This is a genomic window from Pseudomonas sp. TE36184 (assembly GCF_054060055.1).
The window spans coordinates 1,947,878-2,060,776 of the sequence record NZ_JBSSCU010000001.1 but is presented as its reverse complement, the minus strand read 5'-3'; the positions used below and the strand labels follow the sequence as shown (position 1 = coordinate 2,060,776).

The 112,899-nt window shown below is 62.1% G+C and carries 98 protein-coding genes and 5 pseudogenes (2 of these 103 only partly in view); 66 read left to right on the top strand and 37 right to left on the bottom strand.

Translation table 11 applies throughout. From position 1 onward, the window contains the following. The 5 genes and pseudogenes from ACVWZP_RS08940 to ACVWZP_RS08920 form a co-directional block, all read right to left on the bottom strand. Positions 1 to 538, bottom strand: partial view of an amino acid synthesis family protein gene (locus ACVWZP_RS08940; RefSeq protein WP_046383889.1) — the 5' portion only. 53 nt of this gene lie to the left of the window's left edge; 538 of the gene's 591 nt are visible here — the first part of the coding sequence; the start codon lies at positions 536 to 538; the stop codon falls past the left edge of the window. 265 nt (positions 539 to 803) lie between these two features. Continuing rightward, complete coding sequence (locus ACVWZP_RS08935; protein ID WP_370737513.1) at positions 804 to 1,658, bottom strand: methyl-accepting chemotaxis protein; 855 nt, start codon at positions 1,656 to 1,658, stop codon at positions 804 to 806. A gap of 6 nt (positions 1,659 to 1,664) precedes the next feature. Then, positions 1,665 to 2,747 (bottom strand): annotated as a pseudogene (locus tag ACVWZP_RS08930) (HAMP domain-containing protein); the annotation flags it as partial. A 132-nt stretch (positions 2,748 to 2,879) separates the two neighbouring features. Further along, positions 2,880 to 3,770, bottom strand: a complete 891-nt coding sequence (locus ACVWZP_RS08925) for a bestrophin family protein (protein WP_017847896.1) — start codon at positions 3,768 to 3,770, stop codon at positions 2,880 to 2,882. Between the two features lie 101 nt (positions 3,771 to 3,871). Next, positions 3,872 to 4,171, bottom strand: a complete 300-nt coding sequence (locus ACVWZP_RS08920; RefSeq protein WP_102618286.1) for an ArsR/SmtB family transcription factor — start codon at positions 4,169 to 4,171, stop codon at positions 3,872 to 3,874. Between the two features lie 89 nt (positions 4,172 to 4,260). Here ACVWZP_RS08920 and ACVWZP_RS08915 point away from each other — a divergent pair, with 89 nt between their 5' ends. Further along, complete coding sequence (locus ACVWZP_RS08915) at positions 4,261 to 5,352, top strand: NADH:flavin oxidoreductase/NADH oxidase (protein WP_457369683.1); 1,092 nt, start codon at positions 4,261 to 4,263, stop codon at positions 5,350 to 5,352. Between the two features lie 181 nt (positions 5,353 to 5,533). Here the strand turns inward: ACVWZP_RS08915 and ACVWZP_RS08910 are convergent, their stop codons facing one another. Together ACVWZP_RS08910 and ACVWZP_RS08905 are read right to left on the bottom strand one after the other, a co-directional pair. Continuing rightward, positions 5,534 to 6,256 carry a FadR/GntR family transcriptional regulator gene (locus tag ACVWZP_RS08910; RefSeq protein ID WP_017847891.1) on the bottom strand — a complete coding sequence of 241 codons (723 nt, stop codon included), beginning with the start codon at positions 6,254 to 6,256 and terminating at the stop codon, positions 5,534 to 5,536. Between the two features lie 47 nt (positions 6,257 to 6,303). Continuing rightward, positions 6,304 to 8,040 carry an IlvD/Edd family dehydratase gene (locus ACVWZP_RS08905; protein ID WP_017847890.1) on the bottom strand — a complete coding sequence of 579 codons (1,737 nt, stop codon included), beginning with the start codon at positions 8,038 to 8,040 and terminating at the stop codon, positions 6,304 to 6,306. A 193-nt stretch (positions 8,041 to 8,233) separates the two neighbouring features. Between ACVWZP_RS08905 and ACVWZP_RS08900 the strand changes: the two genes are divergently transcribed. From ACVWZP_RS08900 to araH, 7 genes are all read left to right on the top strand, one after another. After that, positions 8,234 to 9,556, top strand: coding sequence for an MFS transporter (locus ACVWZP_RS08900; protein ID WP_017847889.1), 1,323 nt, complete (start codon positions 8,234 to 8,236; stop codon positions 9,554 to 9,556). A gap of 15 nt (positions 9,557 to 9,571) precedes the next feature. Further along, on the top strand, positions 9,572 to 10,564 hold the full coding sequence (gene araD1, locus ACVWZP_RS08895; protein WP_046383885.1) for an AraD1 family protein: 993 nt from the start codon (positions 9,572 to 9,574) through the stop codon (positions 10,562 to 10,564). A gap of 11 nt (positions 10,565 to 10,575) precedes the next feature. Then, positions 10,576 to 12,156, top strand: a complete 1,581-nt coding sequence (locus ACVWZP_RS08890) for an aldehyde dehydrogenase (NADP(+)) (protein WP_046383884.1) — start codon at positions 10,576 to 10,578, stop codon at positions 12,154 to 12,156. A 36-nt stretch (positions 12,157 to 12,192) separates the two neighbouring features. After that, on the top strand, positions 12,193 to 13,056 hold the full coding sequence (locus ACVWZP_RS08885) for an SMP-30/gluconolactonase/LRE family protein (RefSeq protein WP_017847886.1): 864 nt from the start codon (positions 12,193 to 12,195) through the stop codon (positions 13,054 to 13,056). A 153-nt stretch (positions 13,057 to 13,209) separates the two neighbouring features. Beyond that, positions 13,210 to 14,214, top strand: a complete 1,005-nt coding sequence (locus ACVWZP_RS08880; protein ID WP_079443548.1) for a substrate-binding domain-containing protein — start codon at positions 13,210 to 13,212, stop codon at positions 14,212 to 14,214. Further along, on the top strand, positions 14,211 to 15,713 hold the full coding sequence (gene araG, locus ACVWZP_RS08875) for an L-arabinose ABC transporter ATP-binding protein AraG (RefSeq protein ID WP_250690892.1): 1,503 nt from the start codon (positions 14,211 to 14,213) through the stop codon (positions 15,711 to 15,713). The genes ACVWZP_RS08880 and araG overlap by 4 nt, the downstream gene beginning before the upstream one ends. 9 nt (positions 15,714 to 15,722) lie before the next feature. Beyond that, the gene (araH, locus tag ACVWZP_RS08870; protein ID WP_046383881.1) at positions 15,723 to 16,691 is read left to right on the top strand and encodes an L-arabinose ABC transporter permease AraH; all 969 of its coding nucleotides are present in this window, start codon (positions 15,723 to 15,725) and stop codon (positions 16,689 to 16,691) included. A 15-nt stretch (positions 16,692 to 16,706) separates the two neighbouring features. Here araH and ACVWZP_RS08865 read toward each other — a convergent pair whose 3' ends face one another. Beyond that, entirely contained in the window at positions 16,707 to 17,495 is a 789-nt protein-coding gene (locus ACVWZP_RS08865) for an AraC family transcriptional regulator (protein WP_046383880.1), read from the bottom strand. A gap of 85 nt (positions 17,496 to 17,580) precedes the next feature. Between ACVWZP_RS08865 and ACVWZP_RS08860 the strand changes: the two genes are divergently transcribed. The 7 genes from ACVWZP_RS08860 (at position 17,581) to ACVWZP_RS08830 (ending at position 24,374) form a co-directional block, all read left to right on the top strand. Next, positions 17,581 to 18,579: a bile acid:sodium symporter family protein gene (locus ACVWZP_RS08860; protein ID WP_046383879.1), complete on the top strand. Its 999-nt coding sequence runs from the start codon at positions 17,581 to 17,583 to the stop codon at positions 18,577 to 18,579. A 95-nt stretch (positions 18,580 to 18,674) separates the two neighbouring features. Further along, a complete protein-coding gene (locus tag ACVWZP_RS08855) occupies positions 18,675 to 19,037 on the top strand; it encodes a hypothetical protein (protein ID WP_046383878.1) in 363 nt (120 codons plus the stop codon). Between the two features lie 123 nt (positions 19,038 to 19,160). Beyond that, positions 19,161 to 20,345, top strand: a complete 1,185-nt coding sequence (locus ACVWZP_RS08850; RefSeq protein WP_046488537.1) for a sugar transporter — start codon at positions 19,161 to 19,163, stop codon at positions 20,343 to 20,345. Between the two features lie 121 nt (positions 20,346 to 20,466). Beyond that, complete coding sequence (gene aqpZ / locus ACVWZP_RS08845; protein WP_079443553.1) at positions 20,467 to 21,171, top strand: aquaporin Z; 705 nt, start codon at positions 20,467 to 20,469, stop codon at positions 21,169 to 21,171. A 377-nt stretch (positions 21,172 to 21,548) separates the two neighbouring features. Beyond that, complete coding sequence (locus tag ACVWZP_RS08840; RefSeq protein ID WP_457369682.1) at positions 21,549 to 22,616, top strand: ABC transporter substrate-binding protein; 1,068 nt, start codon at positions 21,549 to 21,551, stop codon at positions 22,614 to 22,616. Next, complete coding sequence (locus ACVWZP_RS08835) at positions 22,603 to 23,592, top strand: ABC transporter permease (RefSeq protein ID WP_457369681.1); 990 nt, start codon at positions 22,603 to 22,605, stop codon at positions 23,590 to 23,592. The genes ACVWZP_RS08840 and ACVWZP_RS08835 overlap by 14 nt, the downstream gene beginning before the upstream one ends. Beyond that, on the top strand, positions 23,586 to 24,374 hold the full coding sequence (locus ACVWZP_RS08830; RefSeq protein ID WP_102618582.1) for an ABC transporter ATP-binding protein: 789 nt from the start codon (positions 23,586 to 23,588) through the stop codon (positions 24,372 to 24,374). Before ACVWZP_RS08835 ends, ACVWZP_RS08830 begins: the two co-directional genes overlap by 7 nt. Before the next feature lie 417 nt (positions 24,375 to 24,791). Here the strand turns inward: ACVWZP_RS08830 and ACVWZP_RS08825 are convergent, their stop codons facing one another. Further along, the gene (locus tag ACVWZP_RS08825) at positions 24,792 to 25,334 is read right to left on the bottom strand and encodes an acyl-CoA thioesterase (RefSeq protein ID WP_079443558.1); all 543 of its coding nucleotides are present in this window, start codon (positions 25,332 to 25,334) and stop codon (positions 24,792 to 24,794) included. 107 nt (positions 25,335 to 25,441) lie between these two features. Between ACVWZP_RS08825 and ACVWZP_RS08820 the strand changes: the two genes are divergently transcribed. Continuing rightward, entirely contained in the window at positions 25,442 to 26,401 is a 960-nt protein-coding gene (locus ACVWZP_RS08820) for a GlxA family transcriptional regulator (protein WP_457369680.1), read from the top strand. A 60-nt stretch (positions 26,402 to 26,461) separates the two neighbouring features. Here ACVWZP_RS08820 and ACVWZP_RS08815 read toward each other — a convergent pair whose 3' ends face one another. Continuing rightward, positions 26,462 to 26,848 (bottom strand): hypothetical protein, encoded by a 387-nt coding sequence (locus tag ACVWZP_RS08815; protein ID WP_128192623.1) that lies wholly within the window; start codon positions 26,846 to 26,848, stop codon positions 26,462 to 26,464. Between the two features lie 144 nt (positions 26,849 to 26,992). Then, a complete protein-coding gene (locus tag ACVWZP_RS08810) occupies positions 26,993 to 27,715 on the bottom strand; it encodes a pirin family protein (protein ID WP_457369679.1) in 723 nt (240 codons plus the stop codon). Between the two features lie 180 nt (positions 27,716 to 27,895). Here ACVWZP_RS08810 and ACVWZP_RS08805 point away from each other — a divergent pair, with 180 nt between their 5' ends. After that, positions 27,896 to 28,846: a GlxA family transcriptional regulator gene (locus ACVWZP_RS08805; RefSeq protein ID WP_102618580.1), complete on the top strand. Its 951-nt coding sequence runs from the start codon at positions 27,896 to 27,898 to the stop codon at positions 28,844 to 28,846. A gap of 150 nt (positions 28,847 to 28,996) precedes the next feature. Beyond that, positions 28,997 to 30,448: a winged helix-turn-helix domain-containing protein gene (locus ACVWZP_RS08800; protein ID WP_057004842.1), complete on the top strand. Its 1,452-nt coding sequence runs from the start codon at positions 28,997 to 28,999 to the stop codon at positions 30,446 to 30,448. Here the strand turns inward: ACVWZP_RS08800 and ACVWZP_RS08795 are convergent. Then, positions 30,395 to 33,154, bottom strand: a complete 2,760-nt coding sequence (locus ACVWZP_RS08795) for an ATP-binding protein (protein WP_046383865.1) — start codon at positions 33,152 to 33,154, stop codon at positions 30,395 to 30,397. The genes ACVWZP_RS08800 and ACVWZP_RS08795 overlap by 54 nt on opposite strands. Positions 33,155 to 33,212: 58 nt before the next feature. Further along, on the bottom strand, positions 33,213 to 33,608 hold the full coding sequence (locus ACVWZP_RS08790) for a helix-turn-helix domain-containing protein (protein ID WP_046383864.1): 396 nt from the start codon (positions 33,606 to 33,608) through the stop codon (positions 33,213 to 33,215). A gap of 206 nt (positions 33,609 to 33,814) precedes the next feature. Here ACVWZP_RS08790 and ACVWZP_RS08785 point away from each other — a divergent pair, with 206 nt between their 5' ends. The 5 genes from ACVWZP_RS08785 (at position 33,815) to ACVWZP_RS08765 (ending at position 38,990) form a co-directional block, all read left to right on the top strand. After that, complete coding sequence (locus tag ACVWZP_RS08785) at positions 33,815 to 34,726, top strand: LysR substrate-binding domain-containing protein (RefSeq protein WP_046383863.1); 912 nt, start codon at positions 33,815 to 33,817, stop codon at positions 34,724 to 34,726. A gap of 107 nt (positions 34,727 to 34,833) precedes the next feature. Then, positions 34,834 to 35,424, top strand: a complete 591-nt coding sequence (locus ACVWZP_RS08780; protein ID WP_128192625.1) for an antibiotic biosynthesis monooxygenase — start codon at positions 34,834 to 34,836, stop codon at positions 35,422 to 35,424. Beyond that, the gene (locus ACVWZP_RS08775) at positions 35,421 to 37,259 is read left to right on the top strand and encodes an amidohydrolase (RefSeq protein ID WP_079443563.1); all 1,839 of its coding nucleotides are present in this window, start codon (positions 35,421 to 35,423) and stop codon (positions 37,257 to 37,259) included. Before ACVWZP_RS08780 ends, ACVWZP_RS08775 begins: the two co-directional genes overlap by 4 nt. Positions 37,260 to 37,286: 27 nt before the next feature. Continuing rightward, positions 37,287 to 37,904 (top strand): isochorismate family cysteine hydrolase YcaC, encoded by a 618-nt coding sequence (gene ycaC, locus ACVWZP_RS08770; protein WP_057004838.1) that lies wholly within the window; start codon positions 37,287 to 37,289, stop codon positions 37,902 to 37,904. Between the two features lie 198 nt (positions 37,905 to 38,102). After that, the gene (locus tag ACVWZP_RS08765) at positions 38,103 to 38,990 is read left to right on the top strand and encodes a LysR family transcriptional regulator (RefSeq protein ID WP_046488517.1); all 888 of its coding nucleotides are present in this window, start codon (positions 38,103 to 38,105) and stop codon (positions 38,988 to 38,990) included. Here the strand turns inward: ACVWZP_RS08765 and ACVWZP_RS08760 are convergent. Together ACVWZP_RS08760 and ACVWZP_RS08755 are read right to left on the bottom strand one after the other, a co-directional pair. Beyond that, positions 38,977 to 40,004, bottom strand: a pseudogene (locus ACVWZP_RS08760) (AraC family transcriptional regulator ligand-binding domain-containing protein). The gene ACVWZP_RS08765 and the pseudogene ACVWZP_RS08760 overlap by 14 nt on opposite strands. Position 40,005: 1 nt before the next feature. Continuing rightward, positions 40,006 to 40,921 (bottom strand): annotated as a pseudogene (locus ACVWZP_RS08755) (GGDEF domain-containing protein). Positions 40,922 to 41,300: 379 nt separating this feature from the next. Here ACVWZP_RS08755 and ACVWZP_RS08750 point away from each other — a divergent pair. From ACVWZP_RS08750 to ACVWZP_RS08730, 5 genes are all read left to right on the top strand, one after another. After that, positions 41,301 to 43,814 carry a TonB-dependent receptor gene (locus tag ACVWZP_RS08750; protein WP_457369678.1) on the top strand — a complete coding sequence of 838 codons (2,514 nt, stop codon included), beginning with the start codon at positions 41,301 to 41,303 and terminating at the stop codon, positions 43,812 to 43,814. Between the two features lie 144 nt (positions 43,815 to 43,958). Next, entirely contained in the window at positions 43,959 to 45,824 is a 1,866-nt protein-coding gene (locus tag ACVWZP_RS08745) for a phytase (protein WP_256823571.1), read from the top strand. A gap of 49 nt (positions 45,825 to 45,873) precedes the next feature. Further along, on the top strand, positions 45,874 to 46,566 hold the full coding sequence (gene tolQ, locus ACVWZP_RS08740) for a protein TolQ (protein WP_457369677.1): 693 nt from the start codon (positions 45,874 to 45,876) through the stop codon (positions 46,564 to 46,566). A gap of 14 nt (positions 46,567 to 46,580) precedes the next feature. Continuing rightward, the gene (gene tolR, locus ACVWZP_RS08735) at positions 46,581 to 47,027 is read left to right on the top strand and encodes a protein TolR (RefSeq protein WP_046383853.1); all 447 of its coding nucleotides are present in this window, start codon (positions 46,581 to 46,583) and stop codon (positions 47,025 to 47,027) included. Further along, complete coding sequence (locus ACVWZP_RS08730) at positions 47,024 to 47,797, top strand: energy transducer TonB (RefSeq protein ID WP_046383852.1); 774 nt, start codon at positions 47,024 to 47,026, stop codon at positions 47,795 to 47,797. The genes tolR and ACVWZP_RS08730 overlap by 4 nt, the downstream gene beginning before the upstream one ends. Before the next feature lie 98 nt (positions 47,798 to 47,895). Here ACVWZP_RS08730 and ACVWZP_RS08725 read toward each other — a convergent pair whose 3' ends face one another. The 3 genes from ACVWZP_RS08725 to ACVWZP_RS08715 form a co-directional block, all read right to left on the bottom strand. Beyond that, on the bottom strand, positions 47,896 to 49,074 hold the full coding sequence (locus ACVWZP_RS08725) for an acyl-CoA dehydrogenase family protein (protein WP_457369676.1): 1,179 nt from the start codon (positions 49,072 to 49,074) through the stop codon (positions 47,896 to 47,898). Positions 49,075 to 49,135: 61 nt separating this feature from the next. After that, positions 49,136 to 50,485: an LLM class flavin-dependent oxidoreductase gene (locus tag ACVWZP_RS08720; RefSeq protein ID WP_046383850.1), complete on the bottom strand. Its 1,350-nt coding sequence runs from the start codon at positions 50,483 to 50,485 to the stop codon at positions 49,136 to 49,138. A 12-nt stretch (positions 50,486 to 50,497) separates the two neighbouring features. Next, entirely contained in the window at positions 50,498 to 51,472 is a 975-nt protein-coding gene (locus ACVWZP_RS08715) for an ABC transporter substrate-binding protein (protein WP_046383849.1), read from the bottom strand. Between the two features lie 285 nt (positions 51,473 to 51,757). Between ACVWZP_RS08715 and ACVWZP_RS08710 the strand changes: the two genes are divergently transcribed. The 4 genes and pseudogenes from ACVWZP_RS08710 (at position 51,758) to ACVWZP_RS08695 (ending at position 58,008) form a co-directional block, all read left to right on the top strand. Continuing rightward, entirely contained in the window at positions 51,758 to 56,110 is a 4,353-nt protein-coding gene (locus ACVWZP_RS08710) for an RHS repeat-associated core domain-containing protein (RefSeq protein ID WP_457369675.1), read from the top strand. Continuing rightward, entirely contained in the window at positions 56,111 to 56,572 is a 462-nt protein-coding gene (locus ACVWZP_RS08705; protein WP_457369674.1) for a hypothetical protein, read from the top strand. A 37-nt stretch (positions 56,573 to 56,609) separates the two neighbouring features. Next, a pseudogene (locus tag ACVWZP_RS08700) lies at positions 56,610 to 56,721 on the top strand (RHS repeat-associated core domain-containing protein); the annotation flags it as partial. Between the two features lie 860 nt (positions 56,722 to 57,581). Further along, positions 57,582 to 58,008, top strand: a pseudogene (locus ACVWZP_RS08695) (DcrB-related protein). A gap of 135 nt (positions 58,009 to 58,143) precedes the next feature. Here ACVWZP_RS08695 and ACVWZP_RS08690 read toward each other — a convergent pair. Both ACVWZP_RS08690 and ACVWZP_RS08685 read right to left on the bottom strand, forming a co-directional pair. Further along, positions 58,144 to 59,727 carry a rhodanese-related sulfurtransferase gene (locus ACVWZP_RS08690; RefSeq protein WP_457369673.1) on the bottom strand — a complete coding sequence of 528 codons (1,584 nt, stop codon included), beginning with the start codon at positions 59,725 to 59,727 and terminating at the stop codon, positions 58,144 to 58,146. Then, positions 59,724 to 60,335: a cysteine dioxygenase family protein gene (locus ACVWZP_RS08685; RefSeq protein WP_046383845.1), complete on the bottom strand. Its 612-nt coding sequence runs from the start codon at positions 60,333 to 60,335 to the stop codon at positions 59,724 to 59,726. The genes ACVWZP_RS08690 and ACVWZP_RS08685 overlap by 4 nt, the downstream gene beginning before the upstream one ends. Before the next feature lie 213 nt (positions 60,336 to 60,548). On the opposite strand from ACVWZP_RS08685, the gene ACVWZP_RS08680 reads away from it, so the two are divergent. Then, positions 60,549 to 61,454 (top strand): LysR family transcriptional regulator, encoded by a 906-nt coding sequence (locus ACVWZP_RS08680; protein ID WP_046383844.1) that lies wholly within the window; start codon positions 60,549 to 60,551, stop codon positions 61,452 to 61,454. A 122-nt stretch (positions 61,455 to 61,576) separates the two neighbouring features. Next, positions 61,577 to 62,197 carry a hypothetical protein gene (locus tag ACVWZP_RS08675; protein WP_046383843.1) on the top strand — a complete coding sequence of 207 codons (621 nt, stop codon included), beginning with the start codon at positions 61,577 to 61,579 and terminating at the stop codon, positions 62,195 to 62,197. Here the strand turns inward: ACVWZP_RS08675 and ACVWZP_RS08670 are convergent. After that, positions 62,184 to 62,537: a phosphomannomutase gene (locus tag ACVWZP_RS08670; RefSeq protein WP_226926240.1), complete on the bottom strand. Its 354-nt coding sequence runs from the start codon at positions 62,535 to 62,537 to the stop codon at positions 62,184 to 62,186. The genes ACVWZP_RS08675 and ACVWZP_RS08670 overlap by 14 nt on opposite strands. 243 nt (positions 62,538 to 62,780) lie before the next feature. On the opposite strand from ACVWZP_RS08670, the gene ACVWZP_RS08665 reads away from it, so the two are divergent. The 20 genes from ACVWZP_RS08665 (at position 62,781) to ACVWZP_RS08570 (ending at position 84,703) form a co-directional block, all read left to right on the top strand. Then, complete coding sequence (locus tag ACVWZP_RS08665) at positions 62,781 to 63,221, top strand: low molecular weight protein-tyrosine-phosphatase (protein WP_169850583.1); 441 nt, start codon at positions 62,781 to 62,783, stop codon at positions 63,219 to 63,221. A 220-nt stretch (positions 63,222 to 63,441) separates the two neighbouring features. Then, positions 63,442 to 65,664, top strand: coding sequence for a polysaccharide biosynthesis tyrosine autokinase (locus ACVWZP_RS08660; protein ID WP_457369672.1), 2,223 nt, complete (start codon positions 63,442 to 63,444; stop codon positions 65,662 to 65,664). Positions 65,665 to 65,737: 73 nt separating this feature from the next. Further along, the gene (locus ACVWZP_RS08655; RefSeq protein ID WP_046383840.1) at positions 65,738 to 67,075 is read left to right on the top strand and encodes a UDP-glucose dehydrogenase family protein; all 1,338 of its coding nucleotides are present in this window, start codon (positions 65,738 to 65,740) and stop codon (positions 67,073 to 67,075) included. Between the two features lie 8 nt (positions 67,076 to 67,083). After that, on the top strand, positions 67,084 to 68,385 hold the full coding sequence (locus ACVWZP_RS08650) for a lipopolysaccharide biosynthesis protein (RefSeq protein WP_057004824.1): 1,302 nt from the start codon (positions 67,084 to 67,086) through the stop codon (positions 68,383 to 68,385). Beyond that, entirely contained in the window at positions 68,375 to 68,968 is a 594-nt protein-coding gene (locus ACVWZP_RS08645) for an acyltransferase (protein ID WP_288078433.1), read from the top strand. The genes ACVWZP_RS08650 and ACVWZP_RS08645 overlap by 11 nt, the downstream gene beginning before the upstream one ends. A 1-nt stretch (position 68,969) precedes the next feature. Continuing rightward, positions 68,970 to 70,202 (top strand): glycosyltransferase family 4 protein, encoded by a 1,233-nt coding sequence (locus ACVWZP_RS08640; RefSeq protein WP_046383838.1) that lies wholly within the window; start codon positions 68,970 to 68,972, stop codon positions 70,200 to 70,202. Next, the gene (locus tag ACVWZP_RS08635) at positions 70,180 to 71,502 is read left to right on the top strand and encodes an O-antigen ligase family protein (RefSeq protein ID WP_046383837.1); all 1,323 of its coding nucleotides are present in this window, start codon (positions 70,180 to 70,182) and stop codon (positions 71,500 to 71,502) included. Before ACVWZP_RS08640 ends, ACVWZP_RS08635 begins: the two co-directional genes overlap by 23 nt. 28 nt (positions 71,503 to 71,530) lie before the next feature. Next, a complete protein-coding gene (locus ACVWZP_RS08630) occupies positions 71,531 to 72,676 on the top strand; it encodes a glycosyltransferase (RefSeq protein ID WP_102617947.1) in 1,146 nt (381 codons plus the stop codon). Then, positions 72,673 to 73,260 carry an LbetaH domain-containing protein gene (locus ACVWZP_RS08625; protein ID WP_046383836.1) on the top strand — a complete coding sequence of 196 codons (588 nt, stop codon included), beginning with the start codon at positions 72,673 to 72,675 and terminating at the stop codon, positions 73,258 to 73,260. Before ACVWZP_RS08630 ends, ACVWZP_RS08625 begins: the two co-directional genes overlap by 4 nt. A 42-nt stretch (positions 73,261 to 73,302) precedes the next feature. Continuing rightward, positions 73,303 to 74,238, top strand: a complete 936-nt coding sequence (locus ACVWZP_RS08620) for a glycosyltransferase family 2 protein (protein WP_046383835.1) — start codon at positions 73,303 to 73,305, stop codon at positions 74,236 to 74,238. A gap of 69 nt (positions 74,239 to 74,307) precedes the next feature. Beyond that, on the top strand, positions 74,308 to 75,429 hold the full coding sequence (gmd, locus tag ACVWZP_RS08615; RefSeq protein WP_046383834.1) for a GDP-mannose 4,6-dehydratase: 1,122 nt from the start codon (positions 74,308 to 74,310) through the stop codon (positions 75,427 to 75,429). Positions 75,430 to 75,431: 2 nt separating this feature from the next. Continuing rightward, positions 75,432 to 76,409 carry a GDP-L-fucose synthase gene (gene fcl, locus ACVWZP_RS08610; RefSeq protein ID WP_046383833.1) on the top strand — a complete coding sequence of 326 codons (978 nt, stop codon included), beginning with the start codon at positions 75,432 to 75,434 and terminating at the stop codon, positions 76,407 to 76,409. Beyond that, the gene (locus tag ACVWZP_RS08605; RefSeq protein WP_108526500.1) at positions 76,409 to 77,617 is read left to right on the top strand and encodes a glycosyltransferase WbuB; all 1,209 of its coding nucleotides are present in this window, start codon (positions 76,409 to 76,411) and stop codon (positions 77,615 to 77,617) included. Before fcl ends, ACVWZP_RS08605 begins: the two co-directional genes overlap by 1 nt. A 5-nt stretch (positions 77,618 to 77,622) precedes the next feature. Continuing rightward, positions 77,623 to 78,081 (top strand): GDP-mannose mannosyl hydrolase, encoded by a 459-nt coding sequence (locus tag ACVWZP_RS08600; protein WP_046383831.1) that lies wholly within the window; start codon positions 77,623 to 77,625, stop codon positions 78,079 to 78,081. Positions 78,082 to 78,103: 22 nt separating this feature from the next. Then, on the top strand, positions 78,104 to 79,513 hold the full coding sequence (locus tag ACVWZP_RS08595; protein ID WP_046383830.1) for a mannose-1-phosphate guanylyltransferase/mannose-6-phosphate isomerase: 1,410 nt from the start codon (positions 78,104 to 78,106) through the stop codon (positions 79,511 to 79,513). A gap of 240 nt (positions 79,514 to 79,753) precedes the next feature. Beyond that, positions 79,754 to 79,993: a hypothetical protein gene (locus ACVWZP_RS08590; protein WP_046383829.1), complete on the top strand. Its 240-nt coding sequence runs from the start codon at positions 79,754 to 79,756 to the stop codon at positions 79,991 to 79,993. 88 nt (positions 79,994 to 80,081) lie between these two features. Then, positions 80,082 to 81,194, top strand: coding sequence for a polysaccharide biosynthesis/export family protein (locus ACVWZP_RS08585; RefSeq protein WP_079443579.1), 1,113 nt, complete (start codon positions 80,082 to 80,084; stop codon positions 81,192 to 81,194). 13 nt (positions 81,195 to 81,207) lie between these two features. After that, positions 81,208 to 81,867 (top strand): YjbF family lipoprotein, encoded by a 660-nt coding sequence (locus tag ACVWZP_RS08580; RefSeq protein WP_046383827.1) that lies wholly within the window; start codon positions 81,208 to 81,210, stop codon positions 81,865 to 81,867. Then, positions 81,864 to 82,631: a capsule biosynthesis GfcC family protein gene (locus ACVWZP_RS08575; protein ID WP_046383826.1), complete on the top strand. Its 768-nt coding sequence runs from the start codon at positions 81,864 to 81,866 to the stop codon at positions 82,629 to 82,631. The genes ACVWZP_RS08580 and ACVWZP_RS08575 overlap by 4 nt, the downstream gene beginning before the upstream one ends. Next, on the top strand, positions 82,628 to 84,703 hold the full coding sequence (locus ACVWZP_RS08570; protein ID WP_424801932.1) for a YjbH domain-containing protein: 2,076 nt from the start codon (positions 82,628 to 82,630) through the stop codon (positions 84,701 to 84,703). The genes ACVWZP_RS08575 and ACVWZP_RS08570 overlap by 4 nt, the downstream gene beginning before the upstream one ends. Positions 84,704 to 84,741: 38 nt before the next feature. Here the strand turns inward: ACVWZP_RS08570 and ACVWZP_RS08565 are convergent, their stop codons facing one another. The 4 genes from ACVWZP_RS08565 to ACVWZP_RS08550 all read right to left on the bottom strand — a co-directional run bounded on the left by ACVWZP_RS08565 (position 84,742) and on the right by ACVWZP_RS08550 (position 88,568). Beyond that, positions 84,742 to 86,133 carry an undecaprenyl-phosphate glucose phosphotransferase gene (locus tag ACVWZP_RS08565; protein ID WP_046383824.1) on the bottom strand — a complete coding sequence of 464 codons (1,392 nt, stop codon included), beginning with the start codon at positions 86,131 to 86,133 and terminating at the stop codon, positions 84,742 to 84,744. Between the two features lie 256 nt (positions 86,134 to 86,389). Beyond that, positions 86,390 to 87,061, bottom strand: coding sequence for a winged helix-turn-helix domain-containing protein (locus ACVWZP_RS08560; protein WP_046383823.1), 672 nt, complete (start codon positions 87,059 to 87,061; stop codon positions 86,390 to 86,392). A gap of 30 nt (positions 87,062 to 87,091) precedes the next feature. Continuing rightward, positions 87,092 to 87,847 carry a YuxH family protein gene (locus ACVWZP_RS08555; RefSeq protein WP_128192483.1) on the bottom strand — a complete coding sequence of 252 codons (756 nt, stop codon included), beginning with the start codon at positions 87,845 to 87,847 and terminating at the stop codon, positions 87,092 to 87,094. Between the two features lie 4 nt (positions 87,848 to 87,851). Next, a complete protein-coding gene (locus tag ACVWZP_RS08550; RefSeq protein ID WP_046383821.1) occupies positions 87,852 to 88,568 on the bottom strand; it encodes a winged helix-turn-helix domain-containing protein in 717 nt (238 codons plus the stop codon). A 471-nt stretch (positions 88,569 to 89,039) separates the two neighbouring features. Between ACVWZP_RS08550 and ACVWZP_RS08545 the strand changes: the two genes are divergently transcribed. Genes ACVWZP_RS08545 through ACVWZP_RS08530 form a run of 4 tightly spaced genes read left to right on the top strand, consistent with a single transcriptional unit; the run spans position 89,040 to position 92,284 of the window. Then, positions 89,040 to 90,071 (top strand): isopenicillin N synthase family dioxygenase, encoded by a 1,032-nt coding sequence (locus ACVWZP_RS08545; RefSeq protein WP_457369671.1) that lies wholly within the window; start codon positions 89,040 to 89,042, stop codon positions 90,069 to 90,071. A 13-nt stretch (positions 90,072 to 90,084) separates the two neighbouring features. Beyond that, positions 90,085 to 90,879: a MetQ/NlpA family ABC transporter substrate-binding protein gene (locus tag ACVWZP_RS08540; protein WP_057004850.1), complete on the top strand. Its 795-nt coding sequence runs from the start codon at positions 90,085 to 90,087 to the stop codon at positions 90,877 to 90,879. Then, positions 90,876 to 91,622 carry a methionine ABC transporter ATP-binding protein gene (locus ACVWZP_RS08535; protein WP_301556051.1) on the top strand — a complete coding sequence of 249 codons (747 nt, stop codon included), beginning with the start codon at positions 90,876 to 90,878 and terminating at the stop codon, positions 91,620 to 91,622. The genes ACVWZP_RS08540 and ACVWZP_RS08535 overlap by 4 nt, the downstream gene beginning before the upstream one ends. Continuing rightward, a complete protein-coding gene (locus ACVWZP_RS08530; protein WP_046383819.1) occupies positions 91,619 to 92,284 on the top strand; it encodes a methionine ABC transporter permease in 666 nt (221 codons plus the stop codon). Before ACVWZP_RS08535 ends, ACVWZP_RS08530 begins: the two co-directional genes overlap by 4 nt. A gap of 4 nt (positions 92,285 to 92,288) precedes the next feature. On the opposite strand, the gene ACVWZP_RS08525 is transcribed toward ACVWZP_RS08530, so the two are convergent. Further along, a complete protein-coding gene (locus ACVWZP_RS08525; RefSeq protein WP_046383818.1) occupies positions 92,289 to 93,716 on the bottom strand; it encodes an aminotransferase-like domain-containing protein in 1,428 nt (475 codons plus the stop codon). A 142-nt stretch (positions 93,717 to 93,858) separates the two neighbouring features. Here ACVWZP_RS08525 and ACVWZP_RS08520 point away from each other — a divergent pair, with 142 nt between their 5' ends. The 3 genes from ACVWZP_RS08520 (at position 93,859) to ACVWZP_RS08510 (ending at position 96,636) form a co-directional block, all read left to right on the top strand. Further along, positions 93,859 to 94,491 carry a LysE family translocator gene (locus ACVWZP_RS08520; protein WP_046383817.1) on the top strand — a complete coding sequence of 211 codons (633 nt, stop codon included), beginning with the start codon at positions 93,859 to 93,861 and terminating at the stop codon, positions 94,489 to 94,491. Positions 94,492 to 94,573: 82 nt separating this feature from the next. After that, positions 94,574 to 95,632: a diguanylate cyclase gene (locus tag ACVWZP_RS08515; protein ID WP_046383816.1), complete on the top strand. Its 1,059-nt coding sequence runs from the start codon at positions 94,574 to 94,576 to the stop codon at positions 95,630 to 95,632. Between the two features lie 137 nt (positions 95,633 to 95,769). After that, on the top strand, positions 95,770 to 96,636 hold the full coding sequence (locus ACVWZP_RS08510; RefSeq protein ID WP_457369670.1) for a pirin family protein: 867 nt from the start codon (positions 95,770 to 95,772) through the stop codon (positions 96,634 to 96,636). Positions 96,637 to 96,812: 176 nt separating this feature from the next. On the opposite strand, the gene ACVWZP_RS08505 is transcribed toward ACVWZP_RS08510, so the two are convergent. Continuing rightward, a complete protein-coding gene (locus ACVWZP_RS08505; RefSeq protein ID WP_457369669.1) occupies positions 96,813 to 98,063 on the bottom strand; it encodes an MFS transporter in 1,251 nt (416 codons plus the stop codon). A 224-nt stretch (positions 98,064 to 98,287) separates the two neighbouring features. Between ACVWZP_RS08505 and ACVWZP_RS08500 the strand changes: the two genes are divergently transcribed. Further along, on the top strand, positions 98,288 to 99,733 hold the full coding sequence (locus ACVWZP_RS08500) for a mechanosensitive ion channel family protein (protein WP_046383813.1): 1,446 nt from the start codon (positions 98,288 to 98,290) through the stop codon (positions 99,731 to 99,733). 5 nt (positions 99,734 to 99,738) lie between these two features. On the opposite strand, the gene ACVWZP_RS08495 is transcribed toward ACVWZP_RS08500, so the two are convergent. Next, a complete protein-coding gene (locus tag ACVWZP_RS08495; RefSeq protein ID WP_046383812.1) occupies positions 99,739 to 100,176 on the bottom strand; it encodes an Rrf2 family transcriptional regulator in 438 nt (145 codons plus the stop codon). Between the two features lie 143 nt (positions 100,177 to 100,319). Here ACVWZP_RS08495 and ACVWZP_RS08490 point away from each other — a divergent pair, with 143 nt between their 5' ends. Next, positions 100,320 to 101,204: an NAD(P)/FAD-dependent oxidoreductase gene (locus tag ACVWZP_RS08490; RefSeq protein WP_457369668.1), complete on the top strand. Its 885-nt coding sequence runs from the start codon at positions 100,320 to 100,322 to the stop codon at positions 101,202 to 101,204. 19 nt (positions 101,205 to 101,223) lie between these two features. Here ACVWZP_RS08490 and gudD read toward each other — a convergent pair whose 3' ends face one another. Both gudD and ACVWZP_RS08480 read right to left on the bottom strand, forming a co-directional pair. Continuing rightward, positions 101,224 to 102,573 carry a glucarate dehydratase gene (gudD, locus tag ACVWZP_RS08485; protein ID WP_457369667.1) on the bottom strand — a complete coding sequence of 450 codons (1,350 nt, stop codon included), beginning with the start codon at positions 102,571 to 102,573 and terminating at the stop codon, positions 101,224 to 101,226. Positions 102,574 to 102,585: 12 nt separating this feature from the next. After that, on the bottom strand, positions 102,586 to 103,935 hold the full coding sequence (locus tag ACVWZP_RS08480; protein ID WP_046383809.1) for an MFS transporter: 1,350 nt from the start codon (positions 103,933 to 103,935) through the stop codon (positions 102,586 to 102,588). 318 nt (positions 103,936 to 104,253) lie between these two features. Between ACVWZP_RS08480 and ACVWZP_RS08475 the strand changes: the two genes are divergently transcribed. Further along, entirely contained in the window at positions 104,254 to 104,955 is a 702-nt protein-coding gene (locus ACVWZP_RS08475) for a FadR/GntR family transcriptional regulator (RefSeq protein ID WP_198864902.1), read from the top strand. Positions 104,956 to 105,033: 78 nt separating this feature from the next. Continuing rightward, the gene (locus ACVWZP_RS08470; protein ID WP_046383807.1) at positions 105,034 to 105,621 is read left to right on the top strand and encodes a LysE family translocator; all 588 of its coding nucleotides are present in this window, start codon (positions 105,034 to 105,036) and stop codon (positions 105,619 to 105,621) included. On the opposite strand, the gene ACVWZP_RS08465 is transcribed toward ACVWZP_RS08470, so the two are convergent. The 7 genes from ACVWZP_RS08465 to ACVWZP_RS08435 all read right to left on the bottom strand — a co-directional run bounded on the left by ACVWZP_RS08465 (position 105,563) and on the right by ACVWZP_RS08435 (position 112,061). Beyond that, positions 105,563 to 106,456 (bottom strand): AraC family transcriptional regulator, encoded by an 894-nt coding sequence (locus ACVWZP_RS08465; RefSeq protein WP_046488436.1) that lies wholly within the window; start codon positions 106,454 to 106,456, stop codon positions 105,563 to 105,565. The two genes, ACVWZP_RS08470 and ACVWZP_RS08465, sit on opposite strands and share 59 nt — an antisense overlap. A 65-nt stretch (positions 106,457 to 106,521) precedes the next feature. Then, positions 106,522 to 108,984 (bottom strand): TonB-dependent siderophore receptor, encoded by a 2,463-nt coding sequence (locus ACVWZP_RS08460; protein WP_457369666.1) that lies wholly within the window; start codon positions 108,982 to 108,984, stop codon positions 106,522 to 106,524. Between the two features lie 97 nt (positions 108,985 to 109,081). Then, complete coding sequence (locus ACVWZP_RS08455) at positions 109,082 to 110,032, bottom strand: FecR domain-containing protein (protein WP_457369665.1); 951 nt, start codon at positions 110,030 to 110,032, stop codon at positions 109,082 to 109,084. After that, positions 110,029 to 110,550 (bottom strand): sigma-70 family RNA polymerase sigma factor, encoded by a 522-nt coding sequence (locus ACVWZP_RS08450; protein ID WP_046383803.1) that lies wholly within the window; start codon positions 110,548 to 110,550, stop codon positions 110,029 to 110,031. The genes ACVWZP_RS08455 and ACVWZP_RS08450 overlap by 4 nt, the downstream gene beginning before the upstream one ends. 209 nt (positions 110,551 to 110,759) lie before the next feature. Next, on the bottom strand, positions 110,760 to 111,185 hold the full coding sequence (locus ACVWZP_RS08445) for a GNAT family N-acetyltransferase (protein WP_457369664.1): 426 nt from the start codon (positions 111,183 to 111,185) through the stop codon (positions 110,760 to 110,762). A gap of 74 nt (positions 111,186 to 111,259) precedes the next feature. Next, entirely contained in the window at positions 111,260 to 111,499 is a 240-nt protein-coding gene (locus ACVWZP_RS08440; protein ID WP_046383801.1) for a hypothetical protein, read from the bottom strand. Positions 111,500 to 111,569: 70 nt separating this feature from the next. Next, on the bottom strand, positions 111,570 to 112,061 hold the full coding sequence (locus ACVWZP_RS08435; RefSeq protein ID WP_102617916.1) for a GNAT family N-acetyltransferase: 492 nt from the start codon (positions 112,059 to 112,061) through the stop codon (positions 111,570 to 111,572). A 478-nt stretch (positions 112,062 to 112,539) separates the two neighbouring features. Here ACVWZP_RS08435 and ACVWZP_RS08430 point away from each other — a divergent pair, with 478 nt between their 5' ends. After that, positions 112,540 to 112,899 carry the 5' portion of an isochorismatase family protein gene (locus ACVWZP_RS08430; RefSeq protein ID WP_457369663.1) on the top strand. Its footprint extends 207 nt past the window's final position, so only the first 360 of its 567 coding nucleotides appear in the window; its start codon is at positions 112,540 to 112,542; the stop codon falls past the right edge of the window.

The following is a 112,899-nucleotide window of genomic DNA, read 5'->3' as shown; positions in this document are numbered from 1 at the left end:
TGCGCGGATGCAGGCGGCCGCCATCGGCGCAACCCAGGACCACGACGATTTCGTCGGCACGCGGCGCATCTTCGATCTGCATCTCCAGGGTGATGTAGTGCGAACGCAGGCCTTCGTCGTCCTTGTGCATCATCGGGATCTGGATCGACGTGCCCGGGCCGCCGCGCTTGTTGGTAAAACTCAGGTAGCTCTTGGCCTTGACCGCCTCACGGTAGTGGTTGCCGAAGCGCAGGGTGTGGATGATCGCGCTGGCATGTTCGATCTCGCCGTCGGCACCGACCACTGCCGCCTTGCCGTAGGCCTCGATTTTTTCCGCGCCGCCGATGATGCCCACCAGGCGTTCGACCATCAGCGCGCCGAGGTCGGAGCAATTGGCACGGATCTCAGGTTTGAGGTCTTCGACGAAACCGCGACCCAGCCAAGGGTTTTTCAGCACCACGGCCAGGCCGACCATGGTCACGGGAGTGTCCGCGGCTTTACCGCCTTCGATAAAGGTTTCTTCTACGTAGCTGACGATCTTGCGGATTTCGAAACTCATGGGCTGCTCCGTCTGATGTGAGAGGTCTGCGTATGATGGTATACCATAATACGAGAATCGCAATAGACGTCAGCACGTTCGAATGATCGGCGGTTGCACGCCAGCCTTATCCGCGGATGCGGACAGTGACGCCGAGGTCGGCGGGAGGTATTGGCGTGTTGATGCACCTCAAGGCGATCGGCTGCGCGGTCGGGCTCAAGGTAGAGGCTGGCGTGGGGTAAGCAGCAGAGGCGGTGAGTGGCTCACCGCCTTGCATTGGCGGGGGTTAGAACTTGAAGCGGCCTACCAGGCCTTTGAGCTGCCCGGAGATATCCGTCAAACGGCCAGAGCCGGTCTGCGCCGAGTGGGCAAAGTCTTCCACCAGTTGGGCATCGGCGTGGATTTGCGCGATGTGCTGGTTGATCTGTTCGGCGACCTGGTGCTGTTCCTCGGCGGCGGTGGCGATCTGGGTGTTCTGGTCGCGGATCGAGTCCACCGAGCCTTGGATCTTGTCGAAGCTGTCACGGGCCTGCTGGATGCGTTCCACACTGGTTTGCGACACCTGCAGGCTGCCCTGCATCTGCAGGGTGACTTCCTGGGTGCGGCGCGCGAGGTTGCCGAGCAGGCTGTCGATCTCGCCGGTGGAGTCGGCGGTGCGGCGGGCCAGGGCGCGCACTTCGTCGGCGACCACCGCGAAGCCGCGGCCCTGGTCACCGGCGCGCGCGGCTTCAATCGCCGCGTTGAGCGCCAGCAGGTTGGTCTGCTCGGCAATCGAGCGGATCGTGTCGAGGATGGTGTTGATGTTTTTGCTGTCCTGCTCCAACTGCTGCATGGTCTGGGTCGACTTCTGCAGGTCTTCGCTCAGTTTGAGCACGCTGCCGGTGGCTTCGCCGATATGCTGCTGGCCGTCGTGTACATCGCGGTAGCCTGCGTCGGCGCTGGACGCGGCGGCGCTGCAGGAGCGGGCGACTTCGTTGGCGGTGGCCACCATTTCGTTGAATGCGGTACTCACCAGCTCCACGGCTTCACGTTGGCGACCGGCGGCCTGGTTCAGGTTGTTGGCCACTTCGCGGGTGTCGGCGGCGGCGCTTTGCAGGTCGGAGGATGCGCTGCCGATGCGCTGTACCAACTGGGCGATCATGCCCAGGAACTGGTTGAACCAGCCGGCCAGGCTGGCGGTTTCGTCCTTGCCTTGCACCTTGAGTTGGCGGGTGAGGTCGCCTTCACCTTCGGCGATTTCTTGCAGGCCGTCGGCGACCCCGCGAATCGGGCGCACGATCATGCTGGCGAAGCTCGCGCCGACAATCGCGAAGACCACGGCGAGTACCGCTGCGATGGCTGCGATCAGCCAGGTCAGGCGGGTGGCGTCGGCCATGACTTCGTCGCGCTTGATCAAGCCGATAAAGCGCCAGCCCAGGTCTTTGGAGCTGACCACGTTGGCCATGTAGGCCACCCCATCAATATCCACTCGGGTCACGCCGTCGCCGCGCTTGGCCAGTTCGGCGTAGTTGGCGCCGAGTTCGGCCATCGGCTTGAAGTTGTGCTTGGCGTCGCTGGGGTCCACCAGCACGTTGCCGTTGGCTTCCACCAGCATCAGGTAGCCGCTGTCGCCCAGCTTGATGTTGCGCACCAGTTCGGTGAGCTGCTTGAGCGAGACGTCCAGGCCGACCACGCCGAGCAGGGTGCCGCTGGCGTCGACCACGGTGTGGACCGTGCCGATCAGCACCACATCGTCCGGCGCCCAGTAATAGGCCCCGGTCCGCACGGTGGTGCCCGGAGCGGCCACGGCGGCTTTGTACCAGGGGCGTACACGCGGGTCGTAGTTGTTCAGTTTGGTGTCGTCAGGCCAGCTCGCATAACCGCCGTCGCTCAGGCCCAGGGACAGGTAGGCGGTGCTTGGATGGCTTTTGGCGAACTGCTCGAATATCGCCAGCAGCTCTTTATTCGTTGGTGTAAGCGGGATTTGTGCGGCGTCGGCACCGGCGTAGTTCTTCAGCTCCTTGGCCGCGACAACGCGAGGGTCTTTGGCCACGTACTCGACGTTCTGGCTGATGCCGTCGAAGAACTGCTTCATGCCGTTATCGATCTGACGGATCTCGCGGCCGCTGCTGTCGAGGAAATTGGCCACAGCCGCCTCGCGCAGGTTCAGCACCACCAGCACCGCCACCAGGATAACCGGCACGCACGCGATGGCCGCAAACGCCCAGGTCAGCTTTTGCTTGATATTCATGACTTCTCCCGCGGGTATTTATAGTTTTGGCAAGGGGAAAACAGTAGCGTCGCATGTATTGTTATGAGGGGTGCGCCCATGCGTACCCCTTATATCGACCGTCGGGGCACGCACTTGAGGCCGTGGAGGCGTTCAGCCGATACGGTTGCCGCCCAGCGCATCGCGCTGCATCGACTGCAGGTTGTTCTCGATGGTTTCGCAGATGGTTTCCATCTGGATCTGATGTTCGCTGGAGTGAAACGGGCTTTGCAGGTCGGTGCCGATGCGCTCGATGGCCAGCAGCATGAAGCCCACCACCGTGGAGGCCAGCGGGGTGAACCAGCCCAGGGATTCGACCAGGCCCACCGGCACGATCAGGCAGAACAACGAAATGAACAGGCGCGGGAAGTACACGTAAGGGTAGGGCAGCGGGGTATTGGCGATGCGTTCCATGCCGCCCTGGGCGTTGGACAAGTCCACCAGCGTCGACTCCAGCCGCGCCAGGCGGATGCTGTCCAGGTGCCCGGCCTTGTATTCCCTGGCCAACAGCGCCGCCGAGCCGGTGAGGATGTCATTGGCGAAATTGTTGGTGGCGCCGTTGCGCGCAAATTCCTCGGCCGGAATAAATGCCCGCACCTCGTCCGGGCACGGCCGGCCCTTGAGATGGGCGGCCAGGCAGTTCACATAGGCCACATGGCGGCGCAACAGGGTGGCCTTTACCGGGTTCACGTCGTTGCCGAGGTCATCCAATAGCGTCAGCACCTGCCGCGCGAAACTGCGCGAATTGTTGACCATCGCGCCCCATAAGGTGCGCGCTTCCCACCAGCGGTTGTAGGCGCTGCTGTTACGAAAACTGATCAGCACCACCAGCGCTGAGCCGAGCAAGGTCAGGGGCATCAGCGGCAGGTTGATCTTGGTGGTGAGAAACAGCATGAAGTCCACGGTGACGGCGACGTCCCACAGCAACAGCCAGAACAGGGCCCAACCGACATAACCCATGGTTTTGATGATCAGGCGGTATTTTTTGACGATGGCGGCTTTCAAACGGAGACCTCGCGGCGAGCGGTAAGCAACAGTGCCTAAGCTCGGACGTTGGTTTGCCGTGAAAGGTTCGCGGTCAAGGATTACACAGGCTGAATCGTTTCTCAGTGCTGAGCCAGAACACTCGCCAGCAACCCGGGAAAACGCGCCTCAAGCACATCCGCGCGCAACGAATTCAGATGCGTGGTGCCGACGCTGCGGGTGTGGACCAGCCCGGCATCGCGCAGCACGCGGAAGTGGTGGGACATGCTGGATTTCGGCCGTCCGCCGTCCAGTTCGCCGCAGGTGGCCTCGGGCACGTCGGCCAGGTAGCGGATGATTTCCAGGCGCACCGGGTCGCTCAAGGCGTAGAGCACGCGTTCGAGTGTCAGGTCTTGCAGGGCGGGGTGTTTGAAGGCTCGCATAAAACAAATGATAACAGGGCTGGTGTTGAATACCATAGTTCGAATACCATCGAACTATCGAATCAATCACTCGCTCCTGGAGGTGCCTGATGGCTGCCTTGTTTGAACCCTACAAACTCAAAGACGTGACCTTGCGCAATCGCATCGCGATCCCGCCGATGTGCCAGTACATGGCCAACGATGGCATCGTCAACGACTGGCACCACGTTCACCTGGCCAGCATGGCCCGTGGCGGCGCCGGTTTGCTGGTGGTCGAAGCCACCGCGGTGTCCCCTGAAGGCCGTATCACTCCTGGTTGTGCGGGTATCTGGAGCGATGCCCACGCCCAGGCGTTCGTGCCGATGGTCAAGGCCATCAAGGCTGCTGGCGCGGTGCCAGGCATTCAGATCGCCCACGCCGGTCGCAAGGCCAGTGCCAACCGCCCATGGGAAGGCGACGACCATATCCCGGCTTCCGATGCGCGCAGCTGGGAAACCATTGCGCCTTCGGCCATTGCGTTCGGCGCCAACCTGCCTAACGTGCCGCGCGCCATGACCCTGGACGACATCGCCCGCGTGCGCCAGGACTTCGTCGACGCCGCCCGCCGTGCCCGCGACGCCGGTTTTGAATGGATCGAACTGCACTTCGCCCACGGCTACCTGGGCCAGAGCTTTTTCTCCGAACATTCCAACCAGCGCACCGACGTCTACGGCGGCAGCTTCGACAATCGCAGCCGTTTCCTCCTGGAAACCCTGGCCGCGGTGCGCGAAGTCTGGCCGGAAAACCTGCCGTTGACCGCGCGTTTCGGCGTGATCGAATACGACGGCCGTGACGAGCAGACGCTGACCGAATCCATCGAACTGGCCCGTCGCTTCAAGGCCGGTGGCCTCGACCTGCTGAGCGTCAGCGTCGGCTTCACCATTGCTGACACCCAGATCCCGTGGGGCCCGGCGTTCCTGGGGCCGATCGCTGAGCGCGTGCGTCGCGAAGCCGGTATCCCGGTCACTTCGGCCTGGGGGTTTGGCACGCCGCAATTGGCGGAAGGTGCGTTGCAGGCCGGGCAGGTGGATTTGGTCTCGGTGGGGCGCGCGCATCTGGCTGATCCGCATTGGGCGTACTTTGCCGCCAAGGAACTGGGGGTAGAGAACGCCTCCTGGACCTTGCCTGCGCCGTATGCCTATTGGTTGGAACGCTATCGCTGAGGCGGCCGCTCAGCCCGACCTGTGGGAGATGTCACACCGATGCCGGCAGGCCCGCCGCCATCGAGGCCTCGCTAAAGCTCGACATCTCCCACATTTGATCTCCAGGGCTGACAGAAAGTGTTCTTGCGCCCCTACCTTGCGGGTGCCGTCGAGCCTCACGGTTGTCGAACGAGGGTGTGGCTTATAACGGCGTCAGCACATTCATCACCGTATCCAGCGCCACCCGCGTGTCGTCCAGTTGCACCAGCGAGGCATGCCGGGCGCCGAGGGCGTCGCGGTTCTGGATCGCGGTGAGGATCGCCTTGTGCCGGGGCAGGCTCAGGCCCTGGATATCCGGGCGGCGGTTGGTGATGTTGATCGACTCGCGCAGCGGCAGCGACAGCATGTTGCACATATATGCCAGCAGGTCGTTGCGCGTGGCGTCGGCAATCGCACGGTGGAAGTCCAGGTCGGCCTGTAGCAGCGCGTCGTGGGTCTGCGCGGTTTCCATGCCGAGGTAGGCTTTTTCGATGGTGGCGATGTCTTCAGCGGTCGCGGTGGTCGCGGCCATGGCGGCGATTTCCGGTTCGAGGATGCGCCGCACGCCAGCCAGGGTGTTGAAGAACTCGCTATGGGGGGTGGACTGCATCAACCAGGACAGTACGTCCGGGTCGAGCAGGTGCCACTTCACCCGCGGCCGCACCACCGCGCCCACTCGTGGCTTGGAATACACCAGGCCCTTGGCGCTGAGCACCCGGGTCGCCTCGCGCAATACCGAGCGGCTGACCTTGTACTCCTCACACAGCGTGGCCTCCATGGGCAGTCGTTCTTCTGGCTTGAAGCGACCGGAAACGATGTGCATGCCCAAGTCCTGGACGATCTGGGCATGCATGCTCTTGCGCGGCTTGGACGGCTGGTGATCCATAACGACAGGGATGCTCTGGCTAAATAGGCGGCATCATAGCATCCCAATTAGTGGGAATGACGTGGGACTTCGGCCCCGCGGCAACCCACCAGGAAATCGAAGTCGCAGCCCTGGTCCGCCTGCAGCACATGGTCGATGTACAGCTGGCGATAGCCGCCGACGATCAGCTTCTGCGGTGGTTTCAGGTCAGCCATGCGCGCCGCCAGCTCGGCGTCGGGGATGTCCAGGTGCAAGCGCCCGTTGGCGCAGTCGAGTTCGATCCAGTCGCCTTCGCGCACCGCAGCCAACGGCCCGCCGGCAGCGGCTTCCGGTGCGACGTGCAAGACCACCGTGCCATACGCCGTGCCGCTCATGCGCGCATCGGAAATCCGCACCATGTCGGTCACGCCCTGGGCCAGCAGCTTGGCGGGCAGGCCCATGTTGCCGACTTCGGCCATGCCCGGATAACCCTTGGGTCCACAGTTTTTCATGACCAGGATCGAGTGGGCGTCCACCTCCAGTTCCGGGTCGTTGATGCGCGCCTTGTACATGTCGAAATCCTCGAACACCACGGCCCTGCCACGGTGCTGCATCAGCTCCGCGCTGGCGGCCGACGGCTTGAGCACCGCGCCCAGCGGGGCCAGGTTGCCGCGCAGCACACAGATGCCTCCGTCGGCGCGGATCGGGTTGTCGAGGGTGCGGATCACTTCGTCCTGGCCGTAGATCGGCGAGTCCTTGGTGTTCTCGCCCAGCGACTTGCCATTGACGGTCAAGGCGTTCGGGTGCGGGATCAGGTTGGCTTCACCGAGCCGGCGCAGCACTGCCGGCAGGCCACCGGCGTAGTAGAACTCTTCCATCAAGAAACGCCCGGACGGTTGCAGGTCGACGATGGTCGGCATGCCGCGCCCGATGCGCGTCCAGTCGTCCAGGTCCAGCTCCACGCCGATGCGCCCGGCGATGGCTTTGAGGTGGATCACCGCATTGGTCGAACCGCCGATGGCAGCGTTCACGCGGATCGCGTTTTCGAAGGCTTCCTTGGTGAGGATCTTCGACAGCTTCAAGTCTTCGCGCACCATTTCCACCGCGCGCATGCCGGACATATGCGCCAGCACATAACGCCGTGCATCCACCGCCGGGATCGCCGCGTTGTGGGGCAGGGAGGTGCCGAGTGCCTCGGCCATGCAGGCCATGGTCGACGCGGTGCCCATGGTGTTGCAGGTGCCCGCCGAACGCGACATGCCGCCCTCGGCCGCGAGGAAGTCATCCAGGCTGATGGTGCCGGCCTTGACCTGTTCGCTGAGCTGCCACACCACCGTGCCTGAGCCGATGTCCTGGCCCTTGTGTTTGCCGTTGAGCATCGGCCCGCCGGTGACCACGATGGCCGGCACGTCGCAACTGGCCGCGCCCATCAGCAGCGCCGGGGTGGTTTTGTCGCAGCCGGTCAGCAACACCACGCCGTCGATGGGGTTGCCGCGAATCGCTTCTTCCACGTCCATGCTCGCCAGGTTGCGCGTGAGCATGGCGGTGGGGCGCAGGTTCGATTCGCCATTGGAGAACACCGGGAATTCCACGGGGAAGCCGCCGGCCTCGATCACGCCGCGTTTGACATGCTCGGCGATCTGGCGGAAATGCGCGTTGCACGGCGTCAATTCCGACCAGGTATTGCAGATACCGATGATCGGTTTGCCATGGAACTGATGGTCGGCGATGCCCTGGTTCTTCATCCAGCTGCGGTACATGAAGCCGTTCTTGTCGGCGGTACCGAACCACTGGGCGGAGCGTAGGCCGGGCTTTTTATCAGGCATGATGGTTTCTCTTATTGTATGACTATATGTTCTATGCGTGCTTAAACATAAGCGCAAAATCGAAGCTTTGGAAGAGTTGTTTTGCAAATAGTCATACTATATAGTCTGGCTTAACTGAGGTATGGCCCTGGCGGATTTTCGCGAGAGGCGTCCCCCGAGCTTCTATAAAAACAACAATCGGAGATCGACCCCCATGAGCCAGGAACTGCGGCTTATACGGCGCATCACGCTGAAACTGATTCCCTTCCTCATCCTGCTGTACCTGATCGCCTACGTGGACCGCTCCGCCGTGGGCTTCGCCAAGCTGCACATGGGCGCCGACGTCGGCATCGGTGATGCGGCCTACGGTTTGGGCGCGGGTCTGTTCTTCATTGGCTATTTCCTGTTCGAGATTCCCAGCAACCTGATGCTCGATCGCTTCGGCGCGCGGCGCTGGTTCGCGCGCATCATGCTCACCTGGGGCGCCATCACCATCGGCATGGCGTTCGTGCAGGGGCCACACAGCTTCTATGTGATGCGCTTTCTGCTCGGCGCGGCGGAGGCGGGGTTCTTTCCCGGCGTTCTGTACTACATCACTCAGTGGTTCCCGGTGCGCCATCGCGGCAAGATCCTCGGGCTGTTCATCCTCTCCCAGCCGATCGCGATGATGATCACCGGCCCCGTGTCCGGCGGCCTGCTGGGCATGGACGGCGTCCTCGGCCTGCACGGCTGGCAATGGCTGTTCATCGTCATCGGCACCCCGGCGCTCCTGCTCACCTGGCCGGTGCTGCGCTACCTGCCGGACGGCCCCAAGCAGGTCAACTGGATGAGCGAGGACGAAAAAACCTGGCTCACCGGCGAACTGGCCAAGGACCTGCAAGCCTACGGCCAGACCCGCCACGGCAATCCACTGCACGCCCTCAAGGACAAGCGCGTGTTGCTGCTGGCGCTGTTCTACCTGCCGGTGACCCTGAGCATCTACGGCCTGGGCCTGTGGTTGCCGACCCTGATCAAGCAGTTCGGCGGCACGGACCTGGTTACCGGCTTTGTGTCGGCGGTGCCGTATATCTTCGGCATCGTCGGGCTGTTGATCATCCCGCGCAGTTCCGACCGTTTGAACGACCGCTATGGCCACCTGGCGGTGCTCTATGTACTGGGTGCCATCGGCCTGTTCTGCAGTGCCTGGCTGAGTGTGCCGGTGCTGCAAATGGCCGCGCTGTGCCTGGCGGCGTTCGCACTGTTTTCCTGCACGGCGGTGTTCTGGACCCTGCCGGGGCGGTTTTTCGCCGGCGCCAGTGCGGCAGCGGGCATTGCGTTGATCAACTCGGTGGGCAACCTCGGCGGCTACATCGGCCCGTTCGTGATCGGCGCGCTCAAGGAATACACCGGCAACCTGGCTTCGGGCTTGTACTTTTTGTCCCTGGTGATGGTGTTCGGGCTGGTCTTGACCGGCGTGGTCTACCGCGTGCTGGAGCGCAAGCATGTGCTGCCTGCCGAGCAATTTGCCGCCAGTGCCCGTGGCGCCACACGTACTTAATCGAGGAGAAGTTTCATGCGTTTAGTTCAGTTCGAGGTGTCCAACGGCGAGCGCCGGGTCGGCGTGGTGGAGGGCAGCCAGGTGCGCGAAGTGCTCAGCGCCCACAGTGTGCGCGAGTTGGCGCTGGCTGCGATCGAAGCCGGCGTGGGCCTGGTGCAGCAGGTGCAGAGCCTCGGCCTGGGCGACAGTCATCATTACGCCGAGCTGCTGGCCGACCTGAAGATCCTGCCACCGCTGGACCACCCGGACCCGGCCCATATGCTGATCAGCGGCACCGGCCTGACCCACCTGGGCAGCGCGTCGGCGCGGGACAAGATGCACCAGCAGGCCGGTGACGACAGCGCGTTGACCGACACCATGCGTATCTTCAAGTGGGGCGTGGAAGGCGGCAAACCGGCGGCCGGCCAGGCGGGCGTGCAGCCGGAGTGGTTCTACAAGGGCGATGGCAGCATCGTGGTGCGCCCCGGCGCGGCGTTCCCGGTGCCGCCCTTTGCCGAAGACGCCGGCGAAGAGCCGGAGATCGGCGGGCTGTATGTGATCGGCCACGACCGCAAGCCCTATCGCCTGGGGTTCGCGGTGGGCAACGAGTTCTCCGACCATGTGATGGAACGCAAGAACTACCTGTACCTGGCCCATTCCAAACTGCGCAGTTGCAGCTACGGCCCGGAGTTGCGCGTGGGCGAGTTGCCCCGGCATCTTGCGGGCACCAGCCGCATCCTGCGCAACGGCGAGGCGATCTGGCAGAACGAGTTCCTCAGTGGCGAGGCCAATATGTGCCACAGTCTGGAAAACCTTGAGTACCACCACTTCAAGTACAGCCAGTTCCTCAAACCCGGCGATGTACACATTCATTTCTTCGGCACCGCCACCCTGTCATTCGCCGACGGTATACGTACCCAACCGGGCGATGTGTTCGAGATCAGCCAGGCCGAGTTCGGCGCGCCGCTGGTCAATCGTGTCGGCAGTGCCGACGCCGTCTTCGAACCCGGCGATGTCATCACCCTTTAAAGGAGAGCCACATGCCCCAGTTCCTTGGTCACAACTACATCGGCGGCCAGCGCAGCGCCAACGGCAGCCTCAAGCTGCAGAGCGTCGATGCGGCGACCGGCGAAGCCTTGCCCCAGGATTTCTACCAGGCGACCCCGCAGGAAGTTGACGCCGCCGCCAAGGCCGCGGCGGCGGCTTACCCGGCGTACCGCGCCCTGAGTGCATCGCGCCGCGCGCAGTTCCTTGACGCGATCGCCGATGAGCTGGACGCGCTGGGCGATGCCTTCGTCGAACTGGTCTGCCGTGAAACCGCGCTGCCCGCTGCGCGTATCAAAGGCGAGCGCGGCCGCACCAGCGGGCAGATGCGGCTGTTCGCCACGGTGTTGCGTCGCGGCGATTTCTACGGCGCGCGCATCGACAAGGCACTGCCGGATCGCCAGCCGCTGCCACGCCCGGACCTGCGCCAGTACCGCATCGGCCTGGGCCCGGTTGCGGTGTTTGGCGCGAGCAACTTCCCCCTGGCGTTTTCCACGGCGGGCGGGGATACCGCCGCCGCGCTGGCGGCCGGCTGCCCGGTGGTGTTCAAGGCCCACAGTGGGCATATGGCCACGGCCGAGCGCGTCGCCGATGCGATCATTCGCGCGGCCGAGACCACCGAGATGCCGGCGGGCGTGTTCAACATGATCTTCGGCGGCGGTGTCGGTGAAGCGCTGGTCAAGCACCCGGCGATCCAGGCAGTCGGCTTTACCGGCTCGCTCAAGGGCGGGCGCGCCCTGTGCGACATGGCGGCAGCGCGTCCGCAGCCGATCCCGGTATTCGCCGAGATGTCGAGCATCAACCCGGTCATCGTGTTGCCCCAGGCCCTGCAGGCGCGGGCCGAAACCGTGGCACGCGAGCTGACTGCCTCGGTGGTGCAAGGCTGCGGCCAGTTCTGTACCAACCCCGGTCTGGTGATCGGCCTCGCGTCGCCGGCCTTCAGCGCGTTCACCCAGCAGGTGGCGCAACTGATCGGCGATCAGCCGGCGCAGACCATGCTCAATGCCGGCACCTTGAGCAGCTATGACAAGGGCCTGCAAAAACTGCTGGCGCACCCCGGCATCCAACACCTGGCCGGTCAGGCTCAAGCCGGGCAACAGGCGCGGCCGCAGTTGTTCAAGGCCGATGTCAGCCTGCTGATCGACGGCGATGAAGTGCTGCAAGAGGAAGTGTTCGGCCCCACCACGGTGTTCGTCGAAGTCGCCGACCAGGCCCAGCTCAGCGCCGCCTTGCATGGCCTGCACGGCCAGCTCACGGCGACGATCATCGGCGAGCCGGCCGACCTGCAACAGTTCGCCGAACTCACGCCGCTGCTGGAGCAGAAAGTCGGGCGTATCCTGCTCAATGGTTACCCGACCGGCGTGGAAGTCTGCGATGCGATGGTGCATGGCGGGCCGTACCCGGCGACGTCGGATGCGCGTGGCACCTCGGTCGGCAGCCTGGCCATCGACCGCTTCCTGCGCCCGGTGTGTTTCCAGAACTACCCGGACAGCCTGCTGCCCGACGCGTTGAAAAACGCCAACCCGTTGCGTATCCAGCGCCTGGTGGATGGCACACCGTCACGCGACTCGCTGTAACGCGCACCTGAGAACAATAACAATCCAGGAGGCAACATGTCGTTTCACGCCGTCAGCGCACACCGTGCGCAACTGGGGGAGGGCCCGTTCTGGGACGTGCCCACCCAGGCCCTGTATTGGGTCGACATCGCTGGCAAACAGGCGCTGCGCCTGCTGGACGGGCAGTTGCAGGCCTGGCGGTTGCCGGAGCATGTGTCCGCGTTTATCCCGTGTGAACGCGGCGATGCGCTGGTGACCTTGAGCAGCGGCGTCTACCGACTGGACCTGGCGAGCGCCGCCTTGAGCCTGTTCTGCGTGGCCGACCCGCACGCGGGCAACCGTGGCAATGAAGCGCGCTGCGACGCCCAGGGCCGCCTGTGGCTGGGCACCATGCAGAACAACATCGGCGAGCACGGCGAAGACCTGCCCGTTACGCGACGTTCCGGCGGGCTGTTTCGCGTGGATGCCGATGCGCGGGTCACGCCGTTGCTGCACGGCCTGGGTATTCCCAACACCTTGCTGTGGAGCGATGACGGCCGCCAGGTGCATTTCGGCGACAGCCTCGACGGCACGCTGTATCGGCATGCGATCCAAGCGAACGGCCAACTCGACCCCGCCCAGCCCTGGTTCGGCCCGCATGGGCGCGGCGGGCCGGACGGGTCGGCGATGGACAGTCAGGGCTACATCTGGAACGCGCGCTGGAACGGCAGTTGCCTGCTGCGCCTGACGCCGGACGGTGAAGTCGATCGCATCGTCGAACTGCCCGTCAGCCGCCCCACCAGTTGCGTGTTCGGCGGGCCCGACCTCACCACCCTGTACATCACCAGCGCCGCCAGCCCTCTCGAACACCCCCTGGATGGCGCGGTGCTTGCCATCGAGGTCGATGTGCCCGGTAAACCCTGTCACCGCTTTGCCGGCTAAACGCTATACCGCTTTACCCCTGTAGGAGCGAGCTTGCTCGCGAAAAACGTTAACGATGACGCGCGCATCCTGAATGCACGCGGCGCTCTCTGGCTTTTCGCGAGCAAGCTCGCTCCTACAAAAAAAAGAAAACAACAATAAGGAGTCAACCGTATGAATCGTCGTCGTGCTATCCGTTCCTTGTGCTGCGCCGCTGTGGCGGTCTCGGCCATCAGCTTGAGTGGGCTGTCGCTGGCCGCCGAACCCGTAAAAATCGGCTTCCTGGTCAAACAAGCCGAAGAACCCTGGTTCCAGACCGAATGGGCCTTCGCCGAAAAGGCTGGCAAGGAACATGGTTTCACTGTGATCAAGATCGCCGTGCCCGACGGCGAGAAGACCCTCTCGGCCATCGACAGCCTGGCCGCCAACGGCGCCAAGGGCTTTGTGATCTGCCCGCCGGACGTGTCCCTCGGCCCGGCCATTGTCGCCAAGGCCAAGGTCAACGGCTTGAAAGTCATGGCCGTGGATGATCGTTTCGTCGACGCCAAGGGCAATTTCATGGAAGACGTGCCGTACCTGGGCATGGCCGCGTTCGAAGTCGGTCAGAAGCAAGGCGCGGCGATGGCCGCCGAGGCGAAGAAACGTGGTTGGGACTGGAAGGACACCTACGCGGTGATCAACACCTTCAACGAACTCGACACCGGTAAAAAACGCACCGACGGTTCGATCAAATCCCTCGAAGAAGCCGGCATCCCCAAAGACCATATCCTCACCGCCGCGCTCAAGACCCTCGACGTGCCCGGCAGCATGGACGCCACCAACTCGGCCCTGGTCAAGCTGCCCAGCGGCGCGAAGAACCTGATCATCGGCGGCATGAACGACAACACCGTGCTCGGCGGCGTGCGCGCCACCGAAAGCGCCGGCTTCAAAGCCGCCAACGTGATCGGCATCGGCATCAACGGCACCGACGCCATCGGCGAGTTGAAGAAAGCCAACAGCGGTTTCTTCGGTTCGATGCTGCCCAGCCCGCACATCGAGGGCTACAACACCGCGCTGATGATGTACGAGTGGGTCACCACCGGTAAGGAACCGCCGAAATACACCGCGATGGACGAAGTGACGCTGATCACCCGCGCCAACTTCCAGGAAGAACTGACCAAGATCGGGCTGTGGAAATGACCGCAGCGGCACTGCGCTTTGACGGCATCGGCAAAACCTTCCCCGGGGTCAAGGCGCTGGACAGCATCAGTTTCACCGCCCACCCGGGGCAGGTACACGCGTTGATGGGCGAGAACGGCGCGGGCAAGTCGACGCTGCTGAAGATCCTCGGCGGCGCCTACATCCCGAGCAGCGGCAGCGTGCAGATCGGCGCGCAGACCATGGCCTTCAAATGCGCGGCCGACAGCATTGCCAGCGGCGTCGCGGTGATCCACCAGGAGCTGCATCTGGTGCCGGAAATGAGCGTCGCCGAGAACCTGTTCCTCGGGCATTTGCCGGCGCGTTTTGGCGTGGTCAACCGCGGCCAGTTGCGCCAGCGGGCGCTGGCGTGCCTCAAGGGCCTGGCCGATGAAATCGACCCGCAGGAAAAGCTCGGGCGCCTGTCCCTGGGCCAGCGCCAACTGGTGGAAATCGCCAAGGCGCTGTCGCGGGGCGCGCATGTGATTGCCTTCGATGAACCCACCAGCAGCCTGTCGGCCCGCGAGATCGACCGGCTGATGGCGATCATCACGCGCCTGCGCGACGAGGGCAAAGTGGTGCTGTACGTGTCCCATCGCATGGAAGAAGTGTTCCGCATCTGCGACGCGGTCACGGTGTTCAAGGACGGCCGCTACGTGCGTACCTTCGACGACATGCGTGCGCTGAGTCACGACCAGTTGGTCACCTGCATGGTCGGTCGCGATATCCAGGACATTTACGACTATCGGCCGCGCGAGCACGGCGAGGTGGCGCTCAAGGTCGACGGTTTGCTCGGCCCGGGCTTGCGTGAACCGGTCAGCTTTGAGGTGCGCAAGGGCGAGATCCTCGGCCTGTTCGGCTTGGTCGGCGCCGGGCGCACCGAGCTGTTTCGCCTGCTCAGCGGCTTGCAGCGCGCCACGGCGGGGCAGTTGGAACTGTGCGGGCAAGCGCTGCAATTGCGCTCGCCGCGCGACGCCATCGCCGCCGGCGTGCTGCTGTGCCCGGAGGACCGCAAGAAGGAGGGCATCATCCCGCTGGGCAGCGTGGCGGAGAACATCAACATCAGCGCACGCGGCGCCCATTCCCGGTTCGGCTGGCTGCTGCGCGAGGGCTGGGAGCAGGGCAACGCCGAGCAGCAAATCCGCGGGATGAAGGTCAAGACGCCGAGCGCCGCGCAGAAAATCATGTACCTGTCCGGCGGCAATCAGCAGAAGGCCATTCTCGGCCGCTGGCTGTCGATGCCGATGAAGGTGCTGCTGCTGGACGAGCCGACGCGGGGCATCGACATCGGCGCCAAGTCGGAGATCTACCAGATCATCCATGACCTGGCGGCCAGCGGTATCGCGGTGATTGTGGTGTCCAGCGACTTGATGGAGGTGATGGGGGTTTCCGATCGCATTCTGGTGCTGTGTGAAGGCGCTTTGCGCGGCGAACAACGGCGCGAACACGCCACTGAATCCAACTTGCTGCAACTGGCCTTGCCGCGTGGCCTGGCGAACTGAGAGACGACTATGACAACCCAACACAACGCGTTGCCGACGGCACGCAAACCCTTGGACCTGCGCGCGCTGCTCGACAACTGGGCGATGCTGCTCGCGGCGCTGGCGATTTTCCTGCTGTGTGCCTTGCTGATCGACAACTTCCTCTCGCCGCTGAACATGCGCGGGCTGGGCCTGGCGATTTCCACCGTGGGCATCGCCGCCTGCACCATGCTGTTCTGCCTGGCGTCGGGGCACTTCGACTTGTCGGTGGGCTCGGTGATCGCCTGCGCCGGGGTGGTGGCCGCGATTGTGATGCGCGACACCGACAGCGTCATGCTGGGCATCGGCGCGGCGCTGCTGATGGGCCTGATTGTCGGGCTGATCAACGGCATCGTCATCGCCAAGCTGCGGGTCAATGCACTGATCACCACCTTGGCGACCATGCAGATCGTGCGCGGCCTGGCCTATATCTTTGCCGACGGCAAGGCGGTGGGGGTGTCCCAGGATCAGTTCTTCGTGTTCGGCAACGGCCAGTTATTGGGCGTGCCGGTGCCGATTCTGATCACCATCGTCTGCTTCCTGTTCTTCGGCTGGCTGCTCAACTACACCACCTACGGGCGCAACACCATGGCCATCGGCGGCAACCCGGAAGCCGCGCTGTTGGCCGGGGTCAACGTGGACCGCACGAAGATCCTGATCTTTGCCGTGCATGGCCTGATCGGTGCGTTGGCCGGGGTGATCCTCGCGTCACGCATGACCTCGGGCCAGCCGATGATCGGCCAGGGCTTCGAGCTGACGGTGATTTCCGCCTGTGTGCTGGGCGGGGTGTCGCTCAGCGGCGGCATCGGCATGATCCGCCATGTGATCGCCGGGGTGCTGATCCTGGCGATCATCGAGAACGCAATGAACCTGAAGAACATCGACACCTTCTACCAGTACGTGATTCGCGGCTCGATCCTGCTGCTGGCGGTGGTGATTGATCGCATGAAACAACGCTGAGCTCCTTCCTTTGCATTAGCGGAAGAACTCGCCGGGAGTGGCGTCGAATTGCTGGCGAAACGCGTTGATAAACGCCGACGTGGATTCATACCCGCACGCCAACGCCACATCCGTCACCCGCTCGCCTTGCTCCAGGGCGGGCAGGGCGCCGAGCAGGCGCAAGCGCTGGCGCCAGGCGCGGAAGGTCAGCCCGGTGTCACGCAAAAACAGGCGGCTGAGGGTCTTCTCGCTGACCGCCAGCTTGCGGCTCCAATCCCCCAGCGTGGTGGGTTGCTCCGGGTGCAGCTCCAAACTGCGATAGATCTGCCGCAAGCGCGGGTCGAGGGGCAACGGCAGCATCAAATCCACCTGGGGCGCCGCCGCCAGTTGGTCCAGCACCACCTGGGCCAGCCTGCCGTCCGGGCCCTCTTCGGCATATTCCACCGGCAGTTCGCTGAAGCGGCGGATCAACTCGCGCAACAAACTGCTCACCTCCAACACCTGGCAACGTTCGTCCGCCCAGGCGGTGACGCTGCAATCCAGGTACAGGCTGCGCATCTCCGTGTGCGGCGAGCTGTAGACCCGGTGCGGCATGCCCGCCGGAATCCACACCGCGCGCTGTGGCGGCGCGACGAAGCGGCCGACGCTGGTCTGGATCTCCAGCACCCCGGAAATTGCGTAGGACAACTGCACCCACGGATGGCTGTGCCGACGGGTCAAGGCGCGGTTGGGCAAGGATTCGGTGCGTCCGTACACCGGGCGTGGCAGGCTGGAAAGCCCGGGCACGCTGCGGCGGACGGTCTTGTCATGTCCTTTAGGCGGCATTTACTGGCTCATTGGCGTTAGTCGGTAATAAAGCGTTACGTTAGAGTCGCGATGACGTTCTTGGCAACCCCGGAAGATCCTGCTTATGACTCGCCCGCGTTTTCTGCCCGACAATTTCACCCTGACCCTGATTGCCACCGTGCTCCTTGCGTCCTTGCTGCCCGCCAGCGGCCAGACCGCCGTGGCTTTCGGCTGGGTGACCAACCTGGCCATCGCGCTGCTGTTTTTCCTGCACGGCGCCAAGCTGTCGCGCCAGGCCATCGTCGCCGGGGCCGGGCACTGGCGCCTGCACCTGCTGGTGTTCAGCCTGACTTTTGTGCTGTTCCCATTGCTGGGCCTGGCGCTCAAACCGCTGTTGTCGCCGCTGATCGGCAAAGACTTGTACATGGGCATGCTCTATCTGTGCGCGTTGCCGGCCACGGTGCAGTCGGCGATTGCCTTTACGTCCCTGGCGCGCGGCAATATCCCGGCGGCGATCTGCAGCGCGGCGGCGTCGAGCCTGTTCGGGATCTTCCTCACGCCGTTGCTGGTGACGCTGTTGCTGAATGTCCACGGCGAGAGCGGTTCGACCGTCGACGCCATCCTGAAAATCAGCGTGCAACTGCTGTTGCCGTTCATCGCCGGGCAGATCGCCCGCCGCTGGATCGGCGAGTGGGTCGGCCGCAACAAGGCCTGGCTGAAGTTCGTCGACCAAGGCTCGATCCTGTTGGTGGTCTACGGCGCGTTCAGCGAAGCGGTCATCCAAGGCATCTGGCAGCAGATTCCGCTGTGGGAACTGGGCGGCCTGGTGGTGGCCTGCTGCGTGTTGCTCGCCCTGGTATTGCTGGCGTCCACGCTGCTGGGCAAGGCTTTTGGCTTTAATCAGGAGGACCGCATCACCATCCTGTTCTGCGGTTCGAAGAAAAGCCTGGCGACCGGGGTGCCGATGGCCCAGGTGCTGTTCGCCGGGGCGACCATGGGTGTGTTGATCCTGCCGTTGATGCTGTTTCACCAGATCCAGTTGATGGTGTGTGCGGCCTTGGCGCAACGTTATGCGCAGCGCCCGGAAAGCATTCCGCAATTGATGGGGCAGGTGGACCCGTGATCGGTCTATCAGACATTTCTTAAAGCGACGAAAGGCCTAAAGCCTGCGTCAAAACGGACGACTCACTTCTTGTCAACCCAAGAAGGAGCGTCGACATGAACGTTATACGTTTGTCACTGGTTACAGGCTTCCTCGCTGTATGGACGGGGACGTGCATGGCGGCGCCGCAGGGTGGCGTCGTCCGATTCTACGGCAGTATCGTCGAGCCGGGCTGCACCACGGCGGCGGCGAGCGGCTCGATAATGGACTTGAAAGGCTGCCCGCAGGCCAGTCGCGGCAACCAGCTCGCGGTGCAGCCGGTCCGCAGCGTCAAGGCGGTGGGCGCGCCCAACGCCTATGTGCGGTTGATGGCCGACACCCCCAACGGACGTTATTACGACCAGCAGTATGTCCTGGTGGACGCCTTCGATAAGCCCATTCAGACGGGTAGCTACTTGATCACCCTGACCTCGCCCTGATCGATCCGCAGGCGATTTGCCCCGGATGAGCGTCAACAGCCGCCCGAGAAACCTATAGAATGCTCGGCGGCGGCGCTTGTCCTGGGTGGCCGTTTGATCATCGTCAGAGTGCCGCGCCCTTCAATGAGCCTTTCAACCGCAACGCCCCGTGCCAACTGGCAACCGGTCATCGCCCTCGCGCTGGCCGCCTTTGTGTTCAATACCACCGAATTTGTGCCCGTCGGCCTGCTCAGCGCCATCGGCGCCAGCTTCGACATGCCCATTGCCAGCGTCGGCCTGATGCTCACCATCTATGCCTGGATCGTGTCGCTGACCTCGCTGCCGGTGATGCTGCTGACGCGCAACATCGAACGGCGCAAGCTGCTGATCGTGTTGTTCGGCCTGTTCATCGCCAGTCATATCCTCTCCAGCGTCGCCACCAGCTTCGGCCTGCTGATGGTCAGCCGGATCGGCATCGCCTTGTCCCATGCGCTGTTCTGGTCGATCACTGCGTCCCTCGCGGTACGCCTGGCGCCGGCCGGCAAACAGGTGCAAGCCCTCGGCCTGTTGGCCACCGGCACGTCGCTGGCGATGGTGTTGGGCATTCCCCTGGGCCGCCTGCTGGGCGAAGCGATGGGCTGGCGCACCACGTTCCTGGTGATTGCGGCCTTCGCCGCCGGCCTGGTGTTCTGGCTGGCGCGCACCTTGCCGCTGTTGCCGAGCCAGAACTCAGGCTCCCTGCGCAGCCTGCCGCTGCTGTTCAAGCGCCCGGCGCTGGTGGCGCTGTACGTGCTCACCGCCATGGTGGTCACCGCGCAATTCACCGCCTACAGCTATATCGAACCGTTTGTCGAACGTGTCGCCGGCCTGAGCGGTAACGTCGTGACCCTGTTCCTGCTGGTGTTCGGCGGCGCGGGCATCATCGGCTCGCTGTTGTTCAGCCTGGTACACCGCTTCAACCCGCATCTGTTCGTGGTCGGTGCGGTGTTCCTGCTGGGCGCGTGCCTGGCACTGATGCTGCCGTTGAGTGGGGCCGAATCCTACCTCGTCGGCCTGAGCGTGTTCTGGGGCATGGCGATCATGGGCTTCGGCCTGGCCATGCAGTCCAAGGTCCTGGTGCTCGCCCCGGACGCCACCGACGTGGCCATGGCGATGTTCTCCGGCATCTACAACATCGGCATCGGCGGCGGCGCGTTGCTGGGCAGTTGGGTCGGCAGCCACTTCGGCTTCGCCTGGATCGGCGCGGCGGGCGGGTTGCTGGCGGCGCTGGCGTTGATCGGTTATTGCCTGGCGATCCGACGGTTCGGCCAGGGTGTCGCGCGCGACTGAAATCAGACAAGTCTTACAGGGCACTTTGATGCCTGTTGCTACCGTCTCCCAGGACCTCCCACATCCTGTGGTGACGGCGATCACCACGCCCTTCGATCAGGGCCGTGGTGTTTGAAAAGCAATGGAGTCGATTGTGCAAAAGCGTTTGACCGCAGAGTTTGCAGGTACCTTCTGGTTGACGTTCGGCGGGTGTGGCAGTGCCATCCTGGCGGCGGCATTCCCGGCGCTGGGGATCGGGTTTCTGGGGGTGTCCCTGGCGTTCGGGCTCACCGTGCTGACCATGGCCTACGCGGTGGGCGGTGTTTCAGGCGGGCATTTCAACCCGGCGGTGACCATCGGCCTATGGGCCGGGCGCCGCGTTCCCTGCGCCGATGTGCTGCCTTACATCGCCGCCCAGGTCGCGGGTGCGATTGCCGCCGCCGCCGCGCTGTATGTAATTGCCAGCGGGCAGCCGGGTTTTGAAACCGGTGGTTTTGCCGCCAACGGCTATGGCCCGCTGAGCCCCGGCCAGTTCGACATGAAGGCGGCGTTGCTGGCCGAACTGATCGCTACGTTCTTCTTTGTCCTGATCATCATGCGCGTGACCGCACCGGGCGCGGTTGCCGGCTTTGCGCCGATTGCCATCGGCTTGGCGCTGACCTTGATTCACCTGATCCTGATCCCCGTGACCAACACTTCGGTCAACCCGGCGCGCAGCACCGGGCCGGCGTTGTTCGCCGGGGTCGAGTACCTCGCGCAACTCTGGGCGTTCTGGCTGGCGCCGATTGCCGGCGGGGTGTTGGGGGCGTTGGCGGCGCGCGGGTGGGAGGCGCGCAGCCCGGCTTGAATCGAAAAAGGGGGGAATCAAGCGCATTCCCCCTGCATCACTTCCAGGTCTGCACGTCCTGTGCATCCACCACCTTGAAGAACGCATCCGCGATCTTCTGCTGCTCAGCCAACTGATCGATCGTCCCCGGTTACAGGTGCGTTTTCTCCCATTTCCCGGCCTGTACCCACTGCGCGTACACCCCCGATAAATACTGTTCCGATCTGAGCTTAGGGCGCTTTTTGTGCGTTTCGAGGCATCGGGCATAACCATAGAATTATATGGTTCTTTCATAATTGTCGCTGATTAATATAATCAAATTGTAGTTTTGTCGCGAGTGCCCTGCATGACGCAAGGCGCGCAATCTACCTAGCGAACACAATCATGGGAGTTTTTGCATGGCCGCTTTCGATCCTTTAACCCGCCGCCGCCTCCTGGGCATGGCCGGTATTACCCTGGCCAGCCCCTTGCTGCTGTCGCTGCCCCGCCTGGGCTTCGCCGCCGACGAGCACGCCGCGCACCGCACGCCCCAGGAGCCCGCCGGCACCGGTGAGTTCATCCGCCTGGATGCGCCTCGCGCGCTGAAACTGGCGGTTAACCTGAATGCCGTGTGCCTGGCCCCGGTGGTGATCGCCCACGGTCAAGGTTTCTTCAAACAGCACAACCTGGATGTGGAACTGGTCAACTTCGGCAATTCCACCGAGGTGCTGCTGGAAGCCATCGCCACCGGCAAGGCCGATGCCGGTGTGGGCATGGCGCTGCGTTGGCTCAAGGCCCTGGAGCAGGGCTTCGACGTCAAGCTGACCGCCGGCACCCATGGCGGTTGCCTGCGTTTGCTCAGTGCGGCGAACGGCGGCGTAAGCACACTCGAAGCCCTCAAGGGCAAGGCGATCGGCGTGACGGACATGGCCAGCCCGGACCGCAATTTCTTCTCGATCCTGCTCAAGAAGCACGGCATCGACCCGGTGCGCGACGTCGAATGGCGCCTGTACCCGGCCGACCTGCTCGGCACCGCCCTGGAGCGCGGCGAGGTGCAGGCGGTCAGCGGCAGCGACCCGTTCATGTATCGCCTGATCAAATCCGGCGTGGCGCGGGAACTGTCCACCAACCTGGTGGAGGCCTACGCCAACCTCAGCTGCTGCGTGGTCGGTGTCACCGGCAAGCTGGTGCGCGAAGACAAGCGGGTGGTCGCGGCGCTGACCCAGGCGATCCTCGAAGCTCATGACTATTCCGTGCTACACCCCGAGGTCGTCGCCAAGGGTTTCCAGGCCTATGCGTTGAACACCTCCACCGAAGAAGTCCAGGCGATCCTCCACGACCACACCCACGGCCACCATGCGGTCGGCGCCGCGCTGACCGCGGAAATCACCACCTACGTCACCGACCTGAAAACCGTGGAAGTGATCAGCCAGGGCACCGACCCGCTGGCGTTCGCCAAGGAGATCACCGCCGATGTCTTCAGTTGACGCGACCACCCTCAACCCACTCGTGGCGTTCAAGATCGGGTGGCCGGGCCTGGCGGTGGTCGGCGCCTGGTTGGCCGTGGCGCTGCTGATCAGCTACTGGCCCAATGCGACGCGCGACTGGCCGATGACCCAAGGTTTGGCCCATCTCTGCGTGGGCGTGGCGGCGGTGTTCGGAGTGTCGAGTGTGGCCGGGCGCCGGTTCGCCAGGCTCGGCCTGCGCCTGCGCGGAGCCGCGTCATGGCTGATCGCTTTACCGCTGCTGTTGGGCATTTGGGAGCTGCTCACGGCGAAACTCGCGCTGCTGCCGGTACCGTTCTTCGCGCCGCCCCAGGCCCTGCTCGCGGTGTATGTCGAAGACTACGCGCGCCTGGCCGACAGCCTGCTGCATTCGGCGTTGCTGCTCGGTGCGGGCGTGGCGTTGGGCGCGGCGACCGGGTTTATCGCCGGCGTGGCCATCGGTTGGTCGACGCGTATCGGCTATTGGCTGCATCCGGTGCTGCGCATCCTCGGCCCGGTGCCGTCGACGGCGCTGTTGCCGTTGTGCTTTTTCCTGTTCCCCAGCAGTTGGAGCGCCAGCGTCTTCCTGATCGCCCTGGCCACTTGGTTTCCGGTCACGGTGCTGACCTGGTCCGGCGTGGCCAGTGTCGATAAAGCCTATTACGACGTGGCGCGCACCCTTGGTGCAAAACAGCCTTTCCTGATTTTCAAGGTGGCGATTCCCGCCGCCTTGCCCCATGTGTTCGTCGGCCTATTCATGGGCCTCGGCGCCTCGTTTTCGACCCTGGTGGTGGCGGAAATGATGGGCGTGAAATCCGGCATCGGCTGGTACCTGCAATGGGCCCAGGGGTGGGCGGCCTACGCGAATATGTATGCAGCGTTGTTAATCATGGCGCTGGCCTGCTCGGGGTTGATCAGCGGCTTGTTCCAGCTGCGCGACCACTTGTTGGCCTGGCAGAAAGGAGCGATGAAATGGTAGCCCTGGCAACCGCAGTAGAAGCCGCGGCGGGATTGACGCTGCGCATCGAAAACCTGAGCCACGGGTTTGCCTTGGACGGTGAGCATCTGCCGGTGTTGCAGCGGGTTTCGCTGGACGTGGCAGCGGGGGAGTTCGTTGCCTTGCTCGGGCCTTCGGGGTGCGGCAAGTCCACCTTGCTGCGTCTGGTCGCTGGGCTGGAACCGGCGGATTCCGGGCGCTTGCTCGCCGATGGTGAGCCGATCAGCGGCCCGGACCCGAGTCGCGTGGTGGTGTTCCAGGACCCGACCTTGTATCCGTGGCGCCGCGTGTGGGACAACGTCGCCCTCGGCCTCGAAGCCCAGGGCCTGCTCAAGACCCATGCCGCCAAAGTCGATGAAGCCTTGGAAAAAGTCGGCCTCAGCCAATTCGCCCGCGCCTTCCCTCGGCAACTGTCCGGCGGCATGGCGCAGCGGGTTGCGCTAGCCCGTGCGCTGGTGAACCAGCCGCGCCTGCTGATCCTCGACGAGCCCTTGGGCAAACTCGATTCCCTGACCCGCATCACCATGCAAAAGGAACTGATCGACCTGTGGCAACGCCAGGGCTACACGGCGTTGCTGGTGACCCACGATGTGGAAGAAGCCTTGCTCCTGGCCAACCGCGTGATCGTGTTCAGCGACCGCCCGGCGACCCTGCAGGCGCAATTGACCATCGAGCGGCCATACCCCCGGCACCGCGACGATCCTTATCTGGTGGACCTGCGCCGGCAGATACTTGGCTTGCTGGGGTTGGGGGAGAACTGGTAGGTATGACTTGATCAGTCTGAGCAGCGCCTGGCGACTCAATCTATAAAGCTGTCGATGACAAGGGCCGGTATCTGCATTGGGACGAGTTTCGTCGATATCCAGCGCCGGGTCTCAAGAAAGAGGCCGCATGGGCAGCTATCAAGATGTCCCGGGCTTGCGCGAGTAAGACCCTGGAGCTTCGCAGCGAGTGCGGCAGTGCGTTTTTTTGTGCATCACTGACTTTTGTGAGGCGGTTGTTCACGGCGTCGAGTCGTTGACGTCCAGCTTGGGCGGGGCAGTGGCGTCTTCTCCCCAATACCGCCTGGTGGACTCCTATATCCAGCGCGCAGTTGGAAGGCGCCGCGACGACGCGTAAAATCGCCAAGGACATGTTGGCCAAGGCGCGCATGCCTCAAGACGATGATGAGCGGATGATCCTCAATCCTGTTCCTCACCTCGCAACTGCACGCTCATCGCCTCGCAACTCTGCGCCCAGTCGCTCAGCCACTGCGGCAGGGGCGGCGATGTTTCGGCCAGCCCCAGCTCCCGCAGGAAATCCGCCGGGGGCAGGGTGCCCTTGGCTGAGCGGAACAGCCCGCGCATCACCACCACGCCGACCACCCGACCCTTGCTGACGAAACGGTGCTCCATCAGGCTCCACTTGTGGTCCCAGCCGAGTATGCGGGTGTGTACCTCGAACACTTCGAACACCTTGAGTTCGCGGCGGAACTTGCCCCAGGTATCGCCCACGATCGGCAGCGCCTTGTTGCGCAGGGCCACGCGAAAAGCGCCAGTGCGCAAGACAAAATCCATCCGTGCAACGTCCGCCAGGGTGAAGTAGCGGCCATTGGTGACATGCCGGTTGAGATCCAGGTCCAGCGGCCACACCCGCATGCGTACCACGGTGGTGGCCAGGCCATGGGCAGGCTTGCGCCAGGGGCGACGGCAGAGCATGTAGAGCAATCGAAACCAGAGATTCATAAAGACGCCACAGAGTTGAACAGTGGCAGCACTGTAAGGGCGCTAAATCGGCTAAGGTAGGTGCGCAAATGACTTATTTAATGCGAAAAGCGCAAAAAGGTCCGTGAATGCACATTACCTTGCTCCTGGCCGATCACTGCTCCGCCGCCAGCGCCACCCTGGCCCTGGAAATGCTCAGCGCCGCCAACCTGTTTGCCGACCATCCGCCCTTCGAGATCGTGGTCGCGTCCCTCGACGGCCAGGCCGTGAATGCCTGGGGCGGGCAGCGTCTGCAAGTGGCCTGTTCGACCGCGCAGATCGCACAGACCGATCTGGTGTTGATCCCCGGCTTTCTCTTCACCTTGAAAGAGGCTTTGCCGACGTTTGCCGCCTTCGGCCCCTGGCTGCGCGAACAGCATGGGCGCGGCGCCGTGCTGGTGTCGATGTGTACCGCCGCCTTTCTGTTGGCGGAAACTGGTGTACTGCAAGGCTTGCGCGCCACCACCCACTGGGCGTTTGCCGAGCTTTTCCGGCGACGCTACGCAGACGTAAGCCTCGATGACGCGCAGATGCTCTGCGAAGAAAACCGCGTGATCACCTGTGGTGGCGCCAGTGCGGCGATGGACTTGATGCTCCACCTGATCCGCCGCTTCGGCTCGCCGGAACTGGCTCACACCTGTGGCAAATACCTGCTGATCGACACGGTGCGGACGGTGCAGTCGGTGTACGCGATGTGGTCGTTGCCCAAGAGCCACGGCGACGCGCAGATACTGCGCGTGCAGCATTGGCTGGAGCAGCACTGCGCCGAGGCGCTGGTGATTGACGAGGTGGCCCGGCACTTTGGTTTTGGGGTGCGCAATTTCAAGCGACGTTTCAAGGAAGCCACCGGCTATACGCCGATCGCTTATGTGCAGACCCTGCGCCTGGAGCGCGCCAAGCAGATGCTGGAGTCGACGCGCATGACCCTCGAAAGCATCACCTATGCGGTGGGCTACGAAGACAGCAACTCGTTCCGGCGCCTGTTCCAGCAGCGGGTGGGGATGCTGCCGGCAGCGTATCGCAAGCGGTTTCAGGCCAGTACCCGATAAGCAGGCGAAAAAAAACCGGCTGATCAGGCCGGTTTGGGGTGCCGCGCACACAGCGCGGGGTCAAGCGTTGTTGCCCTGCAGGCGATCTGCACCGCCTTCAGCCAGGCCACGTTCCTGCAGACGATCCGCACCGCCTTCAGCCAGGCCACGTTCCTGCAGACGATCTGCACCGCCTTCAGCCAGGCCACGTTCCTGTAGACGATCTGCACCGCCTTCAGCCAGACCACGTTCTTGCAAGCGATCCGCACCGCCTTCAGCGACGCGACGTTCCAGCAGGCGTTCAGCACCGCCTTCGGCGACACGGTTGCCTTGCAGACGCTCGGCACCGCCTTCGGCGACGCGGTTTTCGTTGAGGCGATCAGCGCCGCCTTCAGCGACGACAGGGTGGGCAAAAGCGTTTGCAGCAAGTACCGAGAAAGCGAGGCTAAGCAAGAGTTGGCGTTTCATGAGAGTGTGCTCCGAGTGTTTGATTAGGGTGTTGCCTGGTGTGGGTTTGATGTTACGCGTTGGTATTTTTAAGAGAACTTCATTGGGCTGATGGTGACTATCGACGCCAGCGATAGCCCGCGTCGGCGGGCTATCGTGCAGCCGTCATGGCATCTGCGGCAGTTCCAGAGGGCGCAGGTCAAATACCAGTACCTCGGCATCGTCACCGTGGCTCAGGCGGATCTGGCGCTCATCGCGCACGCGGGCCCCGTCGCCTTCCTGTAGGCGTTGGCCGTTGATCTCGACGCTGCCGCGGGCCACGTGGATGTACACGTGGCGGTCCGGCGTCAGGTCCAGGCTTGCGCTTTCGTCAGCGTTGAACAGCCCGGCATAGACCCGTGCATCCTGGCGCACGTGAAGGGAGCCTTCGGCGCCATCCGGCGAGATGATCAACTGCAAGCGTCCACGTTTCTGCGCTGCACTGAAGTGCTCCTGCTGATAGCGTGGTTCGGCGCCGGAGACATTCGGTACGATCCAGATCTGCAGGAAATGCACGCCACGGCTCTGGCTATGGTTGAACTCGCTGTGGGCCACGCCGCTGCCGGCGCTCATCAGTTGCACATCGCCGGGGCGGATCACCGAGCCGGTGCCCAGGGTGTCCTTGTGTTCCAGGGCGCCTTCGAGCACATAGGAGAAAATCTCCATGTCGCGGTGCGGGTGCTGACCGAAGCCACGGCCTGCGGCGACGCGGTCATCGTTGATCACCAGCAGGTCGGAAAAACCCTGTTCGGCGGGGTTCCAGTAGTTGGCGAACGAGAAGGTGTGGAACGACTTCAACCAACCGTGATTGGCGGCGCCGCGGTCGGAGGCTTTGCGAAGGGTCAGCATGGTGGTGTCCTCAAGTCAGAGCGGGCTGCGAAATGCAGGGCGCTTGTGTTGAGAAGAAGGTTACTGGTTACTGGAATATTCATTAAGAAGCTGATATCTGAATAACTGTCGCATTGAGGTTGACAGTTTCGGACGTGGCATAATACCCGCTGCCTTCCTTCCTGATGGACGTCTCCCTCTATGAACACCGTGGCCATGGCGCTGTTTCCGGACTTCCTCCTGCTCGACATGGCTGGGCCGCTTGAAGTGTTTTCGATTGCCAACCGCTACCTGCCAGCGGCGCAGCACTATCGGATCCTGATCGTCGGCACCGAGCCCGGCCCGCTGCGTGCGTCCAATGGCGTGGTCGTGCAGCCCGACCTGCTGCTGGCCCAGGCGCACGATGCCTATGACCTGCTGCTGGTGCCCGGTGGTCCCGGTGCCTATAACGAATGCCACCCCGACCTGTTGCCCTGGCTCCAGGCCGCTGCTCCACGCGCGCGGCGCTTCGGCTCGATCTGCACCGGTGCCTTTGTGCTGGGGTATGCCGGGTTGCTCGACGGCCACCGCGTGACCACCCACTGGCATTACACCGAGCGGCTGATCAAGGCCTTCCCCCAGGCCGTTGTCGAAACCGACCGCATCTACCTGCAGGACGGCCGCCTGATCACGTCCGGCGGGGTGACGGCGGGCATCGACCTGGCGCTGTCGGTTGTCGCCCAGGACCACGGCAAGCAGGTCGCGGTGGACGTGGCCAAAGTGCTGCTGGTGGTGATGAAGCGCCAGGGCGGGCAGGCCCAGTTCAGCCCGATGACCGCCGCCGTGGCGCCCCAGGAAACCGCGATCACGCGGGTGCAGAGCCATGTGCTGGCGCATCTGGACCAGCCGTTCACCATCGAATCCATGGCGGCACTCGCCGGCATGAGTGCGCGGCACTTTGCGCGGTTGTTCGCCAAAGAGGTGCAGATGACGCCGATGGCCTTCCTGCAGGGCGCGCGCATCGACCGCGCCCGGCACCTGCTGGAAACCACCGACCTGCCGCTCAAGACCGTGGCCTTTCACGCAGGCTTCGGCAGCGTGCGGCATATGCGCTTTCTGTTCAGTGAAAAACTCGGCCTCAACCCCACCCAATACCGACAGCAGTTCAGTTAACGACAGGATGTCCGTCTCGCGCACCCGATTGTCCGTATCGCTCCCCGTGCCAGCATTGTCCTGTTACAACGAGCTGGCAAGATAACGGCAGGCCCATGGAAGAAGGATGCGCGGACGCCCAAGCTCGGGTGTTTCAGCGCTTTTACGCAGATGAACAACGACCATGCGATGCGCTTTGGCCCTTACACCTTTCATCGCCAGCAGCGCCTGGTCAGCAAGGCGGGCATGCCCGTGCCGTTGGGCGGGCGCGCGCTGGACATCCTGGCGGTGCTGCTCGAAACGCCCGGGCAATTTGTCAGCAAGGACACCCTGATCGCCCGCGTCTGGCCGTGCAGCGTGGTGGAGGAGAACAACCTGCGGGTGCATATCGCCGCCCTGCGCCGTGCATTGGACGGTCGTCGCTACATTCTCAATGAACCCCAACGCGGCTATTGCCTGGTTGCGCCGCTGCAGGAGGCCGCTGGGAACGCGGCACCGCGGCACAACCTGGCGACCCGGCTCAGCCCGCTGATCGGTCGCGACGAACTGGTGGGGACGCTGGTCCGACGCCTGTCGGGGCAACGCCTGATGACCCTCACCGGAGGTGCTGGCGTCGGCAAGAGCAGCCTGGCCCTGGCGTTGGCCGAGCGTGTGTTGCCGCGTTATCGCGACGGCGTGTGGTGGCTGGATCTGGCCGGTGTCGATACGCCCACGGCAATGCTGCGCCAGTTGGCCGAGACCCTCGGGCTCGACGCGGCTGACAGTGCCGCGGCGCTCTTCCGTCAATTGGCCTCGCGCCAGTTATTGCTGGTGCTCGATGGCGCCGACGTGTTGCTCGGCGCCTGCCGTCATCTGGTGCGCGCGCTGCAGGCCAGCGCGCCTGGGGTGACGCTGTTGCTGAGCAGCCGCGAAGCCTTGCGGGTGCCCGGCGAGTGGGTGCAGCGCGTGCCTCGCCTGGCGCTGCCGATGCCATCCGCCTGGGGCAGCGTCGAGCAGGCGATGGCCTACTCGGCGGTGCAGGTGTTCGTCGCGCGCGTGCGCGCCAGTCAGCAAGGGTTTGCCCTGCGGCCCCAGGACTTGCCGGCGCTGCGCGATATCTGCCGCCGGCTCGACGGTATTCCGTTGGCCCTCGAACTGGCGGCGGCCCAGGTCGATGCTCTCGGCGTGCAGGGCTTGCAGGTGCAATTGCGCAGCGGCCTGCAAGTGCTGGCGCGCGGTCGGCGCACGGCGCTGGAACGCCACCGATCCCTGGCGGCGGCCCTGGACTGGTCATACGAGCGCCTGAGCCTGCCGGAGCGTTGGCTGTTCCTGCAACTGGGCCTGTTCAAGATGGCGGTGAGCTTGCCCGTCCTGGGGCAGTTGATCGCCGGCACCGAGCTGGCTCACGCCGACCTGCCATACCTGCTGCGGCGACTGGTCGACATCTCGCTGCTGAGCGTGGAGCCCGGCCTCGGTCCCGAGCGTTACCGCTTGCTCAACAGCGTGCGCAGCTACGCCCTGGCGCAACTGCGCGACCCGCTGCAAGTGGCGCGTCTGCAGCAAGGGTATGGGCATTATCTGGGGGCGTTTTCAGGCCGGCCGTTTGTCCTGCAACTCGTCGAGCAGGCGGCGCACGCCGATTAGGTCCTGGGTGGCGAACCCTTCGCTGAATCGCCCGTAGACCGAGTCCAGCAACTCGCGTGCCGCTTGCCGGCGGTCTTGGCGCTGCCACAGCCGCGCCAGCGCGGTCGCACTGCGTAACTCCCAGGCCAGGGCGCCTTGCTGGTGCGCCAGGCCGAGTGCCTCGAGCAACAGCGCTTCTGCCGGGATGTCGTCACTGTGCTCGGCGCGCACCCGCAGGATCTCTGCCGTACACCAGCCGGCCGCGCCGCTTTTGGCGCGTTCGAACATCGCCGCGTCCACCGCGCCCGCATTGAAGGTCACCAGGGTATCCGCGATCAGGCCGAGCCCGGGCATGGCTTGCGTCGGCGCTGCGCCCGCGTAGTGTCGGGCCCAGGTATGAAACAGCTGCACCGAGTGCTTTTGCGCTTGTTGCAACAACAGTTCCTGCAGCGAATGGGCCGCGGCCGCGTCGCCGTTGTAGCGGGCGATGACCACCCCGGCCAGGGCCAGGGTGTAGCAGATCGAGGTGCCGTGGTTGATCTGCAGCGCCAGTTCCAGGGCCTGGTTCGCGGTGCGCCAGGCACGCTCCGGGAACCCCCGCAGCCACAGGATGCGAGCGAGGATCGTCAGCGAGGCCACGCCCTGGTCGTACTGCACGCCGAAGCCATGGGTGAACCGGTTCAGATGGCCGCTGTGGGCCATGCGCTGGATCACCTGTTCGGCATTTTGCAGGGCCAATGCCTGGTGACCGGCAAAGTGCTGGGCCAGTACCCGCAGGCGCTGGGCGCTGAGGTCGAGCAAGGGGTCGGCCTGGGGGCCGAGTTGATCGAAGTGCAGGCTTTGCGCAAGTGCCTGGCGATAATTTCCGCAACACAGGTTGACCGCCATATGGCCCGACACCGCACGCAACTGGCCGCTCAAGTCGTTGTTCGCTTCGGCCAGGCGCCGCGCGTAGGCAAAGGCGTCAATGGTCTGCGGCGTACCGCCCTGGGTGTGATACGAAAAACTGCCCAGCGCCAGTTGCAACGCCATGTGCAAGTGCGGGTTCGGCGCGGGCGATTGCGCCAGCCGTGCGAGCGCCTTGCCCACGTACAGCCCGTGTTCCCCCAGCAATGACAGTTCCTGCCACAACGGCATCGCGCTGACCGTCAGGCGAATACCCAACAGGTGCGTGCCCTGGTCGCCCAGGCCCCAATCCAGTGCGGCGCGGATGTCTTCGCGCAGGGGCGCGTAGCGGTCGATCCAGGGCTGGGTCGCGGTCAGTTCCCAATCGTCCCGGGCCTGTTCCATCAAGGCCAGGCAGCGTGCGGCGTGGCGCTCGCGGGTGGTGTCGAGTTCAGCGGCCACGCTGAGCTTTTCCAGGGCGTAGGTGCGGGTGATGTCCAGCAGGCGGTAGACCATCTCGTCATCGCCGGGCTCGACATTGAGCAAGGACTTGGCCACCAGTTGGGTGATCGAACCCAGCACCTCGGCCGGCGCGATCTGTTCCCCGGCGATCACCGCCGCCGCGCTGGCCAGGCTGAAGCCGCCGCGAAACACCGCCAGGCGGCGCAGGCAGATCTGTTCGCAGGGCGCGAGCAGGTCGAAACTCCAGTCCAGCGTGGCGCGCAGCGTCTGTTGACGGGGCAGGGCACTGCGGCGGCCACGGGTCAGCAGGCGAAAGTTGTCTTCCATCTGCACCAGCAGGCCTTGCAGGCCGAAACGTTCGATCTGCGCCGCCACCAGTTCAATGGCCAGCGGGATACCGTCGAGGCGCTGGCAGATATCGATCGCCAACGGCAGTTCGGCTTCGCTGAGGGCGAAGCTGTCCTGATGGGACATGGCGCGCTCGATCAACAGTTGCAGGGCCGGATAGCCCAGCGCCTGGGCACGGTTGCCGGTGGCGGGCGGGCAGGCCAGCGGCTCCAGGCGCTGCACGTATTCACCCTCGGCGCGCAGTGCTTCACGGCTGGTGGCGAGGATGTGAACGTTGGGCGCGTGGCGCAGCAGGGTCTCGCTGATCAGGGCGATGTCATCGAGCAGGTGTTCGCAGTTGTCGATCACCAACAGCAACTGGCGCGTGTGGAGACTGCGCGCGAGGGTCAACAGCGGCGCGTGTTCGTCGGGGGTGAGGTCGAGCAGGGCGGCGAGGTTGGGCAGGATCATCGACGGCGCGCTGAGGGGGGCGAGGTCGAGCAGGCGAATGCCGTCGCGGTAATGCCCGATCAGCAGCTCAGCGACACGCAGCGCGACCGTGGTCTTACCGATGCCTCCCGCGCCGGTCAGGGTGATAAAGCGTTGTTGCGGCAATTGCTGCACCAGCGCATCGATCAGCGCCTGGCGGCCGATCATCCGCGTGCTGCGCAGCGGCAGGTTGTGGGCCTGGCTTTGCGCACTGCCGTCGGTTGGAAGGGTCATCGGTTCGATGCTCAGTGGCGCAACAAAACTGTAACCGCGCTGGGCCACGGTGACGATATAGCGCTGCCCGGCCTGGCCATCGCCCAGGGCCTTGCGCAACGCCGCCATATGCACGCGCAGGTTGCCGTCTTCGACCACGCTTTTGGGCCAGACCCGCGCGATCAGTTCCTGCTTGCTCACCACATTGCCGGCCTGTTCCAGCAGGATCAGCAGGATGTCCACTGCCCGCCGTCCCAGGCGCAACGGCCGGCCAGCCTCCAGCACCAGGCGTTGGCGCGGGTGTATCCGATACGGGCCGAAGTGTACGGCCTGTTCGCTGAGGTCGTTCATGCCAGCGCGTGCTCTGAAAAAAGGGTTCGCCCAGCATATTCCACGCTTGCGCTGACCACTAGGCGGCAATCGCCTGCTTGCGACGCAATTGGTGATTACGCCAGGTCATCGGGTTGACGCCTTCGCTGCGCGTGAACATATGGCAGAAGTGTGCCTGGTCGCAGAAACCACATTCCAGGCTGATTTGCGTCAGGCTCAAGGACGTACCGGTGATCAACTCCTTGGCGCGCTGGATGCGCTGTTGGCGAATCCATTCCTGCGGCGACAGCCCGGTGGTGCATTTGAAGGCGCGGGAGAAGTGGCTGCGCGACAGTGCGCAGGCCTGGGCCAGGTCGGCAATCGCCAGGCTTTCGCCGAGGTTGGCGAGGATCAGTTGCTTGGCGATACGCTCGCGCCGGGGGCAGAGGCCGCCGGTCGCGCAGAAGCTTGGAGCACCGTGCTCAAGTCGGGCCATGACGAAATATCCGCAGTCGATGGGAGCGTTCCCGGTGAATGGATGCAGTGTAGACGGCCTCATTCTTGGTGCCGTGCCGTCCGACTGACGAGTTAATCGTTGTTAATTTCGCCAGTTGTTGGCGTGGAAAAGACAGCACAGGTGTGCAATCGCGCTCGCCGCGCCGCGTGCTTAGCTGGTGCTCTGTCAACTGTTTGGGGACCACCATGAACCGCAACGACCTGCGCCGCGTCGACATGAACCTGCTGGTGATTTTCGAAGCGCTGATGTTCGAGAAGAACCTGACCCGGGTCGCCGAAAAACTGTTTATGGGCCAACCAGCGGTGAGCGCGGCCTTGGGCCGTTTACGCGATTTGTTCGACGACCCGTTGCTGCTGCGCAATGGGCGCGGCATGGAGCCCACACCACGCGCAATGGCGATACTCAAGGAGCTGCAACCGGCCATGGACACCATCTCGAGCGCGGTCAGCCGCGCCAAGGATTTCGACCCTTCCACCAGCTGTGCGGTGTTCCGCATCGGCCTGTCCGATGACGCCGAATTCGGCCTGTTCCCGCCGTTGCTCAGCCAACTGCGCGACGAGGCACCGGGGATCGTGGTGGTGGTGCGCCGCGCCAATTACCTGTTGATGTCGTCGCTGCTGGCCAGTGGCGAGATCACCGTGGGGGTCAGCTACACCACGGATCTGCCGGCCAATGCCAAGCGCAAGAAACTGCGCGACATTCCGTGCAAGGTGCTGCGCGGCGATGGCGGCACCGCACCGCTGAGCCTGGACGAATACTGTGAACGGCCGCATGCCATGGTGTCGTTTTCGGGGGACTTGAGCGGCAATATCGACCTCGACCTGGCGCGCATCGGCCGGGCGCGCCGGGTGGTGCTGGCGGTGCCGCAATTCAGTGGCTTGCGGGCGTTACTGGCGGGCACGCAGATCATCGCGACCGTGCCGGACTACGCAGCGTGCGCCTTGACCGAAGGCACCACGTTGCGCGCGCAGGACCCACCGTTTGCGATCGACGCCGCAGAGCTGTCGATGGTGTGGAGCGGGGTGCATGACAACGACCCGGCGGAGCGCTGGTTGAGGAGCCGGATCAGCGCGCACATGTCCAGCTTCCCCGCGTAGGCGGCCCGGCAAGTCACCGCGCCAAACAGCACAAACATCCAATTCCGAATCGCCCGTCGCCGCCAAACTCGTCTCATCGCTCAGCTCTCCAGGGGGAAGAACACACCATGGACCCAACACCTGAAACCGGTTCCGACGAAGTCGTCACCCTGATCGTCAAACACCGGATCAAATCCGGCAGCGAGGCCAACTACGAAGCGTGGCTACGCCGCATAGTACGCATCGCCGGCGAACGCCCGGGCCACCTCGGCGTCGACGTCGTGCGCGGTAAACACGACGGCCTGTCGCTGTTCACCTGCGTGTTGCGCTACCGCTCCACCGACGACCTGCAACGCTGGCTCGACTCCCCCGAGCGCAAAACCCTGATCGAAGAAGCCGCGCCGATGCTGGCCGACGGCGACCACACCGAAATCGGTGCGGTCAACGAGTTCTGGTTCACCCCCCAAACCGACAGCGTCGCCAAACCGCCGCGCTGGAAACAGGCCGTGGTCACCCTGTGCGTGATCCTGCCGCTGACCCTGCTGGTACCGATCGTGTGGGGCCCGATATTGCGCCTGCACCCGTTCCTGTCCAACTACGTGGTCGCCACCTTCCTGATCACCCTGACCATCGTGTTGCTGGTGGTGTACGTGCTGATGCCGGCGGCTACCCGCCTGTTCGCTCCCTGGCTTGAAGCCTCTGTAAAGGAAACCCTATGAACGCCGATCTGATTTTGTTCAATGGCCAGTTCCACACCGTGGACCGTGAAAACCCACGCGCCACCGCCGTCGCCATTCGCCAGGGGCGCTTCGTGGCCGTGGGCACCGATGGCGAGGCCATGGCTCTGCGCGGCAGCGGCACCCAGGTCATCGACCTCAAGGGCCGCACGGTGATCCCCGGCCTCAACGACTCGCACCTGCACCTGATCCGTGGCGGCTTGAACTACAACCTCGAACTGCGCTGGGAAGGCGTGCCGTCCCTGGCCGATGCCTTGCGCATGCTCAAGGACCAGGCCGATCGCACCCCGACGCCGCAATGGGTGCGCGTGGTCGGCGGCTGGAACGAATTCCAGTTCGCCGAAAAGCGCATGCCGACCCTGGACGAGCTCAACCAAGCGGCGCCGGACACGCCGGTGTTCGTGCTGCACCTGTATGACCGCGCCTTGCTCAACCGCGCCGCCCTGCGCGTGGCCGGCTACACCAAGGACACCCCGAACCCGCCGGGCGGCGAGATCGTGCGTGACAGCAACGGCAACCCCACCGGCATGCTGGTGGCGCGGCCCAACGCGATGATCCTGTATGCGACCCTGGCCAAGGGCCCGAAACTGCCGTTGGAATACCAGGTCAACTCGACCCGCCAGTTCATGCGCGAACTCAATCGCCTCGGCCTGACCAGTGCGATCGACGCCGGCGGCGGCTTCCAGAACTACCCCGACGATTACGCGGTGATCGAGCAACTGGCCAAGGATGAACAGCTGACGGTACGTATCGCCTACAACCTGTTCACGCAGAAGCCCAAGGAAGAACTCAGCGACTTCAAGCACTGGACCGGCAGCGTCACCCTGCACCAGGGCGACGACTACCTGCGCCACAACGGCGCCGGCGAGATGCTGGTGTTCTCCGCCGCCGACTTCGAAGACTTCCTCGAACCGCGCCCGGACCTGCCGCTGAGCATGGAGCAGGAACTGGAGCCGGTGGTGCGCCACCTGGTCGAGCAGCGCTGGCCGTTCCGCCTGCACGCCACCTATAACGAGTCGATCTCGCGCATGCTCGATGTGTTCGAGAAGGTCAACCGCGACATCCCGTTCAATGGCCTGCCGTGGTTCTTCGACCACGCCGAAACCATCACCCCGCACAACATCGAGCGTGTGCGCGCCCTCGGCGGCGGGATTGCGATCCAGGACCGCATGGCGTTCCAGGGTGAGTACTTTGTCGAGCGCTACGGCGCCAAGGCCGCCGAAGCCACGCCGCCGATCAAACGCATGCTCGCCGAAGGTGTACCGGTCGGCGCGGGCACCGACGCCACGCGGGTGTCGAGCTACAACCCGTGGACCTCGCTGTACTGGATGGTCAGCGGCCGCACCGTGGGCGGCCTGGAGCTGCACGCCGAAGGCCTGCCGCGCCTGACCGCGCTGGAGCTGTTCACCCATGGCAGCGCCTGGTTCTCGTCCGAGCAGGGCAAGAAGGGCCAGATCAAGGTCGGCCAGTTGGCGGACGTCGCCGCGCTGTCGGCGGATTTTTTCAGCGTCGATGAAGAGGCCATCAAGTGGATCGAGTCGGTGCTGACCGTGGTCGGCGGCAAGGTGGTGTATGGCGCCGGCGACTTCGAAGATTTCGCACCGCCGCGCGTGCCGGTGCTGCCGGACTGGTCGCCGGTGGTCAAGGTGCCGGGGCACTGGCGTCCCGCTTCGCCGCTGCAGGCGCAGGCTCACCACTGCAGTGGCCCGTGTGGCGTGCATGCTCATGGCCATGAGAAAGCGCGTCTTTCCAACGTGCCGGTCAGCGACTTCCAGGGCTTCTGGGGTGCGTTTGGCTGCTCGTGCTTTGCGTTCTGATACCTAAACCCACAAAGGAGTTAACCCATGACTTACAAGCGCTTGAACAAAGATGACGCCGTGGTGCTGTTGGTGGATCACCAGACCGGCCTGATCTCCCTGGTGCAGGATTTCTCCCCCAACGAATTCAAGAACAACGTGCTGGCCCTGGCCGACGTGGCGAAGTTCTTCAACCTGCCGACCATCCTCACCACCAGCTTTGAAAGCGGCCCCAACGGCCCGCTGGTGCCCGAGCTCAAAGCACTGTTCCCGGACGCGCCGTACATCCCGCGCCCTGGCCAGATCAACGCCTGGGACAACGAAGACTTCGTCAAGGCGGTGAAGGCCACCGGCCGCAAGCAGATCATCATTGCCGGTGTGGTGACGGATGTATGCGTAGCGTTCCCGACCCTGTGCGCTCTCTCCGAAGGCTTTGAGGTGTTCGTGGTCACCGACGCTTCCGGTACCTTTAACGAAACCGTGCAACAGGCTGCCTGGGCCCGTATGACCGCGGCCGGCGCGCAACTGGTGAACTGGTTCTCCGTGGCCTGCGAGCTGCAGGTTGACTGGCGCAACGACATGGAAGGCCTGGCCAACCTGCTGTCGCCGCGCATTCCCAACTACCGCAACCTGATGAACAGCTACTCGGCGTTCACCACCAAGTAACCCGACCTCGGGAATCTCGGTAATCCCCTGTGGGAGGGGGCTTGCCCCCGATAGCGGTGGATCAGTCATGCATGTAGTGGCTGACATATTGCTATCGGGGGCAAGCCCCCTCCCACTTTTGATTGTGTTGGCACATTAGGTTTGTGGTGCAGCACCTGACAGGCTATAAATCAGCAAAATGTCCACCGAGACGCGACAATGAATCCCTTCGAAGACATGCGCCTGTTTTGCCAGGTCATGGAATCCGGCAGTTTCACCGCCGCCGCCGAGCAATTGGGGCTGTCCAAGCAATTCGTCAGCCGCCGCCTGATCCAACTCGAAGACCGCCTCGGCGTGCGCCTGCTCAACCGCTCGACCCGCCGCCTGGATGTCACGCCCCTGGGGCAGAGTTACTACGAATCGGCCTTGCGCCTGCTCAGCGAAGTCGAGCAAGTGGAGCAGGGCATCGCCGGGCAGAACAGCGAACCGCGCGGCACCATTCGCCTGAGTGCGCCGTTGTCGTTTGCCATGGCCCACCTGGGTTGCCTGCTGCCGCTGTTTTTGCAGCGCTATCCGCAGGTGTCGGTGGAAGTCGATCTGAGCGACCGCCCAGTGGACTTGATCGGCGAAGGCTACGATCTGGTGTTGCGCATCGGCATCCTCGAAGACTCCACCCTGATCGCCCGGCGTATCGCCAGCGTGCAGCGTGTGTACTGCGCCAGCCCCGAGTACCTTGCGTTGCGTGGCACACCGCAGAAACCCGACGACCTGACCGACCACGATTGCCTGCCCTACGGCCACGGCCGCCAGGTGCAATGGCGGTTCCAGAGCAAAGGCAAGCCGCAGTCGCTGAACGTCAGCGGGCGCATGCGCGTCAATAATGGCGAGTTGCTGCGCGACGCCGCCATCGCCGGGTTGGGCGTCACCTACCTGCCGACCTTTATCGTCGCCGATGCCTTGGCGGACGGGCGCCTGGTGACGCTGTTGCAAGACTTCGCCCCCGAGGCCCTGACGCTGTCGGCGGTGTACCCGCAGCACCGGCAGAGTTCGAGGCCGGTGCAGGCGCTGGTGGAGTTCCTGCGCGAGCGCCTGGCTAACGGCTGTTGAACAGCTGACGGATCAGGTTCGGCGTGGTGCCTGTCCAGCGCTTGAACGAACGCCGGAAGTTCGCCGCATCGTTGAAGTTCAGGTACGCGGCCACTTCATCGTTGCTGAACCCCTTGACCTGATACAGGTGCAACGCGACGTGCTTGCGCACCCGATCCACCTGCTGCTGAAAGCCGGTGTCGTGCTTGTGCAGTTTGCGCTTGAGGGTCGCCGGGCTCATGGCGAACGCCTGGGCCGCCTGTTCCAGGCTGGGCGGCTGGCGCACCTGTTCGCGCAGGTAGTCGTAGAGGCAATCGAGAAAACTGTCGGCAAAACCGAGCTGTTCGATCTGCTCGCGGGCCTGCTGGCGCGCGACTTGGCCGACGCGCCGGGCCAGGCCATGACCAGGTATTCGCGCGGGATGCACATCATGTCCAGCGGGCGCGCGAAGCGCGTGTGTTCGCCCAGGTGAACCCAGTATTGTTCGACGTAATGCGGCTCGCCATGGCTGAAGCTGCATTGCCACGGCAGGCGCTGGCCGCTGAGCCAGCGGCTCATGGCGACCAGCGAGGTCATGCTGGCTTCCAGCAGGAACCGCCAGTGTTCGCCGGCGCCGCAGCTGTCCCGCCAGTACAGGTAGGCATGGTGTTCATCCCGCTCCAATTGCAGCGTCACCAGCGGGCTGAGCAGCACCTGTTGCTGGATCAGGATCTCCAGCGCCTGATCCAGGTTCTGCGCGTGGCCCAGGGCATGGCTGGCGGCGCCGTAATAGCCGGGCAGCAGGCGTTGGCCAAACAGGAAGCTGCTCTCATCGGCTGCGAGCAGGCGCCGGCTGTTGCCGATCAATCCGAGAAACTGCTGCGGGCTCAGTTGCGCTGTACCGGCGAGGATGTCCTCGTGGAACAGCCCGGTGCCGCGCAACAGGCGATGGCTGTCGATGTCGCGGGACAAGGCCAGGTCGATCAACGCGGCGGGTTGGTAATGCCCTGGGATGAAGCGGCTGTCGGCCTCATACCAACGGGTTTTCACGGCCATCTCAGGCGCTTTTCGCAAGCGGTTGTTTGGCGCGGGCGAGCGTCAGGTTCAGGCGCTTGAGCAAGTCCTGGGGCGGCTCGTCCAGGGCCATCACCACGGCCGTGCTCGCCGCCAGTTGCAGGCGCTCGCCGTGTTGTCGCGTCTTGTGCGCCAGGCTGCGCACCGCTTGCTCCAACTCCAGCGCCAACGCCTGGGCCTGGCGCTCGCCGGTGTTGGGCAACACCACCACAAAGCGGTCGCCGGCCAGGCGGCAGAGTAAGTCCTGGCGGCGCAGATTGAGCAGTAGCACATGGCTGAGGGCCTGCAATACCGCATCGCCCTCGGCGTGGCCGTAGGCCTGGTTGATCGCAGTGAAATTGTCCAGGTCCAGAGCCAGCAGCGACAGCGGTTGTTGCTGGTCGCGGCTGTCTTGCAGGCTGTCGGCCAGTTGGCGCTTGAGGTAATCGGCGCCGCCCAGAGGCGTGAGTGTGTCGAACAGCCGGTGCTCGCGAAACAGCCGCTCGCGCTTCTCCATTTGCGCGCTGATCGCCAGTTGTTCGCGGTGCCAGTGGTAGATACCCAGGGTCAGCAGGATCATGCCCACCGGCATCGGCCCGGACTCCAGCCAGTGATCCCAGGTGATGCTGGCAGGCAGGCGAATGAATTCGTCGAGGCTGTCGATCCACCAGGAGAAAAAGATGCACGACAGGCCCAGTGCCAGGTAATTGGTGACGCGCCCGGCGGGGCGGCTTTTCAGCACCAGGCCCAGCCATACCAGGGCGAGCAGGGCGGAGCCGCCTTCGCCGATGATATCCAGCCATACCCACTCGCTGACGCTTTTGAGCTCGCCGCAGGCCAGGTGCAGGATCAGCCCAAGATTGGCCGCGAGCAGCAGCAGGGGCGAGTTTCCAGCGGTGGGGTTTGAGCACGCAAAACATGGCCGCGAGTCCTCTGGCGAATGAGCGATGGGCGCCAGCACAGCAGATGGATGTGACGGTTGGATGACGAGGGGGGAGGGTCGAATCAGCTCACCCCACACGCGATGAAAACCAACGGTGGGAGGGGGCTTGCCCCCGATTGCGGTGTGCCAGATGGCTTATCTATTGACTGACCCACCGCTATCGGGGGCAAGCCCCCTCCCACCGTTGACCTCCAGAGGTCATTTCGGCTCATTCCACGTTGAGAACCAGGCAAAACTCCCGGTTTACGGGCCTTGCGGCCAACCCCTGTCACAGAACCGTCATCCCCCGGCCCTAGCGTGCCCTCCCAGTTGCCGGGCCTCTTGCCTGGCGCCAACGGACTCTTGGGGAGGACTTCATGTACAAGCGCACCGGGCTCGTCAGCTTTACGCTCACCGCCTTGGCCCTGGCGATGGCCAGCGAGCGGCTCCAGGCCGCCGACGCCACCCACACCGAGCACGTCGACGTGGTCGGCCAGGCGGCCGCCATCGACCAGGCGCTCAAGGAACAGCGCTCCTCCGACAGCATCAAGAGCGTGGTGCACGCCGACGGCGTGGCGCAGTTGCCGGACGAAAACGTTGCCGAAGCCGCGCAGCGCCTGCCCGGCATCAGCGTCGAGCGCGACCAGGGCGAAGGGCGGTTCGTCAGCGTGCGCGGCCTCGGCCCGGACCTCAACAGCGTGACCATCAACGGCACCCTGGTGCCGTCGCCCGAAAGCGAACGTCGCGCCGTGGCCCTCGATGTACTGCCCTCCGAGCTGGTGCAGTCGCTGTCGGTGATCAAGACCCTGACCCCGGACATGGACGCCAACTCCCTCGGCGGCACCGTCGATGTGAAGAGCCTGTCGGCGTTCGATCACAAAGGCCTGTTCTACACCGGCAGCACCGAGGCCAGCTACGACAAGAACACACGCCAGACCAGCCCGAAATTCTCCGGCGCGGCGAGCAACCGCTTCAGCCTCGGCGATGGTATCGACAACTTCGGCGTCGCCGCGGCCCTGAGCTGGCAGGAGCGCGACTTCGGCTCGGACAACGTCGAAACCGGCGGCGCCTGGGACTTCAGCCAGGGGGCCAAACTCAACAAGTTCGAACAGCGTGACTACGACATCAGCCGCGAACGCGCTGGCGGTGGCCTGAACTTCGACTACAAGCCCGATGACCTCAGCAGCTACTACCTGCGCACCCTCTACAGCCGCTACACCGACACCGAGACCCGCAACGCCGCCAGCCTCGAATTTGCCGACCCCCAGGCCCCTGGCGAGCTGGGTGTGGCCGAGGGCAAGCGCAAGTTGAAGAACCGTGAGGAAACCCAGGAAATCCAGTCCTACGTGTTCGGCGGCGAACGCATGCTCGGCCTGTGGACCCTCAGCGGCCAGGCCGGCTACAGCCAATCCAGCGAAGACAGCCCGGCGCATATCGCCGGCGCCACCTTCGATGGCGGCGACTTTGCCGACAGCGGCTTCTACGACAAAGACAAACCGCGTCCGATCGTCGGCGCCGGCTTCTACGACGCGAGCAACTTCACCCTGGACAAGGTCGACTGGGAAAAACAGAACACCCAAGACACCGAGAAAAACCTGCGCCTGGACCTGGCCCGCGACTACGACCTGAGCGGCTACGCGTCCCAGGTCAAGTTCGGCGGCAAGGTCAGCCGTCGGCACAAGGACAACGACCTGGAAGCCTGGGTCTACAAGAACTTCGACGACCTGGGCTTCACCGACGAACAACTCAACCTCACCCGGTTCCAGAAGGGCAGCGTCGACTACCGTCTCGGCAATTACGGCCCGGGTATCAGCGCGGGGAGTATCAAGCAGCTGATCGGCAGCCTCAACCGTGATGACTTCTATGACGAGACCGAATCCCGGGTCAACGACTTCACCATCCGCGAGGACATCAACGCCGGCTACCTGATGAACACCATCGACATCGACGACTGGCGTTTCATCGCGGGCATGCGCTACGAAGGCACCGAGTTCGAAGCCAAAGGCACCGGCGCCACCGACGGCCAGTTCAGCGCCACCGAGACCAAGCGGCGTTATCACCATTGGTTGCCGGGCCTGCATGCGCGTTACCAGATCGACAAGAACACCCAGGTGCGCGCGGCCTGGACCAAGTCCGTGGTGCGCCCGACCTTTGGCCAACTGGCGCCGGGGTTCGTGATCGACGATGACGAAGCCACCTTCGGCAACCCGGACCTCAAGCCCCTGGAGTCGAGCAACCTCGACCTGGGCATCGAGCACTTCATGGGCCGCGCAGGCACTGTGTCGGCGTTCGTGTTCTACAAAGACATCAAGCACTTTGTCTACAACACCGACGTGGCCGGCACCGGCGCCTGGACCAACTTCGCCGAGGCCCACACCTACGCCAACGGCGACAGCGCCAAGCTCTATGGCCTGGAACTGGCCTACTCACAAAAGTTCGACTGGCTGCCCGCGCCGTGGAACGGCCTGTTGGTCGGTGCCAACACCACGTTCAGCCGCTCCAGCGCCGATATCGAAGGCTTCGACGCGGCCAGCGGCGGCAACCGCACACGCAACATCAGCTTGCCCAACCAGTCGGACACTGTCGGCAACCTGATGCTCGGCTGGGAAAACGACAAGCTCAGCCTGCGCGTGTCGGCCAACTACAAATCGGCCTACCTGTATGAGTTGGCCTCGATCAACGACAAGGCCCACGACCTGCACGTCGACGCACAGACTTTTGTCGACTTCAGCGCACGCTACTCGCTGACCAAGAACCTGCAAGTCAGCTTCGAGGCGCAGAACCTCACCGACGAGTCGTACTTCGTCTACACCGGCCACCGCAGCTACAACGGCCAGTACGAAGAGTACGGCCCGACCTACAAGCTCGGCCTGACCTTCACCCATTTCTAACCACCACCTCGACCCGAGTGTGGGAGGGGACTTGCTCCCGATAGCGGTGTGTCAGTCGCCGGATTTATCAGCCGAACCACTGCCATCGGGAGCAAACCCCCTCCCACATGGGTTGTTCATCGTTTTCGAAGGATTTGCCTGTTCATGAGATTTTCCAAGCTATACCTGCTGATGGCCCTGGCCACCTGCGGCCATGCGCTGGCCGCCGACCTGGCCCTGACGCGTTGGGCGCCGAACCTGAACGCCGAGGCGCTGGCCTTCCTGCCCAACGGCCCCGAACGCCTGGCCGCCAGCACCCGCGACGGCCTGTTGCTGCTCGACGAAAAAGGCGCCGAACTGGCGCGTTTCAAGGGCAACTTCAGCAGCCTCGACAGCCGTGCCGCCGGTGCCCAGGTGCTGGTGGCGACCCTGGATAACCAACGCCAGCAGGCCATGCTGATCAGCCTGGATAGCGCCGGCAAACGCTGGGGCGCGCCGCTGTACCTGCCGACCCGCGACTATCCGGTCAACGGCGTGTGCCTGTATCGCGACTCGGCGGCCAACCTGTTTGTGTTCCTGGTGGGCGAAGAGGGCAAGGGCGAGCAATGGCTGGTGGGCAATGGTCCGACGTTGCTGGCCCGACCCCAGCGTGTGCGCGGCGTGCCGCTGCCGCCGTCGGCGCAGTTCTGCCAGGTGGACGATGCGACCCATCAACTGGTGGTGAACGAAGAAAACGTCGGCTGGTGGGCCTACCCGGCGCACCCGGAAGCCGAGGTGAAACGCACGCCGGTGGCGCTGTTCGACAATCCCGGGCGCGCCGCCGGGGCCATGGCGCTGGTGCCGGGTGGGCTGGTCGCGCTTGATCCGAAGACCGCGCAACTGCAGCTGTTCCAGCAGGACGGCGAGCGCTGGGTGGCCCAGCCGAGCCTGCACCTGCCGGGTGTGAAGGAGGCGGAAAACCTGGCAATCAAAGGCCGGCAACTGTTGCTGCGCGACGACGACAGCGGCAACCTCTATCAGGCCGAGTTGACGTGGCAGGCTACGCCCGTCGCGCCGCTGCCGGTGCTGCCGGAAGTCGCCGCCCAGCGCCAGACCGACCCGGTCGGGCGCCAAGGCGATGCGGCGGACGACCCGGCGATCTGGATTCACCCGCAACGACCGGCGCAGAGCCGCGTGCTCGGCACCAACAAAAAACAAGGCCTGCTGGCCTACGACCTCGACGGCAAGCTGTTGCAGGAGCTGGCGGTGGGGCGCCTGAACAACGTCGATGTCCGCCCCAACTTCAAGCTCGGCCAACAGACCGTCGACCTCGCCGTGGCGAGCAATCGCGATCACAACAGCCTGAGCCTGTTCAGCATCGACCGTCAGAGCGGCGAGTTGCGCGAAGCCGGCGAAGTGCCGACGCCGCTCAAGGAAATCTACGGCATCTGTCTGTTCCAGCCGGCCAGCGGTGAACTGTACGCGATCGCCAACGGCAAGGACGGCACCTTCCTGCAATACCGTTTGAGCGCGCCGGCTGGCCGCGTGCAGGGCGAGTTGGTGCGCCAGTTCAAGGTCGACAGCCAACCCGAAGGCTGCGTCGCCGATGACCAGCGTCAGCGCCTGTTCATCGGTGAAGAAGATGTCGGCGTCTGGGCGGTGGACGCCCGAGCCGATCAGCCGGCGACGTTGACCAGCGTGATCAAGGTCGGCGCGCAACTGCACGCGGATGTCGAGGGCCTGGCGCTGTACCAGAGCGGCGCGCGCGATTACCTGGTGATCTCCAGCCAAGGCAATGACAGCTACCTGGTGGTGGATGCCGAACCGCCGTTCGCCGCCCACGGCGCCTTTCGCGTCGGTTTGAACGCTGAGGCCGGGATCGATGGGGCGTCGGAAACCGATGGCCTCGAAGTCACCGCCGTCAACCTCGGCGGGCCGTGGAGCCAAGGCATGCTGGTGGTGCAGGACGGGCGCAAGCGCATGCCCGAGCAAACCCAGAACTTCAAGTTCGTGCCCTGGCGCGATGTGACCCGCGCGCTGAAATTGCCGTAAGCCGTCATCACCCGGTCATCACTTTTTAATCGAATAGGAGTTCACCACCATGCACGCGACGATGGAACATATGACGATCTTGGGGTTGATCAGCGACGCCAGCCTGTTGGTCAAGGCGGTGATGGTCACGCTGCTGTTGGCGTCCTTGCTCAGTTGGTACTTGATTCTCCAGCGCGGCAGTGTGCTGCGGCGCCTGGAGCGCCAGTTGAACGGGTTTTTGCCGCGCTTTCGCGCGGCTCCGGACCTGCAGGCGCTGTACCGCGACACCGTGCAGGCGGGCGAGGGCGGCGTGGCGCCGATCTTTATCGCCGGGGTCGAGGAATACCAGCACCTGCACAGCCACGATCCGGCGGTGCTCGAAGGGGTGGAGCGCGCCTTGCAGGTGGCGATCACCGCGCAGGAAATCGAGTTGGAAAAGGGCCTGCAGTTTCTCGCCACTGTGGGTTCGGTCAGCCCGTACATCGGCCTGTTCGGCACGGTGTGGGGCATCATGAATTCCTTTCTCGGCTTGTCCCAGGTGCAACAGGCCACGCTGTCCACGGTGGCGCCGGGCATCGCCGAAGCCTTGATCGCCACGGCCATCGGCCTGTTTGCCGCCATCCCGGCGGTGATCGCCTACAACCGCTTTTCGGCGCGCAGCCAGACGCTGCTCACCCGCTACTACGCCTTCGGCAATGAACTGCAAGTGCGCCTGCATCGCAGCCTGAGCGGCATGCCGACCCACCTGGCCACGGCCGCCTGAACAGGAGCAAGCCCATGTTAACCAGGCCGCAACGCAAGCACGGGCCCAAGGCCGAGATGAACGTGGTGCCCTATATCGATGTGATGCTGGTGCTGTTGGTGATCTTTATGGTCACCGCACCGATGCTGACCCAGGGCGTGAAGATCGACCTGCCCAAGGTCGCCGCCGAGGCGCTGGCCACCGACACCCGCCAGCAGATCCTCACGCTGTCGGTAAAGGCCGACGGCAGTTACTACTGGAACCTCGGCGACGAGCTGGACACGCAGCACCAGACCGACAGCGCCGTGAGCCTGGAGGACATGGGCGCCAAGGTCATGCAAGTGGTGGCGGCGCGCAGTGACACCCAGGTCTATATCCGCGCTGACGAAGACGCCGGGTATGGGCGCGTGGTCGCGGCGATGGCGGTGTTGCAAAAGGGCGGCGTCAGCCACCTGGGGCTGGTGACCGAGGCCCCGCAATGACGGCGATGATCATGCACAGTCCGAGCCTGGTGATGGCGCCTCGGGATTGCAGCGGGTGGTGGCGCAAAGGCTTGGCGGCGAGCCTGGCCGTTGCGCTGCATGTGGGTGTGGTGGCCGGGCTGATGTTGGGCTGGTCACCGCAGAAGCCGATGGTGCAAGCGCCGCAGGTGATGCATACGCAACTGGTGATGCTGCCGCCGGCCCCGGCCCCCGTGGCTGAACCGCTGCCTGAAGCGCTGGCGGTGGCGCCGCCACCGCCGGAGCCCGTGGCGGTGCCGACGCCGGTGAAACCCACCCTCGACCCGCAGATCCAGGCGCAAAAACTGGAGAAAGCGGCCCTGGCGCGTAAGCGCGTCGAGCAAAAGCGCCTTGAACAGCAACAGGAACGCCAGGCCACCGAACAGCACAACCGCGAGCTGGAGCAACAACGGCTGAACCAGGCGCGGCTGGCCGCTGAAACCGCGCGGGTTGCCACACCTGCTCCAGCCCCGGCGTTCGACAGTCGCCAATACTTGCCGCTGAGCAAAGAAGCACCGCAGTACCCCGAACGCGCCCTGGACAAAAACATCGAAGGCGATTGCTCGGTGGAGTACACCGTCAACTCCCTGGGTCGCGTGGAAAACCCCAAGGTGCTGGACGGCTGTCACCCGCTGTTTATCCGGCCTTCATTGGCGGCGGCGAATACCTTCCGCTACCAGCCGAGGATCGTTGACGGCAAGGCGGTAGCGGTGCCGGCGGTGCGCAATACCTTTCACTACCGCATCAAATGAGATTGGCCAGCCGACACAAGGCCCTGCCACATTTTTTAACCGAGTCAGGCGTTGGCCGAGCGCACCTCAGACGAGGAAGCTCAGGGTGGTGCCCTTGCTCATGTGCGTTCCTTCTGCCGTTGGGCGAAGGCCGCCTTGCCGACGCCTTGCAGCACGGCATCGTTCTGCGGGGTGTGGACGCGGCTGCACAACACGTCGCGGTAGTGGCGCTGCAGCGGGCTGTGGCGGGACAGGCCGGGGTTGCCCGAGGCTTCGATCGCCAGCTCCACGGCGCGGATCGCGTTGCCGGTCACCAGGTACTTCAACTGCGCCGCATTGCCGGCCGGGGTATGCCCTTCGGCGGCGGCGTCGAGCAGGCTGCGGTTGGCAAACAGCAGGGTGTCGATATGCCCGACGGTTTCCTGGAAACGCGGCAATGTCGCCAGCGCGGCGCCGAGGTTGGACGGCTGGCGCGTTTGCAGCCAGTTCACCAGCCAATCGCGCGCGGCCTGGGCCACGGCGTCATACACCGACGACAGCAGCACTGACATCCACAGCAACCCCTCGGCATCCAGTTCCGGCTGCGGTGCGCTCCAGGGGCTGACGCTGACGGCGTGGTCGAGCGGCACCAGCACGTTGTCGAACACCACGTCATGGCTACAGGTAGCTCGCATGCCCAGGTGGTCCCAGCTGTCGATGATGCTTATGCCGGGGCTGTTTTTGGGGACCAGCCAGGCGCCTACCAGCGGGTCGGCATCGTCACTGCGCGCCCACACGCTGAACCAGCTCAGGCCGTGGCTGCCGGTGGAGTAGAGCTTGCGCCCGCTGATGCGCCAGCCTTCAGGGCTGCGCACCGCGGTGGTCGCCGGCAGGCCGCCGCGGGCGGGGGTGCCGAGGTCCGGCTCGACGCGCAGCGCGTTGATCAACGCACCGTGGCGTACCGCGTCTTCGGCGACTTTTACACGCAGGTGCGCGGGCCAGGTTTTGCTGTCTTGCAGGCGCGTGTGTTGCAGGTACTGCATCACCAGGATCAGCGCGGTAGAGGGTTCGCCCTTGGCAATCGCGCTGATGGCTTTGCGTGCCTGGGCCAGGCTGGCGCCGCCGCCACCGAGGGCCTTGGGCACGGTGAGGGCGAGCAGGCCGTGTTCATGCAGCCGTTTGAAGTTGGCGTGGGGGAAGGCGCCGCTCTCGTCGAAAAGCTTAGCGCTGCCGGCCAGTTCGGCGCTGAGACGGTCGAGCAGGGCGTCGAAGTTGGCGACTTCCACGGCGCGCAAGGACGGTGGCGAGGATGACGTCATGATGCGTGGACTCGGTCAGAAATCGGGCAGCGGGCTGGCTCCCCGATGTGGAGGGATTCGCTCATGCCAATGCCTCCTGCTGTGCTTCGACCTCGGCGGCGACGCTGTAGCGGTTGGCCGGTACGTCCAGGCCGAGGTTGTCGCGCAGGGTCTGGCCGCTGTATTCGCTGCGGAACAGGCCGCGCTGTTGCAGCAGTGGCACCACCCGTTCGGTGAAGTATTGCAAGCCATCGGGCAGCACCGAATTGACGATGAAACCATCACTGGCGCCGGTCTCGAACCAGGTCTGGATCGTATCGGCGACGTGCTCCGGGGTGCCGACAAAATCACGCTTGGGCCGCGAGAAATGCAAGGCCACTTCGCGCAGGGTCAGGCCTTTGTCCCGGGCCAGTTGCTTGATGTGGTCGGAGCCGCCTTTCTGGCTGTTGGAACCCAGCTCGCCCAACTCGGGGAACGGTTCGTCCAGCGGGTACTGGCTGAAGTCGTGGTCGTTGAACGGGCGACCGAGGGCGACAATCGCATCTTCCACGGTCACCAGGTCCACTGCCTGCTGATAGCGGCGTTCCACTTCGGCGGCGTCGCGGCCGACAATCGGGCGGATACCCGGCAGGATCGACAGGCTGTCGGCGTCGCGGCCGAAGCCTGTGGCGCGGCGTTTGAGGTCTTGGGTGTAGGCCAGGCCGTCTTCGATGCTGTCGACATGCACAAAGATCGCATCAGCATGCTCGGCGGCGAAGTTGCGCCCGTCCTCCGAGGTGCCCGCCTGGAAAATCGCCGGCTGGCCCTGGCGCGAACGGGCGATGTTGAGCGGGCCTTTCACCGAGAAAAACTCGCCCTGGTGATTCAGCGTGTGCAGCTTGTGCGGGGTGAAGAACTCACCGCTTTGCTTGTTGTAGGCAAAGGCGTCGTCCTCCCAGGAGTCCCACAACCCCTTGACCACATTCAGGTGTTCCCTGGCGATGCGATAGCGCACCGCATGTGGCGGGTGCTCGGCCTTGCCGAAGTTATCGGCGGTGCCGCTCAGCCACGAGGTGACCACGTTCCAGCCGGCGCGGCCGCCGCTGATGTGGTCCAGCGAGGCGAACTGGCGTGCGACCTGGTAGGGCTCGGTGTAGCTGACGGTGACGGTGGCGACCAGGCCGATGTGCGTGGTCAACGCGGCCAGGGCCGAGAGGATGGTCAGCGGTTCGAACCGGTTGAGGTAATGCGGGCTGGATTTGGCATGGATGTGCAGGCTGTCGGCGATGAACACGAAGTCGAACTTGGCGGTTTCGGCCAGTTCAGTCTGCTGCTTGTAGAACGCAAAATTCGTACTGGCATTCGGTTGCGCCTGTGGGTGGCGCCATTCGCCCCAGCCGTGGCCGACACCGTGAACCATGGCGCCGAGTTTCAATTGACGTGGCTTGCTCATGTTCTGCTCCTGTTAACGCGATGCTTGGTTTTGGGGGGCACGCTTGGCGTTAAAGCTCTTGTCGAAACCCTGCGACACGTCGATGTGCCGGGGCAGCAGGCCTTCTTGTTGGTAGGTGTCGGCGGTCGCTTGCAGGCCGCTGATCACGGCGTCGTCAATCAGTACCGGGGTCAGGTGGGTCTCTTTGGCCACGGCCACATGCACGGCCAGCGGCAGCCCGGTGATTTTGCTCTGGGCGGCGGCGTACTCGTTGGGGTGCGTATTGGCCCAGGCGTAGGCGCGGTCGACGCGTGCGACAAAGTCGTCGAGCTGCGCGCGTTTTTCGCTGATGGCCTGGCTGGTTGCCGCGAGGTACAGGTGGTTGCTCAACAGCGTGTTGCCGCTGGCCACGATCCGCGCCTGGCTTTGTGAGGTGACCACGGTGGTGTAGGGGTCCCAGGTCGACCAGGCATCGGCGCTGCCATTGTCCAGCACCAGGCGCGATTCGCTGGGCAGCAGGAAAATGAACTGCACGTCCTGGGTGGTCAGGCCGGCGCTGGCCAGGGCCTTGATCGCCAGGTAATGCCCGATGGAGCCACGGCCTGTCACGATGCGCTTGCCTTTGAGGTCCGCCACGGTCTTGATGGGTGAGTCCTTCGGCACCAGCAGGGCGGTGGTGCTACGCCCGTCGGCGTGGATGATGCTGACCACCTTGAGCGCCGCACCGGCACCGAGGGCGAACACATACGGTGCATCGCCCAGCGCACCGATATCCACGGCGCCAGCATTCAAGGCTTCACCCAGCGGCGAGGCGGACGGAAATTCCGCCCACTGGATTTCATAGGGCACATTCTTGGCTTCGCCGGAGACTTCCAGCAGCGCCTTGATCGTCGATTTCTGATTGGCCACCCGCAGCGGTTGCAGGTCGGCGGCATGGGCGCCGGTGCTCAGGCCGAAGGCCAGTGCGGTGCCCAGGAACAGGCGTTTGAACGGGGAGGCAAAGACCATGGGATGCAGGCTCCAGGCAGATCAAGAAAGGGTTCGGCTACCTCCGCCTGGAGAAGGGGTCGGTGAGGGGTTAACGTTATTCCCATAAAAACCTGCTGTGAAGTTCTTTTTGGTTATATGTTAATTATTAAAATAACTGATTATCTTATTTGTGATTATTCCCTATATGCATTTAGTTTGGGTGCTGATTCGGAGCATTCCTACGAGCGCATCGGAAAGTCTCACCTGAGCAAGGCAACCACCGCGTGATTTGATCCCGGTCCTTTCGGACACGGATCGTTGCGCATGACTGACACGCCTTGGGCTGCCCGCGAGGGCGATGCGCTTCTGCACAGTTCCATGCTGGCCGACGTGTTAGGCGGCGTCCTGGAGATTGCGGCCAGCGTGGCCGTGACCGCATTGGCGACAGCGGCGGTGGTTGCGGCGACGGGTGTCACCGTGGCGACTGGCGGCCTTGGCTGCGTGGTACTGGGTGCCGTCGTCGGTGTGGTGGTCGGCGTCGGCATGAGCAAATCCGGCGCGGATAAAGGCCTCTCACGATTATGTGAGTCTTTCGCCAATGCCCTGTTTCCTCCCGTCATCGACGCCTTCATCAGCAGCGGTTCGCCCAACGTATTCATCAACGGCAAACCCGCGGCGCGGGCGGCTGGCAAGATCTCGGATGTAATCGCAGCGCCAGAGGGTGAGCCTACTTATCTGGATATCGCTGAAGGCTTTTTCTCTCAGCTATGGCGCCCGACAGTCGCTACGCCAGCCTTGGGCGCCGTGCCTTGTCCTGGCGATAAAGTCGACTGCGATAAACACCCGCCGATGCCAGACCAATACATGGCCGAGGGTTCCAGTCGCGTATTTATCAACGGCCAGCCCGCCGTGCGCAGTGGGGATCGCAGCACGTGCGAGGCCAAGGTTGGGACGGTACAGATTTCACCGAATGTGATCATCGGCGGAGCGCCCGTGGTGGTTCGCGAGATTCGCAGCGGCAAGACGCCGGGTGTCGGGCTGGCGGTGACGGCGCTGCTGACGTTGCGCGGCGGTGGCGCGAAGTTTTTCAGCAAGCTGCCGTGCATGGCGGTGAGCGGGCTGGTGTCGTGGGGCAGCAGCCAGGTGAGCAATGCCATTACCTCGGCGGTCGCCGGTTCGCCCAACCCGGTACACAGCGCCACGGGGGCGAAAATTCTCGACGGTGAAGACGACTTGGACTTCACCCTGCCTGGCCTGTTGCCGATCGAGTGGCAGCGCTACTACAGCAGTCGGGACGAACGCCGCGATGGCCTGTTCGGCGCCGGTTGGAGTGTGATCTACGAGGTTTTCGTCGAAATGCAGGGGCTTGCTGAGTGCGGCGAGCGTCTGATCTACACCGACGAACAGGCCCGGCAGATCGATATGGGCGTGATCCCCTTGGGCGGTGCGGTGTTCAGCGCAGGCGAAGGCCTGAGCGTGCGGCGCCATGTCAACGGGCAGGTGCTGATTGAAAGCGTCGACGGGCTCTACAGGTTGTTTGAGCCGGCACCAGGCAACCCGTTGCACCTGCGGCTGAGCCAGTTGGGAGACCGCAATGACAACCGCATCCTCCTCGACTACGACGCCCAAGGTCGCCTGAGCCAGTTACGCGATTCCTTCAATGATGTACGAATCGAACTGGGCTACAGCCTGCAATGGCCCGGCCGGGTCGGGCAAATTGACCGCCTGTTCCCCGATCACAGCCGCGAAGTGTTAGTCAGCTACCACTACGATGCCGCTGGCGACCTGGTCGAAGTTCGCGATGCAATTGGGCATGTGCAGCGCCGCTTTGCCTACGACAGCGGCCAGCGCATGGTCGAGCACCAACGGCCCGCCGGACTGCGTTGCTATTACCAGTGGGCCTGTGTGGAAGACGCCGAATGGCGCGTGGTCCGACACTGGACCGACGAGGGCGACGACTACCTGTTCGACTACGACCTACACGCCGGAACTACGCGGATTACCGATGGCTTGCAACGGTTCAGCACCCGTCGGTGGAATGCCCAGTACCAGATCACCGAGTACACCGACAACCTCGGCCAAACCTGGCAATTCGACTGGAATGACGAGCGCCAGTTGCTCGGCGCCACCGACCCTCAGGGCGGTCAGTGGACGTTCGGTTACGACGAGTCCGGCAACCTGTGCGAGACGCAAGATCCGCTGGGGCGTATCGAATCCACCGTGTGGCTGGAGCATTGGTCGCTGCCGTTGGTGGAAACCGATGCCGCCGGACAGGTTTGGCAATACCGGTACGACCCGCGTGGCAACTGCGTCAGCGAAATCGATCCCCTTGGTCAGACAACGCGCTATCGATACGACCGCTTTGGCCAAGCAGTGGAAATCATCGATGCCACCGGCAAGAGCCAAACCTTGCGTTGGAATGAGTTCGGCCAGCTCACACACCACGCCGATTGCTCCGGCTACCCGACGGGTTTCGAATATGACCGGCGCGGGCACTTACGCACCGTCATCGATGCCTTCGGCGAACATGTTCGGTATACCCACGACCCCCAAGGGCGCCTACTGCTCGTCGAAATGCCCGAAGACCGCACCGAACGCTACGTGCGTGATCCCCGCGGACAACTGGTCGCCTTCACGGATGCCGCCGGCAGCACCACCCGCTACCAGTACAGTCGTCGCGGGCAGGTGCGCCAGCGTATTGATGCCCATGGTCGGCAGATCGAATTCCGCTACGACGCCTACGGCCGATTGCACACCCTGACCAACGAAAACGGCGAAAAATACCGTTTCGCCTGGGACCAGGGCGATCGTCTCACACAACAGCAAGACCTCGATGGCAGCGCACGGCGCTACACCTATGACGTCGTGGATAACCTGACCGCCGTCGAATACGTGCCCTTGAATGATGTGTCTTCCATAGTGCATCGCCTGGAGCGCGATGCCGTCGGGCGCTTGCTGGCGAAAGTAACCGACGACGGCCGTACCGAATACGCCTACGACCCGTTGGACCAACTCACCGCCGTCACTTTCACCGGCAACGATGAGACTACGCAGGCGCTGGCCTTCGCCTACGACCCGCTAGGCCAACTGCTTACCGAACAAAGCGCCGCTGGCAGCCTGAACCATCACTACGACGAACTCGGCAACCTGATCCAAACCCAACTGCCCGACGGCCGCTGGCTCAATCGCCTTTACTATGGCAGCGGCCACCTGCACCAGCTCAACCTCGACAGCCAGGTCATCAGCGACTTCGAACGCGACCGCCTGCACCGCGAAGTGCTGCGCACCCAAGGCCAGATCACCACCCGCAGCGAATACGACCGCAGCGGTCGCCTGCGCCAGCGCAAACGCAGCCCCACCGGCCAGCCCTGGCAACTGCCGCCGCCCCACCAAAAGAACTTCGAATACGACCCGGCCGACAACCTGATCGGCCGCCGGGAAGGAAGCCAGCACCAGTTACTGCATTACGACGCGACCGCTCGAATCATCGCCAGCCAGGACAACGTAAAAGGCCAGCGCGAAACCTTCGCCTACGACGCCGCCGCCAACCTACTCGACGGTCCGCAAGTAAGGGGCGGATGGGTACGGCATAACAAACTGCTGACCTATCAGGACAAGCGTTACCGCTATGACGGCTTTGGCCGACTGATCGAAAAACGCAGCGCCGCACGAGGTTTGCAGCGCTTTGCCTACGACGCTGAACACCGCTTGATCGAAGTACGCAGCCAGAAGAACGGGCGCGAAACGCTGGTGAACATGACCTACGACCCGCTCGGTCGACGCATCACCAAAACCGAACACGACAGCCGGGGTTATGCGCTGGGAGAAACCCGGTTCACCTGGGATGGCCTGCGTCTGTTGCAGGAGCATAAACACAGCCAGACCAGCCTTTACGTCTACGCAGACGAAGGCTACGAACCCTTAGCGCGAGTCGACGGCATCGGCCCGCTGCAAAAAATCCGCTACTACCACAACGACCTCAACGGCTTGCCGGAACAATTGACCGAAGGCGACGGGCACAACGTCTGGCGCGCGACTTATCGGGTGTGGGGCAATACGCTGGAGGAGGTGCGTGAGCCTTATTACATTGAAGAGCAGAACCTGCGATTTCAGGGACAGTATCTGGATCGGGAGACGGGGCTGCATTTCAATACGTTCAGGTTTTATGATCCGGATGTGGGGCGATTTACGACGCCGGATCCGATTGGGTTGATGGGTGGGGTTAACTTATACGTATATGCACCAAACCCTTTTGGATATGTCGACCCTATAGGATTAAACTGTGGCTCATCGAAGGGTTTTTCCAGGAAATCTACGATAGCCAAACGCTGGATTGATAAGTTGACAGGCAAGAAATCTGCTGACCTTGACGGCTATCTAAGCACTCGTGGCTGGACTAAAAGTTATCCTCAAGCTGGCAGACCTGATGCCATTCAGCACGTTCAATTTTCTCGAACTACAAAATCCGGATCCATATATAAGCTGGATTATCACCCGGGCGGAAATAAAAGCCAAAAAAATATTCACGGCAACGACTACTGGAAGATTTATAAAGTAAATAAATCGGGGGAAGATGTGGTTTTTGGCCGAATCGGTCACGGAGGATTTAAAAATTACGATTTAATCAAAGATTCTCCAGTCTATGTCGATGGCGCACTAATGAACGGGAGTTTATAAATGATTGACTTCAATGCTGAAATAAAATCCGGGGAGTCTCTCGCGAAAATTGTACTCAATAGCAATGTTTCTATTTACCTTAAAGAGCTGTATGAGTACCATGAGGTCGTAGTTAAAAACTATATTTTGCCTGATAGCGAAATCAGGACGGCTTATTGGGTGGATAATACAATAACTATTACTACCAAGGCTGACGGTGCTATATGTTCGCTGGGTTGCAATAAGAACTACAAGGGTGCGTACCGGAAAACATTCAGGGCTGGCATGTTTTTTTATGAAATAGCTGAGCTATCAAAAAAACAACGCATTTTCAATGGCTTCCTCATCCTAGAGGACGACTTCGGTATTTCATACGTAATACCTTCACCTTTCGATGAAATTGCCGACAGTATTCAAGATATCCCCGCAAATCTAAGATTAGATGAAATCTATATTTCTGATTTTTCCTCATGGGTAAAATAGTGTGTACGATCTGCCAGGTAAATTATTGACTTCTAGGGGGCGGTTTACGACGCCGGATCCGATTGGCTTGGCGGGGGGACTAAATCTATACCAATTCGCGCCTAACCCGATTGAATGGGTAGACCCTCTCGGGTTAACTTGCATTAAAGCCCTTAATGGAGGGAAAAACATTTCTAAAAAGTGGGAGAGCAAGCTTTTCGGCAAAACGCCTCAGCAAGTTGAAATGTCGTTATTGAAAAAAGGCTATACCAAAAGCATCACAAATTTTAACACCAACAAGACTCAGCACACGCAGTTTACTAGGATCACAAAATTCGGAAGCAAAGATGTCCCGGCCCACCATCCGGGCGGAAGCGACCACTAATCCAGCTATTGGAAGGTGTACCGGAATGGGGAAGTCCAAGGACGCGTAGCCCCAACAGATTTTGTAAAATACGAAAAAATTGTCGATAGCCCAGTTTTTGTAGGCAGGGCATTAGTGGACGCGCCGAAATAGAGGTGGTTATGAATTTGACTAACGCAATAGTACCAAAAGTTTCGAACGGTGGAATAACCATTGGAGAAAGCATTGCACAAGTACAAGCACGTCTGTCAGATAAGTACAAAACCCATAACAGCCCCAATTCGTTCACCGTCGACAACGGGTTTGTTGCTGCGTATCAGGTGTATGATTTTTAGACTCAATTTCCATCAGTACACACCTAATCCATTCATGTGGATTGACCCCCTGGGGTCTTGAAACCTGCTTATCAGAAGAGAACGAAAAGTGAAATCAAGAAGATGCGTGCCAACCTTGGAAAAAAGGCGGAGCTAAGGAAAAGTATCTGAAGAAAGTGGCAAAAGATCCAAAATCGCTTAAAAAATATGGCCGGGCAGGGGTAGATAGAATGACAAAAGGCCAAGTCCCTGATGGCTTTGACGTGCATCATAAAAATCCGAATTGATATTACTGCCAACTTGATGTCGCCCAAGCCAATCTACTACTGGCAGGCAGAGCAACCCACCCACCATGACCTATCGACTCAACGAACTGCAATTCACGCTGCCCACTGATGATGTTCAAGACTCATCCATCAACATTCTGAAATTAGCCGACCTGAGCACTTCATTGATCATCACCCGTGCCGTGCTCGCTGATGGAGAAACCCTGCGCAGTAACTTTACAGAGCAACTGAAAAAAGCTTGAGCAGCAGGTTCAGGAACTACGCTACCAACCACTGCAAAATGTTCGCGTCGGTGCCAGGCAAGATGTTGACGCCCTCGAGGTCCACAACCAGTTCAGCAGAGGTGGCGAACGCATTTATCAGTATCAGTGAGGGCTGATCGTACCTGGCACTCGCCAACTGCTTGCCCTGAGTTACATCAAGGCCCAGCCCATGGGTGATCTCGAAAACGCGCAGTGGACGGGCCTGAAAAACACACTGGTGCTTAACTAACAACCTACAAGCCGTTCTTCCATGTCGACGCACATTTGGCGGCTCGCCCGGACATCAACGTCGACGGCGGGTCATCAGCGATTTCGAATGCGGCCGCGTCTGCCTATGCACACGCAGCCCGCGCTGGTGGCAGACTCAGATCACATAAAACCCATGTGTCCCATCCCGAGCCAATTGCTCCACCAGCCCAAACTCCCAATCCAGATAGGCCTGCATGGCTTCCTTGGGATTGTCGGTGCCTTCATACGGCCGGCGGTAGCGGTCGATGCGCGGCGAGGCCAGGCGGGTTTCACCTGTTTCCAGCGGCAGTTGGGCGGCGATCCAGCCGGCGGTGCCGTCTTGCAGCAGGAACACGTGTTTGCCGGTGAGGGCTTCGACTTCGGCCACGGCCAGGCGCGCCAGTTGGCTGCTGCCGCAGGTCAGGACGTAGCGCTCGGCGTTCGGCACTTTGGCCAGGGCTTGCGGCAGTTGCGCGCGCAGGGCCCACCAGGCGCCGGGGATGTGGCGCTTGACGTAGTTGGCGCTGGCGGTGAAGTCCAGCACCACGGTGTCGCCATGGGCCTGCCACTCGGCCAGGGTCTGCGGGCTGATCAGTTCGGCCTGGGGCGCGGCGGGCACCGGGGCGATCCAGGCGCCGGTTTCACTGAAGTGTGCCGGTTGCAGGTCATCCAGCACATGCACTTCCCAGCCCAGTTGGGCCAGCCAGGACGCAGACATATTCGCCCGCACACCGTCGTCATCGGCCAGCACCAATCGCGCACCGCGCACGCTGGCGACATGGTCGGTTTCCTGGACCAGTTGGCCGCCCGGGGTGGAACGGGCGCCGGGCAGGTGGCCGGTGTCGAATTCTTCCGGGGTGCGTACATCGAACAGGTAAGTGGTGCGCGTCGTGTCCTGTTGCCAGCGTTGCAGGTCGGCCAGGCTTGCGCGGCCGACGCGGGCCCGGTCGGCCACTCGACGCGCATCCTGGGCGGCGAGTTGGCGATGGGCTTCGTCGGTCGGCGCAAAGCGGCGCGACTGGCCGTGGGCGAGTGTCTGCCCGGCCAGGGTCCAGCCGATGGTGCCATTGCGCAGGGCCGACACGGGGTTGGCCACGCCGGCATTGATCAGCGACTGGGTGCCGATAATGCTGCGGGTGCGTCCGGCGCAGTTGACGATGATGCGGGTGGCCGGGTCCGGTGCCAACTGACGGGCGCGCAACACCAGCTCGGCGCCGGGCACGCTGATGCCGGTGGGGATGCTCATGGTCTGGTATTCGTCGAAGCGGCGGGCGTCGAGCACCACCACATCGGCCTGGCTGTCGAGCAGGGCCTGCACCTCTTCGGCGGCCAGGGACGGCGTGTGGCGTTCACTCTCCACCAACTCGCCGAAGGCCTTGCTCGGCACGTTGACGTCGATAAACAGCTCGCCACCGGCGTTGCGCCAACCGTCCAGGCCGCCCTCCAACAGGCTGACCGCGGTGTAGCCCAGCGCAACCAGGCGCTCGGCGGCGCGGCTGGCGAGCCCTTCGCCGTTGTCGTAGACCGTCACCTGGGTATCGCGCCGCGGGATGCGCGAGTACACCTCCAGTTCCAGCTTGGACAGCGGGATGTTCGCGGCGAACAGCGGGTGGGATTGGGCAAACGGCGCTTCTTCGCGCACGTCCACCAGGGCGACTTCTTCGCGGTCCAACAGGGCCTGGCGAATCTGGGCAAAGCTGCGGTGCGATACGGTGCTCATAGGGCAGGGCTCTTTTCTTTGGACAAGTCCCAGATGTTCGGGAGAAAGGCGTTGGAATAACCGGAGATAAACAGTTTTTCGCTGCCGTCAGGCTGGTACACCGCGCGGCGCACGGCACCGATATTGGCGCCGTACACATGAATGCTGATCGACACCTGATCGGGGTGAGCATTGCTGACCTGATGGATATCGCCGACCTTGGGCGACACGGCCTCGACCTGGCCCGGCACCAGTTGGATCGGCTGGCCCGCGGCGACCAGGCGCCCGTCGGTGGCGCGCGCGAAGCCTTGGGAGAATTCCGAACCGCGCAGCATGCCGATCAGGCCCCAGACCCGATGGTCATGAATCGGCGTGCTTTGCCCCGGCCCCCATACGAAACTGACGATGCTGAAGCGCTGGCGCGAATCGGCATGCAGCAAAAATTGCTGGTAGCGCTCGGGGTCGGGTTGGGCGTATTCGTCGGGGAGCCAGTCGTCATGGCTGACCAGTTGCGCGAGCAGCTTGCCGCCACGGTGCAACAGGTCGCCTTCGCGTGGATTAGCGTCGATCAATTCCGCCAGGGCGCCTATGAAGGCCCTGAGTCTTTCGGGGTGCTTGGCCTGGGTCATGACACTTCCATCGGCTACTGTTGATCGGTTTATCTAAGCATAATGTTTGTAGTTAATATGCTATTTTTTAATGATTAGCTTATAGCTGAAGGTGATTTAGAACCGCTCTGCATAGTGTTAGACGTTATCGAACACAGCCCGGGCTATCCAGAAAACGTGCCTGCAACTATGCTTCGCACACATCTTAATGACTGTTTTCTATGTGCGGCCCAAATGAAAATTGACGATATCGATGCTTTTGTCGAAGTGATTCGGTGCCAGTCCATCAGCCATGCCGCCGAGTCGTTGCAACTGACCCAGCCGGCCATCACCCGCCGTGTGCAGAACTTCGAGCAGGCGTTGGGCGTGGAGCTGTTCGACCGCAACACCAAGCCCCTCAAGCCTACGCTGATCGGCACGCGCGTCTATGAGCAGTGCCGGCTGATCCTGCGTGAGATGGATGCCCTGCGCGAACTGGTGGCCACCGATGCGCCGCCCACCGGGCTGTTGCGCCTCGGTGTGCCGCAAACCATCGGCGACGTGGTGCTGCTCGATGCGCTCAAGCACCTGCGCACCGAATACCCTGACCTGCGCGCCCAGGTCGCCACCGGCTGGGGCAGCCAATTGGTCGGCAAGATCGAACGCGGCGAGCTGGATGCGGCGGCGGCGTTGTTCCCGGCCGGCAAGATCTTCCCGGACAACGTGGTGGGGGAATCCATCGGCAAGATGGAGTTGGTGGTGGTCTGCGCCAAGGCACAGTTGCCGAAGAAACCGTGCAAGCTGGCCGATGTGTACCAGAACGGCTGGATCCTCAACCCGGACGGCTGCGGCTTCCGTGCCGGCTTGCAACGCACCTTGTCCGATCAGGGCCTGGCGTTGCGGGTGAACCTGGAAACCTTCGGCACCGAGCTGCAACTGGGCCTGGTGGCGGACGGCCTGGGCCTGGGCCTGGTGCCGCGCCCGTTGCTGGAGCGTAGCGCCCACCGCGAGCAACTGGCAGTGATGCCGCTCAAGGACTTCAAGCCGGTGATGAACCTGTGGCTGATCTACCCGCACTTCCTCGGTAACCTGCAAGGGCCGGTGGATGCGTTCGGCAAGTGGGTGGCGGACGCCTTGCACAAGATCCGCAACGCCGCTTGACCCCTGTGGGCGTGTAGGGGCGCGGGCGGCAAGGGCTTTAACCTGACCTTAGATAACGTTGTTTTTTCCCTGGGCCTGAGGTCTGATGGGCGCGGAAAATTGCTGGGTCAGGTGGGTCACTCATGCGCGAAGAACTCGCACACTATGGCGGTATTACCGTCATGATTCCGGCCGCGCTGGTCATCGCTGTGTGGCTGCGCTATTCGTCGCCGCGGGCGCTCAAGGGATGGCTCATCACCGTCGCTTGCACTTATTCAATCGTGGCGTTCAGCAAGTTGCTGTTCAAGGGCTGGGGCGTTTCGTTTCAACACCTTGATATTGCCGTGCTCAGTGGCCACGCCATGAACACATGCCTGGTGGTCACCGTGGCAATGAGTTTGGTGGCGCGCCAGTTCAACCCGGCCTTGCGCTGGCCCGCGGCGCTCGCCGGATTGATCGCCACCGGTTGGTTCAGTGCTTATTGTGTCGCGCCGTACATCCACCCTCTGAACGAGGCGCTGGCGGGCGGGTTATTGGGCGCGGTGGCCGCGCTGACGTTCTTGTGGCGAATAGATGTCGCGCAGGTCAATGTGTCGCCATCGCTGATCGGCGCTGGGGCAGTGGTCGTGTTATTGAGTGCGCTGGTGCCCAAGTACAACGCCGAGAACCTGCTTAACCATGTCGCCGTCAGCGTCTCCGGGGCGTCACGCGCCCATCAGGAACCCGCGTGGCGCGTCGGCTCCGGGCCGATCAAGGCGCAATGAGTGGAGGCGTGTCTTGAACGGGCATACCGGTTGATGGGCGTCCCTCGGTGTTGAAGATGTTCGCCAGTAGCTCGTCGGTCTTGGTTTGCATGAAATGGCGGTCGCCACGGCTCTCTACGCACAGGCAGACGGACAGGGCATTACTGACTTGCAACTTGAAGCGCCAGTCGGCGAAGACCATGGACAGCCCGGAACCGGATTCGTCGAAGTCTAAAGAGTTGCTGGCATATAACATGTGCATTCGCTCAACCACCGTTGTCGAGTTGTCGACATTGACATGAATGTTTCCCGAAGACGGGAACAGGCCAATACGCTCTACCAGTAACTTTGAACTTTTCATGGCCGTGCCTCGTTGCTGTACTCGGTGGGCACTTTATTATGAAGAGGCGCAAAAGTAAGGGAATGTTATTTTTAGTCGGTCAATAGGTGGTTATGTTATTTATTGTCCGGCTGAAGAGATGGTCGAAACTTATTGCCTGTGAACATAATTGCCTGGCTTGTTTCAGGGTGCTATTGGCTGGCGTTGATGTTATTTATTCTTTGCTTTGGCTCATGAGTACTTTGCGGCGCGTGGGAGATGGCGGTGTTTAATAAGATTTTGATTGTGTGTGTCGGCAATATTTGTCGCAGCCCCATGGCGGAAAATCTACTGCGTGCCGCACTTGCTTCCAGCGATATACAGGTGAGTTCGGCGGGGTTGGCGGCGCTGCATCAACACCCGCTGGAAGCCACGGCTTCGCGGGTACTGGAAGAACACGGGCATGCTTTTCAGCCCCACCAGGCACGGCAATTGACGAGCGGGGCGGTGAGTGAAGCGGACCTGATTCTTGTGATGGAACAGTGGCAGATCGAGGAGGTGCTCAAACTCGCGCCGGTGGCTCGGGGCAAAGTATTCCTGCTGGGCAAGTGGCAGTGCAATAGAGAAATCAAAGACCCTTACCGCCAAGGCAAACCGGCATTTCTACAAGCGTATGGCTTGATTGAGGAAGCGACGGATGCGTGGGCGCAGTTGTTGGCGGGTTGAGGTTGTTTGAATGTTATTTAAGGTCGGACATGATCGCTTGAACCCTCTATTGGAATATTGGGAAAGTGACTCGTGAGTTGAGCGTCAAGTGTTGAGAAGATTGTGTTGTCAGGCTCTAGTGAGCGTTTGTGTGTCGAGTATAGCCGTTGTACGTGCATGGAGCCGGGCGTCTTGCACCCTGTGCCATTCCTAGACTATCTGTAAGAAAAAGAACTGACTTATGCAATCAGCAACTGCGGTAACTTCACACCATTCGGATGACACTGATTTAGACTTTATGGCGCTGGTGGGTACTCTACTGGATCATAAATGGCTGATCGGTGGAATCAGTATTGTCTTTATGGCCCTAGGCGCGGCCTATTCGGTATTGACGCCGCCGATCTATCAAGCGACCGCGTTAGTTCAGGTCGAACCGAAGAAGGGCGACATGCTGGGCTTCTCGGATGTCGGCAGCCTGCTCGGTAAAGAATCGCCGACGGTGACCGAAATCGAACTCATCCGCTCGCGGATCACCATCGGGACCGCCGTCGATAACCTGAACCTGGACCTTGACGTCAAACCCAAGCATTTCCCATTGCTGGGGGACTTTATTGCCCGTCGTTTCAAACCCACCGAACAGGAGGCAGTGGCTGCACCGTGGTTGGGGTTGAGCAGCTTCGCCTGGGGTGGTGAGGAGCTGAAGTTTTCCGAGCTGCGCCTTCCCGCCAAACTGCTGGGCCAGGAGCTGACGTTGACCGCCGGCAATGGCGGCAGCTTCACGCTGTCGGACCAGGACGAGGCTGTTTTGCTTGAGGGCCAAGTGGGGCGCGCCTACGACAGCAATGGCATCAAGCTGCGTGTCGAACAGCTTCGGGCCAACCCCGGCACCACTTTCAGCGTGGTCCGTTCACCGCGCCTGAGCACCATTTTGCGCTATCAGAAATTGCTGGATGTGGCTGAACGCGGTAAGGAATCGGGGATTATCGGGCTGGCCCTGGAAAGCCCGCGACCTGCCGACGCGATTCAAGTGCTCAATGAGGTTGCACGCATCTATGTGCGGCAAAACATTGACCGTACCTCGGCAGAAGCCGCGCAAAGCCTGGCGTTTCTCAAGGGCCAGTTGCCGCAGGTGCGCAAGGATGTCGAGCAGGCGGAAGCGGCGTTGAATCAATTTCAGATCCGCAACAAGACCATCGATATCAGCCTGGAAGCGAAAGCCATCCTGGATCAGATCGTCGCGTTGGATGCCAGCATCTCCGAACTCAAGATGCAGCAGGCGGAAATAGAGCGCAAGTTCACCCCTCAGCATCCCGTGTACCGGGCGTTACTGACTCAATTGGCAGAGCTGACCGAGCGCCAGAATGAGTTGGCCAAGAAGGTCGAGAGCCTGCCCACCACCCAGCAGGAGCTGCTGAGCCTGACCCGCGATTTGAAGGTCAGCACCGAGATCTACACGCTGCTGCTGAACAAGTATCAAGAGTTGGACGTGATGCGCGCCGGCACCGTGGGCAATGTGCGGCTCATCGATACCGCCGATGTCGATTTGCGAAGCCCGGTCAGGCCGCAGAAAGCGCTGATCATCGTGATTGCGACACTGCTCGGTGCCTTTATCGCGATCGCATTGGTGATGTTCCGCAAAGCGCTCAACCGCGGTGTTACCAACCCGAATGACCTGGAAAAGCTCGGCTTGCCGGTCTATGCCGCGATCCCGTTCAGTACGATACAAAAAGAACTGGATCAAAAAATCCTTCGTAAAGACCAGCTCGGTGGCGCACGACTGTTGGCCATGACTCACCCCTCGGACCCAGCGATCGAAGGCTTGCGCAGCCTGCGTACCAGCTTGCATTTCGCCATGCTGGAAGCCGCTAACAATCGCCTGATGATCTCCGGGCCGAGCCCGCAGGTCGGCAAGACATTTGTGTCGGCGAACCTGGCGGCGGTGGTTGCCCATTCAGGGCAGCGGGTGTTGTTGGTCGACGTGGACATGCGCAAAGGCTATTTGCACAAGGTCTTCGGCGTATCGGTTGAAAACGGCTTGTCTGACGTGCTGGCCAAAAACTGCGAACTCACCGCAGCCATCCACCACACGGCCGTGGACAACCTCCACTTCCTCGGGCGCGGGCAAGTACCGCCGAACCCCTCTGAACTATTGATGCACGCCAATTTCAGCGCGTTCCTCGAACAGGTCAGCGCGCTGTATGACCTGGTGATTCTGGATACCCCGCCGTTTCTCGCGGTGACGGACGCAACCATCGTGGGGCGTCAGTCGGGCACCAACCTGATCGTGGCTCGCTTCGAAGTGAACTCCGTGCGTGAAGTGGAGTTGACGATGCGTCGCTATCAGCAAAGTGGCATCGAGCTCAAAGGCGCGATTTTCAATGGCATCGAAAAACGCTCATCCGCCAAATACGGCTATGGCGCCTACAGCTATTACAACTACGACTACAAGTCAGACAGCGTTTGATCTTGCGCTACCGGCAATCGACGTCCAACGAGCAGCCTTTTTACCACTGGCCGCAGGTTCAAAGAGAAACGTTATGAAAGTTACAGTTTTTGGCATCGGTTATGTCGGCCTGGTCCAGGCCGCGGTACTTGCTGACGTCGGTCACGACGTGCTTTGCATCGACATCGACGTTTCGAAGGTCGAACGTCTCAATCAGGGGCATATTCCGATCTATGAACCTGGCCTGGAGGCCCTGGTCAGGGATAACCGTGCTGCCGGTCGCCTGAACTTCACCGCCGATGGCGTGGCCGCGGTCAAGCATGGCGAAGTGCAGTTTATCGCCGTGGGTACGCCTCCCGACGAAGACGGTTCCGCGGACCTCAAATACGTGCTGGCGGTGGCTGAAACCATCGGTCTGCATATGGACGCGGCGCTGACGATCATCGACAAATCCACCGTCCCGGTGGGCACGGCCGATAAGGTCAGCGCGCGTATTGCGGCCATGCTGGCTCAGCGCGACCGCAGCGATTTGAGCTTCGAGGTGGTGTCCAACCCGGAGTTTCTCAAGGAAGGCTGTGCGGTTGCCGATTGCACACGGCCGGACCGCATTGTCATCGGCACGGCCAGTCCACAGGCCGAAGCGGTCATGCGCGAGCTGTACGCGCCGTTCAATCGCAATCACGACCGAATCATCGTGATGGATGTACGCAGCGCCGAGCTGACGAAGTACGCAGCCAACTGCCTGCTCGCCACCAAGATCAGTTTCATGAACGAGATGGCCAACCTGGCCGAGCGCTTGGGCGCCGATATCGAGATGGTTCGCCAGGGGATCGGCTCCGACCCGCGCATCGGCTATCAGTTTCTTTACGCGGGCGTCGGTTACGGCGGCTCGTGCTTCCCCAAAGATGTCCAGGCGTTGATCCAGACCGCCGACGGCATCGACTTCGATGCCACGCTGCTCAAGGCCGTGGAGCGGCGTAATGCCGAACAGAAACAGACCCTGTTCAACAAGCTTTCCAGTCGCTTCAACGGCGAGCTGGCGGGTAAGACCTTTGCGCTCTGGGGGCTGAGTTTCAAACCCAACACCGATGACATGCGTGAAGCACCCAGCCGGGTGCTGATGGAGGCCTTGTGGCGCGCGGGCGCCAAGGTGCAGGCCTATGACCCGGAAGCCATGGAAGAAACCCAGCGCATTTATGGCGACCGCGACGACTTGCGCTTGTGCGGCACCCAGGAGGCAGCCCTCAAAGGTGCGGATGCATTGATGATCGTCACCGAGTGGCAGGCATTCAAGGCGCCGGATTTCAACGTGATCAAACGGCAACTCAAACAGCCGTTGATTTTTGACGGACGCAACCTGTTCGACCCCGGCAGCGTGCTGAAGAAAGGCATTGAGTACATTTCCATTGGGCGACCTCTCAATACGGTATAGGTCCTCCCATGAGTGTGCTTAAAAGAGTCGTCAACGGCATTGGCGCCAACTCGTTTGGTCAGGTGGTCAATCTGCTGATCCAACTGGTGAGTGTCCCGGTCCTGATCGCCAGTTGGGGGTTTGGCGCCTACAGCGAATGGGTCGTGCTGTCTGCGATCCCCACCTACCTGGCGTTATCCGACCTTGGGGTAACCACCGCCGCCTCGAGCAAGGTGGTGATATGGCATGAGCGAGGCCGGTTGAAGGTTGCCAGTGCGGTCTACAGCACCAGCTTTGCGTTTTTACTGTTGGTGGGGGTTAGCGTGTTATTGCTGGCTGTTGGCTCTCTGGCGTTTTTCGACCTGTTCAGCCTGCTCAATCTCAAGTCCATCCGGAGCGGCGATGGGGTGTTGATCCTCTCGGCGTTGACTGGGTATTCGTTGCTGTGCCTGCTGACCAACATGGTTTCGATACGTTACCGCGCATCCAAGGCGCTGCCTTTGTCGTCCTTCATCATGAATGTGATCAGGATGCTGGAATGGTCGGCCGCCTTACTGTGCGCGTATCTCACCCATAGCCTGGTTGCCACCAGCCTGGCGCTGTTGATCGTCCGTTCGAGCGGAATTGTGGTCAAGAATCTGCTGGCCGATCGGCTGGGCATCAGCTTGCGCTTCGATCCTTCGGTGGTCGGGAAGCGGGCGTTCATCACCTTGATCAGACCCTCGCTGGCGTCTTTGGCCTTTCCGATCGGGCTGGCGCTGAATGTTCAAGGGCTGACGATTTTGTTGTCGATACTGCTGTCACCGGCCCATGCCGCGATATTCGGTCTTTACCGAACGATCTCAAGGGTGTTGGTGCAGTTTTCCACGGTGGTGAATCAGTCGATCTGGCCGGAAATCTCTTATGCATTCTCCGTCGGTGACAACCAGTTGGTCAGGAAAATGATTCGTTATGCGCTGAGGTTTTCACTGCCCATTGCCTGTGTGATGGGTGCGCTGATCGTGGTATTCGGCGGGTCGATATTCGATGTCTGGTCGGGCAGAAAGGCGGATTACTCGGCAACCGTCATGCTGGTACTGATTGTCGGCGCACTGACGCATGTGGCGTGGCAGGTTTACTGGGTGGCCATGATGGCAACCGCTTCCTACTCGGCGTTTGCCGTGGTGTTCATGTTGGTGTCGATGGTCAGTGTGCTCGCGGTTTTTTGCCTGGCTCAAGACTTCGGACTGCTGGGTGTCTGTTATGTGCTGGTGGCCACGGAAGGGGTGTTGTTCTGCTTTGCCAAACGCGGGTTTTATCGTCTTGAACAGAGGATGGCCCGTGTTAATTAATTACCTGTTCCAGCACCGGCTGAGGGTGAGCCCGTTCAAGCTCGCCGGGTTGAAATACCTGGCCAAGCGCGCGCTGCTGCTCAGCCGATTGCTCCAGGCCAACCACCGCCAGTGCCGGCTGCGCCGACAGGGCGCGACTATCGGTGCGCTGGTGATGATCAACGATGCGGAGTTTGAAGGCGCCGTCGGCCGTTTCAGCATCGGCGCGGGCAGTTTTATCGGCAAGCGCACGTTTATCCAATTGCACGCCCCCGTGAAGGTTGGCGGGCATGTTGCGATCAATGACGGTGTGCGAATCCTGACGGGCACGCACGGCGTGGACGATCCCGCTTGGCGGTTGAAGGTCGCGCCGGTGGTGATTGGCGATTACGCGTGGATTGCCACGGGCGCGATCATCTTGCCGGGGGTGACCATCGGTGAAGGCGCCGTGGTCGGTGCGGGCAGTGTCGTTGCCCGCGATGTAGCGCCTTTCACGATCGTCGCGGGTAACCCGGCGGTCGCGATCAAACGTCGCGCCGAGTGCGCGTTCACCTACAGCCCGGTCAGGTCGAGTGCCGTGGTTGAAGCCTGGATGGGTAAATAAGATGATCCTGGTCGCTCATCCGGTGGGTAATCAAAACGTTCGCGCGCTGTTGGGTGCGTTGAATCAACGGCGCTTGCTGCATTCGTTCCATAGCTCGCTGGCGTTGCATAAAGACTCTTGGCTTTGCCGTCTTCCGGTCGTCGGCAAAGAGTGCCTGCGGCGCACGTTCGACATGGTCGACGGTGCGTTGCTGCACAGCTACCCGCGCTACGATGTGCCTCGCGTGCTCTGTGACAAGTTGAAGTGGTACAGCCTTACGCAGCGCAACATCGGGATGTTCTGCCCGGAAAATGTGTACGAACACATTGATCGGGCCAGCGCGCAGTTCTTGTACAACACCGCGCGCAAACCCAGCCAAGTGTACGGTTATGACGGCAAGTGCAAGGCCCTGTTCACCGCCGCCAAGGCGGTTGGCGGGATCACGCTCAATTATGAGGCGGCCTTCGGCTCCATTTCCTACGCGTGCGGGATGCTGGACCATGAGCGTGAAGCGAACCCCGCGTGGCGGGCGAGCATTCCCAACCTCAGCGAAACCACCATCCGCAAGCAGACCGCCGAACTGGCGTTGGCGGATCGGATCATCGTGGCCAGCACGTTTGCCAAACGCACCCTGGGTGAATCCGGCATCGCCCACCACAAAGTTGCGGTGACCCCCTATGGCGCACCCGCACCGATGGTCCACAAAGAGGTGAATGTTCGGGCCGGGGGGCCGCTCAAAGTGATTTTTGTCGGTGCGCTGACCCAGCAGAAGGGCATCTCGTATTTTTTCGAGGCGCTGAAGATCGCGTCGGGCAGCGTTGCCCTGGATGTCACCGTCATCGGTGCCGACTATGCCAATGGGCGTAACCAGGCGCTCAATAGCGAGCTGAAGAAGTATCGCTGGCTCAGCTCGGCGCCCCACGATCAGGTCATCCGCCAATTGCTGGCGGCCGACGTGCTGGTCTTGCCTTCACTCGCCGAAGCGTTCGGCCTGGTGGTGGGCGAGGCACTGTCCACGGGGACGGCGGTCATCGTTTCGCAGAATTGTGGCGCGGCGGATTTGATCATCGACGGTTTCAACGGGTATGTGGTGCCGATCCGTTCCGCCGAGGCCATTGCTGCCCGTCTGGTCGAGCTGGCCGATGACAGTGAAAAACTCAGTGCGCTGAAGCACAACGCGGTGTTCTCGGCAGGTAGGACGACCTGGGACACCTACGCCAAGGAGGTGCTGGATGCAATCCTTGGCCAACCCTGAGCTGTCCAGCCTGAAGGAGCGTTACAGAAAGCGCGTGGTCAGTGCGTTTGTCCTGATCTATCTGTTCATTTTGTTTGAAGGGGTTTTGCGCAAGTGGCTGCTGCCGGGCCTGAGCTCGGCCATCTATTTCATCAAGGATCCGATCGTTCTCTATATCTATTGGTACGCGTTCAGGTTCGGCTTTTTTTCCAAGAACCTGCTGTCGGCGTACTTCGTCATGTTGTTGGTGGTGTTCTTTGTTCTGGTCTCCGCATTTTTGTTGAGCAGCCCTGAAGGGCTGGTGATCTATGGCTATGGCGTCAGGAACTACTTGCTGTATTTCCCCCTGATATTCGTTGCCGGAAAAACCCTGCAGTTGGCCGATGTCTACCGTTTTGCCCGGATCACGCTGTTTGCGGCGATTCCCATCAGCGTGCTGGTGGTCATGCAGTATTCGTCCGGGCCGCAAGCCTTCGTCAATAAAGGCATTGGGGACGATGACTTCATTTTCATGATCGCCGACGGGGTTGTCCGGCCGTATGGGACGTTCACGTTCACCGCCGGGCACGTTGTTTACGTGTCTGCCTGCTTTGCTTTCCTGGTGGCGGCGATTTTCGACCGGGCCTTGTTCCGCGCAGTGTTTGCCGGGCGATACCTGTTGTTCCCGGTGTCGGCCATCTCGGTGGCGGTGATGTGTTTCTTGACCGGATCGCGGGCCATCTATGCGTATGCCGCCATCGTGCTGTTGGCGGCCTTGATGGTCGCCTTGATCAAGAAATCGCAAAGAAACCTGTTGTCGCTGTTTTTCCTGGTGGCGGCACTGTTTGTCAGCCTGCTGATTTTCATGTCGTCCGACAGTTACCAGATTCTCGTCGAACGCAACCGGAGTGCCGTCGCCAGTGAAGGTTCGCCGGTGACCCGGGCATTCTCCAGTCTGTATGCGTTCACTCGCGTGATCGACGATGCACCGCTCTGGGGACACGGCATCGGCTCGGGTACGAATGCCGCCTCGGCGATATTGCGCGCGGGGCGCGAGCAAGGCGCGGGGTTTTTGCTGGCCGAAGATGAATGGTCGCGGATCATCCTGGAACTGGGCCTTCCCATCGGGGCGCTCTTTATCCTGTTCAGGATCTTCTTGCTGATCTGGTTACTGCTCAAAGCCTATAAAGCGCTGATCAGGCAGGGCACCGGCGTTCCATTGCTGCTGTGCGGTTTCCTGGCGCCGATTTTATTCAATGGGGTCATGACCATGCAGGGCACGTTCCTGGCCTTTGGCGTGTTCTACGCCTGCCTGATTCTTGCCGCTTGCAAGAAGACTTGAATCAATTCAACGGATGAGCGGACAGCACTTGAAGTTATTAAGAATCATCTCTTCGGTTAAACCGGAAAAGGGCGGCCCCATCAACGCTGCCCGCGAAATCGACAAGATTCTCCAGCAGAACGGGCATCTCGTGGATGTCTTGACGCTGGATGCGGACTTCGCCGTCGACTACCCGGGAACCGTTCACTTCATGGGGCCGAGCCTGTTTGGGTATGGCGTAAACGCCAGGATCCGCCAATGGCTGGAACAACACGCCAGTGACTACGACTTTTTCATCGTCAACGGTTTGTGGCAGTACCACGGGTTTATTGCGCGCCAGGTCCTGCACAAGTTGGGGCGGCCTTACATCGTTTATACCCATGGCATGCTCGACCCCTGGTTCAAGCACGCATATCCGCTCAAGCATTTGAAGAAATGGCTGTACTGGCCATGGGGTGAATACCGCGTATTGAGGGATGCCCAGCGCGTGGTGTTTACCAGTGAAGAAGAGAAAATCCGTGCGCGCGAGTCATTTTGGCTGTACCGCGCCAAAGAGACGGTCACCGCCTACGGCACCGCCAGCCCGCCGGCGGGCGGTGCAGCGCTGGCGCAGCGCTTTGTTGATGAGCATCCGGTGTTGAAGGGCAAACGGGTGCTGTTGTTCCTGAGCCGCATCCACGAAAAAAAGGGCTGCGACCACCTGCTGCAAGCCTTTGCCCAAGTGGCTGGCGAAGACGAACGCTTGCACCTGGTCATGGCCGGGCCCGATCAAGGCGGCTGGGTGCAGGCGCTGCAGGCGCAGGCCGTGGAACTGGGGATCGCCGACCGCGTGACGTGGCCGGGCATGTTGCAGGGCGCCGCGAAATGGGGCGCGTTTTACGCCGCCGAGGTGTTTTGCCTGCCGTCCCATCAGGAGAATTTCGGCGTGGTCGTGGCGGAGGCGCTGGCCTGCGGCAAACCGGTGCTGATCAGCAACAAGGTCAACATCTGGCGCGAAATCGAAGCCGACGCGGTTGGCTTTGTGAGCGACGACACGGTGCTGGGCGCCGTGCATAACCTGCGCCGTTGGTTGCGGCTCGACCCGCAGCAGTATGCGGACATGTCCGGGCGCGCCCGCCGCTGTTTTACCGAGCGCTTTCATATCCAACGCGGCGCGCAGCGTTTGCTGGAGATCGTGCGGGAGTGCCTTGCATGATTCTCCAAGGCAATGATCCGTATCGCGCCGCTTCATTTTCATTGTCCCATCGGTTGCGGCGGCAACTGTGGAACACGGTCTATGTGCTGCTATTCCGTACCAGCCCGCGTCCCTTTCATGGGTGGAGGGCGTTTCTGTTGAGGCTGTTCGGCGCGCGCCTGGGCAAGGGTGTGCATGTTTATCCGCGGGCCAAAGTGTGGGCGCCGTGGAATCTCGAGCTGGGTGACCATGTCGGCATTGCCGATGACACCAATATTTACAACATGGCGCTGATTTCTATCGGGCGTTACAGCGTGATTTCCCAGGGCGCGCATTTGTGCGGCGGGTCGCATGACTACAACAGTCGCAACTTTCAACTCTACGCCAAACCGATCGTGCTCGGAGAGCACGTATGGGTGTGTGCCGATGCCTTTATCACGCTGGGCGTGTGTATTGCCGATGGCGTCGTCGTGGGCGCCCGCGCGCTCGTCATCAAAAACATCGCGCAAGCGTGGACCGTGCATGCCGGGCATCCGACCCGGCTTATCGGCCAGCGTACCCAGCATCTGCAAGAGCCTGCACCACGACAAGGGAGTCAAGCCTGATGACCGCACCGCATAACCTGCCTCACCTGCACGGTGGCTGACATGAAACGCGAAACCGTCAGTGTGATCATCCTCACCTACAACGAAAGCCTGCATATCGCCCGCGCGATCGAGTCGGTGCGCGCCTTCAGCGACGAAGTGCTGGTGGTCGACTCGTTCTCCAGCGACGACACCTGCGAGATCGCCCGGCGCCACGGCGCCCTGGTGGTACAGCACGCGTTCGTCAACCAGGCCAAGCAGTTCCAGTGGGCGTTGGATAATTTGCCGATCACCGGTAACTGGACGATGCGCCTGGACGCCGATGAAATCATTGAGGCCGACCTGGCGGAGCAGATCAACACGCGGCTGCCGACGCTGGACCAGGGCATCACCGGCATCAACTTCAAGCGCAAGCATATTTTCATGGGCCGCTGGGTGCGCCATGGCGGCCGCTACCCGTTGAAGATGCTGCGGCTGTGGCGCACGGGGCAGGGGCGCATCGAAGATCGCTGGATGGACGAGCACATCTCGGTGGCCGAGGGTCGCACCATCACCCTGGAGGGCGGGTTTGCCGATCACAACCTGCACGACTTGACGTTCTTCACCCACAAGCACAACCAGTACGCGACCCGTGAAGCGATTGAGATCATCAACTCGCGCCTGGGGTTGTTTGCGGTGCGCCATGAATTGAATGAGGGCCACAGTTCGTTCCAGGCCAAGCTCAAGCGCCTGGTTAAAAACCGGGTGTATAACCGCGTGCCGTTTACCTTGAGTTCGACGGCGTACTTCCTCTGGCGCTACATCGTTCAACTGGGTTTTCTCGATGGCCGCAGCGGCCTGGTTTATCACTTGCTGCAAGGTTACTGGTACCGCTTTCTGGTGGGCGCCAAGGTGCTTGAACTGGAAACCGCGATCGCTCACTTAGACGATAAGGACTCAATCGTCCGCGAACTTTCAAAGTTGACCGGACATAACTTGACGCTGCCCATACCGAAATAACTGACCGTTTTTAACAAACACCCAAGTTCGGGTGTCGGCCTTCGCTCGCCTATTATTTGGGAGATAGACATGAAAAAAGTCGCGCTTATTACCGGGATTACCGGGCAGGATGGTTCTTACCTGGCGGAACTGTTGCTGGAAAAAGGCTACGTCGTGCATGGCTTGAAACGCCGCTCTTCGTCGTTCAATACCCAGCGCATCGATCACATTTACCAAGACCCCCAAGCCCTGCATAAAAACCTGATCCTGCATTATGGCGACCTGGCGGATTCGTCCAACCTGACGCGCATCATCCAGCAGATCCAGCCGGACGAGATCTATAACCTCGGCGCCCAATCCCACGTGGCCGTCAGCTTCGATTCGCCGGAATACACCGCCGACGTAGACGCCCTCGGCACCTTGCGCATCCTCGAGGCCATCCGTCTGCTTGGCCTGGAAAAGAAGACCCGCTTCTACCAGGCCTCCACGTCCGAGTTGTACGGGCTGGTGCAGGAAACCCCGCAAAAGGAAACCACGCCGTTCTATCCGCGCTCGCCCTATGCCGTGGCCAAGCTGTATGCCTACTGGATCACCGTGAATTTCCGCGAAGCCTACGGGCTGTATGCCTGCAACGGCATCCTGTTCAACCACGAGTCGCCCCGTCGTGGCGAAACCTTTGTCACCCGCAAGATCACCCGCGCCTTGACCAACATCGCCCTGGGCCTGGAGCAATGCCTGTACATGGGCAATATGGACGCCTTGCGCGACTGGGGCCATGCCAAGGACTACGTTCGCATGCAGTGGATGATGCTGCAGCAGGACAGCCCCGAAGACTTCGTGATTGCCACCGGGGTGCAGTATTCGGTGCGCGATTTCATTCGCTGGTCGGCGGCGGAACTGGGGCTGCGCTTGCGCTTTGTCGGCGAGGGCGTGGAGGAAGTCGGGGTGGTCGAGCACATCGACGGCGACCTGGCGCCCGGCATGCTGGTGGGTGACGTGATTGTGCGGGTGGACCCGCGTTACTTCCGCCCGGCGGAAGTCGAGACGCTGCTGGGCGACCCGTCCAAGGCCAAGCAGAAGCTGGGCTGGGTGCCGGAAATCAGCGCCCAGCAGATGTGTGCGGAGATGGTCCGCGAAGACCTGCAAATCGCGCGGCGCCATGCGTTGCTGCGCCTGCACGGCCACGATGCGCCGATTGCCGTGGAGAACTGAGCATGGCACGTGATCTGAACGCACGGATCTTTGTCGCCGGCCATCGCGGTATGGTCGGCTCGGCCATCGTGCGCCGCCTCTGGGCCTTGGGTTATACCCAGATCCTCACCGCCGGCCGCGATCGACTGGACCTGTTGGACCCCGCGGCCGTGCACGCGTATTTCGCCGAACAACGGGTCGACCAGGTGTACCTGGCGGCGGCCAGGGTCGGTGGGATTCACGCCAACGCCACGTACCCCGCCGATTTCATCTACCAGAACCTGATGATCCAGGCCAATGTGATCCACGCCGCCCACACTCATGGGGTGTTCAAGTTGTTGTTCCTCGGATCGTCGTGCATCTACCCGGTGCTCGCCGCCCAGCCGATGACCGAGCAGGCGCTGCTTGCCGGCTCGCTGGAACCGACCAACGAACCCTACGCCGTGGCCAAGATCGCCGGCATCAAGTTGTGCGAAAGCTACAACCGCCAGCACGGGCGCGATTACCGCAGTGTGATGCCGACCAACCTGTACGGCCCGGGCGACAACTACCACCCGGACAACAGCCATGTGATCGCCGGCTTGCTGCGCCGTTTCCACGAGGCGGTACAGCGCGGTGACGAAGAAGTGCTGATCTGGGGCAGCGGCGCGCCACGGCGCGAGTTCCTGCATGTGGATGACATGGCGGCCGCCAGCGTGCATGTGATGGAACTCAGCCAGGAGGGCTATGGCGAACACACCGAGCCTATGCGTTCCCACGTCAACGTCGGCACCGGCGTGGATTGCACCATCCGCGAACTGGCCGAGGCGCTGGCCCGGGTCACGGGCTTCAAGGGCCGTTTGCGGTTCGATACCAGCAAACCCGACGGTGCGCCGCGCAAGTTGCTCGATGTCAGCCGTATCAACGCCCTCGGCTGGGAAGCCTACGTGCCGTTGGAGGAGGGGCTGCGCGATGCCTACAACGCGTATCTCGCGGCCCTCGAACAGCCTCGGGGCCATTAATGAAGATCCTTTTGTATGGCATCAACTACAGCCCCGAGCTGACCGGCATCGGCAAGTACAGCGGTGAACAGGCGCGCTGGCTCGCCAGCAAGGGTCACGCGGTGCGGGTGGTCACGGCGCCGCCGTATTACCCGCAATGGCAGGTCGGCGAGGGCTACTCGGCGTGGCGTTTTCGCACCGAACAGGTCGACGGCGTGACGGTGGTGCGCTGCCCGTTGTACGTGCCGCGCAAGCCCACGGCGCTGAAGCGCTTGCTGCACCTGATCAGCTTTTCCGCCAGCTCGTGCCTGGCGGTATTGGGGCAACTGCGCTGGAAACCGGACCTGGTCATCCTGGTGGTGCCGACCTTGTTCTGCGCGCCCCAGGCCTTGTTGTTGGCCAGGCTGTGTGGCGCCAAGTCCGTGCTGCATATCCAGGATTATGAAGTCGATGCGATGTTCGGCCTGGGCCTGGGCGGCAGCCCGTTACTGCGGCGACTCGCGTGGGGTGTGGAGCGCGGCTTGCTGCGGCGCTTTGACCGGGTCTCGACGATATCCAGCGGCATGCTGGAGAAGGCGGCCGGCAAAGGCGTCGAGGCGCAGCGCCTGCTGTTCTTTCCCAACTGGTCGGAGACCGAGCGTTTCCTCGATGTACCGCGCAACAGCGGGCTGCTGGAACGGCTCGGCGTGCCGGCGGGAAAGCGGGTGCTGTTGTACTCGGGCAACATCGGCGAGAAGCAGGGGCTCGAACTGATCCTCGATGCCGCCCAGGCTCACGTCCATCGCCCGGAGCTGGTGTTTCTGATCGTCGGCCAGGGCGCCGGCCAGGCCCGCCTGCTGCAGCGCGCACACAGCGAGGGCCTGCACAACGTGGTCTTCGCCCCGTTGCAGGCCTATGAAGACTTGCCTGCGCTGCTGGCCTCGGCGGACGTCCACCTGGTGATCCAGAAACGCGGCGCGGCGGATTCGGTATTGCCCTCCAAGTTGACCAATATTCTGGCCGTCGGCGGCAATGCGATCATCACCGCTGACCCCGACACCACCCTTGGCCGGCTGTGCGACGAGCATCCGGGCATTGCCGTGCGAGTCGAACCCGAATCGGTCAGCGCCCTGAATGCAGGGATCGAGCGGGTGCTGGCATTGCCTGTGCGCAACAGGGTGGCGTTGAACTACGCCGCGGATTTTCTCGATAAAGAGCGTGTCCTCCAACGCTTTATGGCACAGGTCTGACGCTTATGTGGCTTGATTTACCGACCTTCAATACGGTCGTGACGTCGACGCCGTTGGTGGCCATCGACTTGATCGTGAGGAAACCCAACGGCGATACGCTGCTGGGCTTGCGGATCAACCGGCCGGCCTATGGCTTCTGGTTCGTCCCCGGCGGGCGCATCCAGAAAAACGAAACCCTGGACGACGCCTTCCGCCGCCTGACCCACGAAGAACTCGGCCACACCTTCGAACGCGCCGATGCGCAGCTGCTGGGTGTGTTCGAGCACTTCTACGACGACAGCGTCTTCGCCAACGCCGGGAACGGCCCGGACACCCACTACGTGGTGCTGGGTTATTGCCTGACCCTTGCCGAGAATCAGGTCCTGGAACCGCCCACCGAGCAGCATCGGCACTACCGCTGGTGGCCGCTGGATGAGCTGCGCTACAGCCCACGTGTACACGAGAACACCCGTGCCTATTTCTGACCCTCTATCGAAGGACGCGTTCATGTTATTACCGGTGATCTTGGCGGGCGGTTCGGGTTCGCGCCTGTGGCCGCTCTCGCGGCAACTGAACCCCAAACAGTTCTTGCGCCTGACCCATAAAAGCCTGTCGATGTTGCAGCAGACCATTGGCCGGCTGGAGGGCGCGGATGTCGCCCTGCCGCAAGTGATCTGCAATGAGCAGCACCGTTTTCTGGTGGCCGAACAATTGCGTCAATTGGGCATGGAGCAGGCGAGCATCCTGCTCGAACCCATGGGGCGCAATACCGCGCCGGCGATTGCGCTGGCGGCCTGCAAGGCGCTCGACGAGTCCCGCGACCCGATTCTGCTGGTGCTGGCGGCGGATCATTTGATTGAAGATGTTCCCGCGTTTCATGCCAGCCTTGCGGTGGCGCTGCCGCTGGCCGAGGCCGGCAAGCTGGTGACGTTCGGCATCACGCCGACCAGCGCGCACACCGGGTACGGCTATATCGAGCAGGGCGAGGCGGTGGGCGAGGGCGGGTATGCGGTGAAGCGTTTCGTCGAGAAGCCGGATGCCGCCACCGCCGCCGACTACGTGGCGCGGGGCGATCATTACTGGAACAGCGGCATGTTCATGTTCCGTGCCAGCCGTTACCTGGACGCCTTGGCACGCTTGCAGCCGGCGATTCTCACGGCCTGCCGTGCGGCGTTGGCCGCGGGGAGCCAGGATCAGTTGTTCACCCGGGTCGATGAGGCGCTATTCGCCGCCTGCCCGGACGACTCCATCGATTATGCGGTGATGGAAAAAACCAGCGACGCGATCATGGTGCCGTTGCAGGCCGGTTGGAGTGATATCGGTTCCTGGTCGGCGTTATGGGAAGCCAGCGAGAAAACTGACGGCGGCAACGTGCTGCAGGGCGATGTGCTGCAACTGGATACCCGCGATACCTACGTGAACGCCGACAGCCGCCTGGTCGCCACGGTGGGCGTGCAGGACCTGATCATCGTCGAAACCAAGGACGCGGTGCTGGTGGCGCACAAGGACCAGGTGCAGCAGGTCAAGGGCATTGTCGACCAACTCAAGCGCGACGGGCGTCATGAGCACCTCAACCATCGTGAGGTCTACCGGCCCTGGGGCATGTATGACGCCATCGACAGCGGCCACCGCTACCAGGTCAAACGCATCACCGTGAAGCCCGGCGCCAAGCTGTCGGTGCAGATGCATCATCACCGTGCGGAGCACTGGATCGTGGTCAGCGGTACGGCCAAGGTCACCAATGGCGAACAGACGTACCTGGTCTCGGAGAACCAATCGACCTACATCCCCATTGGCCAGGTGCATGCCTTGGAGAACCCCGGCGTGATTGCGCTGGAATTGATCGAAGTGCAGTCGGGTTCTTATCTGGGCGAGGACGATATTGTGCGTTTCGAAGACAAGTACGGCCGGGCCTGAGGTTTTCCGACAATTAATAACATTTGCTCCGATGTTAAACCGCCAGCCTTGTTAGTTTCGCGGCCTCAACGTGTTGATACACGGGGGCTGGCTTCGAGAAATGTTATTTTCGAACGAATACGTTCAACTTTCCGGGTAATGTCCGGGCTGGTGCGTTGTTTACTTGAGTGGCACTATCAAGGTGTATTTCAGCGGCACCCGCTCGTTTGCTAAATGCTCACTATCGATAAGGAGTCTGATATGAGAAAACAACTGGCTATTATTGTGCTCAGTCTCTTGAGTACTTCTGCCATGGCTGCCGAGTTGCCGCTTGGCCTGAGTACCGCGGTGGTCGGCTCTGTGACGGTGGGGGAAACCCTGCTGGTCGGCGCGGCCCTGGTCGCGGGCGTCGCCGCCGCGTCCAGCAGCGGTGGCAGCGCCAATGGAGGCACCACCACAGGCACCACTGGCACCACGGGTACCACCGGTACCGGCAACTAACAGAACGCCTTCCGCTTTATAAGACTGCTTGGAAACCCCTCCCAAGTAGTCTTTTTTTCTTGTCGTTTATCGCGAGTGTCTTAGCACTATGATGCGTATTTTTTCTGTGGCGGTCGTGGCCTCCGCATTGTTACAAGGCTGCATGTTTGCGCCCGGTCAATATATGGACACCGAGGCAATGACCAAGGAGGGCGGTGCTGAAAGCAGTCGCGTGGAGTTGATCCCGATTACTCCAAAGTTGCTGGCCATGGACGCGGCGACTCAAGTCTCTTATGCGCTTCCCAAAGAACTGCTCGATTATAAACCCGGGCCCTATTTGATCGGCCCAAATGATGCGTTGTACATCACGGTCTGGGACCATCCGGAATTGACTGCGCCTTCCGGTCCGCAGCAGCAAATCGATGCCAACGGGCGCCTGGTCAACCCCGACGGCAACCTGTTCTACCCCTACGTGGGCGAAGTGGTTGCCAAGGGCCGCACCCTCGCGGCGCTGCGCAGTGAAATCACCGATAAGCTCCGTCAGTACATCGACAGCCCCCAGGTGGATATCAGTGTGCTGCGTTTTGCCAGCCAGCGAGTGGTGATCACCGGTGCAGTGCTCAAGGCTGGGCCTGTACCGATCACCACCACCCCGATGAGCGTCATGGAGGCCATCGGTGCTTCCGGCGTCGATCCGATCAATGCCGACCTCTCGAACCTCACGCTGACCCGCGGCGGCAAGCGCTACACACTCGACCTGGACACGTTCAATCTCAACCCGTCGCGCTTGAACGATATCTACCTCAAGGACGGTGACCAGTTGTACCTGCCCTACAACGACCGCAAGCGCATCTATGTGATGGGCGAGGTCATGCAGCCCCGCGCATTGAGTTTCAAGACACGCAGCATGAACCTCACGGATGTGTTGGGCTCGGTGGGCGGCATCAACCAGAACACCTCGAACGCCGATGCGATCTACGTGATCCGCGGCGCACAGAACCTGGACACGCAACCGGCCAAGGTCTTCCATCTGCAAGCCGGCTCCCCGGCGGCCATGGCCCTGGCCACGCGCTTCGACGTGCAGCCCCAGGACGTGGTGTTCGTCGGCCCCGCCAATATCACCCGCTGGAACCGGGTCATCAGTCAGTTGATACCTTCCGCCTCGATCATCGGCACCGGTGCTTCCACCCAAAACAACCTGAGCGAAGCCAACAGCCGATAAGGGTGGAACCTGCGTGAACAGTGTGAAAACCGGTATTTACGTGTGCCTTGCGTGGCTGTTGTGCGGCTGCAATCCACTGATGCAGGCCTCGCTCGATACCTTCAAGGCGGCCGTCGTCGGGCCTGCGCCATTGGTGCTGAGCCAGGCCCAGGTGGACGCCGTGCCGTTTCCCCAGATCAAAGTGACCACGGTGTCCAGCGAAGGCGTGATGGCGTTGATTCGTCAGCGCGACGACCTGCAGTTCTGGGTCGCCTCCGGCAAACAGGTGCTATTGATGCGCGATGGCCTGGTGGTGCGTACCGTTGGCCTCGGCACTGATCTGGATGGCACGCGCTGGCAAGGGCAGTCGCCGTTCCAGCAGGGGCTGCACCGCGTGCCGGACGGCTACCGCAGCAGCCGGCAGATCGACCTGGTGGATGGCTATCGCGTCGGCATCACCGTCACCAGCCGTCTGACCCGCGAGGGCATGGAGACGCTCGAGATCCTCGACAAGCCTTACACCTTGTTGCGCGTCGATGAGGACATCGAAGCCGAGGCCCTGGGGTTTCGTGCGCGCAACCGTTATTGGGTCGACCCCACTGACGGCTTCATTGTGCAAAGCGAACAGCACCTCAGCCCGCGCCTCACGTTGAAAATCACCCAACTGCAACCCGCCCGCAAGGAGGCCCGATGACCGCCCGCAAACGATGGGCGCTGGCGCTGTTGTGGAGTTGTGCCAGTGCATGCCACGCCGCCCTGACGGTGAGCGGCCAAGTCCTGCACCCCGGGCCGATCGCCCTGCCGCCCGAGGCGCGCTTGCTCGACGCGATCATCGCGTCACAACCGGATGCCCAGGGCTATTGGCTGGCGGCGGCCTGGCTGCACCAGCCATTGATCGAGCCCCAGGCCCGGCTCAAAGCCGGTGTGCTGTTTGACCTGGATACGTTGCGCCAGGCTGCCTTGGCCGCCGGGTACGACAGCCGGGCCGACTTGGCGGCGCGCGTTTACCGACAGGTGCAGGCCTTGCCGGTGACCGGCCGGCAACGCGCGATGCTGGACCCGGTGGCGGTGGAGGTCGGTTTTGCGCCCAACCTGCGGGTCAGCGACGGCGATCGACTGATCTACCCGCCCAGGCCGGCAGGTGTGCGCGTCCTGGGCGCGGTCGCGCAGCCTTGCACCCTGGTGTTCCAACCGATGCGGGCGGCACGCGATTACCTCGACGAATGCCCGGCGGTGGCGGGGGCCGATGTCGACTATCTGTGGCTGATCCAGCCCGACGGCCTGGTCACGCGCCTGGGCATTGCCCCCTGGAACCGCGAGACGGCGGCCGCGCCTGCACCGGGCAGCACGCTGCTGGTGCCGCTGCGCAGCGACGACCTGGAACCGCCCACCCCTGAGCTGAACCAACAACTGGCCGAGTTTCTTGCCACCCAACCCCTGGCTGAGGTCACGCCTTGAAATTATGTATTGCAGCCGTGCTGCTGGTGCCCTGTGGCGTCGCGCACGGCGATCCGCGTTACACCCAGAGTGATTTTGGCGGGGTCGGGCTGTTGCAAACCCCGACCGCACGCATGGCCCCGGCCGGCGAACTCAGCGTCAATGCCAACCGCACCGAACCTTACAGTCGCTACAGTTTTTCCGCGCAACCGCTGGACTGGCTCGAAGGCACCTTTCGCTACACCGCCATCACCAACCGCCCCTATGGCCCCGAATCGTTCAGTGGCAGCCAGAGCTACAAGGACAAGGCCGTCGACGCCAAAGTGCGTCTCTACGAGGAAAGCCACTGGTTGCCCCAGGTCGCGCTGGGGATGCTCGACCTGGGCGGCACCGGGCTGTTTTCCAGCGAGTACCTGGTGGCCAACAAGCGTTATGGCGAATTCGATTTCAGTGCGGGCATCGCCTGGGGTTACCTGGGCAGCCGGGGCGATTTCGGCAACCCGCTGGGCGCGCTGAGTGATCGCTTCAACGAGCGGCCCACCGCCGAAGGTTCCGGCAATTTCTCCAACGGTTACTTCCGCGGCCGGCCCGCCCTGTTTGGCGGCGTCGCCTACCAGACACCCTGGGCGCCGTTGAGCCTCAAGCTGGAATACGAGGGCAACGACTACCAAAACGAGCCTCGAAACAACCATCTGCGCCAGGACTCGCCGGTCAACCTCGGGCTGGTTTACAAGGTGGCCGACTCCGTCGACCTGAGTGCCGCGTGGGAGCGCGGCAACACGGCGATGTTCGGTATCACCCTGCACACCAATTTCGTCAGCCGCAAGGCGCCGGTCAAAACCTACGACCCGCCGGCCCCCAAGCTGCCCGTCCAGGCGCCGAGCGTCGCGATGGATCAAGTGGATTGGGCCGCGGTGTCCAAGCGTTTGCAGGACAATGCCGGCTATAACGTGCAGCGTATTGCCCAGCGCGGCCCTGAGTTGTTGGTGTATGGCGAGCAGCAGCGCTATTTCTACAGCGCCAAGGCCGTGGGGCGCGCCAGCCGTATCCTGGACGACAGCGTCAATGACCAGATCAGCTGGTTCACCCTGGTGAGCGAGCGGTATGCCATGCCGATCGAAGAAACCAGCGTGCCCCGCGAGACGTTCCGCGAGGTGGTCAACCAACGCGAGCCCCTGCAGACCCTGCATCGCCAGACCGAAGTCAACCCGCCCAGCGCCCCGGCGCAAACGCTGCTTTACACCCAAGCGCCCAAGCCCCTGAGCTACGGCGTCGGGCTGGGTTACAAGCAGAACGTCGGCGGGCCGGATGGCCTGCTGTATCAGATTTCCGCCGACCTCGACGCCGAATACCGCTTCACCCGCAACACCTGGTGGAGCGGCCTGCTCAGCGTCAACCTGCTGAACAACTACGATGGCTTCACCTACGACGCGCCCAGCGGCTTGCCGCGCGTGCGTACCGATCTGCGCAAGTACATGACCAGCTCTGACGTGACCGTGCCGACGTTCCAGCTCAACCACGCGGTGCGACTGGATCAGGACCTGTATGGCATGGTCTACGGCGGGTTGCTGGAATCGATGTACGCCGGTGTCGGCAGTGAGGTGTTGTACCGGCCGATGGGCCAGCGCTGGGCCTTGGGCGCCGACCTGAACTACGTGCGCCAGCGCGGGTTCGAACAGGACTTCAGCCTGCGCGACTACCGCACGGTCACGGGGCATATCACCGGCTACACCGACTTGCCGTTCAACACACAGGGTGCGCTGAGTGTCGGTCGCTACCTGGCCCGGGACTGGGGCGCCACCCTGGACTTGTCGCGCGAGTTCAACAATGGCGTGCGGGTTGGCGCCTGGGTCACCCGCACCACCGCGTCAAAAGAAGCCTTTGGCGAAGGCAGCTTCGACAAAGGCCTTTACCTGTCAATTCCCTTTGATGAGCTGATGAGCCTGTCGACGATGCGCCGCGCCAATCTGGTGTGGGCGCCGCTGACCCGCGATGGCGGCGCGCGCCTCAATCGCGCGTATTCGCTGCATACGATGACCGATGGCCGCGACAGTGACCTGTTCTATCGGAACTTCGAGAAGATCACTGAATAGACAAGGAAAGGGGGACCTGAAGTCCCCCTTTGTTTGCCTCAGTAAATGTCTTTGGACAGCAGTGTGAACGGCGTTTTCAGCAGGATCTTGATGTCCAGCCACAGTGACCAGGTGTTGATGTAGCGCAGGTCGATGTCGACGCGCTTTTGCATCTTCTCCAGGGTCTCGGTCTCGCCCCGGCACCCATTGATCTGTGCCAGCCCCGTGATACCGGGCTTGATACGGTGGCGCGCCATGTACGCGTGAATCTTCCCCGAGTAGTAGTCGTTGTGCGCAACCGCATGGGGCCTTGGACCGACCAGGGCCATGTGCCCTTGCAGCACGTTGAACAACTGCGGCAGTTCATCGATGGACGTGCGGCGCATGAAACGCCCCACGGGGGTGATGCGTGAATCGTGGCGGCTGGCCTGGCGTACTTCGTGGTCGTCATGCACGCGCATCGAGCGGAACTTCCAGACCTTGATCACCTGGCCGTTCCAGCCGTGACGGTCCTGCTTGAAGATCACCGGGCCGGGGGAGGTCAGTTTGATCAGCACGGCGAACAGCAACAGCAGCGGGCTCAGCAGGATGAGCGCGAGCAAGGCCACGCTTTTGTCCAGCAGCGACTTGCTCAGTGCGGCGGTCGGACGGCTGGTCAGCGGGCTTTCATTGAGGAAAATCGCCGGCAGGCCGTCCACCTCGGCCACGCAGTGATTGAGCAGCAGCATGTTGTTGAGGTCGGGGACCCAGATGACGTCGACGCTGATCTCCAGCAGGTTGATGTACAGCGCCTCGATATGGGTGGCTTCCTGCAGCGAATGGGTGATGTACAGCCTGCGGATGCCGTGCTGCCGGATCAACTGCGGGAGGTCCGGCAGCTCGCCGAGTATCTGCGATTGCACGCCCGGGGCTGCGGTCGCCGTGGCGCCGACGAGGCCGACCAGCGGTGAGCGTTTTTGCCGGGAAAGTGTTTTCGCCAGGTCGGCAGCAAGTTTACCGGTACCCACGATCAGCGATTTATGTCGCTCGTGAAGTTGCCCGTGGTAATAGCGGGAAAGACTGTGGATAGGGATGTAACAGAGCGCCAGCACGGCATAACTAATCGCCGCCCACAGTAGCAGGATTTCGATGGGGAACAACGCGTTAGCATTGCAGGCAATACCCACCGCAACCAGTATCAGCAGGGTAAGTAACCAACCCATGAAGAGTCGGCCCAGTCCCACCGCGTAATCATCTTTCTTGCTGTAGACGTCACATAACATATAGGCCGGGATCGAGGCCAATATGCTAAAGGCGGCCAATACCCGGTAGGGATATTCCAGCTGGCCAGTCTTTAAAATAACCAATGCAAATAACAGTGTGACGACCAAACTTGACGCCAGCGTCCACTGCCCCCAAAAGGTCAGACCTTTGGGTGTTAGGTTACGATGCATTCTCCGGTTATTCAGCATACTACTGCTCCCAGTGGTGACCACTCATGGTGGCAGGCTTAAGCGAGGCGTGGCATTGAAACAGCCAAATAGACAGGCACGCGTAGGCGCGCACAGATTGATATTAATCAACGGCAGGGGGCAGTAGCTGACGAGTTATAACAGGCACATAGCGATAGTTAAGTGGCTGTTGGGTGAGACGGATTGTTATAAAAAGGCAGAGAGTGGAGCGTGATCAACGCCAAGATTAACGACTCTGGAGTTATTATATTTTTTTTCAGCGAAACTGCTGGGCGAGTTCCAGGGGGTTTTTTATCCTCTGGGTCAAGCAATAGCCCCGATTTCTCACTGAACGGAACAAACGCTCGCCATCGTTGACGCGCTTGAATTTTTCCTGAAGTCGGCTGAGGCACATTTCCAGGCCGCGATACAACTCGGGTTCGCGACCAATATTGCGAATAAGTTCTTCTTTACTCACCACGCGTTCTTCATGGTGTAACATTTTTTTGATAAGTGCTGACTCAATCGTGGTCAAGGAAATGCGTAAACCACCCTTGACCAGCATTCGATCATGTTGTGTAAAGGTCCAGTAGTCGGGTGCCTGTAGCGGAGGTTTTTCGGTGAGGGTCGCCAGCGCTTTTTGAGGCCTGTCGGTGCTGTGGAGTTGAACATTTAGTTCCAGTTTATTGTAGGGTTGCAATGTTTTGTAAATGACCGGCGTTGATGCGTTATTGGCGCTGTCGGGTTTTTCGATCGTTGAATTGTTAGTGTAGTGCGAATTGAAATACTGGTTGCCAAACAATGGCGTGCTGGTTGCCTGGGTTTCTGCTGTCTTGGTTCGCGGCGGGCAAGCGATATCGCCATAGAGTAACTCCGCATGCGACGCAAAGTCGGGCAGCGGAATAAAGGTGGGCGTAGTGGTGGATAGGTGTTTTTTGAGTGAGCTCATAGTGGTTACCATGGTCCTATGGGTTGAGTTTTATACATTTTCGGCCGGCGAGTAATAACCGCCCTGAAAGTAATTGAAAGGCAAGCGCTTAGCGAGTGTTGCACTGTCAGAGAATTCAACTTTGTCTGCAATGAATGAGGCTCGGCTGGTGCTTATCAGTTCTAACATGCGGTCGTAGAGCCGGTCGAACAGATCCGAGCGTATATTCAGGCTGAGTCTCAGGAGCACATCCGGAAATGGCATTTTTATATAGTCATAGAGTTTCAGTTCGATCAGCAGGTCAGTCTGCTTTGTATCCAGTGTGTAGTTATTGTAGGCAAGCTTGATACTGCTGCGGTCTTTGAGGTTATACAGTTGGCGCACCATCGCGCGGCGTTCTGTGGGGCCGGGAAGTGCGTCCAAGGGGTTTTCTATAGTGATAACGAGTTGCTGCTTATAGCTTTCCAAGACATGCGCGACCTGGATAAGTTCCTTGAGCGTGTCTTCGGACATAAGCGCTGATTGCTCGATGCGCAGAAATTTATGAGTCACCGGCTGTGCAGAAGCAAGTGGTAAATGGCTGAAATCGGCAGTCATGCGTGGGTCGATGCGCGACAGGGCGTCACGGTAGGCGCATTTAAGTTGAGCGCTATACAAAGGCTGCGAATGCTCTGGGAGATTGAGCAGATTATGTGCGCTGGTTACGCGAATCTCATTGCCCCAAAGTGCGCAGCTGCGCTCAACTATCGCTTGTCTGAAGAGCTTGGGTTGGGCTATTGTGACAGGCGATATTTTCTCGTTATTCACGACGCTATCTCTCCTGGGTTGGGTGCAAATACTGGGCGGAAATAATCCCACGGCTCAACTTGTAACCGTAGCCACGGATGTTCTGAATGATATTTTCGCCATAGCGCGCCTTGATTTTGCTGCGCAGGCGGCTGATGGATTTTTCCAGGGCTCGGGAGTCGTAGAATTTGGTGTTGAGCCCCATAACATTGGCGATTTCATCGTGACTGAGCAGTCGGTTATAGATCAGTGCCTCGAGAACTTTCATTTCGATGAAGGAAATCTCAAGTTTCTGACCGTTGCCGTAAATGCACATCCGGTCCTGATCGAGAATAAGTTTGCAGCAGTCCAAGCGATACGTTTCATTGAGAAACGCCTCGACTAAACTCAACTTTTCTTCAGGGGAGGTTTCGGTGACTTTTAGGCAGTAGTCCGCGCCGGCCAAATAATATTTGGTTTTACTTTGAGTAGAGGCGAACGTGATGAAGACAACTATCAGGCCAGTCGGGTTTTTATGCCTGGTTTTTTTTATGATGTCCAGGGTTTGACTGCTGGCAGAAGGCGTGTCGATTTCTATGACGATGGCGCGATAATCGGCGTGATCTTCATGGTGACCGACTAGTTGACCGTAGCTGCGTGTATCGACTTTTAAATCATTCGGTACAGTGCGAACTATAAGTGCTCTGAAATCCTCAGTTTTAGACGTAGTCCGTGCAATAGCGAGGACGTTGGAAAAATGCATCACCTACTCCCTTTTCTGGCATGCAAGGCCGACAGTTCAATCGCTGCTAGCGTTAGATACTAATCGAATTGATTCCGCCAAAACGTGACAAATTTTAACATTCGTAGCTTTATTCTAAAGGCTGCAGCGGGGTGCGAGGGAGGTGTTGCGGGTGCGGCGTTTGCATGGGTGTACACATATGCTAGTGCAGATTGTTAGTGTGCGATAAGTATCTTAGGTCAATTGGTTTTTAGGCCAATGGCGATTTAATTTTTTCTATAAATGAGGCCAGGTGAGGGGGCGACTAATTGCCTTAAACCGCCAGCAATTTGCCACCGACGCCTGCCCGGTGCTGTCGATTCTGCGCTTTACCTGCGCGGTCCTCCCGGATCCGACGACGGCTTAAGCTAATTCTAAAAAGGTATTTATTACCGTTTTTTAAGATCGTTTAGCTTGGTCGCTCCCCCAAGACGTTCATGGAGTGAGCCGCCGATGCTGCAATCAATCACCGCCTTGCCGCTGCTGGACCTGTCGCTGCTCGATGGCAGCCCGGCGCAGCGCAGCGCGTTTCTCGATGAGCTGCGTTTTGCCGCGCGGCATGTCGGCTTCTTCTACCTCACCGGTCACGGTATCGCCCCGGCGTTGCTGGCCGAGGTGCAGCAGGAGGCGCGGGCTTTTTTCGCCTTGCCCGAGGCAGACAAGCTGGCCGTCGGGATGATCAACTCTCCGCACTTTCGCGGCTATAACCGCGCGGCCTCGGAAATCACCCGGGGCCAGCCGGACCTGCGTGAGCAGTTCGACGTTGGTGCCGAGCGCGAACCCTTGGCCGTCGCGCAACACCCCGCGGCCTGGGCGCGCCTGCAAGGCCCCAATCAATGGCCGGCGGCGCTGCCCGAGCTCAAACCTCGGGTGTTGGCCTGGCAGCACGCGATGACCCGGATGTCGTTGCGCCTGCTGCGCGCGTTCGCCCAGGCCTTGTCCCTGCCCGAAAATGCATTCGACGCGCTGTACGGCGACAAGCCCAACGAACATATCAAGCTGATCCGCTACCCCGGTCGCCACGCCGGGCAGAGTCGCCAGGGCGTTGGCGCGCACAAGGACTCCGGCTTCCTGAGTTTCCTGCTGCAAGACCAGCAGGCCGGTTTGCAGGTGGAAGTGGAGGAGGGGCGCTGGATCGACGCCGCGCCGCGGCCCGACACGCTGGTGGTGAATATCGGCGAATTGCTCGAGCTGGCCAGTAACGGCTATCTGCGCGCCACGGTCCACCGCGTGGTGTCGCCGCCGGTGGGCCGCGAGCGCGTGTCCCTGGCGTTTTTCCTCGGCGCGCAGCTGGATGCGGTGGTGCCGGTGTACCCGCTGGCGCCCGAACTGCTGCGCGATGCCCACGGCCCCACCAGCGACCCGCGCAACCCGTTGCTGCGCGACGTCGGCTGGAACTACCTCAAGGGCCGCCTGCGTTCCCACCCGGATGTGGCCCAGCGTTTCTACGCCGACGCCACACTGCCCCATGCACTGTCCGCCTGATCAGGAGATCACTCTGTTGAAGACCTTCACACTAACCCTGGCGGCCTTGCTGAGCGCTTTCAATGTGGCGGCCGCCGATGCCTTGCGCGTCGCTGCCGACCCGATTCCCCATGCGCAAATCCTCGAATACGTGCAGAAGCTCGACCCGGACCTGAAGCTGAACATCATCGAGATCCCCAGCGGCGTGAACTCCAATGAGTTGCTGGCCCATGGCGATGTCGACGCCAATTACTTCCAGCACCTGCCGTATCTCAAGGCCCAGGAACAGGCGCTCGGCCAGACGTTCGCGGTAGCCGCCACCGTGCATATCGAACCGTTGGGGATCTATTCGCACCGCCACACCCGCTTCGACCAGGTGCCGGACAAAGGCACCGTCGCCGTGCCGAATAACGTCACCAACCTCAGTCGCGCCCTGTACCTGTTGCAAGCCAATGGCCTGATCACCCTCAAACCGGGCTTCAACGATGCGTCCAAGGACCAGGCCACGCCCAAGGACATTGCCGAGAACCCCAAGCACCTGAAGATCCTGGAAATCGAATCGCCGCAGATTCCCCGGGCGCTGGAGGATGTCGACCTGGCAGTGATCAATGGCAACTTCGCCCTGGAAGCCGGGCTGCAACCGGCCAAGGATGCGCTGGGGCTGGAGAAGGCTCAGGGCAACCCTTACGCAAATATCCTGGTGACCACGCCCAAACTGGCGCAGGACCCGCGCATCCAGCAACTGGCCAAAGACCTGCGCTCGCCGGCGGTGGCCAAGTTCATCAGCGAGAAATATGCCGGCTCGGTGATCCCGGTGGCGCTCGAATGATCGTCGTCGAGGGTGTCAGCAAAACCTACGCCGACGGCCAGCCGGCGGCGCTGGACAACGTGTCGTTGCAGATCGCCGATGGTTCGATCTTTGGCATCGTCGGCCGCAGCGGCGCCGGTAAAAGCACGTTGCTGCGCTGCCTTAATCTGTTGGAGCGGCCGACGTCCGGGCGCATCCTCATGGATGGCCAGGACCTGACCCGGTTAACCGGCAAGGCGCTGCGCCAGCAACGCCAGCGCATCGGCATGATCTTCCAGGGGTTCAACCTGCTGCACTCGCGCAACGTGGCGGATAACGTCGCGGTGCCGTTGGAGATCGCCGGGGTGCCCAAGAACGAGCGCGTCGCGCGGGTGGCGCAGTTGCTGGCGTTGGTTGGCTTGAGCGACAAGGCGGCGGCGTTTCCGTCGCAACTCTCCGGTGGGCAGAAGCAGCGTGTCGGCATCGCTCGCGCACTGGCCGCGCGCCCGGCGTATTTATTGTCGGATGAAGCCACCAGCGCCCTGGACCCGGAAACCACCGCTTCGATCCTGGCGCTGTTGCGCGATATCAACCGGCAACTGGGGGTGACCATCGTGTTGATCACCCATGAGCTGGACGTGGTCAAGGCGATCTGCGACAGCGCGGTTTCCCTGGCGGCGGGGCGCGTGGTGGAAAGCGGCACGCTGCTGCAACTGCAGGCCGACCCGTCCTCGCGCCTGGGCCGTGCGCTGGCGCCCAACCTGCAGGTGGTGAGGGCGGGATGAAAACCGACTGGGATGAAGTTCTCCAACTGCTGCTCAACGCCACCGGCGAAACCCTGTACATGGTGCTGCTGGCGGGGCTGTTCACCTTGTTGATCGGCCTGCCATTGGGCGTGCTGCTGTTTATCAGCCGCGCGGGTGGGCTGTTGCCGTTGCCAAGGCTCAACCGTGCGTTGGGTGCGGTGATCAACCTCGGGCGTTCGCTGCCGTTTGTGGTGATGCTGATCGCGCTGATTCCGCTGACCCGCCTGATTGTCGGCACCACCCTGGGCAGCACGGCGGCGGTGGTGCCGATCACCATCGGTGCTTTTCCGTTTTTCGCACGCATCGTCGAGACCGCCCTGGATGACGTGGACAAGGGCCGCATCGAGGCAATCGTGGCCATGGGCGGCGATATCCGCCATGTGATTTTCAAGGTGCTGCTGCCCGAAGCCTTGCCGGCGCTGGTGGCCGGGGTCACGTTGACCCTGGTGATGCTGATCGGCTTTTCCTCCATGGCCGGGGTGATCGGCGGCGGTGGGTTGGGCGACTTGGCGATTCGCTACGGCTACCAGCGTTTCAACAACCAGATCATGGTGGTGACGGTGGTGGTGTTGGTGGTGCTCGTGCAGGGCGTGCAAAGCCTGGGCGATCGCTGCGTCAGGTCGTTGGCGCATCGCCGATGAGCCTTCATGTCGATAGTGATCGCGGCTCGCGCACAGCCTTGAGCAACAGCGTTTCGAAGGCTTGTTGCACCCCGGGCCCGTCACTGTGGGCCACATTGAAGCGCATCGAATCAGGCAGCGCCGGGTCGTAACCGAACAATGCCCCCGGTGCCAGCACCATGTTCTGCTTCAACGCCTCCTGGGCCAACTGTTCGCCGTTCACCCCCGGCGGCAGGCGGGCCCAGATGAACATGCCGCCTTCATACGCCATCGGCAATTGACAGCCGCAGCGCTTGAGCCATTGTTCGACACGCGCACCGGCTTCCAGCAAGCGCTGCACCATGCGCTTGCGGTGTCGGGCGTAACTGCCTTCGCTGAGCATGCGGTAGACGATCTGCTCGAACAGCTCCGAGGTCACGCCGCCGCTCATCAACTTCATATGGGTCAGGTTGGCCGCCAGTTGCGGCGCGGCCACCACGTAGCTGACGCGGGTGTTGGCGCTGAGGATTTTCGAGAAGCCCGACAGGTAGGTGACCTGGTCCAGGCCGGCGATGGTGGCCAGGCGCGGCGGCGGGTTGGGGTGCAGGTCGCCGTAGAGGTCATCCTCGACGATATGGCAGTGGTACTGGCGGGTCAGTTGCAGCAGACGAAACGCCTGGCTGGGGCTGAAAGAGTGCCCGGTGGGGTTATGCAACACACTGGTGGTGAGGTACAGGCTGGGGCGATGTTCGGCCAGCAACTGTTCGAGGGCGTCGAAATCGAAGCCATCCGGGCGCCGCTCGATCGTCACCACCTTGACCCCGTGCAGGGCCAGGTTGGCGTGGAAGTTGAAGTAGCAGGGCGCGTCGAGCAGCACCGTGTCGCCGGGGCGGGCGAGTAGGCGCATGAGCATGTCCAGGCCTTGCAGGGTGTTGGGCGTGGTGATGATTTGCTCCACCGGCACCGACAACCCTTCGGCATGCAGTTTGTGTTGCAATGCCTGGCGCAACGGCAGGAACCCGGCCGGCGTGCCCATCCCGGCAAGGCGCAGCGACGGCGCGCGCACCACGCTACGCATGGCTTGGCGAAGCGCCTCGCTGTTCAGCCACTCCTCCGGCAAATGCCCGCCACCGGGGCGCAGATCTCCATTGACGGTGACCAACGGCCGGCGTAACACGCTGAGCAAGTCCTGGGGCAACAGGTCGACCCAGCTCGTCGAGGCGGCGCGGATGATGTCTGTTGTCACAAAGTGGCCAAGGCCCTGGCTCGAGGTCAACAGGTTGCGCCCGCGCAGGCGGTCCAGCGCTTCGTTGAGGGTGAACTTGCTCACGCCCAGGGTCTGGGTCAGTTCACGCACCGACGGCAACTTGCTGCCGGGCGCCCATTCGCCGTTCTCGATGGCCTGGCTGAACGCCTCGACGATCTGTTGCACCTTGGGTGCGCCAGCCCGAAAGGCGATGGCGGATACAAACATGCGGCTTCCTTGTCTTTGCTGGTGATTTTACCGGTGAAGTAGGGCCGGATTAGGCCTTACTTTACCTGCCCTGCGCAATGCCGCGGCCCTAGACTGCCGGCTATCCCGCCACTTTCCGGCTGTCTTCCCAAGGTCCAAGGCTATGACAAGCGCGTTGACGCTCTCTTCGTTTCTCTACTTTCTGCTGTTTTGCGCCACCGTGACGTTCAGCCCCGGCCCCATGACCTTGCTGCTGTTGAGCCTGGGCTTGAAGGACGGCTTGCGCGGCTCGATCCCGGCGCAGCTCGGCGCCAGTGTGTCGTACCTGGTCTCTATTCTGATCTTTGCCGTGGGTTTCTCGGAATTGATCAAAGGCAACCTCGCCATCACCCAGGGTATCCAGATGGTCGGCGTCGCCTACATTCTCTACCTGGCCTACAAACAGTGGACCGGCAGCGGCGTGTCCATCGACGGGGTCGTTGCCGTGGAAGGCGCACGCAGTCTGTTCGGCAAGGGCTTGCTGACCGGGTTTTCCAACCCCAAGGCGATCATTATGTTCAGCGCCGTGTTCCCACAATTCGCCGGGGCCGGGGAGCACAACTCGATGGCGGACATCGCTATCCTCGGGCTGACCTTTCTGGTGCTGCAGTTCGCCAGCGGCTGCCTGTATGGCTATTTCGGCCAGCGCATCAAGCCGGTACTGGAAAACCCCCGGCGGCGGGTCTGGTTGCAACGGATCACGGCATTGTTGTTGCTGGGCGTCGCCGGGATGCTGGCGCGGGGCTTTTCCCACTGACGGCGCTGAGCTTACAAGGGGTAGTGGCGATATGCTGTTGCCCTGATAGACTCCAGGCACCTACCCAGGATCGCACCTCACCATGCCAGCCGCCGGAGGAAATGGAGTTCCGCTCGCTACCCGCTTGTACAAAACCCGCACGTTGGGGCTGACACTTGGCTTTGCCTGCGTGGCCTTTGGCATGTCTGCGTTGAACCCACCGCTTTGGGTGTGGGCGTTGATGCTGATCAACGGCTTTGTCTGGCCGCACCTGGCTTATCAATGGGCACGCCGCAGCGCCAACACATTGCGTTGCGAGCGCCACAACCTGCTGTTCGATTCGTTTTGCGGTGGCTTCTGGGTCGGTGCCATGCACTTCAACCCACTGCCCAGCGTCACCACGTTGTCGATGATGACCATGAACAATGTGGCCATCGGTGGTCCCCGTTTCATGCTGGCGGGCTGGGTGGCGCAGGCGTTGGGCGTCGGCGTGTCGCTGCTGATCTTCACCCCGGCCTTCATCGGCATGACCAGCCAGGCGCAGTTGTATGCCTGTTTACCGATCCTGATGCTGTATCCGCTGGCCCTGGGCTGGATTTGCTATCGCCAGGCGGTGTCCCTGGCCGGGCACAAGCGTGAGCTGCTGGCCCTGAGTCGCACCGACAGCTTGTCCGGCCTGCTCAACCATGGCGCGTGGAAGGGCCATCTGGACATCGAGTTCCAGCGCTGCCACGGCGGGCAGCAGGGCGCGGTGATTGCCCTGATCGACATCGATCATTTCAAAGTGATCAACGACACCTACGGCCATGTCACCGGCGATCTCGTCCTGCGCCAGCTCAGCAAAGTGCTGCGCCAGAACCTGCGCGCCACCGACCTGGCCGGACGCTACGGCGGTGACGAGTTCTGCGTGATCCTGCCGGACGTGCCGCTCAACCGCGCCACGCAAGTGATGGATACCCTGCGCGATCGCTTCAATGCGCTGGCCTATGCCCAGGACCCGACCCTGCGTGTCAGCTTGAGCATCGGCCTGGCGCCTTATCGGGTCGGGCATAGCGATTCGACCAGTTGGCTCAACGATGCCGACCAGGCGTTATATGACGCCAAGAGCAGCGGGCGCAATCGGGTCAGCGCGGTGCAGGGGCCTTGGTTGAGGTCGGTCTAGTGGGACGGCGTCCCCAGCCAGCAAAAACAAACTGAGGACGTGCTGATTGTCCTATGCATAGAACGAACAACGCCGCGGTTGCCGGCTAGTCCCCAAGGCCCTTGGGACTTATGGTGTAGGCACTTTGGAGGTACACCATGAAAAAACTCATCGGCATCTACACCAGCCCCCGCGCCCACTGGGTCGGCGACGGTTTTCCGGTACGCACGCTGTTTTCCTACGACACCCTGGGCAAGCACATCAGCCCCTTCCTGTTGTTGGACCACGCGGGCCCGGCCGATTTCACCCCGACCACACAACGTCGCGGCGTCGGCCAGCACCCGCATCGCGGCTTTGAAACCGTGACCATCGTCTACGACGGCGAAGTCGAGCACCGCGACTCCACCGGGGCTGGCGGCACGATCGGCCCCGGCGACGTGCAATGGATGACCGCCGCCAAGGGCATCCTCCACGAAGAGTTCCACTCCGAAGCCTTCGCCCGTAGCGGCGGGGTGCTGGAGATGGTGCAACTGTGGGTCAACCTGCCGGCCAAGGACAAAATGGCCGACGCCGGTTACCAGACGATTGGCGACGGCGATATTCCGCTGCTGCCGCTGGCCAATGAGGCTGGCCAGCTGCGCCTGATTGCCGGTGAGTTCGCGGGCACCAAAGGCCCGGCGCGCACCTTCACGCCGATCGACGTATGGGACCTGCGCCTCAACGCCGGCAAGGCGCTGACCCTGGACCTGCACGCCGGACGCAACACCGCGCTGGTGATCTTGCGCGGTACGGTGCTGGTCAATGGCGCAGAAATCGCGCGCCAGGGGCAATTGGCACTGTTTGAGCGCGACGGCACGCAACTGTCCCTGGAGCCCAGCGACGACGCCAGGGTGCTGCTGCTCAGTGGCGAACCGATCGAAGAGCCTATCGTCGGCCATGGTCCGTTCGTGATGAATACCGAGCAGGAGATCCATCAGGCGTTTGCTGATTTCCACTCCGGTCATTTCGGGCAGATGCAGCACTGAAAGGTTGACGCCAAGCCTAATGTGGGAGCGGGCAAGCCCCCACATGCGTAATTGCATGGACTTGACCCGTGAGGCCGAGAGTGGTCGTTATGCTGTAAACGTTCGGCGGCGATCATGAGTTCGAACCGGCAGACTCTTCTTTGCGGACATGATCCGTATGCTTCCTTGGAATATGCTTACAAGCCTGCCGACGCAACTTTCTTTTTTCCGGTTTCTTGGTCAGCTTCGAGAATCAAGCTCGGGGATGGGCCGCGAGCCTTTGCGAACCACCACAGGGCAAATGTCCCAAGAATAGTCGTTAACACGGCCAAAATCAGGATTACGGTCTGGGTGCCCAAGGGCGCAGCTAACAAAGCCACCAGTAAACCTGCCAGAGGCTGGGACATGTTGTTCAGCAGCGTGATCACACCTACCGTCTTGCCGAAGTCCTGAGGCGGTATCACCCGCTGCCGGATAGTGCGTATGTAGACGTTGAACATTTTGTCGAAGCCTGCGATCAACAGGAAACCCAGCACATAGCCGAGCAGACTCGGACTCAGGGCGCTGATGAATGCCCCCGTTGCGATCATCGAATATCCGACACCCCCGAGGACTCGCAGAGGCAGCACCACCCGAGCGAGAAGGAACAGGATCACGATTGTTGTCACCGCACCCGCCGCCTGAAGCCCTGCATAGCTATCCTTGCCGGCGCTGTACTGGCCGATCACCATGGCCGCCGAAGTTGCCAAGGTGACACCAACGATCAGGTTGACGCCTACCGCCAGAATGATGATTTTTTTCAATTCCGCCAGGCTACGGATATGCCCAAAAGCGATCCTCAAGGGCTGCAGCCAGATGTCTTGATGCTGCTCGAACACCTCTAGCGTCATACGGCTAAGACGTTGCCACGCCAGCATGCTCATGTCTGCCAGCAGGAACAATCCGGCGATCCAAAGCACCACCCAGTGCCAAGCCCAAACCTCAAGCATCAGTGCCGCCACCAGAGGCCCGAGGACCAGTCCCGCCTGGTCGGCGATCTGGGAGTAGGACAACGTCTTGGTGTAGCTGTAGTGCTGGAAGATATGCGGCATCAGCACTTCGCGAGCCATGATGCCTTGCGTGGTCAGCACCCCGCACAGTGCCGACAGCACCACTACCCAACCGATGCCACCAAAGATTCCGTAGAGCACCACCCCCAGCACACAGAGCCATGCCCGGTAGACCTGACTGATATGCAGGATCTTAATAGGCGGGTACTTGTCGCACAGCGCGCCGCACAGCGGGAACGCGAGAAATCGCGGCAGCGATTCGACGAAAAACGCTAGCCCTGCCCATGAAGCGCTGTTGGTGGTCTGGAACACCACCAGCGGCACAATAAACAACAGGATCTGATCCGCCAGCCTCGATAGAAAGAGCGAGATAAAAAAGGCGAGGTAATCCTTACGCATAGGGAACTCCTTTGTGTAAGCGATGTGGCATAGCGGTCTGAAGAAACATCAATATGAGTTTACAAGGTGTCTAGATAATCCGGCGCGCTGCAAACGCCTGGTCAGTGCTGATGCAATCAGGTGGTCAGATACGGTGCAATTTCCCACCCGCATTTTGCTCCGCGCTATACCCCCACATCCCCATTTCATGCGATCTTCTCGGCATTCACCCTGGAGTCGCCTGGATGCCCTCATTTATCGCTGATCACCCCATGTTGTGCGCCCTGGCGCTGATCTTTATCGACATCGGTGTGTGGCGCTTGATTTCCGCTGAGCTGGCCAATTGGAAGCTGGCGGCGCGGTTGGTGATTTTTGCGGTGTTCAGCGCCGTGTTGTTCAACGACGGCATGAACCCGATGCTCGTCGCGCCGTATGCCGACAACACCGCGCTGCACCTGGCCGCCACCGCGTTGCAGATCGGTTGGTGGCTGTTCGCGGCGCGGACCCTGACGGTGTTGCTCGGCGCGGTGATGATGCAGCGCGTGGGCCACACCGGTCGGCTGTTGCAGGACCTGCTGGGCGCGGTGATTTTCCTGATTGCGATCATCGCCGCCATGGCCTACGTGCTCGACCTGCCGGTCAAGGGCGTGCTCGCCACCTCCGGTGCGGTGGCGATCATCGTCGGCCTGGCGCTGCAAAGCACCCTCAGCGATGTGTTTTCCGGGATCGTGCTCAACACCACCAAGCCGTACCAGCTCGATGACTGGATTTCCATCGACGGCACCGAGGGGCGCGTCACCGATATCGATTGGCGCGCTACGCGGTTGCAGACCTCCCAGGGCAGCATGGCGGTGATCCCCAATTCGTTGGCGGCCAAGGCCAAGATCGTCAACTTTTCGCGCCCGGCGGATATGTTCGGCCTGTCGGTCAGCCTGCAAGTCAGCCCCCACGCCCGCCCGCAAACCGTGATCGAGGCGCTGGAGCGGGCGATGCAAGGGTGCCGGCCGCTGCTGGCCAAACCGGCGCCGAGCGTGGCGTTCAAAACCTCGGCCAGCGACGGCGTGGAGTATGAAATCAGCGGCTTTGTGCCGTCGATGCCGCTCAAGCGCGAAGTGCGCAACCAGCTGTACGACCTGGCTTTCCGGCACTTGCAGGCGGCGGGCGTCGGTTTGCTGTCTGCCACCGAAAGCAGCGCGCCGCCGGCGCTGTCGGGGGCGCGGGCGTTGCTGGAGCGCTCGTCGATTTTCTCCACCCTGCGCCAGGAAGAAAAAGACACCTTCAGCCAGAACATGACCCTGCACAGCTACCGTGCCGGCGCGGTGATCCTGCCGGCGGGGGAGGTCAGCGATCATTTGTTTATCGTCGAATCCGGCGTGGTCTCGGTGATGCTGGACAAGGCTGGGCACATGTTCGAAGCCGGGCGCATGGGGCCGGGGGAGGTGATCGGCGAGGCTGGGATCTTGTCCGACGAGGCCACGCTGGCGGACTTTCGCGCCAAGACCTTCTGCACCCTCTATCGCATCGAGAAGGAATACCTCAAGCCGTGCCTGGATGCGCGGCATGACATCGGCGAAGCGATGAAAGCGCTGCTGGATTTCCGCATACATGCGGCGCAGACCCTGACCCAGGAAGCACCGGTGGTGCCGGTGAAAAAGGGGTTCCTGCAGTGGTTGCGCAAGCGCCGGCTATAGTGCGATCAGGGCGCCGGGGCGAGGCGGCAACGCTCGTCGAAATCCTCGGCCAACTGCGCCAGCGTCACATCCCCCAGCCGCGCCAGTAACAGTGCCTGGGCCTGGTCGAACGCGTCGCTCAGTGCCGCGTTCACTGCCTGTTCCACCAGGCATTGCGGGTGGTCGGTGGACAGGCCGATGGCGAATATCGACGGCGTGCCCAAGGCATTGTGGATATCCAGCAAGGTGATTTCACTCAAGGGTTTGCCCAGGGTCCAGCCGCCCTGATGGCCTTTTTCCGAGCGGACATAGCCTTTTTCCTTGAGCAGCCCCAGTGTGCGCCGCACCACCACCGGGTTGGTGCCGAGCATCTGCGCGATGGTCTCCGAGGTGGCGCGCGCTTCATGGCGGTCCATATGGATCAGCACATGCAGCATGCGCGAGAGGCGGGTGTCGTTTCTCATCAAAAAACCTCAAGTCGATTCGGTCGAAAGTATCCTTCGTAACCCAAAAAGTTGCGAGACACTTGACGTGCTATTTTTACGTAACTTATGGTGTGTCGTGAAAGCGCGCGGATAACCGCGCGCACCTGACAAGGGGCACTTTCATGATGCATGACGTCATTATCGTGGGCGGCAGCTATGCCGGCTTGTCCGCCGGCCTGCAATTGGCGCGGGCGCGACGCAAGGTTCTGGTGATCGACGCGGGGCAGCGGCGCAATCGGTTTGCCGCCACCGCCCATGGCTTTCTCAGCCAGGACGGCCAGGCGCCGGACGTCATTGCCGCCGAAGGTCGCAGCCAACTGATGGAGTATCCGAGCGTCACCTGGGTGCAGGACAGCGTATTACAGGCGGCTACGGCGCCGGGCGGCTTCAGGGTGCACACGCAATACAACGGCGGATTCGAGGGGCGACGCCTGATCCTCGCCACCGGGGTGGTGGACGAATTGCCCGCCCTCGAAGGCTTGGCGGAACGCTGGGGCAAGCACGTGTTTCATTGCCCTTACTGCCACGGCTATGAGCTGGATCAAGGTCGCATCGGTGTGTTGGCCACCTCGCCGCTGGCGATGCACCATGCGCTGATGTTGCCGGACTGGGGCACCACCACCTTGTTCACCAACGGCGTGTTCACCCCGGATGCCGAGCAACAGGCGCAGTTGGATCGACGCGGGGTCCGCGTGGAGCGCACGGCGGTGACACGGATCAGCGGTGAGCGCGTGGCTCTGGAACTGGCTGATGGCCGCGTGATTCAACTGGACGGCGTATTCACGATGTCCCGCACTCGCCTCAGCCCCTTGGCCGAGCAGTTGGGCTGTGTGCTGGCCGACGGCCCCACCGGCCCATACCTGCACACCAACGAAACCCGCCAGACCTCCGTGGCCGGCGTGTTTGCCTGTGGCGATGCGTCCCTTGCCGCCGGTTCCGTGGCGCTGGCGGTGGCCGAGGGCGTGCGCGCCGGGGTGGGCGCGCACGTTTCGTTGATTCACGGTTGAGGCTGGCCGGGATCGGCGCTCAGCGCACCAGGCACGGGCGCTTGTTATCGAAACTCCAACCGGGGATCAGGAACTGCATGGCCACGCTGTCATTGCGCGCACCCAGGCCCATGTCTTTGTAGCGTTCGTGGGCCTGGGCCACCGCGTCCATGTCGATCTCGACACCCAGCCCCGGCTTGGTAGGCACCTGGATGTGACCGTCGACAATCTGCAACGGCGTCTTGGTCAGGCGCTGGCCGTCCTGCCAGATCCAGTGGGTGTCGATCGCGGTGATGTCGCCCGGTGCGGCGGCGGCCACCTGGGTGAACATCGCCAGGGAAATATCGAAGTGATTGTTGGAATGCGAGCCCCAGGTCAGGCCCCATTCATGGCACATCTGCGCCACGCGCACCGAGCCTTGCATCGTCCAGAAGTGCGGGTCGGCGAGGGGAATGTCCACCGATTGCAACTGGATCGCGTGGCCCATTTCGCGCCAGTCGGTGGCGATCATATTGGTGGCGGTGGGCAGGCCGGTGGCGCGGCGGAATTCAGCCATGACTTCGCGGCCCGAATAGCCGTTTTCCGCGCCGCATGGGTCTTCGGCGTAGGCCAATACGCGATGCTGGTCGCGGCACAGGGCGATGGCTTCCTTGAGTGACCAGGCGCCGTTCGGGTCCAGGGTGATGCGTGCGTCGGGGAAGCGCTCGGCGAGGGCCGTGACCGCTTCGATTTCTTCGGCGCCGCGCAACACGCCGCCCTTGAGCTTGAAGTCGTTGAAGCCGTACTTGGCCTGGGCGGCTTCGGCCAGGCGCACGATGGCGTCCGGGGTCAGGGCCGGTTCATGGCGCAGGCGGCACCAATTGTCGCCATCGGCTTCGCTGCGGTAGGCCAGGTCGGTCTGCTGGCGGTCGCCGATGTAGAACAGGTAGCCGAGCATCTTCACCGCGTCGCGCTGCTGGCCTTCGCCGAGCAGGGCGGCCACCGGCACTTCAAGGAACTGGCCGAGCAGATCGAGCAGCGCCGCTTCCATCGCGGTGACGGCGTGGATGGTGATGCGCAGGTCGAACGTCTGCAGGCCGCGGCCGCCGCTGTCGCGGGCGGCAAAGGTGCGGCGCATGGCATTGAGAATGCTCTGGTACGCGCCGATCGGCTTGCCGATCACCAGGCTGCGCGCGTCTTCCAGGGTTTCGCGGATGCGTTCGCCGCCCGGTACTTCGCCCACGCCGATGTGCCCGGCGCTGTCCTTGAGAATCACGATATTGCGCGTGAAAAACGGCCCGTGGGCGCCGCTGAGGTTGAGCAGCATGCTGTCGTGGCCGGCCACCGGGATCACTTGCAGGTGGGTGACGATGGGGGCATGGCTGGCGTGGTGCTGGTGTTCTGTATTCATCAAAACGCTTCCTTATTTGCTCAAGACGGGGGCGGGGTGCAGCACGCTCGGGCTCTGGGCGCCGGGCCGGGTCTTGGCGAAGAACACCAGGATGGCCGCGAGGATCGAGGTGCCGGCCAGCCCATACAAACCACCCTGGATCGACCCGGTGGTCTGCTCCAGAAAGCCGAAGGTAGTGGGCGCGACAAACCCGCCGAGGTTGCCGATGGAGTTGATCAGCGCGATCACCGCCGCGGCGATGCGCGCATCCAGGTAGCCCTGGGGGATCGGCCAGAACAGCGACGATGCCGACTTGAACCCGATCGCCGCAAAACAGATGGCGACAAAGGCAAAGATCGGCCCGCCGGTGGTGGAGAAAAACATTCCCGCCGCGGCAATCAACAGCGCCGTGGCCACCCACGCCTGTTGGTGCTTGTACTTGCCGGCCAGGGCCGCGAACGAATACATGGCGATGATCGAAATCAGCCAGGGAATGGAATTGTAGAAACCCACCTGGATGTCACTCAGGTCGCCCATCTTCTTGATGATGCTCGGCAGCCAGAATGTGGCGGCATAGATAGTCAGCTGGATACAGAAATACAGGGCGCAGAACAGCATGATCTGGCGGTCCTTGAGCAGCGTGCCCAGGCTCGGCTTGACCGTGGTGGCGGCGTCACGCTCGCGTTGTTCGCGCTCGATCTCGCCCACCAGCGCGTCCTGTTCGGCGCGGCTGAGCCACTTGGCGTCATGGGGTTTGGAGTCGAGCCAGAACCACACGAAAAAACACAACAGCACCGAGGCCATGCCTTCGATGATGTACATCCATTGCCAGCCGTGCAGGCCCAGCCCGCTGATTTGCAGCAGCACGCCGGACAGCGGGCCGGAGATCAGCGAGGCCAGGGCCGAGCCGCTGAGGAAGATCGCAATCGCCTTGCCGCGCTCCACCCCGGGCAGCCAGCGGGTGAAGTAGTAGATCACCCCCGGAAAGAACCCGGCCTCGGCCACGCCCAGCAGAAAACGCAGGATATAGAAGTGGGTTTCGTTCTGGATAAAGGCCATCAGCGTCGCGGTGATGCCCCAGGTGAACATGATGCGGGTCAGCCAGATACGCGCGCCGACTTTTTGCAGCAGCAGGTTGGAGGGCACTTCGAACAACGCATAGCCGATGAAGAACAAGCCGGCGCCGAAACCGTAAGCGGCCGCGCCGATGCCCAGATCGTGTTCCATGTGGGTGCGGACAAAGCCGATGTTGACGCGGTCGATGTAGTTGACGATGAACATGATCACGAACAGTGGCAGCACATGCTGCTTCACTTTCTTGATCGCGCGGGCCAGGACGGGGTCGAGGGCAGGCGCAGCTGTCGCAGGGTTGGAAGAGGTCACGGGGTAGAACTCCCACGGATTATTGTTGTGCGGGGATGGGTTCAGGGCTGCCGGGGGTGCTTGGCAACTTGATAGACATCATACAACTGCTTTTTTCCGCGTCGCAACGTAAATTTTGGCTGTACGAGCACGCGACAGGGCTGGCAATCCTGTTTTACAGGCGTCATAGCGCATGAAATCAATCGCGCCGATGCAATCGCAGGCAAGCCGGCTTCCATGAAAACGCGGCGCAGTTGTGGCGTAATTTGTTTGTTGTCATACAAGTAGGTGGTGCTAGGGGATGTTAGTATTGACCGGGTCCAACCGATGGAATGACCGATGCACAACGACACCCCCCGCAAGCGCTCCCAGGGCCTGGCCCATGACATCGTGACCACGCTGACCCAGCGCATTCTCCTCGGCCAACTGGCGCCGGGCGAGAAGCTGCCCTCCGAGTCGGCCATCGTCGGCGAGTACGGTGTCAGTCGCACGGTGGTGCGTGAGGCGCTGTCGAAGTTGCAGGCGGCAGGGCTGGTGGAAACCCGGCACGGGGTGGGCACCTTTGTGCTGGCGCGGGACCAGCGCCAGGGCCTGCACCTGAACCACGACACCGCGGTCAGCGTGCGCGGCATCCTCGAGTTGCGCCTGGGCCTGGAAACCCAGGCCGCCGCCCTGGCCGCGCTGCGCCGCAGCGAGGTGCAGTTGCAGCACATGCGCGAGGCCCTCGACGACTACCAGGCCTCGCTGGCCAACAACGACAGCAGCGTCGAACCCGACGTGCGCTTCCATCAGTTGATTGCCCAGGCCACCGGCAACACCTACTTCACCGATGTGATCCAGCACCTGGGCAACTCGGTGATCCCGCGCACGCGCATCAACGCCGAAGAGCGCGGCAATACCGACCTGATGAAACTCGGCCAGTTGGCCAACCTGGAACACGAGGCGATCCTCAACGCCATCCGTCGCCAGGACCCCGACGCCGCCCGCGCCGCGATGTTGTTGCACCTGAGCAACAGCCTGGAACGCATGACCGGCGAGTAGCAGGGGCATTTTCTTCAATACCCGGCTCGCCGGGGTGTTTACCGTGGCCCCTGTTCATCACCACAACAGGGAACCGCAATGAGCTTGATCCTTTCCATGGCCGCCTTCGCGTTGGCCACCTCCATCACACCGGGCCCGGTGAATGTGGTCGCTCTCAGTTCGGGCGCGCGCTTCGGTTTTGTCGCCAGCCAGAAACATGTGTTCGGTGCCGCCACCGGCTTCACGCTGTTGCTGGTGCTGATCGGCCTGGGGCTGCATGAAGTGCTGCTGCGCTGGCCCATTCTGACCCAGTTGATCCAGTGGGGCGGGGTCGCCTTCCTGCTGTACATGGCCTGGAAACTTGCGGTGGACGATGGCCGGCTGGACGCCGAAGGCACCGCAACGGCACCGTCGATGCTCTACGGCGCGATCATGCAATGGCTGAACCCCAAGGCCTGGCTGGCCTGCGTGGCGGGGATGGGGTTGTTTGTCGCGGATGGCGACGCCCGGCAAGTGTGGCTGTTTGCGGCGCTCTACCTGGTGATCTGCTACCTGTCGGTAGCCTGCTGGGCCTACGCCGGCACGTTTTTGCGCCGTTACCTCGGCAACGCGCAGGGCGTGCGGGTGTTCAACCGTTCGATGGCCGCGTTGCTGGTGGCCAGTGTGGGTTATTTGCTGATGGCTTGAGCAGGTCGCGGTACTGCCCCGGCGTGGCGGCGAAGTGCAGCTTGAAGGTGCGCTGGAAGTGCGCCTGGTCGGCGAAGCCGGCGGCCAGGGCGACGTCGGCGATCAGTTCGCCGTTGCGCAATTGGGTGCGGGCGAACTGGATGCGCCGGTTCACCAGAAACGCATGGGGCGTCAAGCCGTAATACTGCTTGAAGGCGCGGATCAGATAAGACGGCGACAGCTCGGCCGCCAGGCAGATGTCTTCGAGTTTCAAGGCCTGGGTGCAGTGTTCGCGGATGTACTCGGCGGCGCGTTCCAGCTTGTGATTGACCTCCCGCACCGGCGTGTTCGAAGGGTTCAGGCGCTGCTGCACCTCGCTGAAATAACTCACCAGCATGCTCTGTTTTTGCAGGAGTTCGGCGTGCTCATCCAACAGCGTCCGGTACAGCTCGATCAGGCCGTTGTACAGCACCGGGTCGCGGGTATAGGGCGTATTGAACGGTCGATAACCCTGGTCGGTGCTGAAGCCCAACTGGTATTGCAGGTCCGTCAGCCAGGGCGTGTCGAGGTAGAGCATGTGATACGACCAGGGTTGGTCGTGGATCGGGTTGCACGCATGCACATCGCCGGGGTTCATCAGCACCACCGTGCCGGCGCTGATCTGGAAGGTGTCCGCGCCGTAGTGGTAATAGCTGCGCCCGGTGGTGATCGCGCCGATGGAGAAATGCTCGTGGGCGTGGCGGGTGTAGGTGACCTTGCGCCCATCGGCGATGGTCCGCGCTTCGATGAACGGCAAGCGCTCGTCGCGCCAGAAGCGCGGCGCTTGCGCGGGGTGAGTGGCGGTGTTCAGCGACATGGCGGCGGCTCCATCCCTCGGGAGATCGAGGGAGGATCATTGCACAGACTGCCGGGGCCGTCAGCCTAGAAGTCCCATTTAGTCGCCAGTTGCAGGCTGCGCGGTTCGCCGTAGAACCCGGTGCCGAAGTTGCCCAGGCCCGTGTAGTACTTTTTATCGAACAGGTTCTTCACGTTCAGCGTGGTGCTCAGGTGCTCGTTGAAGCGGTAGCGGGCCATCAGGTCGACCAGGTAGTAACTGTCCTGGGTGATGCGTGCGTTCTGGCCGAAGTTGAGCGTGTCGTTCGGGTTGGGTTGGAACACGTTGCCGAAGAACTCGCTCTGCCAATTCACGCCGCCGCCCACGGTGACATGCTCCAGCGCGCCGGGCAGGCGATAGCTACTGAACAGGCGCACCACCTGCTGCGGCGTGGTGGTTTGCAGCACCGAGCTGTACACATAACCGTTGTTGGCATCGCGGGTGTGCTGGTAGGTGTAGCCGGCCGAGATGTTCCAGCCGTCCAGCACTTCACCCGACAGTTGCGCCTCGAAGCCCTTGGTGGTGGCGCCGGCAATCGGGCGGTACACCGAATCGCTCTCGAAGCCCGACACGTACTCGGCGACATTGTCCTGCTCGATGCGGAACGCGGCAAAACTGGCATTCAGGCGGCCGTCGTAGAACGCTGCCTTGAGCCCGGCTTCATAGGTGGCGCCTTCGATCGGGTCGAGCAGTTTGCGGTCGGCGTCCTTGCTGCTTTGCGGGCGGTAGATCTGGGTGTAGCTGGTGTACACCGACCAGGTGTCGTCGAGGTCGTAGACGATCCCGGCATACGGCGTGACCACGCCGCTCTGGCGGTAGGTGGTGCGGTTGTCGGCCTTGGTCGGATCATAGAAATCGGTGGTGTCGGTGCCGCTGAACGTGCTGACGCGCGTGCCGAGGATCACTGACAAATCGTCCGTGGGTTTCAAGCGCGTGGCCAGGTAGGCGCCGGTCTGGCGTTGCACGATATCGTTCTGGCCGCTGCGCGGGATATCCGGTTTGGCGTACTCGCCATGCCAGTCGAAAATGCTGCCGCCCACGGCGGGGTAAATCGAACCGTAGACCGGCACGTCCTGCTTCGAGCGGGTAGCCATAAAGCCCATGATCAGCTCGTGCTCGCGGCCAAACAGGTTGAACGGCCCGCTGAGATTGACGTCCAGGGTGTTCTGTAACTGGTCGCCCTTGTACTTGCCCATGAACATGTACATGCCGTCGCCGCTGACCGGGTCCGGGTTGCCGCCGCTGGCGGAGGCGAGCAGGGTGTCGTGCTGACTGCGCTTGCGGTCGAGGCTGACCTTGAGCGACCAGTCGTTCGCCAACTGCTGTTGCACCGAGGCGAACAGCGTCTGGTTCTGGAAGTCGCGGCGGCTCCAGTCGGCCGCCGGGTTGAACGAGCGCGAGAAGTGCGTGCGCGAGCCGTCGCTGAAGAACATCGGGAAACCGGTCCAGCTGGCGCCACGGGAGCGGGTGTCTTGCTGGTCGATACCGAAGGTCAGCAGGGTGTCGGGCGTAAGGTCCGCTTCAAGGATGCCGTAGCCGATGTCCTTGGTGTGCTGGTAGTGATCGAGATACGACTGGCGGTCCTGATACACGCCGACAAAGCGTCCGCGCAGATTGCCCGACTCGGTCAAGGGGCCGGAAATATCGCCTTCGGTGCGGTAGTTGTCCCAGGAGCCGAAGGTCTGGGTGACCGAGGCCTTGAATTCCCGCGTGGGCTTTTTGCGGATCAGGTTGACCGTGGCCGACGGGTCGCCGGAACCGCTGAGCAGGCCGGCCGAGCCCTTGATGATTTCCAGGTGGTCGTACACTGCCATGTCGGTGCTGGTGGTGCCGTAGTCGTACACGCCGTCATAGGTGGCGTTGACGCCGTCGTACTGGAAATTGGTGATCGGCAGGCCACGGCTGGAGAACTCCCAGCGTTCGCTGTCGTAGTTCTGCACGCTCACGCCGGGGGCGCGGCGCAGGGTGTCGGCGATGCTGTTGGAGCCCTGGTCGTCCATCTGCTGGCGGGTGATCACCGTGACCGACTGCGGGGTGTCGCGCATCGACAGCGGCAGGCCGGTGGCCGAGGCCATGACACCGGTAGTGTAGGCGTGGGTGTCTTCGGTGATAGCGCCCAGGCCCTGGCCGGAAATCGTCGTGGCGCCCAGCTCCAGCGCGCCGCTGTGGGCGGGGATCAGCTCCAGCACGTAACCGTTGTTGCCTTGGGGCAGCGCCTGCAAACCGCTGCCCTGCAACAGGTGCTGCAAACCGCTGGTCGGAGTGTAGCTGCCGTTCAGGCCGGGGCTGGTTTTACCGGCAGCGAGGCTGTTATGGCCGGCGATGAACATTCCGGACTGTTCGGCGAAGCTGTTCAGCACGGCGACCAGGGCGCCGCCCGCGATGCGATAACTGCGCGCGGCTTCCTGGGTCGAGGTCGGCTCGGCGGCGTACAGCGTCGGTGCGCCGAGGCAAAGCAGGGAGGTGGCCAGCGCCAGTGGGCGCAGCGCGAAGCGAGCAGGTTGCGGCATGGAGGTGTCCCTTTGGATCAAGTCGATCGGCGAGTTGAAAGCGTCTGCAGGGTTAACCGAACGAGTGTCGAAAAAGGGAACTGGCGGGTGAAGTTTTTTACTGCGGCTCCACGCTGACCCACCACGGCATCGGCCGCTCGACCCGAATCGGCAGCGCGGCTTGCAGCAGGTGCAGGGCCTGGTCGCTGTCCTTGAGCGGGAACGAACCCATCACCGGCAGCTGCGCCACGGCCGGGTCGCAGCCCAGGTGGCCGGGGCTATAGCTGTTGAGTTCGGCGATCAACTCGCCGAGCGGCAGGTTGTCCGCCAGCAGCACGCCACGGCTCCAGGCTTCACGGGCCGGGGAGGCGACGCTGGCGGTGTTGAAGTGGTTGCGGGTAAACGTCAGCTGTTGGCCGGTGTCGACAATCCGTGGGTGCGGGTTGAGCGTACTGACCCGCACCCGGCCCTCGAATACCGTGAGCTGGGTATGTTCATCACCTTGCACCACGCTGAAGCGCGTGCCCAGCGCCTGCAGCCGGCCTTGTTCGGTGTCCACCAGGAACGGACGGTTGGGGTCCTTGGCGGTGTCGATCAACACTTCGCCAAAGCGCAGGCGCAGCAAGCGTTGCGCGGCATCGAAGCGCACATCCAGCGCGCTCTGTGTGTTCAGCCACACGTGGCTGCCATCGGTCAGCAGCGCGTCGCGGGTCTCGCCGTTGGCGGTCGCATAGTCGGCACTCCAGCCGCTTGCCAGGCGGGGCAGGGGGCTGTGGCGCCAGGTGCCCCAGGCCAGTGTCGAGCCGACACCCAGCACCAGCAGGGTCTTGAGCGTCTGGCGCCGCGAGCTGCGCAAGGCCCGGCTGGCGCCATGGGGTTGCTCCAGCAACGGCGCAAAACGCTGGCTGACGCGCTGCACGTACTGCCAGGCCGCCAGGTGCTCGGGGCTTTGCGCGACCCAGGTTTGCCAGCGCAACTGTTCGAGCGCACCGCCTGGGGCCTGCAGGCGCACGTACCAGTGCGCAGCCTGCTCCAGGCTGGCGTGGCTGAGCTGGCCGGGGCGGCTCATTGCACCAGCATCCCGTCGAGTTCGGCTTCCAGAATCGCGCAGTGCAGCAGGGCCTGGGCCATGTACTTCTTGACCATGCGCTCGCACACGCCGAGCTGTACGGCGATCTGCTTGTAGGGCAGGCCGTGCAAGTGCGCGAGTAAAAAGGCCTCGCTGACCTTCTTCGGCAGGCGCGCGAGCATCGTGTCCACTTCGTAGAGGGTTTCGACGATGATCGCCCGCTGCTCCGGCGACGGCTGCTGCGCTTCCGGGCGTTCGGCCAGGGTTTGCAGCCAGGCGCGTTCCAGTTGGCGGCGGCGCCAGTGGTCGATACACAGGCCACGGGCGATGGTGGCCAGGTAGGAGCGTTGGCCGACGTGATCGGTTTCGGCCAACGGGCGGCCGAGGATGCGGATAAACGTGTCGTGGGCCAGGTCGGCGGCATCCCAGCGGTCGTTCAGGCGCCGCCGCAGCAGGCCGAGCAGCCAGCTGTGGTGGGTGCCATAGAGGTGGGTGAAGGAGGTCGACACACTGTCCATCCAGCGCAAAGGCTTTGGCGTAAATAAGAATTGCTCGCGATTAAACCAAAGCGTCGGGTTGTGCGCAAATGATATTGGTTTGCTTTTGGGAGGCTGTATCGATGGATTGAAGAAATCAGCTCGGGCATCAAGAACCTGGATACCCAGGCCATCATCTATTCACTCGTCGGTACCGGCACGTTGATCTCCAACGAGTGAACGCCTGAATCTCACAGCTGTTTCGACAGAAACACCCGGCTGTTGCCCTCGGGTTCACAGGCGATTTCGCCAAACCGCACCCAGCCGTTCTTCTCATAGAACCCCGGCGCCTGGAAGCTGATGGTGTAGAGCACGGCATTGCGACAACCGCGGCGTCGGGCTTCATCTTCGAAGGCGCGCAGCAATCGGCTACCGATGCCGGAACCGCGCAGGGTCTCGGGCAAGTGGAAGAGGTCGAGGAAGGCCATGCCGAATGCGCTCCGGTCGGTGATGCCGCCGAGCACCTGCTGGGTGTGCGGGTCTTTGACCAGCACGCTCAGCGGGCGCCGGTCATGGTAGCCGGTGGCTTGTTCGTTGAACGCCGCCAGGCCGTTGCCGAGGATGCGTTCGGCGTCGGGGTTGGGCTGGTCGCTGATTTCAATGAGAGGAGGCTGCATCGCGCTGGATTCCTTGTGGCCCGTTGTCCGACAAGCGTTTAGACAGTTCTTTATACGATTGAGTGTGGGCGTGATCAGGGTTTTTCGACCAATAAAGCGCGTACCTCCTCTTCCTGCAACTGCTTTTCCCTGGCTTCCTGGCGCGCCTGCTCCTCGGCGCGTTGCTTGGCCTCCCGGCGGAACTGGTCGACGGATAAGTTTCGGAGGTGCTCGATGTCCTGCGCAGTGGCACCGAATGCAACCGGCACCATGGCCATCAACGGGGCTGCGATCAAAGAGGAGGTCAACAAGCGGCTGATACGTGCCCTGGACATCAAAGCAGTCCGAGTCAATTCGTGGTGCCTTGTTGGGCGCTGCAACAGGGATAAGCTCCCAGGGTGACTATTAAAAGGCCATCACCATCTCATGCCACGCCATCCCGCCATGATCCGACGCCGACGGCTGCACATAGCGGTAGCCCAGGCGCGTGTACAACGCCACATGGCGGTCCTTGCACATCAAGTGAATCGTCTGCTTGCCCAGCGCGCGCATGCGCTGCACAAACTCGCGCATCAACGCGGTGGAATAGCCCTTGCCCTGGTGCGCCGGGGCGACCACCACCGACATGATCACCACATTCGGCGCCTCGGCCGCATGGCCGACCAACTCCTTGAACGCCTCATCCGACATCACCACCTTGTGGGCGCAGCCGCTGTTGATGAAACCCACCACCTCGCCATCTGCCTCCAGGATCAAAAAGCCTTGCGGGTATTGCGCAATGCGCGTGGCGATCTTTTCCAGGGTCGCGGCTTCGTCGCCTTCGTAGGCGGTGGTTTCAATGTCGAAGCAATGGGCGGCGTCGCTGGGGAGGGCGTTGCGAAAGGAGAGGGCGGGCATGCGGTTTCCTCGGAGGGTAAGCGAAAGGCCACATGATAGCCGGGTGCCAATAGCGCCGCCATTGTGGCCTCTGGGTCGACACAGGATGTTCGGCCAGCGTGGTTCAACGGGGCCAAGTGACGGGGCTTGATGACCGAGCCACTTCTGGAGGCCGGTCTCGGTCAACTGTGGGAGCTGTCGAGCCCCAGCGAGGCTGCGATGGCGGCGGTACAAACACCATCAAATCCACTTCCCCCGCCAACTTCCAGTTCACCAGAAACCAGAAAACCCGCCAAAGCGGGTTTCTTCAGCACTTACATCACGTCAACTCACCGCAGGCGAATCGTAAGCGTCTGCCGAAGTCACCTTGCATAAGCTGAGATTCATTAGGAAGGGCTTCGCAGAGAGCTGTAGGCAGGTTTGGACTGCAATCAGTTGCTGGTCGAGGCTCGTTTCAGCACACTCGGCCTGCTGCCCTAGCCAAAGGAGATGAGATTACATGAACGATCAATCTGGCCCTATCCCGCTTGTTATCCTTGACGTTCAAGATGCCATTGATCGCCCGAACTGGGATGGCAAAAATAATCCTGACTATCTGCTGGTCATCCTGCGCCTTCTCAATCACTGGCGATCAATCGGTTGGCCGGTTGTTCATGTGAAGCACGATGAACAGACTCCTACATCCAGCTATTACGTCCATGGCCCATGGAATGGCATTAAGAAGGACGTTGCTCCGATAAAGGGAGAAACCGTCGTCACCAAACAGGAAAATTGCGCGTTCATTGGCACCGAATTAGACGCCGTTCTTAAACGGATGCAGGTAAAACAATTGGTGCTGACGGGTGTTGTCATTCACAAC

What these genes read in the sequence shown, in the direction of transcription:
- ACVWZP_RS08935 (WP_370737513.1), bottom strand. Translation starts at nt 1,658, where the DNA reads ATGATCGCCCAGTTGGTACAGCGCATCGGCAGCGCATCCTCCGACCTG.
- ACVWZP_RS08920 (WP_102618286.1), bottom strand. Translation starts at nt 4,171, where the DNA reads ATGCGAGCCTTCAAACACCCCGCCCTGCAAGACCTGACACTCGAACGC.
- ACVWZP_RS08915 (WP_457369683.1), top strand. Translation starts at nt 4,261, where the DNA reads ATGGCTGCCTTGTTTGAACCCTACAAACTCAAAGACGTGACCTTGCGC.
- ACVWZP_RS08910 (WP_017847891.1), bottom strand. Translation starts at nt 6,256, where the DNA reads ATGGATCACCAGCCGTCCAAGCCGCGCAAGAGCATGCATGCCCAGATC.
- ACVWZP_RS08905 (WP_017847890.1), bottom strand. Translation starts at nt 8,040, where the DNA reads ATGCCTGATAAAAAGCCCGGCCTACGCTCCGCCCAGTGGTTCGGTACC.
- ACVWZP_RS08900 (WP_017847889.1), top strand. Translation starts at nt 8,234, where the DNA reads ATGAGCCAGGAACTGCGGCTTATACGGCGCATCACGCTGAAACTGATT.
- araD1 (WP_046383885.1), top strand. Translation starts at nt 9,572, where the DNA reads ATGCGTTTAGTTCAGTTCGAGGTGTCCAACGGCGAGCGCCGGGTCGGC.
- ACVWZP_RS08890 (WP_046383884.1), top strand. Translation starts at nt 10,576, where the DNA reads ATGCCCCAGTTCCTTGGTCACAACTACATCGGCGGCCAGCGCAGCGCC.
- ACVWZP_RS08885 (WP_017847886.1), top strand. Translation starts at nt 12,193, where the DNA reads ATGTCGTTTCACGCCGTCAGCGCACACCGTGCGCAACTGGGGGAGGGC.
- ACVWZP_RS08880 (WP_079443548.1), top strand. Translation starts at nt 13,210, where the DNA reads ATGAATCGTCGTCGTGCTATCCGTTCCTTGTGCTGCGCCGCTGTGGCG.
- araG (WP_250690892.1), top strand. Translation starts at nt 14,211, where the DNA reads ATGACCGCAGCGGCACTGCGCTTTGACGGCATCGGCAAAACCTTCCCC.
- araH (WP_046383881.1), top strand. Translation starts at nt 15,723, where the DNA reads ATGACAACCCAACACAACGCGTTGCCGACGGCACGCAAACCCTTGGAC.
- ACVWZP_RS08865 (WP_046383880.1), bottom strand. Translation starts at nt 17,495, where the DNA reads ATGCCGCCTAAAGGACATGACAAGACCGTCCGCCGCAGCGTGCCCGGG.
- ACVWZP_RS08860 (WP_046383879.1), top strand. Translation starts at nt 17,581, where the DNA reads ATGACTCGCCCGCGTTTTCTGCCCGACAATTTCACCCTGACCCTGATT.
- ACVWZP_RS08855 (WP_046383878.1), top strand. Translation starts at nt 18,675, where the DNA reads ATGAACGTTATACGTTTGTCACTGGTTACAGGCTTCCTCGCTGTATGG.
- ACVWZP_RS08850 (WP_046488537.1), top strand. Translation starts at nt 19,161, where the DNA reads ATGAGCCTTTCAACCGCAACGCCCCGTGCCAACTGGCAACCGGTCATC.
- aqpZ (WP_079443553.1), top strand. Translation starts at nt 20,467, where the DNA reads ATGGAGTCGATTGTGCAAAAGCGTTTGACCGCAGAGTTTGCAGGTACC.
- ACVWZP_RS08840 (WP_457369682.1), top strand. Translation starts at nt 21,549, where the DNA reads ATGGCCGCTTTCGATCCTTTAACCCGCCGCCGCCTCCTGGGCATGGCC.
- ACVWZP_RS08835 (WP_457369681.1), top strand. Translation starts at nt 22,603, where the DNA reads ATGTCTTCAGTTGACGCGACCACCCTCAACCCACTCGTGGCGTTCAAG.
- ACVWZP_RS08830 (WP_102618582.1), top strand. Translation starts at nt 23,586, where the DNA reads ATGGTAGCCCTGGCAACCGCAGTAGAAGCCGCGGCGGGATTGACGCTG.
- ACVWZP_RS08825 (WP_079443558.1), bottom strand. Translation starts at nt 25,334, where the DNA reads ATGAATCTCTGGTTTCGATTGCTCTACATGCTCTGCCGTCGCCCCTGG.
- ACVWZP_RS08820 (WP_457369680.1), top strand. Translation starts at nt 25,442, where the DNA reads ATGCACATTACCTTGCTCCTGGCCGATCACTGCTCCGCCGCCAGCGCC.
- ACVWZP_RS08815 (WP_128192623.1), bottom strand. Translation starts at nt 26,848, where the DNA reads ATGAAACGCCAACTCTTGCTTAGCCTCGCTTTCTCGGTACTTGCTGCA.
- ACVWZP_RS08810 (WP_457369679.1), bottom strand. Translation starts at nt 27,715, where the DNA reads ATGCTGACCCTTCGCAAAGCCTCCGACCGCGGCGCCGCCAATCACGGT.
- ACVWZP_RS08805 (WP_102618580.1), top strand. Translation starts at nt 27,896, where the DNA reads ATGAACACCGTGGCCATGGCGCTGTTTCCGGACTTCCTCCTGCTCGAC.
- ACVWZP_RS08800 (WP_057004842.1), top strand. Translation starts at nt 28,997, where the DNA reads ATGAACAACGACCATGCGATGCGCTTTGGCCCTTACACCTTTCATCGC.
- ACVWZP_RS08795 (WP_046383865.1), bottom strand. Translation starts at nt 33,154, where the DNA reads ATGAACGACCTCAGCGAACAGGCCGTACACTTCGGCCCGTATCGGATA.
- ACVWZP_RS08790 (WP_046383864.1), bottom strand. Translation starts at nt 33,608, where the DNA reads ATGGCCCGACTTGAGCACGGTGCTCCAAGCTTCTGCGCGACCGGCGGC.
- ACVWZP_RS08785 (WP_046383863.1), top strand. Translation starts at nt 33,815, where the DNA reads ATGAACCGCAACGACCTGCGCCGCGTCGACATGAACCTGCTGGTGATT.
- ACVWZP_RS08780 (WP_128192625.1), top strand. Translation starts at nt 34,834, where the DNA reads ATGGACCCAACACCTGAAACCGGTTCCGACGAAGTCGTCACCCTGATC.
- ACVWZP_RS08775 (WP_079443563.1), top strand. Translation starts at nt 35,421, where the DNA reads ATGAACGCCGATCTGATTTTGTTCAATGGCCAGTTCCACACCGTGGAC.
- ycaC (WP_057004838.1), top strand. Translation starts at nt 37,287, where the DNA reads ATGACTTACAAGCGCTTGAACAAAGATGACGCCGTGGTGCTGTTGGTG.
- ACVWZP_RS08765 (WP_046488517.1), top strand. Translation starts at nt 38,103, where the DNA reads ATGAATCCCTTCGAAGACATGCGCCTGTTTTGCCAGGTCATGGAATCC.
- ACVWZP_RS08750 (WP_457369678.1), top strand. Translation starts at nt 41,301, where the DNA reads ATGTACAAGCGCACCGGGCTCGTCAGCTTTACGCTCACCGCCTTGGCC.
- ACVWZP_RS08745 (WP_256823571.1), top strand. Translation starts at nt 43,959, where the DNA reads ATGAGATTTTCCAAGCTATACCTGCTGATGGCCCTGGCCACCTGCGGC.
- tolQ (WP_457369677.1), top strand. Translation starts at nt 45,874, where the DNA reads ATGCACGCGACGATGGAACATATGACGATCTTGGGGTTGATCAGCGAC.
- tolR (WP_046383853.1), top strand. Translation starts at nt 46,581, where the DNA reads ATGTTAACCAGGCCGCAACGCAAGCACGGGCCCAAGGCCGAGATGAAC.
- ACVWZP_RS08730 (WP_046383852.1), top strand. Translation starts at nt 47,024, where the DNA reads ATGACGGCGATGATCATGCACAGTCCGAGCCTGGTGATGGCGCCTCGG.
- ACVWZP_RS08725 (WP_457369676.1), bottom strand. Translation starts at nt 49,074, where the DNA reads ATGACGTCATCCTCGCCACCGTCCTTGCGCGCCGTGGAAGTCGCCAAC.
- ACVWZP_RS08720 (WP_046383850.1), bottom strand. Translation starts at nt 50,485, where the DNA reads ATGAGCAAGCCACGTCAATTGAAACTCGGCGCCATGGTTCACGGTGTC.
- ACVWZP_RS08715 (WP_046383849.1), bottom strand. Translation starts at nt 51,472, where the DNA reads ATGGTCTTTGCCTCCCCGTTCAAACGCCTGTTCCTGGGCACCGCACTG.
- ACVWZP_RS08710 (WP_457369675.1), top strand. Translation starts at nt 51,758, where the DNA reads ATGACTGACACGCCTTGGGCTGCCCGCGAGGGCGATGCGCTTCTGCAC.
- ACVWZP_RS08705 (WP_457369674.1), top strand. Translation starts at nt 56,111, where the DNA reads ATGATTGACTTCAATGCTGAAATAAAATCCGGGGAGTCTCTCGCGAAA.
- ACVWZP_RS08690 (WP_457369673.1), bottom strand. Translation starts at nt 59,727, where the DNA reads ATGAGCACCGTATCGCACCGCAGCTTTGCCCAGATTCGCCAGGCCCTG.
- ACVWZP_RS08685 (WP_046383845.1), bottom strand. Translation starts at nt 60,335, where the DNA reads ATGACCCAGGCCAAGCACCCCGAAAGACTCAGGGCCTTCATAGGCGCC.
- ACVWZP_RS08680 (WP_046383844.1), top strand. Translation starts at nt 60,549, where the DNA reads ATGAAAATTGACGATATCGATGCTTTTGTCGAAGTGATTCGGTGCCAG.
- ACVWZP_RS08675 (WP_046383843.1), top strand. Translation starts at nt 61,577, where the DNA reads ATGCGCGAAGAACTCGCACACTATGGCGGTATTACCGTCATGATTCCG.
- ACVWZP_RS08670 (WP_226926240.1), bottom strand. Translation starts at nt 62,537, where the DNA reads ATGAAAAGTTCAAAGTTACTGGTAGAGCGTATTGGCCTGTTCCCGTCT.
- ACVWZP_RS08660 (WP_457369672.1), top strand. Translation starts at nt 63,442, where the DNA reads ATGCAATCAGCAACTGCGGTAACTTCACACCATTCGGATGACACTGAT.
- ACVWZP_RS08655 (WP_046383840.1), top strand. Translation starts at nt 65,738, where the DNA reads ATGAAAGTTACAGTTTTTGGCATCGGTTATGTCGGCCTGGTCCAGGCC.
- ACVWZP_RS08650 (WP_057004824.1), top strand. Translation starts at nt 67,084, where the DNA reads ATGAGTGTGCTTAAAAGAGTCGTCAACGGCATTGGCGCCAACTCGTTT.
- ACVWZP_RS08640 (WP_046383838.1), top strand. Translation starts at nt 68,970, where the DNA reads ATGATCCTGGTCGCTCATCCGGTGGGTAATCAAAACGTTCGCGCGCTG.
- ACVWZP_RS08635 (WP_046383837.1), top strand. Translation starts at nt 70,180, where the DNA reads ATGCAATCCTTGGCCAACCCTGAGCTGTCCAGCCTGAAGGAGCGTTAC.
- ACVWZP_RS08625 (WP_046383836.1), top strand. Translation starts at nt 72,673, where the DNA reads ATGATTCTCCAAGGCAATGATCCGTATCGCGCCGCTTCATTTTCATTG.
- ACVWZP_RS08620 (WP_046383835.1), top strand. Translation starts at nt 73,303, where the DNA reads ATGAAACGCGAAACCGTCAGTGTGATCATCCTCACCTACAACGAAAGC.
- gmd (WP_046383834.1), top strand. Translation starts at nt 74,308, where the DNA reads ATGAAAAAAGTCGCGCTTATTACCGGGATTACCGGGCAGGATGGTTCT.
- fcl (WP_046383833.1), top strand. Translation starts at nt 75,432, where the DNA reads ATGGCACGTGATCTGAACGCACGGATCTTTGTCGCCGGCCATCGCGGT.
- ACVWZP_RS08605 (WP_108526500.1), top strand. Translation starts at nt 76,409, where the DNA reads ATGAAGATCCTTTTGTATGGCATCAACTACAGCCCCGAGCTGACCGGC.
- ACVWZP_RS08600 (WP_046383831.1), top strand. Translation starts at nt 77,623, where the DNA reads ATGTGGCTTGATTTACCGACCTTCAATACGGTCGTGACGTCGACGCCG.
- ACVWZP_RS08595 (WP_046383830.1), top strand. Translation starts at nt 78,104, where the DNA reads ATGTTATTACCGGTGATCTTGGCGGGCGGTTCGGGTTCGCGCCTGTGG.
- ACVWZP_RS08590 (WP_046383829.1), top strand. Translation starts at nt 79,754, where the DNA reads ATGAGAAAACAACTGGCTATTATTGTGCTCAGTCTCTTGAGTACTTCT.
- ACVWZP_RS08585 (WP_079443579.1), top strand. Translation starts at nt 80,082, where the DNA reads ATGATGCGTATTTTTTCTGTGGCGGTCGTGGCCTCCGCATTGTTACAA.
- ACVWZP_RS08575 (WP_046383826.1), top strand. Translation starts at nt 81,864, where the DNA reads ATGACCGCCCGCAAACGATGGGCGCTGGCGCTGTTGTGGAGTTGTGCC.
- ACVWZP_RS08565 (WP_046383824.1), bottom strand. Translation starts at nt 86,133, where the DNA reads ATGCTGAATAACCGGAGAATGCATCGTAACCTAACACCCAAAGGTCTG.
- ACVWZP_RS08560 (WP_046383823.1), bottom strand. Translation starts at nt 87,061, where the DNA reads ATGAGCTCACTCAAAAAACACCTATCCACCACTACGCCCACCTTTATT.
- ACVWZP_RS08550 (WP_046383821.1), bottom strand. Translation starts at nt 88,568, where the DNA reads ATGCATTTTTCCAACGTCCTCGCTATTGCACGGACTACGTCTAAAACT.
- ACVWZP_RS08545 (WP_457369671.1), top strand. Translation starts at nt 89,040, where the DNA reads ATGCTGCAATCAATCACCGCCTTGCCGCTGCTGGACCTGTCGCTGCTC.
- ACVWZP_RS08535 (WP_301556051.1), top strand. Translation starts at nt 90,876, where the DNA reads ATGATCGTCGTCGAGGGTGTCAGCAAAACCTACGCCGACGGCCAGCCG.
- ACVWZP_RS08530 (WP_046383819.1), top strand. Translation starts at nt 91,619, where the DNA reads ATGAAAACCGACTGGGATGAAGTTCTCCAACTGCTGCTCAACGCCACC.
- ACVWZP_RS08525 (WP_046383818.1), bottom strand. Translation starts at nt 93,716, where the DNA reads ATGTTTGTATCCGCCATCGCCTTTCGGGCTGGCGCACCCAAGGTGCAA.
- ACVWZP_RS08520 (WP_046383817.1), top strand. Translation starts at nt 93,859, where the DNA reads ATGACAAGCGCGTTGACGCTCTCTTCGTTTCTCTACTTTCTGCTGTTT.
- ACVWZP_RS08515 (WP_046383816.1), top strand. Translation starts at nt 94,574, where the DNA reads ATGCCAGCCGCCGGAGGAAATGGAGTTCCGCTCGCTACCCGCTTGTAC.
- ACVWZP_RS08510 (WP_457369670.1), top strand. Translation starts at nt 95,770, where the DNA reads ATGAAAAAACTCATCGGCATCTACACCAGCCCCCGCGCCCACTGGGTC.
- ACVWZP_RS08505 (WP_457369669.1), bottom strand. Translation starts at nt 98,063, where the DNA reads ATGCGTAAGGATTACCTCGCCTTTTTTATCTCGCTCTTTCTATCGAGG.
- ACVWZP_RS08500 (WP_046383813.1), top strand. Translation starts at nt 98,288, where the DNA reads ATGCCCTCATTTATCGCTGATCACCCCATGTTGTGCGCCCTGGCGCTG.
- ACVWZP_RS08495 (WP_046383812.1), bottom strand. Translation starts at nt 100,176, where the DNA reads ATGAGAAACGACACCCGCCTCTCGCGCATGCTGCATGTGCTGATCCAT.
- ACVWZP_RS08490 (WP_457369668.1), top strand. Translation starts at nt 100,320, where the DNA reads ATGATGCATGACGTCATTATCGTGGGCGGCAGCTATGCCGGCTTGTCC.
- gudD (WP_457369667.1), bottom strand. Translation starts at nt 102,573, where the DNA reads ATGAATACAGAACACCAGCACCACGCCAGCCATGCCCCCATCGTCACC.
- ACVWZP_RS08475 (WP_198864902.1), top strand. Translation starts at nt 104,254, where the DNA reads ATGCACAACGACACCCCCCGCAAGCGCTCCCAGGGCCTGGCCCATGAC.
- ACVWZP_RS08470 (WP_046383807.1), top strand. Translation starts at nt 105,034, where the DNA reads ATGAGCTTGATCCTTTCCATGGCCGCCTTCGCGTTGGCCACCTCCATC.
- ACVWZP_RS08465 (WP_046488436.1), bottom strand. Translation starts at nt 106,456, where the DNA reads ATGTCGCTGAACACCGCCACTCACCCCGCGCAAGCGCCGCGCTTCTGG.
- ACVWZP_RS08460 (WP_457369666.1), bottom strand. Translation starts at nt 108,984, where the DNA reads ATGCCGCAACCTGCTCGCTTCGCGCTGCGCCCACTGGCGCTGGCCACC.
- ACVWZP_RS08455 (WP_457369665.1), bottom strand. Translation starts at nt 110,032, where the DNA reads ATGAGCCGCCCCGGCCAGCTCAGCCACGCCAGCCTGGAGCAGGCTGCG.
- ACVWZP_RS08450 (WP_046383803.1), bottom strand. Translation starts at nt 110,550, where the DNA reads ATGGACAGTGTGTCGACCTCCTTCACCCACCTCTATGGCACCCACCAC.
- ACVWZP_RS08445 (WP_457369664.1), bottom strand. Translation starts at nt 111,185, where the DNA reads ATGCAGCCTCCTCTCATTGAAATCAGCGACCAGCCCAACCCCGACGCC.
- ACVWZP_RS08440 (WP_046383801.1), bottom strand. Translation starts at nt 111,499, where the DNA reads ATGTCCAGGGCACGTATCAGCCGCTTGTTGACCTCCTCTTTGATCGCA.
- ACVWZP_RS08435 (WP_102617916.1), bottom strand. Translation starts at nt 112,061, where the DNA reads ATGCCCGCCCTCTCCTTTCGCAACGCCCTCCCCAGCGACGCCGCCCAT.